86 protein-coding genes, 2 tRNA genes and 2 pseudogenes are annotated in these 84,378 nt (G+C 34.1%); 45 read left to right on the top strand and 45 right to left on the bottom strand.

Annotation, left to right across the window (positions count from 1 at the left end; genetic code table 11):
• From AC000W_RS12140 to AC000W_RS12150, 3 genes and pseudogenes are all read right to left on the bottom strand, one after another.
• Positions 1–520, bottom strand: a pseudogene (locus tag AC000W_RS12140) (hypothetical protein); the annotation flags it as partial.
• A gap of 147 nt (positions 521–667) precedes the next feature.
• Complete coding sequence (locus tag AC000W_RS12145; protein WP_474748635.1) at positions 668–1,825, bottom strand: gliding motility-associated C-terminal domain-containing protein; 1,158 nt, start codon at positions 1,823–1,825, stop codon at positions 668–670.
• A gap of 2 nt (positions 1,826–1,827) precedes the next feature.
• Positions 1,828–4,146: a hypothetical protein gene (locus AC000W_RS12150; RefSeq protein WP_474748636.1), complete on the bottom strand. Its 2,319-nt coding sequence runs from the start codon at positions 4,144–4,146 to the stop codon at positions 1,828–1,830.
• A gap of 216 nt (positions 4,147–4,362) precedes the next feature.
• Here AC000W_RS12150 and AC000W_RS12155 point away from each other — a divergent pair, with 216 nt between their 5' ends.
• From AC000W_RS12155 to AC000W_RS12185, 7 genes are all read left to right on the top strand, one after another.
• A complete protein-coding gene (locus AC000W_RS12155) occupies positions 4,363–5,109 on the top strand; it encodes a hypothetical protein (RefSeq protein WP_474748638.1) in 747 nt (248 codons plus the stop codon).
• Complete coding sequence (locus tag AC000W_RS12160; RefSeq protein ID WP_474748639.1) at positions 5,096–5,896, top strand: carboxypeptidase-like regulatory domain-containing protein; 801 nt, start codon at positions 5,096–5,098, stop codon at positions 5,894–5,896. The genes AC000W_RS12155 and AC000W_RS12160 overlap by 14 nt, the downstream gene beginning before the upstream one ends.
• 74 nt (positions 5,897–5,970) lie before the next feature.
• Complete coding sequence (locus AC000W_RS12165; RefSeq protein ID WP_474748640.1) at positions 5,971–6,774, top strand: hypothetical protein; 804 nt, start codon at positions 5,971–5,973, stop codon at positions 6,772–6,774.
• Positions 6,775–6,851: 77 nt separating this feature from the next.
• Entirely contained in the window at positions 6,852–7,361 is a 510-nt protein-coding gene (locus AC000W_RS12170) for a DUF6702 family protein (protein ID WP_474748642.1), read from the top strand.
• 62 nt (positions 7,362–7,423) lie between these two features.
• Positions 7,424–9,733 (top strand): M1 family metallopeptidase, encoded by a 2,310-nt coding sequence (locus AC000W_RS12175; RefSeq protein ID WP_474748644.1) that lies wholly within the window; start codon positions 7,424–7,426, stop codon positions 9,731–9,733.
• Positions 9,734–9,830: 97 nt separating this feature from the next.
• Positions 9,831–10,157: a Sec-independent protein translocase subunit TatA/TatB gene (locus AC000W_RS12180; protein ID WP_474748646.1), complete on the top strand. Its 327-nt coding sequence runs from the start codon at positions 9,831–9,833 to the stop codon at positions 10,155–10,157.
• A gap of 9 nt (positions 10,158–10,166) precedes the next feature.
• A complete protein-coding gene (locus AC000W_RS12185; RefSeq protein WP_474748647.1) occupies positions 10,167–10,727 on the top strand; it encodes a phosphatase PAP2 family protein in 561 nt (186 codons plus the stop codon).
• On the opposite strand, the gene AC000W_RS12190 is transcribed toward AC000W_RS12185, so the two are convergent.
• Positions 10,705–11,346, bottom strand: coding sequence for an O-methyltransferase (locus AC000W_RS12190; RefSeq protein ID WP_474748649.1), 642 nt, complete (start codon positions 11,344–11,346; stop codon positions 10,705–10,707). The two genes, AC000W_RS12185 and AC000W_RS12190, sit on opposite strands and share 23 nt — an antisense overlap.
• A 58-nt stretch (positions 11,347–11,404) precedes the next feature.
• Between AC000W_RS12190 and AC000W_RS12195 the strand changes: the two genes are divergently transcribed.
• The 3 genes from AC000W_RS12195 to AC000W_RS12205 are packed head-to-tail and all read left to right on the top strand — an operon-like array spanning position 11,405 to position 14,345.
• Entirely contained in the window at positions 11,405–11,863 is a 459-nt protein-coding gene (locus AC000W_RS12195; RefSeq protein ID WP_474748650.1) for a GNAT family N-acetyltransferase, read from the top strand.
• 37 nt (positions 11,864–11,900) lie between these two features.
• A complete protein-coding gene (kynU, locus tag AC000W_RS12200; protein WP_474748652.1) occupies positions 11,901–13,169 on the top strand; it encodes a kynureninase in 1,269 nt (422 codons plus the stop codon).
• Positions 13,170–13,202: 33 nt separating this feature from the next.
• A complete protein-coding gene (locus tag AC000W_RS12205; RefSeq protein WP_474748654.1) occupies positions 13,203–14,345 on the top strand; it encodes an MFS transporter in 1,143 nt (380 codons plus the stop codon).
• Positions 14,346–14,349: 4 nt separating this feature from the next.
• On the opposite strand, the gene AC000W_RS12210 is transcribed toward AC000W_RS12205, so the two are convergent.
• Positions 14,350–15,030: a hypothetical protein gene (locus AC000W_RS12210; protein ID WP_474748655.1), complete on the bottom strand. Its 681-nt coding sequence runs from the start codon at positions 15,028–15,030 to the stop codon at positions 14,350–14,352.
• Positions 15,031–15,139: 109 nt separating this feature from the next.
• On the opposite strand from AC000W_RS12210, the gene AC000W_RS12215 reads away from it, so the two are divergent.
• The 6 genes from AC000W_RS12215 to AC000W_RS12240 all read left to right on the top strand — a co-directional run bounded on the left by AC000W_RS12215 (position 15,140) and on the right by AC000W_RS12240 (position 19,473).
• Complete coding sequence (locus tag AC000W_RS12215; protein ID WP_474748657.1) at positions 15,140–15,769, top strand: RNA polymerase sigma factor; 630 nt, start codon at positions 15,140–15,142, stop codon at positions 15,767–15,769.
• 1 nt (position 15,770) lies between these two features.
• Entirely contained in the window at positions 15,771–15,959 is a 189-nt protein-coding gene (locus tag AC000W_RS12220) for a hypothetical protein (RefSeq protein WP_474748658.1), read from the top strand.
• A 14-nt stretch (positions 15,960–15,973) separates the two neighbouring features.
• Positions 15,974–16,798, top strand: coding sequence for a mechanosensitive ion channel family protein (locus tag AC000W_RS12225; RefSeq protein WP_474748660.1), 825 nt, complete (start codon positions 15,974–15,976; stop codon positions 16,796–16,798).
• Positions 16,799–16,875: 77 nt separating this feature from the next.
• Positions 16,876–17,307 carry a hypothetical protein gene (locus tag AC000W_RS12230; protein ID WP_474748661.1) on the top strand — a complete coding sequence of 144 codons (432 nt, stop codon included), beginning with the start codon at positions 16,876–16,878 and terminating at the stop codon, positions 17,305–17,307.
• 71 nt (positions 17,308–17,378) lie between these two features.
• Positions 17,379–17,927, top strand: coding sequence for a ClpP family protease (locus AC000W_RS12235; RefSeq protein ID WP_474748663.1), 549 nt, complete (start codon positions 17,379–17,381; stop codon positions 17,925–17,927).
• 196 nt (positions 17,928–18,123) lie between these two features.
• Entirely contained in the window at positions 18,124–19,473 is a 1,350-nt protein-coding gene (locus AC000W_RS12240; protein ID WP_474748773.1) for an FAD-dependent oxidoreductase, read from the top strand.
• Positions 19,474–19,520: 47 nt separating this feature from the next.
• Here AC000W_RS12240 and AC000W_RS12245 read toward each other — a convergent pair whose 3' ends face one another.
• Positions 19,521–20,303 carry a zinc ribbon domain-containing protein gene (locus AC000W_RS12245; RefSeq protein ID WP_474748665.1) on the bottom strand — a complete coding sequence of 261 codons (783 nt, stop codon included), beginning with the start codon at positions 20,301–20,303 and terminating at the stop codon, positions 19,521–19,523.
• A gap of 3 nt (positions 20,304–20,306) precedes the next feature.
• On the bottom strand, positions 20,307–21,401 hold the full coding sequence (locus tag AC000W_RS12250) for a Nif3-like dinuclear metal center hexameric protein (RefSeq protein WP_474748667.1): 1,095 nt from the start codon (positions 21,399–21,401) through the stop codon (positions 20,307–20,309).
• A 50-nt stretch (positions 21,402–21,451) separates the two neighbouring features.
• Between AC000W_RS12250 and lpxK the strand changes: the two genes are divergently transcribed.
• Complete coding sequence (gene lpxK, locus AC000W_RS12255; RefSeq protein ID WP_474748668.1) at positions 21,452–22,459, top strand: tetraacyldisaccharide 4'-kinase; 1,008 nt, start codon at positions 21,452–21,454, stop codon at positions 22,457–22,459.
• On the opposite strand, the gene AC000W_RS12260 is transcribed toward lpxK, so the two are convergent.
• From AC000W_RS12260 to AC000W_RS12300, 9 genes are all read right to left on the bottom strand, one after another.
• On the bottom strand, positions 22,440–24,668 hold the full coding sequence (locus AC000W_RS12260; RefSeq protein WP_474748670.1) for a tetratricopeptide repeat-containing hybrid sensor histidine kinase/response regulator: 2,229 nt from the start codon (positions 24,666–24,668) through the stop codon (positions 22,440–22,442). The two genes, lpxK and AC000W_RS12260, sit on opposite strands and share 20 nt — an antisense overlap.
• On the bottom strand, positions 24,665–25,675 hold the full coding sequence (gene gap / locus AC000W_RS12265; RefSeq protein ID WP_474748672.1) for a type I glyceraldehyde-3-phosphate dehydrogenase: 1,011 nt from the start codon (positions 25,673–25,675) through the stop codon (positions 24,665–24,667). Before gap ends, AC000W_RS12260 begins: the two co-directional genes overlap by 4 nt.
• A gap of 47 nt (positions 25,676–25,722) precedes the next feature.
• Positions 25,723–26,589 carry a lipoyl synthase gene (gene lipA, locus AC000W_RS12270; RefSeq protein ID WP_474748674.1) on the bottom strand — a complete coding sequence of 289 codons (867 nt, stop codon included), beginning with the start codon at positions 26,587–26,589 and terminating at the stop codon, positions 25,723–25,725.
• A 55-nt stretch (positions 26,590–26,644) separates the two neighbouring features.
• Complete coding sequence (locus tag AC000W_RS12275) at positions 26,645–27,214, bottom strand: RNA polymerase sigma factor (RefSeq protein WP_474748675.1); 570 nt, start codon at positions 27,212–27,214, stop codon at positions 26,645–26,647.
• A gap of 47 nt (positions 27,215–27,261) precedes the next feature.
• On the bottom strand, positions 27,262–27,468 hold the full coding sequence (locus AC000W_RS12280) for a membrane or secreted protein (RefSeq protein ID WP_474748677.1): 207 nt from the start codon (positions 27,466–27,468) through the stop codon (positions 27,262–27,264).
• Positions 27,469–27,552: 84 nt separating this feature from the next.
• Positions 27,553–28,311 (bottom strand): anti-sigma factor domain-containing protein, encoded by a 759-nt coding sequence (locus AC000W_RS12285; RefSeq protein WP_474748678.1) that lies wholly within the window; start codon positions 28,309–28,311, stop codon positions 27,553–27,555.
• A complete protein-coding gene (locus tag AC000W_RS12290) occupies positions 28,308–28,874 on the bottom strand; it encodes an RNA polymerase sigma factor (protein ID WP_474748680.1) in 567 nt (188 codons plus the stop codon). Before AC000W_RS12290 ends, AC000W_RS12285 begins: the two co-directional genes overlap by 4 nt.
• A gap of 206 nt (positions 28,875–29,080) precedes the next feature.
• Positions 29,081–30,097 carry a UDP-N-acetylmuramate dehydrogenase gene (gene murB / locus AC000W_RS12295; protein ID WP_474748682.1) on the bottom strand — a complete coding sequence of 339 codons (1,017 nt, stop codon included), beginning with the start codon at positions 30,095–30,097 and terminating at the stop codon, positions 29,081–29,083.
• Positions 30,097–31,287 (bottom strand): pyridoxal phosphate-dependent aminotransferase, encoded by a 1,191-nt coding sequence (locus AC000W_RS12300; RefSeq protein WP_474748683.1) that lies wholly within the window; start codon positions 31,285–31,287, stop codon positions 30,097–30,099. The genes murB and AC000W_RS12300 overlap by 1 nt, the downstream gene beginning before the upstream one ends.
• 150 nt (positions 31,288–31,437) lie before the next feature.
• On the opposite strand from AC000W_RS12300, the gene AC000W_RS12305 reads away from it, so the two are divergent.
• Complete coding sequence (locus AC000W_RS12305) at positions 31,438–32,769, top strand: aspartyl protease family protein (RefSeq protein WP_474748685.1); 1,332 nt, start codon at positions 31,438–31,440, stop codon at positions 32,767–32,769.
• Positions 32,770–32,818: 49 nt separating this feature from the next.
• On the opposite strand, the gene AC000W_RS12310 is transcribed toward AC000W_RS12305, so the two are convergent.
• Complete coding sequence (locus AC000W_RS12310) at positions 32,819–33,208, bottom strand: DUF1573 domain-containing protein (RefSeq protein WP_474748687.1); 390 nt, start codon at positions 33,206–33,208, stop codon at positions 32,819–32,821.
• A gap of 202 nt (positions 33,209–33,410) precedes the next feature.
• Here AC000W_RS12310 and AC000W_RS12315 point away from each other — a divergent pair, with 202 nt between their 5' ends.
• On the top strand, positions 33,411–36,053 hold the full coding sequence (locus tag AC000W_RS12315; protein ID WP_474748689.1) for a valine--tRNA ligase: 2,643 nt from the start codon (positions 33,411–33,413) through the stop codon (positions 36,051–36,053).
• Here AC000W_RS12315 and AC000W_RS12320 read toward each other — a convergent pair.
• Positions 36,045–36,479, bottom strand: coding sequence for a doxx family protein (locus AC000W_RS12320; protein WP_474748690.1), 435 nt, complete (start codon positions 36,477–36,479; stop codon positions 36,045–36,047). The genes AC000W_RS12315 and AC000W_RS12320 overlap by 9 nt on opposite strands.
• 244 nt (positions 36,480–36,723) lie before the next feature.
• On the opposite strand from AC000W_RS12320, the gene AC000W_RS12325 reads away from it, so the two are divergent.
• From AC000W_RS12325 to AC000W_RS12340, 4 genes are all read left to right on the top strand, one after another.
• Entirely contained in the window at positions 36,724–37,995 is a 1,272-nt protein-coding gene (locus tag AC000W_RS12325; RefSeq protein WP_474748692.1) for a sensor histidine kinase, read from the top strand.
• Entirely contained in the window at positions 37,988–38,692 is a 705-nt protein-coding gene (locus AC000W_RS12330; protein ID WP_474748694.1) for a response regulator transcription factor, read from the top strand. The genes AC000W_RS12325 and AC000W_RS12330 overlap by 8 nt, the downstream gene beginning before the upstream one ends.
• Before the next feature lie 66 nt (positions 38,693–38,758).
• Positions 38,759–40,018 carry a sterol desaturase family protein gene (locus AC000W_RS12335; protein ID WP_474748696.1) on the top strand — a complete coding sequence of 420 codons (1,260 nt, stop codon included), beginning with the start codon at positions 38,759–38,761 and terminating at the stop codon, positions 40,016–40,018.
• A 6-nt stretch (positions 40,019–40,024) separates the two neighbouring features.
• Positions 40,025–40,792: a creatininase family protein gene (locus AC000W_RS12340; protein ID WP_474748698.1), complete on the top strand. Its 768-nt coding sequence runs from the start codon at positions 40,025–40,027 to the stop codon at positions 40,790–40,792.
• Between the two features lie 9 nt (positions 40,793–40,801).
• Here the strand turns inward: AC000W_RS12340 and AC000W_RS12345 are convergent, their stop codons facing one another.
• Genes AC000W_RS12345 through rsfS form a run of 6 tightly spaced genes read right to left on the bottom strand, consistent with a single transcriptional unit; the run spans position 40,802 to position 45,538 of the window.
• The gene (locus AC000W_RS12345) at positions 40,802–41,068 is read right to left on the bottom strand and encodes an acyl-CoA-binding protein (protein ID WP_474748700.1); all 267 of its coding nucleotides are present in this window, start codon (positions 41,066–41,068) and stop codon (positions 40,802–40,804) included.
• Entirely contained in the window at positions 41,058–41,726 is a 669-nt protein-coding gene (locus AC000W_RS12350; protein ID WP_474748702.1) for a phosphatidylserine decarboxylase family protein, read from the bottom strand. Before AC000W_RS12350 ends, AC000W_RS12345 begins: the two co-directional genes overlap by 11 nt.
• Complete coding sequence (locus AC000W_RS12355; RefSeq protein ID WP_474748703.1) at positions 41,716–42,519, bottom strand: phosphatidate cytidylyltransferase; 804 nt, start codon at positions 42,517–42,519, stop codon at positions 41,716–41,718. Before AC000W_RS12355 ends, AC000W_RS12350 begins: the two co-directional genes overlap by 11 nt.
• Position 42,520: 1 nt before the next feature.
• Positions 42,521–43,129 carry an LUD domain-containing protein gene (locus AC000W_RS12360; protein ID WP_474748705.1) on the bottom strand — a complete coding sequence of 203 codons (609 nt, stop codon included), beginning with the start codon at positions 43,127–43,129 and terminating at the stop codon, positions 42,521–42,523.
• A gap of 48 nt (positions 43,130–43,177) precedes the next feature.
• Positions 43,178–45,151, bottom strand: a complete 1,974-nt coding sequence (gene ftsH / locus AC000W_RS12365) for an ATP-dependent zinc metalloprotease FtsH (protein ID WP_474748707.1) — start codon at positions 45,149–45,151, stop codon at positions 43,178–43,180.
• A 9-nt stretch (positions 45,152–45,160) separates the two neighbouring features.
• On the bottom strand, positions 45,161–45,538 hold the full coding sequence (gene rsfS / locus AC000W_RS12370) for a ribosome silencing factor (protein WP_474748709.1): 378 nt from the start codon (positions 45,536–45,538) through the stop codon (positions 45,161–45,163).
• A 93-nt stretch (positions 45,539–45,631) separates the two neighbouring features.
• On the opposite strand from rsfS, the gene AC000W_RS12375 reads away from it, so the two are divergent.
• Positions 45,632–46,363 carry a biotin--[acetyl-CoA-carboxylase] ligase gene (locus AC000W_RS12375; RefSeq protein ID WP_474748711.1) on the top strand — a complete coding sequence of 244 codons (732 nt, stop codon included), beginning with the start codon at positions 45,632–45,634 and terminating at the stop codon, positions 46,361–46,363.
• Between the two features lies 1 nt (position 46,364).
• On the opposite strand, the gene AC000W_RS12380 is transcribed toward AC000W_RS12375, so the two are convergent.
• Positions 46,365–46,757, bottom strand: coding sequence for an SRPBCC family protein (locus tag AC000W_RS12380; RefSeq protein WP_474748712.1), 393 nt, complete (start codon positions 46,755–46,757; stop codon positions 46,365–46,367).
• Between the two features lie 4 nt (positions 46,758–46,761).
• Positions 46,762–47,403 carry an orotate phosphoribosyltransferase gene (gene pyrE, locus AC000W_RS12385; RefSeq protein ID WP_474748714.1) on the bottom strand — a complete coding sequence of 214 codons (642 nt, stop codon included), beginning with the start codon at positions 47,401–47,403 and terminating at the stop codon, positions 46,762–46,764.
• A 7-nt stretch (positions 47,404–47,410) separates the two neighbouring features.
• Between pyrE and AC000W_RS12390 the strand changes: the two genes are divergently transcribed.
• A complete protein-coding gene (locus tag AC000W_RS12390) occupies positions 47,411–47,998 on the top strand; it encodes an NUDIX hydrolase (protein WP_474748716.1) in 588 nt (195 codons plus the stop codon).
• On the opposite strand, the gene AC000W_RS12395 is transcribed toward AC000W_RS12390, so the two are convergent.
• The 5 genes from AC000W_RS12395 to AC000W_RS12415 all read right to left on the bottom strand — a co-directional run bounded on the left by AC000W_RS12395 (position 47,999) and on the right by AC000W_RS12415 (position 53,750).
• A complete protein-coding gene (locus tag AC000W_RS12395) occupies positions 47,999–49,741 on the bottom strand; it encodes a M14 family metallopeptidase (protein WP_474748718.1) in 1,743 nt (580 codons plus the stop codon).
• Between the two features lie 69 nt (positions 49,742–49,810).
• Positions 49,811–50,215 (bottom strand): response regulator, encoded by a 405-nt coding sequence (locus AC000W_RS12400; RefSeq protein ID WP_474748720.1) that lies wholly within the window; start codon positions 50,213–50,215, stop codon positions 49,811–49,813.
• On the bottom strand, positions 50,202–52,049 hold the full coding sequence (locus AC000W_RS12405) for a PAS domain-containing sensor histidine kinase (RefSeq protein ID WP_474748722.1): 1,848 nt from the start codon (positions 52,047–52,049) through the stop codon (positions 50,202–50,204). The genes AC000W_RS12400 and AC000W_RS12405 overlap by 14 nt, the downstream gene beginning before the upstream one ends.
• Positions 52,050–52,284: 235 nt before the next feature.
• On the bottom strand, positions 52,285–52,740 hold the full coding sequence (gene coaD, locus AC000W_RS12410; RefSeq protein WP_474748723.1) for a pantetheine-phosphate adenylyltransferase: 456 nt from the start codon (positions 52,738–52,740) through the stop codon (positions 52,285–52,287).
• A 29-nt stretch (positions 52,741–52,769) separates the two neighbouring features.
• A complete protein-coding gene (locus tag AC000W_RS12415; RefSeq protein WP_474748725.1) occupies positions 52,770–53,750 on the bottom strand; it encodes a D-alanine--D-alanine ligase in 981 nt (326 codons plus the stop codon).
• Between the two features lie 99 nt (positions 53,751–53,849).
• Between AC000W_RS12415 and AC000W_RS12420 the strand changes: the two genes are divergently transcribed.
• The 6 genes from AC000W_RS12420 (at position 53,850) to AC000W_RS12445 (ending at position 61,185) form a co-directional block, all read left to right on the top strand.
• Positions 53,850–54,437 (top strand): PASTA domain-containing protein, encoded by a 588-nt coding sequence (locus tag AC000W_RS12420; protein ID WP_474748726.1) that lies wholly within the window; start codon positions 53,850–53,852, stop codon positions 54,435–54,437.
• A gap of 2 nt (positions 54,438–54,439) precedes the next feature.
• The gene (locus AC000W_RS12425) at positions 54,440–55,468 is read left to right on the top strand and encodes an RluA family pseudouridine synthase (protein WP_474748728.1); all 1,029 of its coding nucleotides are present in this window, start codon (positions 54,440–54,442) and stop codon (positions 55,466–55,468) included.
• Between the two features lie 95 nt (positions 55,469–55,563).
• Positions 55,564–56,325: a peroxide stress protein YaaA gene (yaaA, locus tag AC000W_RS12430; RefSeq protein WP_474748729.1), complete on the top strand. Its 762-nt coding sequence runs from the start codon at positions 55,564–55,566 to the stop codon at positions 56,323–56,325.
• 58 nt (positions 56,326–56,383) lie between these two features.
• Positions 56,384–56,755 (top strand): hypothetical protein, encoded by a 372-nt coding sequence (locus AC000W_RS12435; RefSeq protein ID WP_474748731.1) that lies wholly within the window; start codon positions 56,384–56,386, stop codon positions 56,753–56,755.
• A gap of 179 nt (positions 56,756–56,934) precedes the next feature.
• Complete coding sequence (locus AC000W_RS12440) at positions 56,935–60,387, top strand: pyruvate carboxylase (protein WP_474748733.1); 3,453 nt, start codon at positions 56,935–56,937, stop codon at positions 60,385–60,387.
• 45 nt (positions 60,388–60,432) lie between these two features.
• Positions 60,433–61,185 (top strand): uracil-DNA glycosylase family protein, encoded by a 753-nt coding sequence (locus AC000W_RS12445; protein WP_474748775.1) that lies wholly within the window; start codon positions 60,433–60,435, stop codon positions 61,183–61,185.
• Positions 61,186–61,197: 12 nt separating this feature from the next.
• Here the strand turns inward: AC000W_RS12445 and AC000W_RS12450 are convergent, their stop codons facing one another.
• The 14 genes and pseudogenes from AC000W_RS12450 to AC000W_RS12515 form a co-directional block, all read right to left on the bottom strand.
• On the bottom strand, positions 61,198–62,445 hold the full coding sequence (locus tag AC000W_RS12450; protein WP_474748735.1) for an RNA polymerase sigma factor: 1,248 nt from the start codon (positions 62,443–62,445) through the stop codon (positions 61,198–61,200).
• Entirely contained in the window at positions 62,442–62,789 is a 348-nt protein-coding gene (locus AC000W_RS12455; protein WP_474748737.1) for a YciI family protein, read from the bottom strand. Before AC000W_RS12455 ends, AC000W_RS12450 begins: the two co-directional genes overlap by 4 nt.
• Positions 62,790–62,950: 161 nt before the next feature.
• Positions 62,951–64,414 carry a Gfo/Idh/MocA family protein gene (locus AC000W_RS12460; RefSeq protein ID WP_474748738.1) on the bottom strand — a complete coding sequence of 488 codons (1,464 nt, stop codon included), beginning with the start codon at positions 64,412–64,414 and terminating at the stop codon, positions 62,951–62,953.
• Positions 64,415–64,624: 210 nt separating this feature from the next.
• Positions 64,625–66,118, bottom strand: a complete 1,494-nt coding sequence (locus tag AC000W_RS12465; RefSeq protein ID WP_474748740.1) for a M20/M25/M40 family metallo-hydrolase — start codon at positions 66,116–66,118, stop codon at positions 64,625–64,627.
• A gap of 38 nt (positions 66,119–66,156) precedes the next feature.
• Positions 66,157–66,381, bottom strand: a complete 225-nt coding sequence (locus AC000W_RS12470) for a hypothetical protein (protein ID WP_474748742.1) — start codon at positions 66,379–66,381, stop codon at positions 66,157–66,159.
• On the bottom strand, positions 66,381–67,145 hold the full coding sequence (trpA, locus tag AC000W_RS12475; protein ID WP_474748744.1) for a tryptophan synthase subunit alpha: 765 nt from the start codon (positions 67,143–67,145) through the stop codon (positions 66,381–66,383). The genes AC000W_RS12470 and trpA overlap by 1 nt, the downstream gene beginning before the upstream one ends.
• Positions 67,146–67,190: 45 nt before the next feature.
• Entirely contained in the window at positions 67,191–68,369 is a 1,179-nt protein-coding gene (gene trpB / locus AC000W_RS12480) for a tryptophan synthase subunit beta (RefSeq protein WP_474748776.1), read from the bottom strand.
• 72 nt (positions 68,370–68,441) lie between these two features.
• Positions 68,442–69,116 (bottom strand): annotated as a pseudogene (locus AC000W_RS12485) (phosphoribosylanthranilate isomerase); the annotation flags it as partial.
• A complete protein-coding gene (trpC, locus tag AC000W_RS12490) occupies positions 69,116–69,898 on the bottom strand; it encodes an indole-3-glycerol phosphate synthase TrpC (RefSeq protein ID WP_474748745.1) in 783 nt (260 codons plus the stop codon). The pseudogene AC000W_RS12485 and the gene trpC, both read right to left, overlap by 1 nt.
• A 74-nt stretch (positions 69,899–69,972) precedes the next feature.
• Positions 69,973–70,965: an anthranilate phosphoribosyltransferase gene (gene trpD, locus AC000W_RS12495; RefSeq protein ID WP_474748747.1), complete on the bottom strand. Its 993-nt coding sequence runs from the start codon at positions 70,963–70,965 to the stop codon at positions 69,973–69,975.
• 82 nt (positions 70,966–71,047) lie between these two features.
• Complete coding sequence (locus AC000W_RS12500; RefSeq protein WP_474748748.1) at positions 71,048–71,617, bottom strand: anthranilate synthase component II; 570 nt, start codon at positions 71,615–71,617, stop codon at positions 71,048–71,050.
• Between the two features lies 1 nt (position 71,618).
• Positions 71,619–73,016, bottom strand: a complete 1,398-nt coding sequence (locus AC000W_RS12505) for an anthranilate synthase component I family protein (protein ID WP_474748750.1) — start codon at positions 73,014–73,016, stop codon at positions 71,619–71,621.
• A gap of 242 nt (positions 73,017–73,258) precedes the next feature.
• Entirely contained in the window at positions 73,259–73,837 is a 579-nt protein-coding gene (locus AC000W_RS12510; protein WP_474748752.1) for a YceI family protein, read from the bottom strand.
• A gap of 45 nt (positions 73,838–73,882) precedes the next feature.
• Positions 73,883–74,329, bottom strand: coding sequence for a MarR family winged helix-turn-helix transcriptional regulator (locus AC000W_RS12515; protein WP_474748754.1), 447 nt, complete (start codon positions 74,327–74,329; stop codon positions 73,883–73,885).
• 130 nt (positions 74,330–74,459) lie between these two features.
• On the opposite strand from AC000W_RS12515, the gene AC000W_RS12520 reads away from it, so the two are divergent.
• The 14 genes from AC000W_RS12520 to AC000W_RS12585 all read left to right on the top strand — a co-directional run bounded on the left by AC000W_RS12520 (position 74,460) and on the right by AC000W_RS12585 (position 84,243).
• Complete coding sequence (locus AC000W_RS12520; protein WP_474748756.1) at positions 74,460–75,005, top strand: TlpA disulfide reductase family protein; 546 nt, start codon at positions 74,460–74,462, stop codon at positions 75,003–75,005.
• A 2-nt stretch (positions 75,006–75,007) separates the two neighbouring features.
• Complete coding sequence (locus AC000W_RS12525) at positions 75,008–75,625, top strand: thioredoxin family protein (RefSeq protein ID WP_474748758.1); 618 nt, start codon at positions 75,008–75,010, stop codon at positions 75,623–75,625.
• A 77-nt stretch (positions 75,626–75,702) separates the two neighbouring features.
• A complete protein-coding gene (locus AC000W_RS12530; RefSeq protein WP_474748759.1) occupies positions 75,703–76,014 on the top strand; it encodes a rhodanese-like domain-containing protein in 312 nt (103 codons plus the stop codon).
• 58 nt (positions 76,015–76,072) lie between these two features.
• On the top strand, positions 76,073–77,356 hold the full coding sequence (locus tag AC000W_RS12535) for a DUF2851 family protein (protein ID WP_474748760.1): 1,284 nt from the start codon (positions 76,073–76,075) through the stop codon (positions 77,354–77,356).
• Between the two features lie 8 nt (positions 77,357–77,364).
• Positions 77,365–77,592 (top strand): PspC domain-containing protein, encoded by a 228-nt coding sequence (locus tag AC000W_RS12540; protein ID WP_474748762.1) that lies wholly within the window; start codon positions 77,365–77,367, stop codon positions 77,590–77,592.
• A 2-nt stretch (positions 77,593–77,594) separates the two neighbouring features.
• Positions 77,595–78,626 carry a potassium channel family protein gene (locus AC000W_RS12545; protein ID WP_474748764.1) on the top strand — a complete coding sequence of 344 codons (1,032 nt, stop codon included), beginning with the start codon at positions 77,595–77,597 and terminating at the stop codon, positions 78,624–78,626.
• A gap of 65 nt (positions 78,627–78,691) precedes the next feature.
• Positions 78,692–80,278 (top strand): alanine/glycine:cation symporter family protein, encoded by a 1,587-nt coding sequence (locus AC000W_RS12550; RefSeq protein WP_474748765.1) that lies wholly within the window; start codon positions 78,692–78,694, stop codon positions 80,276–80,278.
• Between the two features lie 11 nt (positions 80,279–80,289).
• The gene (locus AC000W_RS12555) at positions 80,290–81,159 is read left to right on the top strand and encodes a ComEA family DNA-binding protein (protein WP_474748767.1); all 870 of its coding nucleotides are present in this window, start codon (positions 80,290–80,292) and stop codon (positions 81,157–81,159) included.
• A gap of 28 nt (positions 81,160–81,187) precedes the next feature.
• Entirely contained in the window at positions 81,188–82,360 is a 1,173-nt protein-coding gene (locus AC000W_RS12560; protein ID WP_474748768.1) for an acyl-CoA dehydrogenase family protein, read from the top strand.
• A gap of 89 nt (positions 82,361–82,449) precedes the next feature.
• A complete protein-coding gene (gene rpsU, locus AC000W_RS12565; protein ID WP_167961659.1) occupies positions 82,450–82,644 on the top strand; it encodes a 30S ribosomal protein S21 in 195 nt (64 codons plus the stop codon).
• An 85-nt stretch (positions 82,645–82,729) separates the two neighbouring features.
• Positions 82,730–83,620 (top strand): tyrosine-type recombinase/integrase, encoded by an 891-nt coding sequence (locus AC000W_RS12570; RefSeq protein WP_474748770.1) that lies wholly within the window; start codon positions 82,730–82,732, stop codon positions 83,618–83,620.
• A 40-nt stretch (positions 83,621–83,660) separates the two neighbouring features.
• The gene (hpf, locus tag AC000W_RS12575; protein WP_474748772.1) at positions 83,661–83,963 is read left to right on the top strand and encodes a ribosome hibernation-promoting factor, HPF/YfiA family; all 303 of its coding nucleotides are present in this window, start codon (positions 83,661–83,663) and stop codon (positions 83,961–83,963) included.
• A 100-nt stretch (positions 83,964–84,063) separates the two neighbouring features.
• Positions 84,064–84,137: transfer RNA gene (locus tag AC000W_RS12580), tRNA-Thr, on the top strand.
• A gap of 24 nt (positions 84,138–84,161) precedes the next feature.
• Positions 84,162–84,243, top strand: a tRNA-Tyr gene (locus tag AC000W_RS12585).
• Positions 84,244–84,378 lie beyond the last annotated feature (135 nt).

Here is an 84,378-nt window from a genome sequence, read left to right on the forward strand (position 1 = left end):
CCCCTGCCGGTCCTATTGGTCCTGCTGGTCCCGTTGCACCGTCAGCTCCGTCAGCCCCTGCCGGTCCTATTGGCCCTGCTGGCCCCGTTGCACCGTCTGCACCGTCAGCTCCGTCAGCTCCGTCAGCTCCGTCAGCACCTGCTGGTCCTGTTAAGTCTATTGAAGTAAATGAATCTCCGTCTGAATAATTTACTGTAAAAGTTCCATCGCCATTATCAACAAATGTAATGTCATTAGAACCAGTTCCTCCAGAGCATAAATTGTTCCATTGAGTACCATTGAAAAAGTGTACACACTGTGTTTCTATATTATAGACCATTGCACCATAGAGAGGAACAATGTTTTGCATTTGTGAGGTTGTAACTCTGGTTAGTACTAACGCTTTAGAAGTACTTTCCAATTCCACAATGGATGCGGAATTAATTGTATTGGGGTTTTCACCGATTTTAACTTGGGCATTTGCATTTGTGAATGCTATAAAAGCCAGTAGGAAAATGATTCTTTTAAAAATAGGGGCCATTTTTTAGTGGGGATGTGTTACACATCATAAAAATATGGCACTCAACTGGGGTTATATATTTAATGTTGTGAAATCAGGGAGATATGTTGTAAACTCAGTAAGGACGTACTATTTGTCGATTTTTAATGGCCTTTATCGAACAATAAATTATCGGTCCAAAAACAAAAATCCTTGGTAATTAAGACCTAAATCGTCTAATGATAAAATATAGAAATATAGGCCCTCTGGTAATCCTTGTTCTCTGTTTACAACAAAATTATTAATATTGGAAACACCATTAAACTCATTGGTGTAATTTTTCATTTCAAATACCTTGAGTCCGGCACGGGTGTAAATTGAAATAGAATTGTTTGGAGAAAGCTCCAATTCTTCTATAATAAGCGTGTCATTTATACCATCTCCATTGGGAGACATAAAATAGTTATCTAGTGTAGATGAACTTAGGTTCTCATACAGACTGTTGGTTCCACCGATTGTAATGATCTCGTAATTATTTGGTGTAAACGAATCTGAAGTAATGGAGCCCGAATCTAATGTACCCTCTACATTGGTGTTGCCCAAATTGACCCAGCTACTGCTGGATTTTCTCCACCCTACTACTTTAAGGTCTTCTAAAGTTTCCCCTAACACAATGACACTGCTTAGAGCATCCCAAGTGAGGGTCACTTTTGAAGATTGAGAACCTTCCAGTTTCCAAAATTCCTGTGTGCTAATACTCAAAAAATTGGTTTCTGATATATCCGTATTAAAACCATTGTCAAAAAACAGTGGTATGTTGGGATCCTCAAAAAAATAGGCACATTTTGCAAGGGGGTTTATAGTGCCAGATTCTATGGTCAAAGGGCGTAGCCTACCATCATCACCGACAGGGAATGTGAAAAAATCATTATTGGTTATGTTTGTATACCCGTCTATATATGAGAAGTTGCTTCCCCCATTGTAAAACGAGTTTTCAAGAAAATTTATGAAAATTGATTTATTTATCCTTGGGGTATAGATATTACCAGTAATAAAATTAAAATTATTGGAGACACTAACCATTGTATTTAGGGTAACACCAGCAACGCTTGCCAGTTCCACATCATAGAAAATAGGCATAAAGGCACCAGAGACTTCTATTGGGATGTTGCCATAGAACCCTGCCAAACCTACATTTTCATCAAAAGGAGCATTGTTTATGAGGTTGGTATGGAAACCCAATTGCCCTTCCTCATGTATTCTAATGTTGCCACTGTTGTATAGGGCAGTTTGGGCTTGGGAGGTACAAACCAAAAATAGAAAGAGTATGTAAAGGTACTTTTTCATTATTAGTTGTTGGCTTTTATTAAGGCCTTTATTTCTGCCAAATCCTTTTTAAGGGACGCCAATTCTTGGGAAAGGGTCTCATTTTTGGATTGTAATGCTTTTATTTTTTTCTCCTGCTCTATGGTATGTAGAAAAAGCTCTTCTATTTTTTCTAGGTTTAGGATATTGGATTCACTTAAATTCCACACCCCATCATTTTTTACTTCTTCCGCAGATTTGATTCCCGGTAAGTGATGGTATTTTTTTATAAAAATTTCAATTTCTTCTAAATCAAGGAAATTGTAGCTTTCTTTTAAACTTGAGTTTCCTTTAAAATATTTTTGGAATACATAATCGGGAACTACAGTATTTCCATTCATTAAGATATTACCCCCAGAAGTTATACCTGCAGCCGCATCAATTTGAACTACAAAATTTGGTATTATTTTACTACCATCAATTGCTGCTCCTGAGGCAATATCGGCATTTGTAATACTATCATCTTCAATTTCATCTGAAGAAACTGCATCGGATTGTATTTCACCTGGCCCAACTGCATTGTTTCCAATTTCTCCTTGTGTAATGCTATTGGCAGGTATTTCAATTGTAACATTGTTAAAAGCTGCATTTGTACCACCGCTGACTGTTAGCGAGGATGATGTGATACTTCCGCTTGCTGCATTAGCGAGTTCGGTATCGGTCGCAAAGTTCGCATCTAGGTCCACGCTACCGTTGAAGCCGCCGTTGGTGCCAAAAAAGTCAATTCCTGTTACAGAAGGAGTAACATTGGATATTACACCGTCAACTCCTCCAGTTGCTAAAATAGTAGCAATTCTAGTTTCAACATAATTCCATGTTGCGGCATCTTGTGGATCGTCTGGATCCGACAAATTTTCAATTTGTAAGCCTCCAGCATCATTACCAAGGGTTAGAACATTTAATAAATCTTGACTGTCACTTAAAATAGGAGTTAAATCCACTCCCGCTCCATTAGTAATGTTTATTATATTACCAGTTAAGCTAAGGTCTTGTTCATCTGTATTGACACCTCCTAAAATGGGAGTCAAATCTACTCCCGCTCCATCTGTAATGTTCAATGTATTTCCAGCCAGACTTAAATCTTGTTCGTCAGTATCAACATCACCTAGAATTGGAGTTAGGTCTACACCTGTACCATTCGTAATGTTCAGGGTGTTGCCAGCCAGACTCAAATCTTGCTCATCAGTGTTGGCACCTCCTAAGATTGGAGTTAGATCTACACCTGCGCCGTTAGTTATGTTTAAGGTGTTTCCTGCTAGGCTCAAATCTTGTTCATCTGTATCAATAGCCCCAGGAGGTAGGTCAACAAAACCACCATCTGTTAAGGATATTCTTGTGCCTGCTGGATTGATGCTCAATTGTTGTTCATCCGTATTGTCCAAAAAACTGTTTAGAGAAACAGTATTTCCATTTGTAATGCTCAATTGGTCACCTACAAGATTAAGAGTTTGGTTATCACTCCCTGTATTGTTAAAACTTGCCAAACTCACAATTTGTTGATTAGCACCTTCGGTTAAAACTAGGTTATTACCCTGTAATTCTACATTGGTCAATAGTTCATTGGTCGTATCTGTATCTTCATCGGCTAAAATATGATCTGCAAGACCATCTATGTTGGTCTGTATATTTCCAGCATTAGTGGCAATATTATTTTGTAGCGCGCTATCATCGTAAAATGCTCCATTATTGTCACTAAGTACATTTCCAGACTCTGTACTTATAATTTCACTTGCCGTAACATAGCCTGCATCATTTGTAAAATCCGCTAAGGTCACTTGGTCATAATCTATCTCTAAATCTGCTACCGTATTATCCTGCAATTCTTCTTGCCCTACGGAGTTGGCCTGTAACTGTAGGTCGGATATAGAACCTGGTTGAATGTCTAAAAATCCGTTAATGGTACCATCTGCAATGTTGCTCCCCGTTATTTGGCCTACCTCAAAATTATAATTGTCACCTGTTTGCGTAATTACAACAGTTTGTATGTCATTTTCAACCGCTTCAGTGGTAAATGTTAATACACTTTCTTCTTCGTTACTACCACAAAGATTAATCCATTCCGTACCATCGTAATAATGAAAACATAACGTATCAGTATTGTATACCAAGGCACCTTGCAAAGGGCTTATGGCATTCATTTGGGCGGTTGTGACCCGTGTTACCACAAACGCTCTGGTAGTACTTTCTAATTCTAATACAGAAGAAGTATCTATATTTTGCGGATTGTCTCCAATTTTTATCTGAGAGTGAACAGAAATAAAACAAAAAAACAGAAAGAAAAAGGATAGTATTTTCAGTTTCATAGTAGTGTTTTCAAAGAAATTAGTGTAAAAACAAAAATAACGATATAGGACTATATACCTAATTTTAAGGTACAAAATGCACCACAAGTCGGTGAACTGAACAGATCTATTTTTTTAGACACTTACTTTAACAAAAAGACACATTAACAAAAGTTTAATTGTACCAATTTTATATTAACGCTAACTTGTATTTTCTTTATCCCAAAGTTGTTCTATATGAAAACCAAATTATTGATTTTTTTCTGTCTTTTTTCTTTTTTACTGATTCATTCTCAGGATGATGAGCGAACCCTTCTTAGAGGGAAAGTGCTTTATAGGAACAGCAATGTCGTAAACGAAAATGTGATTAATACGACTACGGATAGCGCCACCATCACCAATGAAAATGGGGAGTTTATCATTAGGGTAAAAGAGGGGGACGAATTAATTTTTATGGCCGTGAACTATCAATTAATGATTGTTAAAATCACTCCAGAAATTTTAAAAAACAACCGCTTGGTAGTAGAAGTAAATGAAAAGGTGACGGAGCTTGATGAAGTAGTGGTAACACCTGAGAACCAAAAGAAATTTTTGGAAATGCAGAATGAGGATTTTAAGGAGTTTGACTATGAAATAGACCGTACCACGGAAGTAGTGAACATTGCCCAATCCCAGACAGAAAGGGGTATGCAGGACGGGATAAATTTTGTGAACATTTTTAAGGCGTTGGTGAAATCCAAGAACAAGAATTCTGAAGAAAAGGTAACACTTAAAATGAGTGAAGTATTGCGACAAGTTTATGATGATGCTTTTTTTGTGACAGACCTACAATTGCCACAAGAAAAAATAGACGACTTTCTTTATTACTGTGATACCCAAATACCAGAGCAATCCTTGCTAAAAAAGCAGAATGAATTTGAATTGATTGATTTTTTGGTAGATAAAAGTAAGTTGTACTTAACCCAACTGAATGAGGAAAGGTAAGCAGCTTTTTACAGTTCTTTTTTTGATAAGCGCTTCATTGAGCGCACAAAATTTCTTTTCACATGAACTGGAAGGTAGAGTACAGAGCGATGACAAGGATGTTGCAGATGTACATGTTATGAATACTACCAGTGGTAGAGCCACCATTACTGACCAAGAGGGGTATTTTAAAATTGTGGTAAAACAGAACGATACTCTGCTTTTTTCGGCTGTACAATACAAAAGAAAACGATTGGTTATATCACAGGAAATGATGCAGAGCAATCTTATTTATGTTCCTTTGGAAGAATTTAGGAACGAGTTGGACGAGGTAGTGGTGCGGCCTTTTAATTTATCTGGTGACCTCTCCAAGGATATGGCGTCTTTAGAAATAGGTCCAGTAGTTTCTGCAAGTACTTTAGGTCTGCCCAATGCAAATGCCAAAACTTTTACGCAAAGCGAACGCCTATTAAAAGAGGCAGCCATGCCAAAATTTAATGTAGGGATGTTGTTAAACTTACCTTTTAACCCTCTCATAAATGAACTCACCGGTCGTAACAAAATGCTTAGAAATCGTGTTGCTATAGATAAGCAATATGCACGTACACAGAGGGTCACTAATTTTTATGTGGATTCCCTTTATGTTTCAGAATTAAAAATACCTCTAGAAAAGATTAATGATTTTATGTACTTCTGTGAGGTAGATTCTAGTTTTAACGCTATTGTGGACACTCACGACCAACTAAAAATATGGGAATTCTTAAAAAACAAGAGTTTGGTTTATAGAAAGAACAATGAACTGGAATAATGTTTACCTCTATCACTTTAAATAAAATACTATACGTTGCATTGTCAAAATTTGAAACACTACAGGTTAAAAAAATGATAAGACAGAGCAACATTATCCTTATTTTTCTTTTAGTTGGTTTTTGTGCCAATGGGCAAGAAAATGGAAAATTGTTGCAGGGTGAGGTTCAGGTCAATAATAATAAGATAGTAGATGTACACATACAAAACCTAAGTAATAATAAAGCTACCATTACAGATGGCCTGGGAAGTTTTAAAATAAGTGTTGCTCTCAATGATACTTTACTTTTTACAGCGGTTCAATTAAAAAGAAAAATGCTAATTATTACGGCTTTAGTTCTAGAGAGCAGTTATATTACCGTATTAATGGAAGAATTCACCAATGAGTTGGATGAGGTGGTCTTACGTCCGTACAATTTGTCTGGTGATTTGAAGAACGATCTTAGGGATTTAAAAATTGGTCCCGTAATTTCTGCATCAACCTTAAAATTGCCAAATGCCAATGTTAAGAAGTTTACACAAAGTGAAAATAAGTTGAATGATGCCGACAATGGTAAGTTTGTATATTACTATGTAACCGCTATTGTCATTAATTTGAACAAAACATTGAACAGATTAAGTGGCAGGACAAAAATGCTAAAAGAACGAGTAAAGCTAGATGAGAAAAATGGATTAACTGCAAACGCCCAAAAATCCATTGTAGATTCTCTTTTTGTTAATGAGCTGAGAATACCTACTGAAAAAATCTCTGACTTTATGTACTATTGTGAAGCAGACTCTGTTTTTATAACCCTTGCTAGTGGTAATGATGATTTAAAGCTTTGGGATTTTCTAACTAAGAAAAGTTTGGATTACAGAAAGAATAATTACTTGGATTGATTTTTACGAAATTACAATTCGTTTAAATAAAAAATTGGCATACAGATTGCATATTTTTGTTTTGATATAGATTTAATATGAAAAAGAAACTTAAAAAGGGAATTCTATTATTACTACTTCCTCTTTTTGCTTTTACTACGGCACACAAATTTTATTTAAGTGTTACCAATATTGAATATTCTGAAAAGGAAGATGCACTGCAGATAACTACACGAATATTTGTTGATGATTTAGAACAGGTATTGGATGAACGTTATGGTGTAAAAGGAAACCTGGCAACGGAAGATGAGTCTGCCATTGCAATGGATTATATAGAAAAGTACTTAAAATCCAAATTTGTGGTAACAATTAATGGCGAAGTTGTACCCTATACTTTTTTAGGGAAAAAGTATGATAATGACATTATGATATGCTATCTGGAAATACCGAAAGTAAATTTTCCAACTATTAAATCCATAGAAATACAGAATGAGGTTTTGTTCGATTTATTTGAAGAACAACAGAATGTGGTCCATTTTAAAGTAAATGGCACTAAAAAAAGCTTTGTTTTAATACGGGAAAGTAATAAAGGAATGTTAAAATTATAACAATAATTAACATTTAGTTAAAAAAACTTTAATTTTCGAGCACTAATTAATCAATGAAAAATATGAATAGAATGAAGTACTGTTTTGCCGCTATTTTGTTTCTGTTTGCAGCTACAATAAATGCACAGGAAGAGGAGAAAAAAGAAAGAGAACCTGGACACTTAAATCAGAGTAAATTTAAGCAAATGTATGAGGAGTTTGCTACTCCAAATACATATCGTTCCGCATCGGGAGCACCAGGACCAGATTATTACCAACAGCAGGCCAATTATAAGATGGATATTGAGTTGGATGATAAGAACACTAAAATATACGGGGAAGAAACTATAACCTATATAAATAACTCACCAGACGATTTAGAATTTCTTTGGGTACAATTAGATCAGAATGTTAGAGCTAAAGATTCTAAATCACCTTTGAGAAATGGGGGAGGAGTTCCACTAGCATACCAAACAGGAACTTTTAGTGGTCAATATTTGGGAAGCCCTTTTGATGGCGGTTTTAATATTGAGTTTGTTAAAGACGCAGCAGGTAAACCCTTACCTTATACTATTAACCAGACTATGATGCGTATTGATCTTCCACAAGCATTAAAAAGTAAGGAGCAGGTATCCTTTTCTATTAAATGGTGGTACAATATTCCTAACCATACCGTGGATAGGGCAAGGTCTGGATATGAGCACTTTCCAAAAGATGGTAACAATGCATATGTAATTGCCCAGTTTTTTCCAAGAATGGCCGTTTATAGTGATGTGGAAGGATGGCAGAACCATCAATTCTGGGGAAGTGGTGAATTTGCCCTTACTTTTGGGGATTATGAAGTAAATATTACCGTGCCTGCGGATCATATTTTGGACGGTACAGGTGTACTCCAAAACAGAAAAGAGGTGTTCTCCAAAGAAATGATGAGACGCTATGAACAGGCAAAAAAATCATATGATAAGCCAGTTTTGATTGTTACTCAAGAAGAAGCGGAGGCAGCTGAAAAAGGTTTTTCTGAAAAGAAGAAAACGTGGAAACTAAAGGCTACCAATGTACGTGATTTTGGTTTCGCAACATCCCGTAAGTTTATTTGGGACATGCAAGCCGTAAAGATTGGCAATAAAGATGTAATGGCAGTTTCTATGTATCCAAAAGAAGGAAACCCATTATGGGAAGAACTTTCTACAAAAGCGGTTGCAGCTACTTTAAAGTCTTATTCTGCACACACATTTGACTACCCATACCACAAAGCAATTTCGGTACATGCCAAGAATCAGGGGATGGAATATCCTATGATTTGCTGGAACTATGGAAGACCAAATGAGGATGGTACTTACTCTGACCGAGTTAAATACGGAATGATGAGTGTAATTATTCATGAAGTAGGCCATAACTTTTTCCCAATGATCGTAAATTCTGATGAACGCCAATGGGGTTGGATGGATGAAGGTTTGGACACCTTTATGCAATACATTGCAGAACAAGAATTTGGTGAAGCAAATCCTGATATAATTGCTCCCAATGACAAGTATCCGTCAAGAAGAGGAAATCCTGCTAAAATAGTTCCTTATATGGCTGGTGATCAAAGTGCAATTTCACCCATTATGTCCAATCCTGAAAATGTATATAAGTTGGGGCCAAATGCATATGGAAAGCCAGCTACTGCTTTAAATATTTTAAGAGAAACCGTTATGGGCAGAGAATTGTTTGACCATGCTTTTAAAACCTATGCACAACGTTGGATGTTTAAGCACCCGACTCCAGAAGATTTCTTTAGAACAATGGAAGATGCTTCAGCTGTTGATTTGGATTGGTATTGGAGAAGCTGGTTCTATACTACGGATTACGTGGATATAGGAGTTAAAGGTGTAAAAAAATACTATGTTTCTAATAAGCCTACCAAGCAAATGGAGGAGTATATGGCTTCTAGGAATATGACCGAGGCGGATTTACCTCCGTTAATTTATCTAGCTGAGGAGGATAGCGAAGATTTTGACCCCGAGTTAAAAGGAAAATTACCTTCTGAAACATCTACTACTTTAAAAGAATTTATGATGGACAATATGACGGCTGAAGAAAGAGCAGCGGTTAAAGAACCAAAATATTTCTATGAAGTTACTTTTAATAAGCCAGGAGGAATACCAATGCCATTAATTGTAGAATACACCTATGCAGATGGTACTACGGAAAGTATTACTTATCCACCTGAAATATGGAGAAAGAATGATAAAGAGGTGAAAAGGGTAATTTCCTCAGAAAAAGAGTTGGTAGGTATAGTTGTAGACCCAAAATTGGAAACAGCTGATATTGATACAACCAACAATTCATGGCCAATAAAAGAACAAAAATCTGATTTTGAGAACTTTAAAGAAAATATCAAAGGAAAATAAGCTTCTTTAGTTAAGAATTAAGGCCCTACTTCTAGTATTTTTTTGGATTGTAGGGCTTTTTTTTATGATGATACTAACTTCTCATTATATTTGTAATATGTATTCTATGGTTTTCTTATTTATTAGTGGGGGAGAGATTTTCTTTATCATGTTCATTGTGGTCATGGTATTTGGTGCAGACAAAATTCCAGGGATTGCCAAAGGACTGGGCAAGGGAATGCGCCAGCTAAAAGATGCCACAGAAGATATTAAACAAGAAATTCAAAAAAGTGCCGACAAACAGGGGCTAGATACCGACTTCATTACAGATATAAAGAAGGATATTGATAAGGCAAAAGAAAATATGACTTCTGGGCTCAACAAAGAAATCGGTGAGGTAAAGAAGCATGTGGATGATGTTACTGGAGCAATCAAACGAAAGTAAAGCTCCATCATGCTAGAAGATATCTTAAAATGGGATCAAGAGACTTTTACTTACTTTAATGGTCTTGGTACAGAACCTTACGATTCTTTTTGGATAACAGTTACAGAAATCTACACATGGATTCCTCTTTTTATCCTCTTTTTTGTTCTTATATCTTTAAAATTTACAAAAAAACAAGCATTCTCTAGTGTAGTTGCCCTTGGCTTACTTATTGGCTTTGTACTATTGGCCAGTTACATAACAAAGGAGTTGGTGGCCAGATTAAGACCTAATAACAATGAAGAAATAAATACATTTATAAGAATTCTTAAACACCCTACTGATTATAGTTTTTTCTCTGGGCATTCATCAAGTTCGTTTGCAATTACAACTTTGGTCGTGTTGTTTCTTAGAAAGAAAGTGAAATGGGTATGGGTATTTTATCTATGGCCGCTTTTATTTGCTTACAGTAGAATATATGTAGGAGTGCACTACCCATTAGATTTGTTGGTTGGAGCTTTAATTGGAACAGCAACTGCCTTTTTATTTTATAAACTGCACAACCAGCTTATTTTACCCTACTTAACGTAAGACCATCTCTAATAGGTAAAAGAACCGTTTCCAAGCGTCGGTCTTCTTTTAATTTTTTATTATAATCCAGTAAAATTTTTGTGGCTTTATCTTTTGTATCTAAGGGTTCAACCACTTTTCCAGACCATAGGACGTTATCTGATAAAATAACAGTTCCAGATTTTGTTTTGGGCAATATAACTTCCAGATAGTCTAAATAACTTGTCTTTTCAGCATCAATAAAAATAAGATCAAAAACGAGGTTGAGCTTAGGTATAATGTTTAAAGCATCACCTGTATGTTGTACAATTTGTTTGCCATGCCCGCTTTTATCAAAATAACGACGTTGCATGGTATGGAGTTCTTCATTTACATCTATGGTGTGCAAAGTACCATTGGTCTTTAATCCTTCTGCCATACAAATGGCGGAATATCCTGTGTAAGTCCCTATTTCCAAAATGGTCTTGGGGTTTATTAATTTAGATAGTAAACTAAGAACCCTTCCTTGAAAATGTCCCGTAATCATTCTTGGCTGTATCACCTTTAAATGAGTTTCCCTAGTAAGCTCTTGTAATAATTTGGGTTCATCTTCCGAGTGATCCGAAATATAATTTTCAAGTATGGATGATAGAAAATGCATTTGTTTTTTTGTAAAAATATAGATTTATAAACTACCTTAGAAAAGCAAAATGTAATATATGAATGGAACAATAATCAGAAAAGCCACTTTGGACGATTTGGAAGTGTTGCTGACGTTTGAGCAAGGGGTAATAAAAGCAGAAAGACCATATGATATTACCTTGGATGATGACCCTATTAATTATTATGATATTAAGGCCATGATTTTAAGTAATGATGCGGAAGTTATGGTTGTAGAAAAAGATGATAAAGTTGTGAGTTCTGGCTACGCTTTAATAAAGACTGCAAAACCTTATTTAAGTCATGAGAAGTATGCCTATCTTGGATTTATGTATACAGACCCAGAGTATAGAGGACAGGGTTTAAATGCAAAAATTGTTAATGCTTTAAAAGAATGGTCCTACTCTAAGGGATTAAAAGAAATTAGGTTAACGGTATATGATGGCAACCTCCCAGCAATTAAGGCTTATGAAAAAGTAGGTTTTGAAAAGCATATCATTGAAATGAGGCTTAATTAGTCTTTCCTAAATTGTATTTTTGAATTAAAATCACACAATGCAGTTTCAAAACACCTTAGAATTTGCGCAAAAGCTAGATAGGGAAGATGCTCTTAGTAAATATAGGAAGGAATTCCATTTTCCAAAGGTAAACGGAGAAGAAGTAATTTATTTTACGGGAAATTCTTTGGGACTTCAACCAAAATCTGCTAAAAACTATGTTGATGAAATAATGGAAGATTGGAAGAAGTTGGCTGTTGAAGGTCATTTTCATTCCAAAAGACCTTGGTGGGACTATCATGAGAGACTTGCAAAACCTTTATCCAAAATTGTAGGTGCAAAAGAGAAAGAGGTGTCTGTAATGAATACCCTTACTGCCAACCTTCATTTTTTAATGGTTTCTTTCTATAGACCTACCAAAAAGAGATTCAAGATACTATGTGAAGAAAAGGCATTCCCATCTGATCAATATTTGTTGCAGAGCCAGGTTAAATTTCATGGTTTTGACCCAAATGTGGCAATTGTTGAGGTAAAAAAAAGAGAAGGAGAACATTTTTGGAGAACAGAAGATGTTTTGGACATAATAAATGAGGTAGGAGATGAGCTTGCACTAATTTTAATTGGAGGTGTAAATTACTATAACGGACAGGTTTTTGATATGAAAACCATTACAAAGGCCGGGAAATTGGCTGGCACCCTTGTAGGCTGGGATTTGGCACACGCTGTGGGAAATATTGAATTGCAATTGCACGACTGGGATGTTGATTTTGCCGCTTGGTGCAGTTATAAATATATGAACAGCGGTCCTGGAAATGCTTCAGGTTTGTTTGTACATGAAAAACATTTGGATGATGATTCCATTCCGAGGTTTCAAGGCTGGTGGGGAACAAAAAAAGAAACCCGTTTTTTAATGAAACCTGAATTTGAATCAACCCATACAGCTGATTCTTGGCAAGTGAGCAATCCTTCTGTACTCTCTTTGGCACCTTATTTGGCATCACTTAATTTATTTGATGAGGTAGGCATGGACGTTCTAATTAAAAAAAGAAACAGTATCGTAAATTATTTAGAGTTTATTTTACATGAGATTGATAAGGAGGTCAAAAGCACTTTTGAAATTATTACACCTACAGATCGTGGTTGTCAATTATCTGTGTTGTTGCATGGGGAAGGTAGGCCTTTGTTTGATTATCTTATGAGACATGGAGTGATTGTTGATTGGAGAGAGCCCAATGTCATCCGCTTAGCACCTGCACCTTTTTATTGTTCTTTTGAAGATATGTATAGGTTTGGTCAGATTTTGAAGGATGGTGTTTTAGGGAAATAAAGTACATTAGCTTTTTTTAACCAACCACCATAAATGAAATCACTTCTACTTATTCTTTCTAACCCTAAATATTTTGGACCTGCATGGGTTTTTGCTAGCTTAAATATTTTGTTCGGAACATGGGCTATCTATATTCCAACTGTAAAAGAAAAATTGGGAATAGATAATTCTGAATTAGGTATTGCTATTTTCTGCTTGGCATTAGGAACATTTACGGTCTTTCCAATTGCATCTAAAATCATTAACAAATTTGGAGTAGGTAGAACCACAAAATTTGGAATTTTATTGACTTGTATTGCAGCTTTTTTTCCACTTATGGCGCCTAGCTATTTATTTCTTATGATTTCTCTTTTCTTTTTTGGAGGATGTAGTGCATTTACAGATATTTCTATGAATACCTTGGTTACAGAAATTGAAAAAAAAGAAAAAGAGAATTTTATGTCTGCCGCCCATGGTTTTTTTAGTTTGGGAGGTGTATTGGCAGGTTTAGGTAGTTTTTTAATTCCAGTAATGAAAAATCCTTCACTACACATGTTTATTGCAATTGCCTTAGTGGTGATAGTTAACATACTATTTTTTAAAAACTACGCTCATATTACAGCCAAAATTGAAAAGAAAGAATCTTTTAGCTTTAAGAATTTTAAACCATTACTACTAATAGGTATTGTTTCATTTTTTGCAATGGGCAGTGAAGGTGCGGTAATAGATTGGAGTGGACTTTTCTTAAAAGAAGTATCTCTAGCTCCAGAACATTTAATAGGAGCTGGTTTTTTGGTATTTTCCATTACAATGACTTTAGGACGTTTTTTGGGAGACTTGGTGAGTTCAAAAGTTGGTTCCATACAGTTGGTTGGGTATGGTTCAATTTTGGCCATATTGGGATTTGGACTTGTACTTACAACTCAAACATATATTGCCATTGGAGGTTTTGCCCTTATTGGATTAGGTTTTGCTGCTATTGTACCAGAGTTGTTCCGAATAGGAGGAAACGTTAAAGGAGTTGATTCTGCCCAAGGCATATCCTTTATAGCAGGCTCTGGATATTCTGGGTTTTTACTTGCTCCAGTAGCTCTTGGATTTTTGGCAGAAACATACTCGTTAAATATGACATTTGTAACCCTTCTTGCCTGTTCAGTACTAATTTTTGCGGCAACATTTTTGCTAAAAAGGAAGTAGCTTTTTACTTGGTGTGGGTTTCTATTCCCGTAAAATGTAATTTAAAACTACCATCCTCATTTTGGTGCATGGTGGCAATTTTCAATCCATCTTTATCTATATAATCTTCCCAAGTATTGGTCATGGAAGGTTCTTCTTGGTTGCCCCTTCTAAAAATCCATTCTTTTAGAATAAAATCATCTTCAAAAAAAAGGTCATAGGCATCACCGGGAGTATAGCCACCCTCATTTTTATACAGAATGGTCAATTTTTGCATTGGTTTTTTACTAATGGGAGCTTCAATTCCAGTTGTATGCTCATGAGTAAAACTGTCTTTGTCCCAAACTAGATTATAAGGCACCATCATCCAAAATTTATCATTTACAAAACTGCCATTTGTTTTGTGGGTTATAGAATCTAGATGATTTCTGTTATATGAAATGGTATCTTTTCCAGTGATTGATGTAACTAGGTTTTTTTTGGTATCCCAAATCCAACTGCGCTCAAAATGAGAAGTATCCCTATCTACATTAAAAGTGAAGGCCAACTTCTCTATGTTTTTCCAATTTTCAAAACCATGCGCATTGGCAACTTTTTCCATAATGGAGAGGTTTTTTTCGGGCACTATGGGCTCTGTTTTTTTTTCGGTCTTACAACTAAGAAAAAGGAATAAAAAGAATGATAGAAAAGATAGAGAATATTTCATGAAATGAATTTTAACTAAAGATACTATGTTTTTTGGTTACTCAAAATACATTTTTAGTGTAAAGTTTTTAGTAAATTCAAGAATACATAAGTAATTCTAAAGGGGTAAAGTGACTTTTCTCAAAAAACTGTTTCTAATTATCATAAAGAACCAATCCAAAACAAAATTGGAGAGAGATGACCTATACCATCATTTAACAGATGAAGAGTTGGTAGCAAAAATAGTAGTGGATAATAATCCAATGCTATTTGGAAAGCTATATGATAGATACGCCAAAATGGTGTACAATAAATGTTATGGTTTTGCAAAGAGCCCTAGTGAAGCTGAAGACTTGACTCAGGATGTTTTTTTATTGCTATTTGTTAAACTTAAAACATTTAAAGGGAACTCAAAGTTTTCCACATGGCTTTATTCCCTTACATATAATTTTTGTGCTAACTATGTTAATAGAAATAAGCAGAAAAAAATAAGTGATCAATCAGTATCAGTAGAAGAACATAATTATGAACTCGCTGATGAAATCCCTGATGAAAGTTTGTATGGTTTAAAGGATGATATGTTGGATAAAGCTTTAAAGTTAGTTGAGGCCGATGACCGGTCCATATTATTGCTAAAATATCAAGACGGAGTATCAATAAAGGAGTTGACAGAACTCTTGGAAGTTAGTGAGAGCGCAATTAAAATGCGATTGAAAAGAGCAAAGGCTAGAATTATGGAAATCTATAATACCTTAAAATAAAATGGAAAACACAGTTAAAAATCCATTTAAGGAACTAGAGAAATCTTTGTTGGAAGCCCCACCAGAGATGAAAAAGAAAGTAATGCAAGATGTTGCCATTGCAAAACTTATTATGGACATGGCTTTCTTGGTCACATCCAACTATTCATCTCTTTTGAAAAACATGTTTAAAACAAACCGAAGAAACTAATTAATAATCTGATTATGGAAACAATTACCAAACTAAAAGATGTAACATTTGGATCCCTTGAAGGGATTGGTTCAGGAATTTCTGCCGCAATGCCTAAAATCTTAGGTGCCTTGGCAATTTTAATAATTGGGTGGCTAGTGAGTAAAATTATAATTTACATTTTAGGCAAAGTCTTAAAAGTAGCTAAGGTAGATGTGCTTTCTGATAAGATAAATGAGATGAATCTCTTTGGAGAAAGGGATATTCCTTTCAAAGTGTCAAAAATAATTTTAGGTTTTGTTAAGTGGGTATTGTTTTTATTGTTTTTGGTTATTGCTGCTGATGTATTGGAATGGGATATGGTATCCAAAGAAATTGGAAACCTCTTGGGTTATTTGCCTAAATTGTTTAGTGCCGTTGCCATACTTGGAATTGGCTTATATATTGCCAGTAGTATCAAAAAAGCAATACAGAGCCTATTTGATACATTTGAGTTTAGTGGAGGAAAAATAATAAGTGGCCTTGTGTTTTATGTAATTCTAATTTTTGTGGCTATTACAGGAATTAATCAGGCAGGAATAGATACTACCATAATTACTAATAATATTACCCTTATTCTTGGAGCTTTTCTTTTTGCAGTGGCTCTGGGTTTTGGACTTGGTTCAAAAGAAATAATCTCGGATTTGTTACGGACTTTTTATGTGAGAAAGAATTATACAGTTGGTGATAAAATAAAAATGGGTGATGTAAAAGGTGTTATAGAGGCAATAGACAATGCATGTCTTACACTAAAAACCAAAAATGGTAAGATTATAATACCCATTAAGGAAGTGGTTGCAACTAGAATTGAAATAGATTAATCAACTATTAGGTGTATGGTTGGGTTGTTTTTTGTTTTAAAGAATAGGTCACAATTTTATGAACTTAAAGAACTATTATGGCTCAAATTAAATCAATAAAATTATTGGAGATAATTGAAAAAAACGAAAACCATGAAAATTTTGTTATACTACCAACAGAGATTAAGTTAAAATTCCACCCTATTGATTTAAATTTAAAAATGGAATATAGGTTGCACCTTTTCCTTTTTAATTTAAGCAAAAAAATAGAGTCATACACAATGTATCCAAATTGGGATCAAGGTAACATGGTAGTTCACCCCAAGCAAAATGAATCTGATATGTTGGGCCACTTTGTTTTTCCGATAAAAGCCACAACTCCATCTTTTTCCATGGAAGAATGGCTAATGATAGAGTGGGACAATAATAAACTTTTTAAGGGAGCAAAAATATTTGGTTCCATAGTGCCAGCGGTAGCTTATGCATCTATGTGGTCCAACGAATACCATCTAAATCTTGTACTTAAATAATATTTTGAAGAGAAGGTGTGTAACTTGTTTTATAATTTGATTAATTTTGATGTCTATCAATAAATTGGAAGATGAGTTCAAAAAAAGGAAAAGTACAAGAAGCAATACAGGAAAAATTACTGGATGAGAGAAAAGTGTTTTTGTGGGGAATGGTAGATGACGATTCCGCAAAGCATGTTATAGATCGTTTGCTTTACCTTGATCTTCAGAATAATGACGAAATACAATTGATTATCAATAGTCCAGGAGGTTATGTAACCTCTGGCTTTGCAATATATGATACTATAAAACAAATAAAGAGCCCAGTGTCTACAGTATGTTCTGGCCTTGCGGCTTCAATGGGTTCTATTTTGTTATCTGTTGGAGAAAAAGGGAGAAGGTTTATACAACCACATGCCAGGGTTATGATTCATCAGCCAAGTGGAGGTGCTAGAGGACAGGCATCTAACATTGAGATTCAGGCAAAAGAAATCATTAAAACCAAAGAATTGGGAGCAAAAATTTTGGCAGATAACTGTGGTCAAGATTATGACAAAGTAATGAAAGATTTTGACCGTGATTATTGGATGGGCGCAGAGGAATCAATTGCTTATGGTATTGTAGACGGTATCTTGGAATAATAAATTGTTTAAAAAAGAAAAAACCTTCACATTTATAAGTGTGAAGGTTTTTTTGGATATATATAGACGCTCTCGCGGAATGTTCATTTTATATACGTAAAAAAGATAGTGGGCGGATTTCAAAAAACTGGCTTTATTAGCAAAAATTTTATTTTACTATTTTTACATCTTAACTACAATGCTACCAGTAATAAATATGACTGAAAACCCTAAAGAAATTGCTATTGTAGGTTCTGGACTGGTAGGCTCTTTGTTGGCAATATATCTTCAAAAAGGTGGACATACAGTTACTGTTTTTGACCGTAGGCCAGATATTAGAACTATAGAATTTTCAGGTCGGTCCATTAATTTGGCAATGAGCAATAGAGGTTGGAAATCTCTTCAAGAGGTTGGTATAGAAGATGAGGTTAAAAAGTTGGCCATTCCTTTGGACAAAAGAGCTATGCATGTAAATGGGAAACCCATATATTTTCAAAAATATGGAAAAGAAGGCGAGGCAATTTGGTCTATTTCTAGGGGAGTTCTAAATCGTAGAATGATTGATTTAGCCGAGGAGAATGGAGTTGTTTTTAGATTTAATGAAAAAGTATGGGATGTTAATCTTCCTGAAGCCAAGATCTATACGGGGGAATCTGAAAAAAGTGAGTGGAAAGAGTATAAGTATGATATTATATTTGGATGTGATGGGGCTTTCTCCAGAGTAAGGCACAAAATGCAAAGACGCAGTAGGTTTAATTATTCCCAAGATTTTATACATGTAGGATACAAAGAGCTAACAATATTGGCCAATAAGGATGGTACCCATAAGTTAGATAAGAATTCTTTTCATATATGGCCTAGGGGCAACTTTATGCTTATTGCAATGCCAAATTTAGATGGTAGTTTTACTTGTACTTTGTTTTTGCCTTTTGAGGGGGATATCTCTTTTGAAAGTATTACTACCAAGAAACAGGCACAGGCATTTTTTACTACCTATTTTCCAAATGTAATGCAGGACATAGAGAACCTCACCAAGGATTTTTTTAAAAACCCAACTAGTGCTATGGTGACCATGAAATGCTATCCTTGGACCTATTGGAACAAAGTAGCCCTTGTAGGTGATTCAGCTCATGCTATTGTACCATTTTATGGACAGGGCATGAATGCTGGTTTCGAAGATATTTATGTCTTAAACAAGCTTATGAAAAGGCATGGGGATAATTGGGATTTAGTATTTAAGGAATATCAGGAAGAAAGAAAACCGAATGCCGATGCTATTGCTGAGTTAAGTTATAGAAATTTTGTTGAAATGAGCAGTAAAACTGCTAATCCAAAATTTCTATTGCAGAAGAAAATTGAAAAGCATTTTGCAAAAAAGCATCCAGACAAATGGATTCCTGTTTATTCCAGAGTTACATTTTCAAATAGCCCTTATGCTGAAGCATTGGCATATGGAGATGTGCAAGAGGAAATAATGCAACGAATTATGAATATGCCAAATATTGAAGAAAAATGGGATAGCTTGGAAGTGGAGAACAAAATTCTAGGCTTAATAGATTATAAATAAAAAAGCTATCCATTTGGATAGCTTTTTTATTTTATTCAAACTTTTTACTATTTTAAGGTAGCAAAAAGTTTTTCCATTTTTTCCTGTTGTTCGTCAGCTAAAGTAGAATCTACCAATATTCTACCACTGTGCTCATCCGTAATTATTTTCTTTCTAGAAGCAATCTCTACTTGCACCTGTGGTGGAATAGTAAAGAAAGAGCCTCCAGAAGCACCTCTTTCAATGGCTACAACTGCCAAACCATTCTTTACATTTTGTCTAATGCGTTTGTATGCCTTAACCAATCTTTCCTCTATTTGGTTTTGATAATCAGCAGATTTTCCCATTAAAGCTTTTTCTTCTTTCTCTGTTTCTGCTAAAATAGCATTCAACTCACTCTTTTTGTGCTTTAAGTGTGTTTCACGTTCAGTTAAACGTTCTTTGGTTTCAGAAACCACTTCTTTCTTTTGGTCTATTTGTGCCTTAAATTCTTTAATGTTTTTTTCAGCTAATTGAACCTCCAATTCTTGGAACTCAACTTCTTTGGTCAAAGAGTTAAATTCTCTACTGTTTCTAACATTTTTTTGTTGTTCGGCGTATTTTTTCATCAAGGTCTTTGCCTCTTCAATCAAATTCTTTTTTGCACCTATTTCAAAGTTAATAGTTTCAATATCAGTCTTTAACTTGTCTAACCTAGTTTTAAGGCCCAATACATCATCTTCTAAGTCTTGTACTTCCAAAGGAAGTTCTCCGCGAACATTGCGTATTTCATCAACCCTTGAATCTATTAATTGCAAATCATATAGTGCCCTTAATTTTTCCTCAACGGTTATTTCTGTTTTTGTTGCCATATTTTAATAATACTTGATGGGATTTGTAATGCTCTCCGATAAAGAGATTGCAAAATTAGGGATTTTTTTTGTAAGATAATCAACTAAAAGATTTTTTGTAAACTGCTCAGTTTCATAATGTCCAATATCTGCAATAATCATTTTCCCTTCAGCTTCATAAAATTGATGGTATTTTATATCTGCGGAAACAAAAATATCTACATTGGCTTTTTTTGCAGCTTCAATTGCAAATGCTCCGCTTCCTCCAAGAACAGCTACTTTTTTGATTTTTCTTCCTAATAATTCTGAATGGCGTATTCCTGAAGCTTTCATTTTAATTTTTAAATACTCAAGAAAAGTTTTCTCTTCTATAGGTTCATCTAATTCACCGATCATTCCCATTCCTATATTTTGATTGGTATTTTCCAAGGCAACAACCTCATATGCAATTTCCTCATAGGGATGAGTTTTAAATAAAGCTTTTAAAACCTTGGATTCTAATTTCTTATCATATGTAACAGTAATTTGGGTTTCAGGTTCATAATGAATTTTACCAATTTTCCCTTTGACTGGATTGCTATTTTCTTCGGGTTTGTAACTTCCTGTACCATCCATTGCAAAACTACAATTGGAATAATTACCTATATTACCGGCACCAGCCTTAAAGAGAGATTCTTTTAACTTTTCTGCATTTTCCAATGGAACATATGTGGTTAGTTTTTTTATGGTATTTTTCTTTGGAATAAGAATATGGGTATTTTTTAACCCTAAAACCTCACATATTTTTGCATTGACACCTTTAGGAGAATTGTCCAATGCTGTATGCATGCTATATATGGAAATATTGTTCTTTATAGCCTTAATTATAACACGTTCCACATATGTAGTACCTGTAATCTTTTTTAACCCATTAAAGATAATAGGATGAAAACTGACTATTAAGTTGCATTTTTTTGCAATAGCCTCATCAACAACATTTTCTAAAGTATCAAGAGTTACCAAGACTCCAGATACTTCGGTATTATCATTTCCCGTTAGCAATCCCACATTGTCAAAATCTTCTGCATAAGTTAAAGGGGCTAATTCTTCTAGAATGTTGGTAATATGCTTTACGGTCATTTTTAAATTTTATTAGGCTATCAAAGATAAAATATTATATTTTCGTTCTGATGTGGCTTCTTAGAAAATTAAGTTTTCCAGTTTCTTTAGTATATGGTCTTGTAGTTCATCTCAGGAATTATCTATATGAAAAGGGTGTGTTTAAGTCCAAGTCTTTTGGGATACCAACGGTTTGTATTGGGAACTTAAGTGTTGGCGGTACTGGAAAAACACCAATGATAGAATTTTTAATTTCTCAGTTTAAAGAGAATAGCACATTGGTGGTTTTAAGCAGGGGTTATGGTAGAAAGACAAAAGGATTTTTTGAAGCAAATTCAAAAAGTACAGTTGAGGAAATAGGAGATGAACCTTTCCAAATCCAAACAAAATTCCCTAAAATTCAAGTAGTGGTTGATGCAGATAGAAGCAATGCTATTTCACTTATTGAGAACAAATTTAAACCTGGTTTAATTCTTTTGGATGATGCTTTTCAACATAGAAAAGTAAAGCCTAGTATTTCAATTTTATTGACCACATATCAAAATCTCTATACTAATGATTGGTATTTGCCAACGGGAAATCTAAGAGATTCCAAAAAGGAAGCCAAGAGGGCAAAACTAATTGTTATAACAAAATGCCCAAATGATTTGAACGATATTGAACGGGAAAGGGTGGTGCAAGAGTTAAAACCAAAACCTTATCAAGAAGTTCTTTTTAGTTATCTAGAATATGGCAGTAATATAATAGGAAGTGGTGCCACCAATAAGCTAGATCATTTAGTGGGTAAAAAAATAACTTTAGTAACAGGCATAGCAAACCCTAAACCATTATTAGAATATTTAATGGCAAAGTCTATTGTGTTTGAACATTTAAAATACAGGGACCATCATTTTTTTACTGATAAAGAAATTGCTTTATTGAACAAAAAAGAAGTTATACTGACTACTGAAAAGGATTTTGTAAGACTAAAGGATAATGTGGAAAATGTATTTTACATTCCCATAGAACACAAATTTATTGGAAATGGTAAGGAGATAATCGTTGAAGCAATTAGAGGTATTATGAAACAGTATCCTTAGTTTTTCTTTCAAAAATATTTTCTCCAATTTTTTGGTAAAAGACTTCTGGTTTAAATGGCTTTGTTACCACGTCATTACAACCTGCAGCGTAAAAGCTTTCCAAACTATCGTCTAAGGAAATGGCCGTTAAAGCTATAATTGGGGTGATTTTATCGAACATTCTAATTTGAATAGTGGCTTCTTCACCACTTATTCCTGGCATATGAATGTCCATTAGTATGGCATCATACTTGTTTTTTTCTGCTAGTTGAACAGCTTCATTTCCATTACTAGCAATATCACTTGTAACATCTTTCTTTGTCAACATCTTCTTGGTAATAACTTGGTTTATCTTATTATCCTCAACAATAAGAATATGCAACCCTTTTAATTCATATACCTTTTCTGAATCTGTTGAGACTAAGGCGTCATCAATTTCACCTGTATTTGACTTACTTTTTAAATCAAGCTCAAAAAAGAATGAACTCCCTTTACCAAGTACACTCTTTAATTGAATTTTACTTTCAAAAAGACCAAGAAGACTTTTTACAATTGTAAGTCCCAAACCTGTTCCGCCATATTCTCGATTTATTTGGATGGAACCCTGTTCAAAACTATCAAAAATATTTTTTTGCTTTTCTTCTGAAATACCGATACCATTATCCTTTACTTCAAAATACAGTTTAACATCCTTCTCTTCATGTTGTAATAGTTTGGCAATAACCGTCACTTCTCCACTTTTTGTAAACTTGATGGAATTGCCAACAAGATTCATAAATATTTGGGAAAGTTTTATAGGGTCACTTAATAGGTTAGGAGGAATATTTTCATCGTATTCTAATACTATTTTTGTCTTATTCTCTTTTGCACTTTGTTTAAGGCCGTCAATGACATCTGTTAGCACTTTTCTTAAATTAAATTCTACACTTAAGGTCTCTAATTTATCAGCATCAATTTTATTTATTTGGAGAATATCATTTATAAAGTTTAATAAATAGTCACCTGAAAATTTTAAGGCCTTTAGATGCTCTTTTTGACCCTCACTTGGGTTTTCTTCTAAAAGAAGATGTGTTAATCCAGTAACTGCATATAAAGGAGTTCTTAATTCATGACTTACTGTTGATAAAAAGTTGGTTTTTGCCTCCATGGCAGATACGGCTTTATCCCTAGCTGTTTGCAGTTCTTTGTTTTTTGTCTGCAATAAGTCATTAGTTTTTAATTTTATTTGATTGTTTCTATACAGAGAAACTGCCAAAAGCGATATTATTGTTAAAAAAGCTGATGTTAATATTGCTGTAATCTCTGAACGACTTTGAGATTCGCTTAATTCTTTTATTTTTAAATCTTGCCTTGCGATTTCTTCAGTTTGGAAATCATCTTTGATTTGAGCAGCTGTTTTAGATTCGCTCCTAAATTTTTCTGTTGAAAATATGGAATCTAATGCATGTAGTTTTTTGTTGTATGACAAGGCTAAATCATACTTTTTCATTTTTTCATACAAATTGCTTAGAAATTCATTACTCTCTCTAGCTTCTTCATGAAAGTTATTTTTCTCGGCTAACTCTAGAGCATTTAATCCATTTTTAGCACCTAATTCTAGAGAATCGGTTTTTAAATTCATTTTAGCAAGTCCTAGATAAGCTTGAGTGGCTAAAAAATCTTTTTCATAAGTATCATTGTTTACTAATAGCGAGTGATAATTTTTTGATGCGCTGTCATATTTTTCAAGATCTGAATAAATACGTGCTTCTACTAGGACAATATTATTAAGGAGATTTCTATCATTATTAATCTTTCTAGCCTCATCTAACATATAAATTGCCTGGAAATTATTTCCACTTTCATACAACAAAATAGCTTCTATGTACCTGTGGACTGCATTACCGTACCTATATTCCATATCCTTAAGGAGAACATCAGCTCTATCCCAATAGAATGTACATGTTTTGGTGTCCTTTAAATCAAGATATATCAGTGCAGTTTTATGATAACAATCAACCAGACCTTTGATGTCTTCAGTTGTTTCAGCAAATTTGGCTGCTAGGTTTAATGTTTCAAGAGCTGCATCTAATTTATTTAGATTTTTATGTTGAATGGCCTCTAAAAAATAAGATTCTAGGTTTTTAGTTTGGGGTGTTTTTTCTTGGGAATGTAGATTTTTAAAGGGTAAAATCAACATCCAAATCAAAATAATATTTCTAAGCGTTATATGTAGAAATCTATCGTTCAAATATATTTTTTGTTTACCAATAAATTCATAAGGTCTATTATCCTGCTACAATAACCCGTTTCATTGTCATACCAGCCAATTATCTTGACCATTTTTCCAATAACCGAAGTCATCTGAGAATCAAACGTACAAGAATAATAACTATTGTTTATATCAATGGAAACAATAGGGTCTTTGGTATAAAAAAGTACATTTTTTAACTCATTTTTGGAAATTCTCTCAAATGTATCATTAATTTCCTTGATAGATGTGTTCTTTTTTACGTTTAGAGTTATATCTGTTAGTGAACCATTTGGTACGGGTACACGTATACCACAGCCACCAATTACATTGGATAACTCAGGAAAAATTCTTGTCAATGCCTTTGCTGCACCGGTTGTTGTTGGGATAATAGATTGTGATGCAGCCCTAGCTCGTCGTAAGTCTCTATGAGGTTGATCATGTAGGCTTTGATCTGATGTGTAGGAATGAACAGTTGTAATATAAGCTTGTTCTATTCCGCAAAGGTCGTTTATAACCTTTATCATAGGTGCCGCATTGTTTGTAGTGCATGATGCATTGGAGATTATACTATCATCTTCTGTAATACTATCTTCATTTACTCCATAAACAATCATTTTAATATCGTCCTCTATAGGCGGAACAGAGAGAATTACTTTTTTCGCCCCATTATGAATGTGATGTATTAACTGAGCTTTTCTTTTAAATTTTCCTGTAGATTCAATTACTAAATCAACATTTAACTTGCCCCAATTAATATCTTTTGGAGAAGAATGATTCGTTAGTTTTATTTTCTTTCTGTTTACTATTATATGGTTTTTATCATGCTCAATCTCTGTCTGAAAAATTCCATGAATACTATCATACTTTAATAGGTGAGATAATGTTTTGGCATCTGCCAAATCATTAATAGCAACTACACTTATATTAGGATGCTTATCCAACAACCTAAAAAGGGTTCGGCCAATGCGACCAAAACCATTAATACCAATATTAATTTGTTTCATAGAGAGAAAAAATCCCGCATAAGCGGGATTATATTTTAAATCACCTATTAATGAATATGTTTATGAGCTTTGTATGAAGATCTAACTAAGGCACCACTCTCCACATGTCTAAACCCCATTTTAAGCCCTATTTCCTCATATTTCTTAAACTGTTCTGGTAGTATGAATTCTTTAACTGGCAAATGCTTTTTTGATGGTTGTAAATATTGACCAATAGTTACTACATCTACGTTGGCATTTCTCAAATCTTCCATGGTTTGGATAACCTCTTCTTCCATTTCTCCCAACCCTAACATTATACCAGATTTTGTTCTATTTACACCATTTTCCCTTAAATACCTCAAAACTTCAAGACTTCTATCGTATTTAGCTTGTATCCTAACTTCCCTAGTAAGTCTTTTTACAGTTTCTACATTATGAGATACCACCTCTGGCGCCACTTTGATTATTCTGTCTAAATGGGCTGTTATTCCTTGAAAATCTGGTATAAGAGTTTCTAAAGTTGTATTTGGGTTCATGCGTCTAATTGCCTGCACAGTTTCAGCCCAAATTATTGAGCCCATATCTTTAAGGTCATCCCTATCTACAGAAGTAATTACTGCATGCTTAATTTGCATAATTTTTATGGAACGAGCTACTTTTTCAGGTTCCTCCCAATCAACACTTTCTGGTCTTCCTGTTTTTACACCACAAAACCCACATGAACGAGTGCAGATATTTCCCAATATCATAAAGGTTGCAGTGCCTTCTCCCCAACATTCTCCCATGTTTGGACAACTACCAGAAGTACAAATGGTGTGTAGGTCATATTTGTCTACTAACCCCCTTAATTGGGTGTATTTTTTACCTGTTGGCAGCTTTACCCTTAACCATTTTGGTTTTCCTTTTGGTGGTGCAACACTTTCTATGCTCATCTAGAAAAATTTGTACAAATATACGAAACAAAACACTGCAGGCTTTTGGGGATAGCTACACTTGTTTTTTGTTATTAATAATTTCTGCCAGTAGTTTTTTGGCTCGTAAAAGTTTCACTTTTACATTGTTTATTGGTTCATTTAATTCAGTCGCTATATCAGCATAACTATATTCATTAAAATATCTAAGATTTATTACCTTTTGGTAGTGGGGTTTAAGCTTTTTTATGTCCTGTAATAAATTGGCCAAATTTTGCTCAATTATAAGCTGGTCCTCAGCACTGGGAGCAACATCTAAAACACTTATGGCATCTTTGTTTCTAAAATCTGTACTTTCTAAAATGTTTCTTTTTCTTTTCCTGATTAAATCAATATGAATGTTTTTGGATATAGTAATCAACCATGTTTTAAACTCATAATTTTCATCAAAAGTGTTGATTTTATCAAAAGCTTTGGAAAAGGTCTGAATGGTAATGTCTTCTGCATCATTTTCATTTTTGGTGCGAATCAATTGAAAACCATAAACATCGTTCCAAAAAGTATCCAATAGAGCACTGAATGCTATTTGATTGCCAGATTTAGCTTTCTGGATATTTTCTTTTATAATGTCATCGGTTTTTTTCAAACCAAAAAGTATTTCAAAAATGAATAGAGATAATGTGTTCTATTTATCTATAAGTTTGGAGAGGTTTCTTTTTTACAATCCTGTTCATTGGGAAGTTTTCCACAAAACCCACAAGCTTCTCCTTCTTTGTTCAAAAATGGGTTTTGACTTGCACATGTGCCTGCAAACTTGCCATCTTTTTTTGACCATATTTTTATTGCAATACCAGCAAATGCCAATGCTAGAAGTCCAATGGTCAATACTGCTAACTTCATACTATATATTTAGTGCAAAGATAACAAATTATACCCATCAAATAATTAAGGTAGTACTATTACCAGATTTTTTAGCTGAGAATTTTAATAAGATATGTTGGCAACAATATTTTCTACTGTAGGGGTAACATTTCCACCATTAGGTTCAATAGTAATATAACCAATTGCGTTTTCAGCATAAGGAAGTGCAAATAATTTATCCTTATCGGATATATCTTTGATAACGCCTAGATTTACCATTTCTCCATTAACCTCTGCCCACATTTGGAAACATTGATCCTCAGGTAGGTTAGGTAAATTTCTAACGTTTATATAGGATAATTTTTTAACAGGATTTATGTAGGCAACTGCTTTTAGCTCCTTTGCTTTTTGGTTACCATTAACATTGTATTTTTTTGTCTGGGGATTGTTAAGGACAATAAACTGATTCCTAAAATCTTCCAAACGATTGGTCATATCTTCCTCCAAGTCTTTTATCTTATTATTTACATAGGTATTTTCTTCTTGTAGACCTTGGTTTTGATCCCAGAAGAAATAGGAAGAGCCAGCAAAAATCAATGCGGCAATACTTGCAGCTACTGCATATCTAAAGAATTTTCTACGCCCTTTATTTTCTGCCTTAATTCTATTTAAAATAGTGTCTTTTAGGCCTTCTGGAGTTTTTATGGCATGCATTTTAGCAAATACCTCTAAATTTTCTTGAAGCTCATTATAAGTATCTCTAACTTTAGGATACATAGCTATATAACGCTCTACTTGTAAAGATTCTTCAGTGGAAGTACTACCAATTAGGTATTTCTCCAGTAAATCCGTGTCTAAAAATATTCTTATTTTATCTTTCATGATATTATGCTTAAAATAAGTGTAACCAGTATAGAAGCCCCATAAATTTTCTTCAATTCTCTAAGGCCAATTTTTAATCTGGACTTTATAGTTCCCAATGGAATATCCAGTTCTTCACTGGCTTCTTGTTGTGTCATCCCTTGAAAAAAGAGAGCATCCAAAACAATTTGATACTTGGGTTCTATTTTTTCCAAATTTTCCCGAACGTCTATTAATTCGGGTTTTGTGCTATTTACACCTAAACTATATACGTCTGAAACGTTTATTTGGATTTCTTTATCGGTTTTTGTTTTAACACTTCTTAACTTATCTATGGCCGTATTTCTGGTTATTCTAAAAAGCCAGGTAAATAGTTTTGCCTTTGTAGGATCATAGGAATCTGATTTTTTCCAGATTTTAACAAAACACTCCTGTAAGACATCTTGAGCTAATTCTTCATTACGCAAAACTTTAAAGGCTACCCCATATAATGTGTCACCATAGTGCTCGTAGAGCAATGAAATAGCTTTTTCATTTCTCTCTTGGAGTAGTTCTACAATATGTTTTTCTAGTAGTGTGCTCATTAATAATCTACGTATCCAAAAAATTATCCGCTTAAGGCATCCAGTTTTAGGTTTAGCAACGTATATAAACCAAACGCTAAAATATAAAATTGATTGCTACCCTTTAGCGTAAATAAAATATTTATAAAATAAGTGTGTAACTGGTTATTACCACTTAGTTTTTGGTTAGTTTGGTTTGGTATAACCCCTGTAATCTTTTACGGGGGTTATTTTATTATATTGACTTCTGGAATAATGTCAATATTAAATTTATGAAAGACATCTTTACGAATTGCTTTTGACAAATCTAAAATTTCTTTACCTGTGGCATTTCCGTAGTTTACCAAAACCAACGCTTGTTTTTTGTGTACCCCAGCATCTCCGAATCGTTTACCTTTAAAACCACACTGCTCAATAAGCCAACCTGCAGGCACTTTTATTTCATCTTCTGAAACTTTATAGAAAGGAGCTTCAGGGTTTTTTTTATGAAAAGCTTCAAATTTAAACTTAGTTAGTACAGGGTTCTTAAAAAAGCTTCCACTATTTCCAATTTCAGAGGGGTCTGGTAATTTACTTTTTCTTATGGCTATTACGGCATCAGAAACATCTTTTATTGTAGGATTAACAATATTATTCCTTTTTAGCTCATCTTCAATAGCGCCGTAAGAAGTATTTAATTTGTGACTTTTTTTGGTCAGTTTTAAATTAACTGATGTAATAATGTATTTTCCTTTTCCTTCATTCTTGAAAAAAGAATTTCGATATCCAAACTGACAATCCTCTTTTGAGAAGGACTCAATTTCTAAAGTTTCAATATTTAAAGCATTGCAGCTATAAAACACATCTTTTAGTTCTACTCCATATGCACCAATGTTCTGAATGGGTGCTGTACCTGTATTCCCTGGTATCAAGGACAAATTTTCCAATCCACCATAATCATTTTTTATCGTCCAAAGTACCATATTGTGCCAATTTTCACCGGCCATTATGTTTATAATAACAGAATTATTGGTTTCCTCAACTATTTGAATTCCTTTAATGTTAATATGTAATACCAAGATATTTATATCACTGGTTAAAAGCATATTACTTCCACCGCTTAATATAAATTTTTCTGGATATTCTTTTAGTTGAAAAGCTTGAATTAATTCTTCCACAGAGTTTACCTCGAGAAAATGAGAAGCTTTGGCATCAATACCAAAAGTGTTGTACTTTTTTAAAGATATATTGTGAAGTACCTTCATTAAGAATTATAAATTTTTAATGCTTCTTTTAAAATATTTACGGCTCTTTTTAAACTCTCCTTTTCTAGAACATATGCAATCCTCACCTGGTTTTGGCCTAGTCCATCAGTTGCATAAAAACCTGCAGCGGGTGCAATCATTACCGTTTCGCCATCTAAGCTATAATGTTCTAGCAACCATTGAGCAAAATCATCAGAATTTTTAATGGGAAGTTCTGTAATACAATAAAAAGCTCCATTAGGTTTTGCAACTTTTACACCTTCTATTTTTTTAAGCTCCGCGATAAGTATATCTCTTCTATTTACATATTCTTTTTTTACCTTATCAAAATAGCTTTGAGGAGTATCTAGGGCAGCCTCACTGGCAATTAATGCATAGGTCGGGGGAGAAAGCCTTGCTTGCGCAAATTTTAATGCGGTTTTTATAACATGTTTATTTTTAGAAGCCAAACACCCAATCCTGGCACCACACATACTATATCTCTTGGAAACAGAGTCAATAATAATGGCATGGTCATCCAACCCAGATTCATTGAGAATAGAGTAGTGCTCCTCTTCACCATAAATAAATTCTCTATAAACCTCATCAGCAATCAAAAAAAGATTGTGCTTTTTTACAATTTTTGCCAATTTTTTAATTTCTTCTTTACTATATAAATACCCTGTTGGATTGTTAGGGTTGTTAATTAGGATAGCTTTAGTTTTTTTAGATATCAATTTTTCAAATTCCTCAATGGGAGGAAGCGCAAAATTATTTTCAATATGAGATACAATTGGAACAATTTTTACTCCATGTGCATGTGCAAAACCATAATAATTGGCATAAAACGGTTCTGGTATAATAATTTCATCATCACTGTCGGCAATAGTGCCTATTACAATAGTGAGTGCTTCGGAGCCGCCAGTGGTCACAATTATATCTTTAGCCTCAACATTAATATGATGTTTTGCGTAATACTCAGCTAATTTTGTTCTATAAGTTTCAGAACCTTCGGTTTGTGCATATGCCAATGTAGAAATGGTGTTGTTTTTTACGGCATCCAATGCAATTTTTGGAGTTTCAATATCCGGTTGACCTATATTCAAATGCAAAACATTAATGCCTCTTTTCTTGGCTTCTTCAGCATAAGGAACCAGTTTTCTTATAGGTGATTGGGGCATAAGCTGCCCTTTTTTGGATATAGATGGCATACACTATTATTTTATACAAAAGTGAGAAATCATAATGGACCAGACAATAGTATATGATTTTATTTGACCCATTAGTGGAATGTTAATTTTTCTTGATTTGACTGTAAAATTCCTATATTTATTAACAATGCATTGTTAAATATTAAAAATTTGACCAAAAAAGCAATATATATTACATTTTTATTGATGTGCCTTTCGTTTTTTGGCTGGTCACAGACTTTTAGCCTGCCTAAGGGTGAGAAAGTTCAAAAAGTACCTTTTGAGTTAATTAACAACCTCATAATTATGCCCATTGATGTAAATGGTGCAAAGCTTTCTTTTATACTGGATTCAGGAGTTAACAAACCTATACTTTTTAATATTTCTGATCAAGATTCAGTTCAAATCAACAATGTTTCAGAAGTGACAATTAAAGGCCTAGGTGACGGTGAACCAATAAAAGCATTGAAATCTAGAGAAAATCAGTTTACCTTGGGTAAAGTTAGTAATAGAGACCAACAACTTTATGTAGTTTTGGATAAGGCTCTTAATTTATCTCCTTCGTTGGGTGTCCCAATCCATGGTATTATTGGGTATGATCTTTTTAGGGATTTTGTGGTTGAAATAAATTATATAAAAAAAATTATAAAGTTGCATGACCCCAATTTATATAGGCATAAGGAGAGTGGTAAAATTAAAAATTTGCCATTGTTGATTGAAAAAAATAAGGCCTATGTTGAAGGTGGAATTCTCTTGAAAGAAGGAAAAAAAGTTCCTGTGCGGCTTTTGGTAGATACGGGAAGTAGTGATGCTGTATGGCTCTTTGAAAATCAAAAAAAAGGATTGAACATTCCACATAAAAACTATGATGACTTTTTAGGAAGGGGATTAAATGGCAATATTTATGGAAAGCGCACAAAGGTTAATAGCTTTTGTATTGGAGATTTTACTTTGAACAATGCTAAAGCTTCTTTTCCTGATATGGAAACCTTCGGCACTATAGAGAATTTAGGTGATAGAAATGGAAGTGTTGGCGGAGAAGTGCTCAAAAGGTTTAATGTTGTTTTTGATTATTCTAGAAACAAAGTTACTTTTAGGAAGAATGGCAATTTTAAAGAGCCGTTTCAATATAATTTAGCTGGAATAGAACTTCAGCATGACGGTGTTAGATATATAGCCGAAAGTATTGCAGATGCTAGAGGAATTGTACAGAATGATGAGGAATCTTTTGGTAATGTCCAAATTTTAATGGAAAACCAAACAAGGTTAAGCTTAGTTCCAGAAATTGTAGTTTCATCCATTAGGGCTGGTAGTCCAGCTGAAGAGGCCGGTTTAAGGGAAGGAGATCTAATTTTGGCAGTAAATGGTAAGAGGATTCATAAATACAAGCTTCAAGAAGTTATGAAAATGCTGAATGAGAAAGAAGGAAAAAAAGTAAGGGTTCTTATTGAACGGTACAATAGTGACTTACTTTTTACTTTTGTGCTTAAAAAACTTTTTTAAATAAAAAAGACCCGTTATTAACGGGTCTTTTTATAAGTTTTAGAGTCTCTTATTGTGCTGCCACAGGTGCTTTAACTTCACCTTTTATTTTTAAGACCTTTGTAGGTGTATCGGCATTAGAAATTACAGTAACTGCTTTTCTAATGGGACCAACCCTATTTGTGTCATATTTTACTTTAATAACACCATTTGCTCCTGGAGCAATAGGCTCTTCTGGTTTTTCTGGGATAGTACATCCACAACTAGAGCTTACTTTACTAATTACCAAAGGCGCATTGCCCGTATTGGTAAACTCAAAAGTTCTTACACCATCACTACCTTTATCAATTTCACCATAATCAACGGTTTCTGATACAAATTCTATTTTTGCTGAGCTTTCTTGAGCGTTTATGCTTAATCCAAGTAGACCAACAAATAATACAAGTACTAGTTTTTTCATCATTTTTTGTTTTGGGTGAACTTCAAATGTAAATGTTTTCACATCATCGTCCAAAATTCTTTTGTTATGTTATAACGTTACTTATTTTTGTTTCGTATTTTAAAATTGGGCAAAAAACATACAGATTACAAAAATTTAACACAGTACTTTCGCAATTTATACGATTGCCCAAGCACATAAAACAAAAACCGTACCGAAAATAATGGAAATTCCATCAAAATATGAACCCCAAAGGGTAGAAGAGCATTGGTATTCTTACTGGATGAAGCATGAGTATTTTAGTTCAGTTCCAGATGAAAGAGAGTCTTACTCAATAGTAATTCCACCACCCAATGTTACAGGAGTACTACATATGGGGCATATGCTCAATAATACCATACAGGATGTCTTAATACGTAGAGCTCGCCTTATGGGTAAAAATGCGTGTTGGGTACCTGGTACGGATCATGCCTCTATTGCTACGGAGGCTAAGGTTGTGGCTAAGTTAAAAGAACAAGGAAAGGATAAGTCTAATATTACCCGAGAAGAATTTTTAAATTACGCTTGGGACTGGACTCATGAGTACGGTGGTGTTATTTTGGAGCAGTTGAAGAAATTGGGTTGTTCTTGTGATTGGGATAGGACTAAGTTCACTATGGATGATGATATGTCAGCTTCTGTAATCAAAGTTTTTGTTGATTTATATGATAAAGGTTTGATATACAGAGGGCACAGAATGGTAAATTGGGACCCAGAAGCCAAAACTACACTCTCTGATGAAGAAGTTATTCATATTGAAAAGCAGGGTCTTTTGTATTATTTGGAGTATCAAATTGAAGATTCAAACGAAAAAGTAACCATTGCAACTACACGGCCAGAAACCATTTTGGGAGATACCGCAATTTGTATTAATCCAAATGATGAAAGATATAGGCATTTAAAGGGAAAAAATGCTATTGTACCCATATGCAATAGAGTAATACCCATTATTGAGGATGAATATGTGGATATTGAATTTGGTACAGGTTGTCTAAAGGTAACACCAGCACATGATATAAATGATAAGGCTTTAGGAGAAAAACACAACCTGGAAGTCATTGATATTTTTAATGAGGACGCAACACTTAATAGTTTTGGTCTTCATTATCAGGGTAAAGACAGATTTGTTGTTCGTAAAGAAATTTCCAAGGAGTTAGAAGAAAAAAGGTTTTTAGTTAAAACAGAACAACACCTTAATAAGGTAGGTACTTCTGAGCGTACAAAAGCGATTATTGAGCCACGATTATCAGACCAGTGGTTTCTTGCTATGGAGCAATTAGCAAAACCTGCTATAGATGCGGTTTTAAAAAATAATGAGGTCAAACTATTTCCAAAAAAGTTTGAGAATACCTACCGTCATTGGATGGAAAACATTCGAGATTGGAATATTTCTCGTCAATTATGGTGGGGACAGCAAATTCCGGCATATTATTATGGTGATGGGCAAAATGATTTTGTAGTTGCGGAAAGTAAAGAGGAAGCATTAATAAAAGCGCAAAAGGCTGTCATTTCGAACGGAAGTGAGAAATCTCTTGAAATAGAAGACTTAAGACAGGACGAGGATGTTCTTGATACATGGTTCTCATCTTGGCTTTGGCCAATCAGTGTTTTTGGGGGAATTTTAGAGCCAGATAATGAAGAAGTAAACTATTATTATCCTACCAACGATTTGGTGACTGGACCAGATATTTTATTCTTTTGGGTGGCACGTATGATAATTTCGGGATATGAATATAGAAATAAGCGCCCCTTTGAAAATGTATACTTAACGGGATTAGTACGTGATAAACAGCGTAGAAAAATGTCCAAATCCCTTGGTAACTCACCAGATGCCTTAAAGTTGATTGAAGAATATGGGGCCGATGGAGTTCGTGTAGGTCTTTTATTGAGTTCGGCCGCAGGGAATGATTTAATGTTCGATGAAGCCTTATGCCAGCAAGGAAAGAATTTTGCCAATAAAATATGGAACGCCTTTAGATTGATAAAAGGGTGGGAGGTAAGCGATTTACCACAACCAGAAGCCTCAAGATTAGGAATAGATTGGTTTACGGCTAAATTCAATCAGACTTTGGTGGAGATTGAAGACCATTTTAGCAAATACCGAATTTCAGATGCCTTGATGGCTATTTATAAATTGGTTTGGGACGATTTCTGCTCTTGGTTGTTAGAAATTGTAAAACCTGCGTACCAACAACCTATTGATAAAACTACGTATGATGCTGTAATTCATTTATTTGAAGAAAACTTAAAGCTATTGCATCCTTTTATGCCCTTTTTGTCCGAGGAAGTTTGGCAACATATTGCTGTAAGAACTCCTGAGCAAGCTTTGGTGGTGGCGCAATGGCCAAAAAATATTGAAGCTAAACAATATTTAATACCACAATTTGATTTTGTTTCCGAGGTAATTTCTGGAATACGTACCATTCGTAAAGAAAAGAATATTGCCATGAAAGATGCTTTGGAACTTTCTTTATTAGATGAAGAAAGGGTTTCTAAAGATTGGGATGTGGTCATACAAAAACTGACCAATGTTTCCAGTATTTCATATGTCAATGAAGCTGTTGAAGGTGCTTTGTCCTTTAGAGTAAAAAGTAACGAGTATTTTATTCCCATGTCTGGTGCAATAGATGTTGAAGCGGAAATAAAGAAAATTTCTGAGGAACTTAATTACACTAAAGGCTTTTTGCAATCTGTACAAAAGAAACTTAGCAACGAACGTTTTGTAAATAATGCTCCAGAGCAAGTGGTGGCCATGGAAAAGAAAAAAGCAGCTGATGCTGAAGCAAAAATCGAAACTTTGGAAAAAAGCTTGGCAAGTTTAGGGTAAGATTAGATTCTTACCAATGTCTTTTGTTTTTTTGTCGTTCAACATGGCTAAAAGAACACAGATGATAATTAGATTTTTGGCAATGTATTGCCCCAATAAAGTTAGCTCAAAAGGACTGTTGTTAAATATTTGCTCAGGAAAAAAGAACAATGGTGTAAAGGTTAAAAGTATATGTGCTAATCCTAATTTTATGGTTATTCTTTTATAGAGGTTTAAAATCAAGAACAAACCAATCCCTGTTTCTAAAATAGCCAAAAGGAGTATGGAAATATTGGATGGAATTAATCCAAATGTAAGCTCATGAATTGTATTTTTGGCCAAATCTTCAGCTGGGCTTAGGGTGGGAAAAAATTTTAGTAATCCAAACCATAAATAAACAGTACCAATAGAAATTGAGAGAAGATTGTTTTTAAAAGACGTCATCATGCGGTTCCTGTGTTAAAAAAAATAAGCTGACCAATTCGCAAATGTCCAGCTTATTAAAATTTGATTACTTTTCGCAATTACTTTTACTAAGATGGCGCTATACTTACTGTTAGCTAAAATAGCGATTGGTATACTCAATATGGGTTAACCGTTGAGTAAAAAAGATTAACAAAGAGTTAATTAGTTAAACAAAAGCTTAATAAGGAATAATAGAAGGCTATTTTTAGTTTATTTAGTATCGGTTTTGAAAAAGAAGAATATATATATTATTGTTTTTGTTATATCCATCATGGGTTTGGCCATTGTCCAATACCAATACTTGAGGGTAGGTCTTAATTTGGCAAAAGTACAGTTCAATAAAAAAATAGGAGCTGCAAGCGAAACCATAAAAGAAGAATTAAAAGTAAATAATAAACTAACCTTTTTAATAGGTGAGTCTATCGGCGAAGATCAATCCTATTTTAAAATGGAGTTAGATAGCCTTAAAGATGCATCTAGCCATTTTTTAAATGACTATTTAACCGAAAGGTTGGTGAGTAATGGTATTGATGCTGATTTTTCCTATGGATTGTTTGCACGTGATTCTATATATTATCTTAAATCTCCCATAATTTTTGATAAAGATAATGATGTGGCAGCTTACCCTATTCAGCTCGAAGGTTATTTGCCAGATCTTATTGACCAGAGATTGATATTGGAACTAAGGTTTAAAAACCTAAACTCCTATTTTTTGTCAAAATTAAATGGCTTAACACTTCCCAGTCTGTTATTTATTTTGGGGATTATTGGTACTGTAATATGGGTTTTAAGGACTTTTTATTGGCAACGAAATGTTATTACAACCACCAATGAATTTATAAACAATCTAACACATGAGCTTAAAACCCCCGTTTTTTCAATTGGTTTGGCAAGTAAAATGTTAGAAGAGGAAATTGGGGATGGAAACAACCCAAAAATTGCTATTATTAGACAGGAAGTAGAACGGTTAAAAAACCATATAGATAAGGTTTTGGAACTAGGTAGCCTTGAGGCTAAAAAAAGAATTTTTAATTTAAAAAGCATGGATTTTCTGCCAAATATGGAAAAAATTTGTTCACAATTCAATACATTGTCATCTTTGGAGAATGTAACTTTCTCTTATGATTTGGAGCCTGGACCATATCAAATAAAAACTGAAGCATCACACTTGGAGAATGCAATCAATAATATTTTGGATAATGCTAAAAAGTATGCTAGAAATCCCAAAATTTGTCTTTACGCCAAAAAAGAAAATAAGAAACTAATTATTGAAATAACGGATAATGGCAAGGGGATTGATGAAAAAGATAAAAGCCGTATTTTTCAAAAGTATTACAGGGTTTCCAATGGAAATAGGTATGATGTAAAAGGATATGGATTGGGTCTTAGTTACGTAAAAAAAGTAGTAGATAATCATAAAGGAAAAATTAAGGTAGAAAGCGAATTAGGAAAAGGAACCACAGTTTTAATAGAAATCCCTTTGAACAAAAATGGATAGAAAATATAAAATAGTATTGATAGAGGATGATGACTCCTTGGGTTACTTACTTTCAGAATACTTAAAAATGAAGAATTTTGAGGTTGTTTGGGAAAAAAGCTCAGTTCGTGGATTACATACTATTGAATCGGATTTGTTTGACTTGGCCATCTTGGATGTTATGATGCCAGAAATGGACGGTTTTACCTTAGCAACTGAAATAAGGAAAGTGAACCCAGAACTGCCTTTTATATTTTTAACTGCAAGATCATTAAAGATTGATGTGCTAAAAGGATTTTCATTGGGAGCAGTAGACTACCTTAAAAAGCCAATAGATGAAGAAGAATTGGTCGTAAGGATTTCTACATTGCTGTCAAGATTAAGTAAGTCCACAGAAATAGAATCCCAGGAGACTAATTTTGTGATTGGAGCCTATTATTTAAAAAGTTCCACCCAAGAGCTTTATTATAAGGATGAGGTAATACACTTAACATCCAGAGAGAATGAGTTGCTTAAGTTTTTGGCATCTCATGAAAACGAATTATGCAGACATAAAGATATTTTAAATAGAATTTGGGGTAAAAACGATTATTTCAACAAGAAAAGTTTAAATGTATTTATTACGCATTTGCGCAAGTATTTGGAAAAAGACCCATCAATTAAAATTGAAAACATTCACGGTAAAGGATTCATTTTTAGAACAAAACGTTCTTTTTGAATTTATTGGAGTTTTACTAAAGTTAAAATCTAGGTATATTTATGTGCTAAATAAGTAATTAACACTATGGAAGCATATGCAAGTGCGCTGTTATACGCCATTCCTTTTTTTCTACTTCTTTTAATTGTAGAAATTCTATATGGTTATTTTGTAAAAAACCAAAAGCATACCGTAATGGACTCGGTATCTAGTATTAGTTCTGGATTTACCAATATTGTAAAAGATTCCCTGGGCCTAGGTTTTATTGTTGTAACATATCCATTTTTATTGGAAAATTTAGCTCTTATGAGGATGGAAACCGCTTGGTGGGTTTGGGTCATTGGATTTATAGTGATAGATTTTGCAAGTTATTGGAATCATAGATTAAGTCACCATATCAATTTTTTTTGGAATCAACATGTAATTCATCACAGTAGCGAACAGTTTAATTTGGCTTGTGCTCTTAGACAACCTCTTTCTAATCTTATTGGGTATTATGCATTATTACTTATTCCTGCGGCTTTATTGGGTGTTCCCAGTATAATTATAGCAGTTTTAGCTCCGATACATTTGTTTGCTCAATTTTGGTACCATACACAACATATAGGAAAGTTAGGTTGGTTAGAGTACATTATTGTAACTCCTTCGCAACATAGGGTACACCATGCTATAAATCCAGAATATATTGATAAAAATCTTGCTGCTATATTTTGTATTTGGGATCGGTGGTTTGGCACTTTTCAAGAAGAATTGGAAGAGGCTCCACCACAGTATGGAGTTTTAAAACCAGCCAATACATGGAACCCCATTATAATTAATTTTCAGCATATATGGAGATTGACAAAAGATGCATGGCGTACCAATAATTATTGGGACAAAGTAAGAATTTGGTTTATGCCTACAGGTTGGAGACCAGAGGACGTTAAAGAGAAATACCCAATATCTATCATTGAGGATGTATATCATTTTGATAGATATAAAACTCCGTCTTCAAATGCCTTAAAAGGATATGCAATTTTTCAGATGCTATCTAGTCTATTTCTTATTATGTTTATGTTTTATAATTATAGTGAAATTGGTTTTAGCGGACTTTTACTTTTTGGAGCTTATCTGTTTATTGGGATTTATGGTTATACCACGCTAATGGATAGAATTGGTTATGCGGTTTGGATAGAAGTTTTAAGAGGACTGTCTGGAATTGCCTTAATACTATATACGGGAGATTGGTTTGGGATAGACGCATATATTTCTTGGGGTAGTTTACTCGTTGGAATTTATTTTCTTATTACAATTTTAGGCGGATTATATTTTACATATGGGGAGAAAAAAATAACAGTAGCAATCTAATTTTGAATGAGTATTAGACCATATATTTTAGCAGAAACCAATTGGAAGCATTTAAAGAATGAAAAGTTTGATTTGGCAGTACTTCCTTGGGGAGCAACAGAGGCGCACAATTATCACTTACCATATGCTACTGATGTTATAGAAGCTGACGCCCTTGCAGCCGAATCGGCAAGAATTGCATGGGAAAAAGGCGCAAAAGTAATAGTACTCCCCACAATTCCGTTTGGTGTAAATACGGGTCAGTCAGATATCTATTTGGATATTAATCTAAACCCTACCACACAATTTGCCATTTTGTCTGATGTAGTTACGACTCTTAATAGGCAAGGGATTAAAAAACTAATGATTTTTAATAGCCACGGCGGCAATAATTTTAAACCATTGGTTAGGGAATTGGGATTAAAGTTTCCAGAAATGTTTATATGCTTTTCAAACTGGTTTCAGTCTTTACCAAAATCAGAATTCTTTGAGGAGGAAGGAGACCATGCAGATGAAATGGAAACAAGCCTTATTTTATACCTAAAACCAGATTTGGTGCTACCAAGAAATTTATGGGGAAAAGGAGCGAGTAAAAAATATAAAATAAAGGATCTTTCCGAAGGTTGGGTTTGGGCAGAACGAAAATGGTCCCAAATTAGTGAAGATACTGGTGTGGGCAACCCGGAGTTTTCAACGGCTGAAAAAGGGAAGAAATATTTTAAGGCAGTTACTGAGAAAATTGGAAATTTTATGTTGGAACTTAGTAAGGCTGATGTAAAGAACCTTTACAAGTAACATGGATTCTTACTCTTTATTTCTAATTTCTTTGTCCACCAACTTCACATAATTTTTCATTGCATCTTCTCGGCTAAGATTTCTTGCTTGTATCAGTGCATTGGCCTTAAAAGCATTTATCAAGGGAGTTTTGCTGCCAGGAGTTCCAAAGTTTTTGTTGGCAATTTTATAATAGGCATAAAGTTTTAAAAGAAGGTCGGCAGGGAAGGGTTCTTCATAGGAGTTTACAAATTCAACAGCCTTTTCAAATTTCTTATGTAATTTCTCATTTTTCATTCTTACTTGCCAATGTTGCGATACAAGTTTTGGCACCTTTCACTTTCTGGTTCAATTTTACGGCTACCTTGCAATCTAAAGGTAATAACAAATCTACACGAGAACCAAATTTAATGAACCCAGCATCGGTTCCTTGTTGCACACTATTTCCTACTTCAGCATAATTAACAATTCGTTTTGCCAAAGCCCCAGCAATCTGTCTATAAAGAATATCTCCAAATTTTGGGGTATTAATAACTACAGTAGTACGCTCATTTTCTGTACTTGATTTTGGATGCCATGCAACTAAATATTTCCCTGGATGATATTTGGAATATTTTATACTTCCTGATGCTGCATAACGAGTAACATGCACATTTAATGGAGACATAAATACGGAAACCTGAAGGCGTTTATCTTTAAAATATTCAGTTTCCTCAACTTCTTCAATAACTACTACTTTTCCGTCTACGGGAGCTAAAATTTCATCAAAGCTTGGGTTCACAACTCTTTTAGGATTTCTAAAAAATTGTAAAATCAACACCAATAATATTAATGCACCTATTTGTAGTCCCCATTTTAACCAAGGTTGGTCTATAAAATATTGAGATAGTATTACAATGGCACTAGTAATAAAAAAAGTAGTAAGAATAATTTTTTGCCCCTCTCTATGAAACATTTGTAAAAATATTTATTGTTAAATATGCAAAGGGAGCTGCAAAGACCAAGCTATCCAAACGATCTAGCATTCCTCCATGACCTGGTAAAATAGCACCACTATCTTTAACTCCCGCAATGCGTTTAAATTTTGATTCCACCAAATCTCCCAAACTGCCCATGACCACTATTACAATAGCTAAAACAATCCATTGTAGCAATGTGAGGTTGGTATCATATATAGAAATTAAATACGCGGCAAAAATCGCAAAAATTAATCCTCCAAAGGTACCTTCGATGGTTTTTTTTGGTGAAACTGCTGTATACAATTTTCTTCGCCCTATACTTTTTCCAACCAAATATGCAAAGGAATCATTTACCCAAATCAAAATAAAAATACCCATTATTAAAAGATGAGCAAAGCCATCATTCTTGTACGGAATCATGGTAAGAAAAATACACCCGCCCCCAATATAGAAAAGGCCAACAACAAATTTCTGCAATGTGCTAAAATGTTTTTCTTTTTTAGAGAATAAATAAACTAAAAGAAAAAAGTTTACAGTAATGGTTATTAAAAGTAGAATGTAAATAGGGATATGGTCATTAATAAGATAGATATAGGCCCACCAGAGGGCTAAATATGCAATAAAAATATGATACCCTTTAAGATGTACCAATCTTTTATATTCATATAGACAAGCAAGTCCAAAGGTCATGAACAAAAAATCAAAAGCGTCTGAGTTTAAAAATACAGCAGACAATAGTAAAAAAACGTATACTGCTCCTGTAATTAATCGCCTAAGAATTTCTTTCATATTAAAGGTCTTCCATCAATAAAAGATATAAATTTTTGGAAGTACTACCATAGGAAAGAAAGTCATCTTTATTTTCCTGTGTTAACTGAAAATGCTTTATGGTTGTGATATTGGCTGGAATCTGGTTTTTGTACTTCTTTTTTATAATTTTTAAACCTTCACCAATTGAATCTACTAATTGACTGGTGGTGGCAAAAACAATAAGGTTAGATGGAAGTTCGTGTAATTTTTTATCCTTTAACTGATTGGAACATACCAATATGGAGCCATTTTGTGCAACCAAATGCTCACAAGTGGTAAAGAATATTTCACTTTTATGTGCTTTGTTGGTAAAAGAGATATTCTCTTTTGAAAATTTTTCCTCCAATCTGGGATTCATACAAAAGAAAGGATGATTTTCCCATTGGTTCTCTATCAAGATGTTTTTAAGTGCTTCTGAAATTTCGGAAAAAGACTCACAATAAAGGAACTTCCCTCCATTCTTTTTAAAATAGATAGTAAATTTTTCATCTACTGGGATGTTAAGGTTAGGCATGTGGGCGCCTCTTGTTTCCACTGTCTCTTTTGGAACTTTTTTCCCTCCTCCAAATAACTTATCAAATAACCCCATTAATAGTACAAAACTTCAAAATAACCCTGTTGTGTTAACAACAAGCTCTTATTCACTTTTTTCCTCTTCTTTTGCTGATTTTTTTTCAGCAATCTCTTCTTCAGAATTAGTATCAAATGGTCTTTTTCCAAAGATTTTTTCCAAATCGTCCTTAAAGATAACTTCTTTTTCCAATAAACGATCTGCAAGTTCTGTAAGTTTATCCTTGTTCTTTTGTAAAAGAGCAATAGCCCTTGTATACTGCTCCTCTATCATTTTGGAAATTTCCTCATCAATTTTTTGTGCAGTTTCTTCACTATAAGGCTTGGAAAAACCATAATCATTTTGACCAGATGAATCATAATAGGTAACGTTTCCTATTTGGTCGTTAAGGCCATAAACAGTGACCATAGCTCTAGCTTGTTTAGTCACTTTTTCCAAATCGCTCAAAGCGCCAGTGGATATTTGATTAAACATAACTTTTTCTGCAGCCCTACCGCCCATAGTGGCACACATTTCATCTAACATTTGTTCTGGACGTACAATTTGGCGCTCTTCTGGCAAATACCATGCTGCACCTAACGACTGCCCTCTTGGCACTATTGTTACCTTTACCAGCGGTGCTGCATGTTCCAGCATCCAACTAACGGTGGCATGGCCAGCTTCATGATAAGCAATGGTTTTTTTCTCCCTTGGAGTGATAATTTTATTTTTCTTTTCTAGACCACCAACAATTCTATCAACAGCATCCAAGAAGTCTTGTTTTGTTACCGCTTTCTTTTCTTTACGAGCGGCAATTAATGCGGCCTCATTACAAACGTTGGCGATGTCTGCTCCGGAGAAGCCAGGAGTTTGTCTAGCAAGGAAATCCAAGTCTAGTGTTTCGGCAGTTTTTATTGGTCTTAGGTGAACCTCAAATATTTCCTTACGTTCATTTAAATCTGGTAAATCCACGTAAATCTGACGGTCAAACCTACCAGCTCTCATTAAGGCCTTGTCCAAAACATCCGCTCTGTTAGTTGCCGCCAAAACAATAACATTGGTATTGGTACCAAAACCATCCATTTCCGTTAGTAACTGGTTTAGGGTATTTTCCCTTTCATCATTAGAACCTGTAAAATTATTTTTCCCTCTTGCACGACCAATGGCATCAATTTCATCAATAAATATAATTGCCGGTGATTTGTCTTTGGCCTGCTTAAATAAGTCACGTACTCTAGATGCACCAACACCCACAAACATTTCAACAAAATCTGAACCGGATAAAGAGAAGAAAGGTACTTTAGCTTCACCAGCAACTGCTTTTGCCAATAATGTTTTACCTGTACCAGGAGGTCCTACTAGTAACGCTCCTTTTGGAATTTTACCTCCCAAAGAGGTGTATTTGTCAGGGTTTCTAAGAAATTCTACAATTTCTTCTACCTCTTCTTTTGCACCTTCCAGACCTGCAACATCTTTAAAAGAAGTTCTGGTGTCTGTTTTTTCATCAAAAAGTTTGGCTTTGGATTTTCCAATATTAAAAATTTGACCACCAGCGCCACCGCCGCCACCGCCAGACATTCTACGCATTAGATAAATCCAAATTCCTATAATTAGAATAAAGGGAAGGATGCCCAGTAGCATTTCCATTAACAAATTAGATTCCGTGTCATAATCAACAATGGTTTCTAGATTGTTTTCCTGCTTTAATTTTTTAATATCGTTCTCAAAATTCTGTAAATCCCCATAATCTAAAACATATTGCGGTACCAAACCAGTTGATGGAATCAAAGGTTTTTCTGCAACATCTTTATGCACATCTTTTTGTAAAGCTTCATCTGTTAGGAAAACTTTAGCTTGTCTTGTGTTTGTTATTATCAAGATTTTAGAAATATCTCCATTTCTAAGATATTCCTGCAACTCGGAAGTTGTTGTTTTTTTGGTATTGGCAAAACTATTGCTGCCAAAAAATTGGAAGCCCAATAATAATATTGCAATTAAACCATAAATCCACCATGAGCTGAATTTTGGTTTCTTAGGACTTGTATTTTTATCTTTAGCCATTCTTATTTTTTACTGATTAACGCTGCTTTCTATTAAGGTTACTTTGGCATCTCCCCAAAGTGCCTCTATGTCGTAGAATTCGCGAATATGCTTTTGAAACACATGTACTACTATATTAACATAATCCATTAAAACCCACTCGGCATTTTCTGAACCTTCTACATGCCATGGTTTGTCTTGTATGGATTTACTAACTGTTTTTTGTATGGAGTTTACGATTGCATTTACATGCGTATTGGATGTTCCATTGCAAATTATAAAGTAGTCACAAACGGTATTCTCAATTTCCCTAAGGTCCAATAAATTTATATCATTTCCTTTAACTTCTTCTATTCCGTGTAAGATTAAAGCAATTAATTCATCTGCGCTAGCTTTTGTTTTCTGCATTCAAAAGATTTAGATTTCTACAAAGTTATTATTTTTTTGTTTTCTTAGCTATTGAATTTAACATAAGATTGTACGTATCTTCAACAAAACTATATGCAAATAATCAAACTTGGTGCCACTGATTCCACAAGTTCTTATTTAAAGAACTTAATATATGATGATATATTGGATGATTTTACCGTGGTGGTTGCAAAAAAGCAACTGAGCGGAAGAGGGCAAATGGGTACCACTTGGTTATCTGAGGATGGTAAAAATCTAACATTCAGTGTATTAATCAAAGGAATTGAACTTCCAGCGGCAGAACAATTTGCATTGAATATTGTGATTCCTCTAGCGATTTACGATGCTTTAAAAGGGCTTAATGTGCCAGATTTAAAAGTAAAATGGCCTAACGACATTCTGTCAGGTAACGACAAAATATGCGGAATTTTAATTGAAAATATGCTTTCTGGCAAAAACATTCAATCTTCAATCATTGGAATTGGCTTAAATGTGAATCAAATTAAGTTTTCCAAGCTTCCAAATGTATCTTCTTTAAAACTAATTTTGGGTCAGACTTTTAATTTGGATGAAGTATTAACACTTATCTTGGAAAGGTTAAAAAGCAGATTTTTAATTTCTAAAGGAAAATCCATTGAACAGTTGAGAAATGAATATGAGACGGTTCTCTTTAGAAAAGATAAACCATCCACGTTTAAAAATCAAAAAAACGAACTTTTTATGGGGTTTATTAGAGGGATATCTTCTGATGGAAAGTTGGAAGTAACCTTAGAGGATAATATTTTGCAAGAATTTGATTTAAAAGAAATTAAGCTTTTGTACTAGTTTAAATGTTCGTTAAATTGTCTGATAAGGTTCCTATAAAGTTGGTAATAGGAGTTTTTATCATCATGGCCATCATGGCATTGAACTCACCTTCAAAATTTAAAATTACTTCACTACTATTCTCTTCCAGTGAAATAATATCTGCCGTTAATGTAAAAGGTAATTTGTCACTTGCTGCACCTAAAACTATTCTTTCATTGGGCAAGGTCTCTTTGCGTTTAAGAACTATTTCTGGCATTCCCTTTAGAGCAAATAGAAATTTGTCTTCACCAAGTACTTCAAATTTGGCAATATTGTCTGGCATAAGTTGCTCAAAGTTTTTTACCTCAATAAGAAACTCAAAAATTTCTTTGCTACTCTTGTTGACTATTTTCTTGGGAGATTCTATATGCATAATTCTATTGTTGCCATTGGGATGGATTTTTTCTCCATTCCATTAGGGTATTTAATTGTTCTTCTTTTATATAACTGGTTTCAGATGCCAATTGTACTAGATGTTCATAATCGCTCAACGTGTGCAAATTCACCTTTTTACCTTCAAAATTTTTATCGGCAATATCAAAACCATAGGTAAAGATTGCTACCATTCCTTTTATATTAGCTCCAGCTTCTTTGAGGGCATCCACAGCATTTAGACTACTTTTACCAGTACTTATTAAATCTTCTATAACCACTACTGTTTGGTTGGTTTCCAAATAGCCTTCTATCTGGTTTTGTCTTCCATGGGATTTTGGTTCTGGTCTAACATAAATAAAGGGTAACCCCAAATATTCTGCAACTAACATGCCAATACCTATTGCACCTGTCGCCACGCCGGCTATAACATCTGGTTTTCCATATAGGGATTCTACTTGTTTCCCCATTTCTTCTCTTATAAAGTTTCTTATAGAGGGGTAGGAGAGTAAAATTCTGTTATCACAATAGATTGGAGATTTCCATCCAGAAGCCCATGAAAAAGGATTTTCAGGATTCAACTTTATTGCATTAATTTGTAAAAGAAGCTCTGCTGTCTTTTTAGCGGTGTCTTTGTCCAAAACCATACCGCAAATGTATAAAGTTTTTGTTAATGAATCCCCCCTGATTTTAACAAATAAGTTGTCTGATACCGCAGACGGAAAATATTTTTTATTGAACGGAGAAGCTATCAACAATGCAATTGATATGCTGGTGAAGAAGAAACTTCCTGAGGCTTATATATATCATCCCAACCATGAGGAAATCTTAAAAAAATTCACTAAAAAAATACCTTTGGTAGTTGCAGCAGGTGGTGTGGTCACCAATAAAGAGGGAAAAGTTCTTTTTATTTATAGAAACAACAAATGGGATTTACCAAAAGGTAAATTGGATAAGGGAGAAACTATTGAGGAATGTGCTATCAGAGAAGTAGAGGAAGAAACAGGTGTAAAAGGTTTAAAGATTGAAAATTATCTAAAAACTACCTACCATGTTTTTAAAAGAAATGGAATTTATAAATTGAAAGAAGTTCATTGGTATGCCATGAAAACATCTTATAAAGGTGAATTGGTAGGGCAAAAAAGCGAAGGTATAGAAAAGGTAAAATGGAAAGGACCCAATAAAATAAAAAAGGCTTTAGAGAATTCTTACACCAATATTAAAATCCTATTTAGAGAGTAATTATTTTGGAATTCTGTATATAGGGTATTGTAAATGAGCTGGTTCGTAATATTCTGAGTGTTGAAAAATCCAATCTAGTTGAGCATACCAATTTTCTGAAAACTCTGTTTCATTCTCTTTTTTCAATTCAAATTCCGCTTTTAAACTTTCGTTCTTATTAAGAACGTCCAGTGCCAGTTCTTCAAAAACATAAGGAGAAAACCCTTCTTTTTGCTGAAGTATGGTATCAAAGAAATTCCAATTAAAGAAAGAATCCATGGCTTCTGGTTCTAATGTTTCCATAATATACCTTAACCCTAACTGATTTGTGGGGATGTAATAATCTCCTTCTGAAAATTGTATTTTTTTTGTCGTTCTTGAGACTTTGGTGGCATAATGGGGATAATGACCCTCATACGCATTATTTCTGGTTTTATAATCTTTGATTTTATAGGATTCAACCGTAAGCAAGCTATCCTTGCCCAATGTTTCATAGGCAATGTGGTTTAGTTCCAAAAGATTAATCACTCTAGACCATCCCTTTTTAATTATATATGCTTCAGGAATTCTTATGGTATCCTGTGGTACAAAGTAATTACTATATGCCACAGGCTTGGTAAAAGGCCTATTCTTGTCATATTTAAGTCTCGTATACCCGGTTATTTCACTAGGAATTAAATCGGCTTCATAACCTTTAAATTGTATTGTTGAAGTTTTTGTAGTATCTACCTGCCAATTATGATAATAGAACTTTTGTTCCGCTTGCGCAGTGATGGTTTCTTCTCTGAGTTTTTTTATTTTCTTAGTATCTTTTTCAGCGATGGCAATCATTTTGCTCATCAATTCATACGTGCCTTCTACTCTTTGTTTGTATGACTTTAGCATATGAGTTTCCACCATCATTCCCAACGTGTTCCACAAGGTTGTATAACCAGTAGAATATCTTGGGTAATCCATAAATTGGGAAAATCCATTTTCTGGAACTTTATTAAATACATTTACATAAGGTGTAATGTCCCAATTGTCTTTTGCCAAAGAATTCTCTAAAGCAGGCATCATTTCATTATGTAAATAATCTCCAAGTTTTCCACCTAATTTATTATGTTGGGTAAAAAGATGTGTTAATACATATTGGTAATCCGCACCATTGCTTACATGATTATCAATAAAAATATCAGGTTTAATCAGGTGAAAAATAGTGGCAAACGTTCTAGCATTTTTAGTATCGGTTTTAATAAAATCCCTATTTAGGTCATAATTTTGGGCATTGCCACGAAAGCCGTAATCCTTGGGACCATTTTGATTGACCCTTGTGGTGGAATTTCTATTTAGTGCCCCACCAATATTATATATGGGAATGGTAGCTAAAACCGTGTTTTTTGGAGCTTTTACCTTTTCAATGGCCAAATCTCTATACAACAGCATAGTAGCGTCTACACCATCGCTTTCACCAGGATGAATACCGTTGTTGATTAAAATTAGAGTTTTATTTTCCCCAATTTTTTGAAAGTTAAAGTCTCCATCAGGATTAAATGTGACAATATGTAAAGGAAAACCGCTATCCGTTTCACCAATGGTCTGTATATTTATTTCTGGAAACTCTTTTGCAAGCTTTATATAGAAATCTATTACTTCTGGATATGTTGCTGTTTCTTCTCCTTTAGAAATTTCAAAATGGGTCTGAAAATCCAATACCTTATCTGCCTGTTTTTCTTCGCAAGACAAAAAGACAATTACAAGAAAGAAAAATGTTACCCGCTTCATTTGCTCAATTTAATATACCTAAATTGTATTAGGTAATATGAACAAACTTAAACAAAATTCTGTTTAAAATTAAGCGGCTTTGGTAACCTCCTTAATTTCTTGAAGTCTAAGAGGTTTATTTCTAAAAGTGATGATATGATGAGTCTTGGCAGTATATTCTACTGCCTTATTCTTATCTGCAGGATCTATGGAAGAAGTTACAACATTTATTTGTACTCTTTTTGTCATAGGTAGAGCAATAAATTCTGCTAAAAATTGCCATCCATCCATAATTGGCATATTAATGTCTAAAAAGATTACATCTGGACATTTTTGACTCTCTTCTAACATAGCCTTTATACCCTCTATCGCTGATTTTCCATTTGCGTAGGAGCTTAGCTCTTTCCAGCTAACTATCTTACTTAGGATTTTTTTAATCCCAAATACAGTTATTGGATCATCATCTATAATACATATAGAGTTAATTGTTTTCATTAAAATATATATTAAATGTGGTTCCTTTGCCCACTTCGCTTTGGGCAGTTACATATCCATTCATGGCTTCTATTTGATTTTTTGTAATATACAGTCCAATTCCTTTTGCATCTGAATTGTCATGAAAAGTCTTGTACATTCCAAAAAGCTTATCCCCGTATTTTTTTAAGTCTATTCCAAGACCATTGTCTGTAATACTCAGTTGTGTATATTCTTTAAGCTTTTTAGCCTTAAGAGTTACTATTGGTTGTCTATTGGGGTTTTTATATTTTACTGCATTGGTAATAAAATTCATTAAAATACTTTCAATATAAGCTGGGATTACTTTTACGTTGATATTTTTAGAAACTTTATTAATGATTTGTGCATCATTGCTTTGCAAAAAAGCTGTAAGGTTTTTTTGTACCGAGTTTATTTTTTTACTTAAGTTAATTGGCTTTTTTTCTATATTAATGTTAGTGCTTATGGCAACAACCTCATTTAAATTATCCAGAGTTTCGAGTAGATTGTTTGAAGCATCCACAAGCATCCCAAGTATATTTTCTTTTTCATTTTCATTTTCCTCATTTATAAAGAAATCTAACAACATTGAAAAATTAGCCGAGTGCGATCTTAGATTATGAGATACGATATGGGCAAAATTAATGAGCTTTTTATTCTGTAAAGAGGTAACATTAATAAGGTTTCTTAGTTCTGCCTCCTTTTGTTTCATAACAGTAATATCCATACTGATTCCAACCATACCATATGCCTTGCCATCTTCACCCTTGAGAGGAATTTTAGATGTTAAAAATGTAGTGCTTTCACCATTTTTTTTAACATTGGTTGTTTCTCTACCTAAAATGGGTTCTAGATTGTTCATAACAAACAAGTCCTCATCTCTAGAAAGTTGAGCAATTTCTTTATCATAAAAATGAAAATCATCCTTGCCTATAAGTTCTTCTTCACTAACTCCTAAATATTCGCATTCTGATCTGTTTACCAGTACCTTTCTGGATTCAAGATCCTTAAAATATATGTTGATAGGGATGTTATCTACTAATGTCTTTAGCAGATGTTCATTTTCCTTGGATTTAATTTCGGACTGTACCTGTTCATCAATGTTTTGGAAAGTTCCAATTAGACCTGTAAATTCGCCCTCTTTATATGTTGGTTTTCCAGCTGCAATTACCCATATTTCATTTCCCTTCGCGGTTACTATTTTAAGTTTTTCACTCCATGGAATACCATTGTTGGTGGCCTTATATACTGCCATGGAAATAGCATTTCTACTATATCCATGTTTGTAAAATTCTATACTAGAATCCATATCTGGAATATAATCCGTTGGGACTTCATGAAGTGCTTTGGTCATATCGCACCATGAAAGTTTGTTATTTATAGCATCATATTCCCAACTGCCAATTTTTGCAATTTCTGATTTTTCGTTAAGTAAAATCTCTAATTTTTGAAGCCTATAATCATTCTGTATTTTTTTGGTTACATCTTCAATTTGGATAATGACCCCAACGATGTTCTCTTGATTGTCATACCAAGGAATATTTATCCACTCAAACCATTTTTCATTATTGTCTTTATCATAAAATTGTTTCGCTTTTGTATTCCCAGGAATTCCATTTAAACAGTTGTCTAGGACTTGTTGCCATTCCTCATTAACAGAATCAAATAATTGATGCAGGCTTTTACCAATTACCTTAGCACCAGAGAAATTAAAGAAGTTTACCCATTTATCGGATGCATGTACAACCTTAAAATTTGTATTTACAAAAGCAGTTGCCATGGGCAGTTGCTTAATTAAATAATTGTTAGTAACTACATGTGTTTTCTCCAGCATATTACCTATGTTTCCTTCAAATTAAAGCATCTTACAAGTTTTAATTTACAGCATAAATGTTCAGTGAAATTGATTTTATTAACACTGAATATTTTTACCTATATACTTCATAATAAAATGAAATTGAAGAATTTTCTTACTAATTTATAAGAATATATGGCAAGTGATTTATATTTGTTGTGAAAATCAATAAAATGTAGGTGAAAACTTACTTGCGGATTGTATGTTGCCTAACTTATTTAACTATAACGGTTTCTGGAACTAACCCTGTATAATCTCCTCCATTCCTTATAACATCCCTAACTATGGAGGAGCTTATATATGATTTTCCTGAAGAAGTAAGTAAAAAAACTGTTTCAATTTCAGAGAGTTTTCTATTGGTATGAGCTATTGCTTTTTCAAACTCAAAATCTGCTGGGTTTCGTAACCCACGTAGTATAAAATTGGCATTAACTTTTTTGCAAAAATCAACGGTAAGACCCTCGTAGGCTTCTACCTTTATTTTTGGTTCGTTTTTAAAAGCATCAGAAATAAATTTTTGACGCTCTTCTAGAGTAAACATATATTTCTTGTCCGCATTTCTACCTACTGCAATGATGAGTTCATCAAAAAGAGTTATGCCTCTCTTGATAATATCATAGTGTCCTAAAGTAAGTGGGTCAAAAGAACCTGGGAATATGGCGCGTTTCATTACTTGATTGTTAGCTTTTATAAAGGTACTTAATTTGAGGCTAATGCCTCTTCTATGGCAGAGCCAAATAATTCTGATAGGCTAATTCCTGCTTCTTTTGCTTGTTGAGGTAAAATACTTTCGGTGGTTAAACCTGGGGTTGTGTTCATTTCTAGCATAAAAGGTTCATTACCAATAAAGATAAATTCACTTCTGGAGTATCCTTTCATTTTTAGGACATCGTAAGCTTTTTTTGCAATCTCTGTTACATTTTTTTCTTGTTCTTTGGAAATTCTTGCAGGAGTAATTTCATGTGACTTTCCTTCATATTTGGCTTCATAATCAAAAAAATCATTCTCCGATACAATTTCCGTTATTGGCAATACTTTGGTTTTTCCTTTATAGGTAATAACTCCAACTGACACCTCTTTACCATCCAAAAAAGATTCAATAATAATCTCATCATCTTCTTTAAAAGCCATCTCAATTGCATCATTTAATTCTGTTTTCTTATAGACTTTAGAAATACCAAAACTACTGCCTGCTTTATTGGCCTTTACAAAACATGGCAATCCAACTTTTTCAATAATAGTATCTGGATCTATTATATCTCCAAGGTTTAGATAATAAGATTTTGCGGATTTAATCCCGTATGGTTTTAAGGTACTCAAAAGGTCTCTCTTGTTAAAAGTCAAAGCTGATTGATAATAATCGCAGGAAGTTTGGGGAATATCCAATAACTCAAAATAAGCCTGCATAAGTCCGTCTTCGCCAGGTGTGCCATGTATGGCATTAAATACACAATCAAATCTTAGTTTTTTTTCATTTAAATAAATAGAAAAATCATTGCGATTTACTGGGTGTTCGGCATTGCTTTCGTCTACATAGACCCATTTTTCTTTAAAAATATGAATTCGATAAGTGCTGAACTTCTCTTTGTCCAAATATTGATGCACCACATTGCCACTTTTTAACGATATTTTAAATTCGCTGGAGTACCCTCCCATAATAATGGCTATATTTTTTTTCATATATACAAGAAATGATAAATCTGAATGAACAAATATCACGTATTTATAATAAAGAAAAAAGCATTGGGTTTGCTATATTTGCCCATAAATACATAGAGAATGAAGAATTTTTTCAACTTTTTAAAAAGTAGAACATTTTTGATACAACTGGGTTTAGCTCTTTTGGCATTAATAATTTTGGTGTTCTTGGCATTAAATTGGTTAAAGAATTCTACTAATCACGGGGAGTTTGTTGAAGTACCAGACCTTTCTAAACTTTCTGTAATGGATATGCGAAAGGTAATAGAGGATGCTAGCCTTAGGTATGAGGTTGTAGACTCTGCCAATTATGACCCAAATTATCCCAGATTTTCCATTATAGAACAAACCCCACCTGCTGGCAACAAGGTTAAGGAAAACAGAAAAATCTATGTTACGGTAAACCCTTCTGGTTATAAAAAGGTGACGGTTCCTAAGATTATACAAGTTACACAACGGAATGCATCTTCTATGCTCAAAGCAGTGGGATTAGATGTTGAGAGGATTACTTATATAGATGAATTGGGCAAGGACATGGTTTATAATATTAAATTTAAGGGCAAATACATATCGCCAGGCGAGAAACTCCCAAAAACCTCCAAAGTTGAACTTATATGTGGCAATGGAAAAATACCAGAAAAAGCTAGAGTTCAAGCCGATTCTCAATAAATATGAATTCGCAAGAGAATTTAGAACCCAATGATGATGAGCTTTTTGAGCATTATAAGTTTACTGCTTCAAAGGGACAAGAGCCACTCCGTGTAGATAAATTTTTAATGAATTTTATTGAAAATGCTACTCGCAACAAGATTCAACAAGCAGCAAAAAATGGCCATATATGGGTGAACGATGTCATTGTAAAGCAAAACTATAAGGTTAAGGCTTATGATGAGGTAAAGGTGATGTTTGAGCATCCTCCCTATGAGTTCCTTTTGGTTCCCGAGAATATTCCCTTGGACATAGTATATGAGGACGATGCACTTTTGGTTGTGAACAAACCTGCCGGCATGGTGGTACATCCAGGACATGGAAATTATTCTGGTACTTTAATAAATGCTTTGGTTTATCATATAGAGAATTTACCCGCTAATAGCAATGAACGCCCAGGGTTGGTACATAGAATAGATAAGGATACATCTGGTCTTTTGGTAGTTGCAAAAACAGAGCAGGCCATGACACATCTTTCTAAGCAGTTTTTTGATAAAACCACTGAAAGAGAATATGTGGCACTGGCTTGGGGGAATATAGAAAATGATAGCGGTACCATTGAGGGAAATTTAGCCAGACACCCCAAAAATAGATTGCAAATGACTGTATTTCCTGAAGGTGACCAAGGAAAAGAGGCGATAACTCATTATAAAGTTTTAGAAAGATTAGGGTATGTAACACTAGTTTCATGTAAATTGGAAACAGGAAGAACACACCAAATAAGAGTACACATGAAGTATATTGGACATACTTTGTTCAATGATGAGCGTTATGGGGGAGATAAAATTTTAAAAGGCACCACTTTTACCAAGTATAAACAGTTTGTAGACAATGCTTTTAAGGTGCTCCCAAGACAGGCTTTGCATGCCAAGACTTTAGGTTTTGTTCACCCTGTTTCTAATGAAATGATGCGTTTTAGTACTAATATCCCAGATGACATGTTACAGTGTATAGAAAAATGGAAGGGGTACACCAAGCATCAATCTTCATGATAAAGTTTGTCAATAGTCTTATTGAAAACACTTCTGATTGATGGGGAACTATTTAAAAAAAAGCAACTATTTTTATATCAGAAAAAAAAGCTAAAATGAAAATTGTTATTTCCCCAGCAAAATCATTGGATTTTGAAAGCACTTTACCAACTTCCAGATATAGTCAACCTCAGTTTATGGAGCAGGCTGAAAAATTGAACAAAGTTTTGGCAAAAAAGAAGCCCAAAGCATTGTCTCAATTAATGAATATTTCGGATAATTTGGCTCAGCTCAATTGGGAAAGAAATCAAAATTTCTCTCTCCCTTTTACCACCAAAAATGCACGCCCGGCAGTATATTCTTTTAATGGAGATGTTTACCAAGGACTGGACGCTTATACTATTCCTGAAACTAAATTAGATGCTTTACAGAATCAACTTAGAATTTTATCTGGTCTTTATGGAATTCTAAAACCGTTGGATTTAATACAACCTTACCGATTGGAAATGGGAACTCAATTAAAAATCGGGAGAAAAAAGAACCTACATGAATTTTGGAAAAAAGAACTTACAGAGCAGCTTAATTCTGAGCTGAATGATAATGAGCTTTTCATTAATTTGGCGAGCAATGAATATTTTGGAGCTATTGACCCCAAAGCTCTTAAAGTACCAGTAATCACCCCTATATTTAAAGATTGGAAAAACGATAAATTAAAAGTAATCAGTTTTTTTGCTAAAAAGGCCAGAGGTTCCATGGTGCGTTATATTTTGGATACCAATGCCCAAACCTTGGAAGATATAAAAGGTTTTAATAGGGACGAATATATGTATAGCAAGGAACATACTCTTAGGGAGGATCAACCAGTTTTTGTGAGATAGAATAATTACCAAAAGCAACCGTTATTGGTTTATAACATCTTCTTAAAAAATGTATCAAATGAAAAAGATTGTCTTGTTCTTGTCATTAGTTGTTGTAATTACTAATATTTCTTGTTCGGATAATAATGATGATGTGCAAACTGTGAGCATCAGGATACAAAATGTTAGTTCCATTATTTTTGATGAAGTACAGGTAGGAGGAGAAGAGATGATTCATGAAAATATTGCCCCGGATAAATTCTCAGAGTATTTGGAATATGAAACAGCTTATAGATATGCTTATATTCAAATAAAGTCGGGTGCAGAAACATATACGCTGCAACCAATTGATTTTGTTGGAGAAACCCCTTTGGCTATTGGTTTGTACACCTATGAATTGGATGTAGATGTAGAAGGTAATGTTATTTTAAACTTTGTTATCGATTTCTAAATTTGCCCCGTATAAGTTTCAATTATTCTTAATAGTGTTGATTACCCTTTAACACTATAAAATTGTAACAAAATTCTTCTTATATATTTATTTCCTATATTGCTAAAAATGCCTAAAAGCAGTAAGTTTGTGGGCTTGTTATGCCTAAATTTTAAGGTAAATTATAATTTGGAAAAGAGATGAGAATTAAAAAGGTTTTAGTAGCAAATAGGGGAGAAATAGCCATACGTATTTTTAGGGCGTGTGTTGAGGTAAATATAAAAACTGTTGGTATTTATACTTATGAAGACCGCTATTCGCTTCACCGTTATAAAGCCGATGAGTGCTACCAAATAGGGGAAGATAATGAGCCTTTAAAACCATATCTTAATATAAACGCTATTATAAAGGTAGCATTGGACAATGATGTTGATGCTATACATCCAGGATATGGCTTCTTGTCTGAAAATGCTGATTTTGCCCAGAAATGTGAGGATAACGGGATTATTTTCGTTGGTCCTAAAGTATCTATTTTAAAGGCGTTAGGGGATAAAATCATGGCAAAAGAAGTTGCCGTGGCCAATAATATTCCAATAATTCAGAGTAGTGATAAAGACCTAGTTGATGTAAAAACGGCACTTTCTGAAGCTAAAAAAATAGGATATCCTATTATGCTAAAAGCTGCTTCTGGTGGTGGTGGTCGTGGTATGCGTGTTATTACTTCAGATGTTGAACTTAAAAAAGCATTTCCAGAAGCAAAAAGAGAATCTTTAAATGCTTTTGGAGATGATACAGTGTTTTTGGAGAAATATGTTCAAAACCCAAAACATATAGAGATTCAAATAGTAGCAGATACGCATGGCAATATTGTTCACTTGTATGAGCGTGACTGTTCCGTACAAAGACGTTACCAAAAAGTAATTGAATTTGCTCCTTCTATTGGTCTTCCTCAAGAAACAAGAGACAGTTTATATAAGTATGCCGTAGATATTTGTAGGGCAGTAAATTATAACAACATAGGTACCGTAGAATTTTTGGTAGATGATGACGGTAGCATTTATTTTATTGAAGTAAACCCAAGAATTCAGGTAGAACACACTGTTACAGAAATGATTACCAATATAGATTTGGTTAAAGCTCAGTTGTTCATTGCAGGAGGCTATAAATTATCTGATCAACAAATTAAGATTGCTAATCAGGATGCAGTAACAATTAATGGTTACGCCTTACAGTGTAGAGTAACCACTGAAAATCCTGCAAACGATTTTAAACCAGATTATGGTGTGGTAACAACCTATAGAAGTGCCTCAGGTTTGGGTATTCGTTTGGATGCAGGTAGTATTTACCAAGGAGTAAATATTTCACCTTTCTTTGATTCTATGCTGGTAAAGGTTTCTGCCTTGAGCAGAACTTTAGATGGGTCATGTAGAAAAATGAGAAGAGCTTTGGCTGAGTTCCGTATTCGAGGTGTGGATACGAATATGGCCTTTTTAGATAATATTTTAAAGAATCAAACTTTTAGAGATGGTAATGTTACCGTTAATTGGTTAAAGAATGAACCTTCATTGTTTGAGTTTGTTGAGCCAAGAAACAGAGCCAATAAACTGGTAGATTTCTTAGGGGAAACTATTGTAAACGGAAACCCAGATGTAAAAAAGAAAGACCCTACTAAGGTGTTTTCTAAGCCTGTAATCCCTTCATATCCGAAAAATGAGGCTTATCCAAAAGGGACTAAAGACTTATTAACGGAATTAGGGCCAGAGAAGTTTGCGGAGTGGTTAAAGAAGGAAAAGAAAATACATTTTACGGATACCACCATGCGAGATGGGCATCAAAGCTTGTTGGCAACCCGTATGCGTACCCAAGACATGATGAAGGTTGCAGAAGGCTACGCTAAAAACCATCCAGAAATATTTAGTATGGAAGTTTGGGGTGGTGCTACCTTTGATGTTTGTTTAAGGTTTTTAAGAGAAAATCCATGGGAACGCTTGGCATTATTAAGAAAAGCAATGCCAAATGTGTTATTGCAAATGCTAATAAGGGGTTCTAATGGTGTAGGGTATACGGCCTATCCAGATAATTTAATAGAAAAATTTGTTGAGCAATCTTGGGAAACGGGAGTTGATATTTTTAGAATATTTGATTCTTTAAATTGGATGAAATCCATTGCTCCTTGTATAGAACATGTTAGGAATAGAACTCAAGGCTTGGCAGAGGGCTCCATTTGCTATACTGGCGATATTCTAAACCCTGCTAAGACTAAATATGACTTAAAATATTATGTGCAATTAGCAAAAGATATAGAAAATGCTGGAGCACATATTTTGGGTGTAAAAGATATGGCAGGTCTATTAAAACCAGATGCCGCTTTTGAATTGATTTCAGCTTTAAAATCAGAGATAAATATTCCTGTTCATTTGCATACACATGATACATCATCCATACAAGCTGCTATGTATTTAAAAGCCATTGAGGCTGGTGTGGATGTGGTTGATGTGGCATTGGGAGGATTGTCTGGACTTACATCTCAGCCGAACTTTAATTCGGTTGTAGAGATGCTGAGGTACAATGAGCGTGAGAATAATTTGAATACCGATAAGTTGGCCGAATATTCTAATTATTGGGAAACCGTACGGAATTATTATTATCCATTTGAATCAGGACTAAAATCGGGTAGTGGTGAGGTTTATAAGCATGAAATTCCTGGAGGACAGTATTCAAACCTAAAAGGCCAGGCCATAGCATTGGGATTAGAAGATAAGTTTCCTGCAATTACTAAAATGTACGGGGAAGTAAACCAACTTTTTGGTGATATTGTTAAAGTAACTCCAAGCTCTAAAGTAGTTGGGGATATGGCTCAGTATATGATCAGTAATGATCTTACGGTAGAGGATGTTATGGACAAAGGGGATACTATTTCTTTTCCAGAATCCGTAAAAAGCTTCTTTAGGGGAGATTTGGGCCAGCCAGTAGGTGGGTTTCCAAAAAAGCTTCAGAAAATAATCTTGAAAGATGAAAAGCCCTATAAGGAAAGACCTAATGCACATTTAGAACCTATAGATTTTGATAAGGAGTTTAAATCTTTTAAAAGAAAGTTTAAAAAAGGAATGGGTAGGGACTTACTCATAACAGATTTTCTTTCCTATAAACTCTATCCAAAAGTATTTACTGATGCTTACAATCACCATGTAAAATATGGCAATGTAATGAACATTCCTACCAAAAATTTCTTGTACGGAATGGAGATTGGTGAGGAAATTATGGTTGAGCTAGATCGTGGTAAAAATGTTCTTATTTCCTTAATGTTAATTGGGGAACCAGATGAGGCTGGTAATGTGAGCATTTTCTTTAAGGTGAATGGGCAATGGCGTAACGTAGTTGTGAAAGACACTTCTGTTAAGGTAGAAAAGATTGAGAATAAAAAGGTGGATACTACCAATCCAAAGCATATTGGTGCGCCATTACAAGGATTGCTATCTAGCGTTTTGGTAAAGAAAGGACAAGAAGTAATAAAAAACCAACCTTTGTTTGTTATAGAGGCTATGAAAATGGAAACCACAGTTACAGCTACAGAAGAAGGAGTTGTTAGTGCTATTCAGCTTGCAGGCGGTACACTTGTAAATTCTGATGATTTGGTTTTAGTTTTAGAATGATGAAAGGAATTGGTTGTAGGTATTTGTAACTTTCAACCTTAAAGTATTGACTTGAAACCTTTTTTACACACCCATCCATACGAGCCCTTTGTTTTTGAAGAAGCCACAAAACTAATTGTGGGTACTTTGCCGCCACCAAGATTTACTATAGGTGAGTTGAAAGAAGATGATGTGGATTTTTGCTATGGTAGCAGAAATGGGCAGTTATGGCCCATTTTGGACAAAATATTTAACCTGAATCTAAAATTTGAAACCACGGAAGAAGCTGCACAACAGCGAAAAGCCTTCTTGTTGGAAAGAAAAATAGGGGTTTGCGATATTGTTGCCAGTGCTGAGCGTTCCAAAATTGATGCGTCCGATTTAGGAATGCAGAATACAAAGCTCAGAAATTTAATTGGGTATTTACAGCAATATGAAAATGTAGATACCTTACTATTTACAGGCGGTAATAGTAAAAATGGTCCAGAATATTTTTTTAGAAAACACATTAAAGAATATGGCCTAAAATTGGAGGTAGTTTCCAATGAAGTTCCAAGAATTCATCAATTTGAATTACCTACTTCTTTTTCGAACTTTCCTGTTACTTCGAACGAAAGTGGGAGGTCTCTAGAGATTTCTCAAGCATTTGATGATGTTCGAAATGACAGTAGAATTATTAAAACAGTTTCATTAACAGCTCCATCTGGTGCTGCTAACAGAGCTGTGGGCAGTTTGCAGGCATATAAGGATATAAAAGACAAAAACCCTAATTTTACTACGTTGGATTATAGAGTATTGCAGTATAAGGAGTTTTTTTAATTAAAATTTACATCAATTTTTAGGCTTCAAACCTTTTTTCTTTTCCTCAAAGTATTTTTTTTCACTGGAATTGTATACCAAGTTAAGGGCTTTGTCAATACATGTTAAAGCATCTTGAATTTCATTTCTGTTTTTATGGTACTCCGCCTTGGTGCCGTAATATAAATAGGCGCGTTGTTCCAAATCATCAGAGTTGAATGAATTTAATATTTTTAAAGCTTCTTCATTTTTTTGTAACTGTAATAGTACAATGGCTAGATTCAATTTAGTAAAAGAGGTTTCTTGAAGCTCATTAATGTTTTTATATAGTTTCAATATTTTTTCCCAATTTGTGGCTTCAAAGGTTTTGGCATTTATATGTTCTTGGGCAATAGAGGCCTCCAAGTAGAAAGATGATATTTCCCTATACTCATTAGCTTTTGCCAATGCATCTTTTCCCAACTGAATCAATGGAGGAAACCATAAGGTTCTGTCTTGGTTTTTTAAATCAATGATTTTCCCTTCTTTAGAGATTTTACTTTCTAAGCGTGATGCATGAAAACATAAAAGGGCAAACAAAGCATAGCCATTACCTGTACGGTAATTTTCTTTTTTTAAAATGAGCTTGCATAATCTAATGGCTTCTCCGCATAAATCTTTTCTGATGAGGAATTCTGTTTGGTTGGAGTGAAACCCCTCATTAAAAATTAAATAAATAACCTCATGAACTCGGTGCAATCGGTCTTTAATGGTTTTGTCCTCTGGTAATTCGAAAACCAGTTTTTTTTCCTGAATTGTCTTTCTGGCTCTTGCCAATCTTTTTTTAACTGTAGCTTCTTTTAACAATAATGCTGATGCAATTTCTTTTCCACTAAATCCTGCAATTGTTTTTAAGGAAAATGCTAGTTGATCTTGTGGTTTTAGTGAAGGGTGGCAGGCCGTAAATATCATGCGTAACTGACTGTCCTCAATTTCATGTTCCAGAAATAACTGATTTATGGCAATGGAAGAAGGCCCGGTGTTTAAGTGGGTATTTCGGTTTTGATCGGTTTTGATTTTTCGCAATAAATCTATTGCTCTATTTTTTGCTGCTTTGGTAAGCCAAGCCTCAGGATTTTCAGGAATTTCCTTACGCCATTTTAGAGAGGCATTTAAAAAAGTATCTTGAACAGCATCTTCTATAGTTTCAATATGAGATAATCCAAAAATACGAGTTAAAATAGAGACCATCTTTCCGTACTGATGACGAAAAAGATGGTCTATACCTTGGTCTTTAATCATCTGTCAAAAACCATTATTTCACGTATTTCAACGGTACCGCCCAAATCATAATCTGGATAATCTTCCGCAATTTCTACTACGGCATTGGCATCTTTGGCACTAACAATATAATAGCCACCAATGATTTCCTTGCTTTCCACAAAAGGACCATCAGTTACCGTTCTGTTGGGGCCAGAAACGCATTTTGCTACTGGTACTAGGGCATTTCCGCCTTTTAAATAACCAGCATTAGCCATTTTGTCGTTCCAACCAAACCACTTTCCCATTCGGTTTTGTAACTCTTCTGGAGATAACCCTAATTCTTGATAATCAGCTCCGATAAAAATCATCATAAAGTCTTTCATTTCTTTTTTTGTTTAAATTAATAAAATGATTCATACTTATGACGAAACAGATAAAGTAAAAGGAGACATTTATTTTTAAATAAAAAACCCGAGATTTAAGGGGGAACTTAATCTCGGATTTTAATATGTAAAAGATTTATTGGATTTTAAAAGAAACGTTTCTACATTTCCCAACCTTCTCTATAGGTTCTTCCCACAAATTGGTTGGCTTCTTCCAAATTGGTAATTCTCATGTTCTCACCATCCCACAATAGTTTTTTACGGGCGTAGAAATCCATATTTCCTTCACTGTTCTCTTTTCTTAGCATATAACTACGAATAGCTAGATTACCCATTAGAACAGTTTCAGTCATGGGGCCAGCATAGTCAAAAGAAGATGTAAGTCCAAGATGTTCTGGACTATTAAATCCTGCTTTACAGGCATCTACCCATTTGCGTTGGTGACCATATTCTGGCTCATCGTTTTTTTCTACTTCTGGACCAAACTCTGTGGTACCGTCATTTAAGTATAGTTTGGGCATAATGGGCGAGCTGTCATTGATGTTAGTAGAAATGATTCCTTTTTCTCCATGTATCAATACACCATTGGCACTATTTTTGCCTCCTATATCATGGTCAGCAGGGATAATATCTGGATGTGAAGGACGTATACCACCATCGCTCCATGTCATTTCAATTGGAGATTTACTCTTTTCGGTAGCGCCAAAATTCAATGTAATGAAGGAAGATGCTGGGCAACCTTCTGGGTGATAGTCTGGTCTCCACATTTGAGAAAAAACAGAGCCAACACTACATTCTGCATCAGTTGGGTATTTTAAACCCAATGTCCTAAAAGGAATATCTATTAAGTGGCAACCAACATCACCAAGTGCTCCTGTACCATAATCCCACCAACCTCTCCAACTAAATGGATGTAAATTGGGTGTATAAGGTTTGTATTCTGCAGGACCCAACCACAAATCCCAATTTAATGCTGAAGGTTTTGAGCTTTCATCCGGTTGAGGAAAAGCACCTCCTTGTGGCCATACAGGTCTATTTGTCCATACTTCTACTTTAGATATTTTCCCTAATACTCCAGAATCCACCCATTTTTGAACCATATCTAAAAGAGGGTTGGACCCTCCTTGATTTCCCATTTGGGTTACTATTTTCTTTTCTCTGGCCATTTCGGTAAGCATGCGTGCTTCCCTAATGTTATGGGTCATTGGTTTTTGGACATACACATGAATTCCACGTTCCATGGCATACTTGGCTGCTGGGCCATGCACATGATCGGGAGTAGAAATAGTTACTGCATCCAACTTTACATCATCCAACATTTTTCTATAATCATCAAACAATTTTGCCTTTGGAAAATTTTCTATAGAACCTTTTGCAGAACCAGAAAAATCAACATCACAAAGAGCAACCACTCTTTCTCTTCCATTTACTGATGCATTTAGAATATCACTTCTACCTTTGCCCCCAGCACCAATTGCTGCTAAATGTAATCGGTCGCTTGGAGCAGTATAGCCCACACCACCAAGTACATGTCTAGGGACAAGAAGAATACTTGAAGCCATAGCTCCTTTTTTTATAAATGACCTTCTGGATTTATTTGGTTGTTTTGATTTTGGTTTACTCATAATTACGGCCCTTTTGGTTTTTATATTTGAAATTGGTTACAACATAGCACTTTACAATTTCTTCTTCCTTCTAAATGTAAGAAATATCAAGAAAATAGATTATGGTTTTTTATTTGATGTGCTAAAATTTATGAATTTTATTCTCTAGGTGTGATTTATACCTCTTGCGTTTGTGTTAAAGTATAAAATAAAATTATGTTTTGGATATATTTATTTTTCTGAGCTTAGAATACCATAAAAAGCTTGAATCCCATAGGCAATCTGACCAATTTTAAGATTTTCATTGGGACTGTGCTGATTATTATCTGGGTTAACCATAGGAACAATAAACGCTGGAATTTTTAATTCATTGATAAAAGGCGAAATAGGTACAGTACCTCCCATGATTCTAATTTGTACAACCTCTTCATTAAAAGTATTTTTTAATACATCAACTAAAAAGTTGCCATGTGGATTATTCAAGTCAGTTCTAAAAGCATCCGTTACACTTCCTTCTGCAATTGTCATGATTTTGTCATGTGCCAAACGTTCAGATTTGGTAGGGATACTATCGGTTATATAAAAGCCTTGGTTTTCTATGTGGCTTTTTACCAAACCTTTTAACCTATTACCATCAGTTTCTGGTACCAAACGAATATCTAGTTCTGCTGTCGCACTTTCAGGGACAATGGTTCGGGCCTTTTTGCCTACCCAGCCAGAACCCAACCCTCTAATATTTAAGGAAGGATATTGTAATGATTCTTGATAAAAACTGCCTACTTTTTCTGAAGCCTTTATTTGTAAATTATTTTTTATGGTGTTCTCATCATCAGGTACACTTTTTAGAACAGCTAAAGTATTTTCATTTAAAGTGATTCCGTCATAATATCCTGGAATAACTACTTTTCCATAAGCATCTTTCATACTTGCCAATACTTCTGCCAATTGAAACCCTGGATTTGGAGCATAATTGCCATAGTGGCCACTGTGCTGTGGTTTTATTGGACCATAAGTGGTAAGAGATAGGGTTGTGATTCCCCTACAACCATATACAATAGTGGGTTTACCAGAAATATGAACGGGCCCGTCATTAATGACCAAAAAATCTGCCTCCAGTAACTCTCTATACTCTTTTACAGCTTTTGGCAATGGTTTGCTACTTTTTTCTTCTTCACTATCTAAAATTACTTTTACATTGAAAGGAATTATTTTATTGTTCTTTTTTAATAAATCTATTGCGTTTAAGAACATAACAATAGGTCCTTTATCATCAGATGTAGAACGACCAAAAAGCCGCCACTCATAATTTATATCAGTGTCTAAATCCGAAAAAGGAATAATTTTCCAATCATCCCCATCCGCAGCTTTTAATTCAACCGCGTATGGATTGGATTGATTCCACTTACTTGGGTCTACAGATTGCCCATCAAAATGCATATAAAAAAGAACAGTTGGTTTACCGTCCACCATGGGTAATGCGGCAAAAAATAAAGATTCACCTTCTGTGGGCAATACCGAAGTGTTAAAACCACGAGCATTGAATTTTTGTGAAAGCCACGTGATATTTCTATTAATGTCTGCATGTTCTAAAGCATCGTTGGGAATAGAGATAAAATCCCTTAATTCGTCAATAGTATGTCGTATTTGAGACTTAAATTGAATTGAATCTTGAGCGAAAGAAAAAGTAGTATAAGAAACAATTAATAGGAAAAATAATTTTCTCATTTTCATATTCGGTTTGCAAGATTTAAAAATAGACAATTCTATTTTTTAGACAAGGAAATAAGCTTTAAAATTACCAACCTAAATAGAAGAATATATGAAAAGCCATGTAGTACAACATCAAACCAATCCATAGGTTTCATTTCAGTTGCACCTCCAGAAATCCATTTTATTTTTCCCCAGATGTGTGGTTCTGGAAAAAATGGGGCTAGTCCAAAGGTTAGACAGAGTAAAATTATAACTTTCCAATTATTGATAATATTCATTAGACTCTTATTCCTTTTACAAATTCATCAATCTTTGTAGCTCTATTTTTTGTCAAATGCTTTATAAAAGCAGAGCCAATAATAGCACCTTTTGCTTTTTCCGTTGCCTGATTAAAAGTATCAGCGTTACTAATACCAAACCCAACTATTTGTGGGTTTTTTAGGTTTAGGTTAGCTATTCTATTAAAATAGTTGCTTTGCTCTTCTCCTAAGCCTTGTTTGGCTCCTGTGGTACTGGCAGAACTTACCATGTAAATGAATCCGTTTGAAGCTTCATCAATTTGACGAATGCGCTCATCACTAGTTTGCGGTGTAATTAAGAATACATTTACAAGACCATATTTCTCAAAAATAGCTTGATATTTTTCTTGGTATACATCCAAAGGAAGGTCAGGAAGAATAAGTCCGTCAATACCTATTTCAGCACATTTTTTACAGAATGCTTCTACACCATATTGAAAAACAGGATTAAAATATCCCATAATAATCAAAGGAATGTAGACTGTTTTTCTAATGTCTTTAATTTGATTAAAAAGAATTTCAGTAGTCATTCCATTTTTTAGCGCAGCGGTGGAACTTTCTTGTATAGTTGGTCCATCGGCCAATGGGTCACTAAAGGGAAGTCCTATTTCAATTAAATCCACCCCGTTTTTTTCCAATTCTTGAATTACCGTTACCGTATCATTTAAGTTTGGATAACCAGCGGTAAAATATATAGATAGGATTTTTCCGTCTTCTTGTAATTTTTGATGTATTCTGTTCATTTTTTTGTCCGTTTGTCATTCCTGCCTAAGCAGAAATGACAAAAATTATAGTTTAAAATAATCAATATAATTCTGTAAATCTTTATCTCCACGACCCGATAGATTTATCACCACAATATCATCCGAGTTAAATCTACGTTTTTCAAAAACTGCAAACGCATGGGACGATTCTATTGCGGGAATAATACCTTCTAATTTTGTTAGTTCCATTCCTGCCATCATTGCTTCATCATCAGTAATTGAAATAAATTCTCCTCGTCCGCTTTTATATAAATGAGCATGCATAGGGCCAACCCCAGGGTAATCCAATCCTGCTGAAATGGAATAGGGTTCAGTTATTTGTCCATCGGGAGTTTGCATTAATAACGTTTTACAACCATGAATGATTCCTTCTTTTCCTAAAGCTGAAGTTGCGGCACTCTCACCGGAATCAATTCCTAAGCCAGCTGCTTCTACAGCAATAAGCCCAACTTCTTCTTCATGTAAATAGTGATAAAATGCACCGGCAGCATTACTGCCACCACCTACACAGGCAATAACATAATCAGGATTTTCCTTTCCTTCTTTTTCTTTCAACTGCCATTTAATCTCTTCGGATATGATAGACTGAAAACGTGTAACCATATCTGGATAGGGGTGAGGCCCAATAGCAGAACCAATTATGTAATGGGTGTCTACAGGATTGTTTATCCAGTCACGAATAGCTTCATTGGTTGCATCTTTTAGGGTTCTACTTCCTGATAATGCTGGTCTAACCTCTGCACCAAGCATTTTCATACGTGCAACGTTTGGTGCTTGGCGAGCAATATCAATTTCACCCATATACACAATACAATCAATTCCCATTAAGGCACAAACGGTGGCAGTGGCAACACCGTGCTGACCAGCGCCAGTTTCGGCAATAATGCGTTTTTTACCCAAACGTTTTGCCATTAAAATCTGCCCTATAGTATTGTTTACTTTGTGCGCTCCAGTATGATTAAGGTCTTCACGTTTAATGTAAATTTTTGTGTTGTATTTTTTAGACAATCGGTTTGCGTAATATAGCGGCGAAGGTCTGCCTACATAATCTTTTAATAGCTGGTTAAACTCTTCTTTAAAAGAAGGTTCTTCCATTACCTTAAGATATTGCTGCCTTAAATTTTCTACATTAGGATATAACATTTCCGGAATGTATGCACCCCCAAATTCACCGTAATATCCTTTTTCGTCTACGTTATACATATTAGTTGATGGTTGATAGTTATTGACTGTTGGTTTTATACCTATCTTCAATAACTTCTTAAATTCTTTTAATTTTTCTATATTTTTTAGTCCTGGGGAATCTTCAAATTTACTGTTGATGTCTATGGCGTGACAGTATTTGGATTCAGGTTTTGTTATGAATGATAGTATGTCTTCAGTGTTATCTATACCAATTCCTCCACTTAAAAAATAGGGTTTGGTAGAAGGGTAGTTCGCTAGAACTGACCAGTTAAAGGTGTATCCATTTCCGCCAGGTAATTTCCCTTTGGTATCAAATAAATAATAATCACAGACATCTTCATAGGGTTCTAAAACTGAAAAATCGAATTCATATTTTATAGAAAATACTTTAATGATGTCAATTTTTGTCCCCTCGAGCGGAGTAGAGAGGTTTGAGGTCTCGACTTCGCTTGACCCGACAGTTATTTTAGCATGAGATTCCGAAACAAGTTTGGAATGACGCTGTTTTAAATTAGCACAATACTCCGGAGATTCATGCCCATGAAGCTGAACCCCATTTAATCCAAAATCTTTTATTTTTTCAATAACCTCTTCAAGAGGAGCATCAACAAAAACACCTATTTTTTTAATGTTAGAATTAATTTTGGGCATTTTGCCTTCAAAACTTCTTTTGGATGGTTCCCAGAAAATAAAACCCAAATAATCTGGCTGTAGTTCTGCTACAGCTTCTGGGTTATGATTCATTCCGCAAACCTTGAGTTTCATTATTTTAATGCTTTTATAAATTCAATTGCACTTTCCGCCGGATTTTCCGTTTTCATAAAGTTCTCACCAATTAAAAAACCTTGATAACCATAAGGCTTTAATTCCTTAATGGCTTCAATACTACTAATGCCGCTTTCAGATACTTTTACAAATTCATCTGGAATTATAGATGATAGATTTTTACTGGTGTCTAAACTAACTTCAAAAGTTTTTAAATTTCTATTGTTTACACCCAACATGTCTAGACTTGGCATTACGGATTTATGTAATTCTTCCTCATTATGAACTTCTAACAGCACATTGAGCCCTAAACTTTGAGCAAGTTCTGATAAGGTTTTAATTTCCGCTCTTGTCAATATTGCAGCAATTAATAGAATAGCGTCAGCACCATGTGCTTTGGCTTCTAGTATTTGATATTCATCAATGATAAATTCTTTTCTAAGCAAAGGCAGGTTTACAGATGCTCTTGCTAGTAATAAATCTTCCAAAGAGCCACCAAAATATTTAATATCTGTAAGGACACTCATACCACAAACTCCAGCTTTTTGGTACCCTTTGGCCACTTGTCCTACATTGGCACTTTGATTAATGCTTTTTTTGGATGGTGAACGTCTCTTAAACTCTGCAATAATACCAGTGGAACTACCTCGTAATGCATTGGCTAAAGAAACGGTTTCGCGTTCAAAAAAAACCGATGCTTCCAATTGGGAAACCGGAATTATTGATTTTTTTAAATCAACTTCCTTGCGTTTGTCTCTAGTTATTTTAGTTAGAATATCCATAGTTATTTGTCATTTGGAACAAAGAGAGAAATTTTTCAATAACTTCTCGACTCCGCTCGAAGAGACATTTTGTTTTACTTACTCAGTTCCTGTAATTTTTTTAAGGCTATTAAGCCTTTTCCTCCTAAGAGTGATTCTTTAGCTTTATCAAAACCTTCTTTTGGAGTAAGCCCTTCTACAGTTGCAATTGCAATTCCTGCATTGGCACATACCACATTGTTTTGTGGTTCCGTACCCCTTCCTTGCAGTACATTTAAAAATATTTGAGCCGATTCTTCTATACTATCCCCTCCAACAATTTCACTCTGTAATATAGTGTCAACTCCAAAATCTGATGGTTTTAACATGCTTTCAGAATTTCTTGAAATGGTTTTAGTATTCCCTGTCAATGATATTTCATCGTATCCATCTAGTGCATGAAGCACGGTAAAATTCTTATCCGTATTCTGATATAGATAGCCATATATCCTGGCCAATTCTAAATTGAAAACGCCAACCATTTGGTTTTTGGGAAATGCAGGATTTACCATGGGGCCTAACATATTAAAAAATGTTTTTACCCCAAGTTCTCTGCGGATTGGAGCAACATTTTTCATTGCTGGGTGAAATAACGGCGCGTGTAATACACAGATACCAGCTTCTTCAATTGATTTTTTTAGAAAACCTGCTTCATTACTGAATTTTATGCCCAAAAATTCCATGACATTACTACTTCCACATTTTGAGGATACACCATAATTACCATGCTTGGTTACTTTAACACCAGCACCTGCCGTTACAAAAGAAGACAATGTTGAAATGTTAAACGTGTCTTTGCCATCACCACCTGTACCACATAAATCAATAGGGTTGTAGTCTGATAAATTTACTGCCTTGCAAAGTTCTAAAAGAGCATCTCTAAATCCTTCTAACTCCTCAATAGTGATGCTGCGCATCATATAAACCGTTAAGAATGCTGCTATCTGACTGGTATTGTAATCGCCTTTGGCAATATTTACCAAAATCTGTTTAGCATCTTCTTTTGCAAGAATTTCGTGATTGATTAATCTATTTAATGTCTGTTTCATTTTTTAAAAGTTTTCAGTCGTTAGTATTAAGTATAAAGCGCAACAGTCTTAGTACTTTATACTGATTACTCTGTACTTAGCTTTAGCTTTCTAACCAATTCTTCAACATCTGTTTCCCTTGTGGTGTCAATACCGATTCTGGGTGAAACTGCACACCCGTTATATCATATTCTTTATGTCTAAGAGACATTACTTGTCCATTTTCATCAAAAGAAGTTGCTTCGAGAACTTCTGGCAAATTTGGATTAACAACCCATGAATGGTAACGACCTACTTCTATTTCTCTGGGCATTCCTTCAAAAATAGGGTCATCAACAGTAATATTAATTTTTGTTGCAATACCATGGTATACTTGGTCTAAGTTTTCTAAACTTCCGCCAAAGACTTCACCGATAGCCTGTTGCCCTAAACATACGCCCAATATGCGTTTTGTACTAGCATATTTTTTTATAATGTCTTTCAATAGTCCAGCCTCATCTGGGATTCCTGGGCCAGGAGATAGAACAATATCACTATAGTTATCAACTTCTTCCAGAGAAAGTTGGTCATTGCGTTTTACAATTACTTCGCAATCTAAATCTTCTAGATAATGCACCAAATTATAAGTGAAACTATCGTAGTTATCAATCATTAATATTTTTCTCTTGCTCATTTTAGATTGTTTCAGCAATTTTTAGAGCTTTGTTTAAAGCACCTAATTTGTTATAAGTTTCTTGTAATTCGGCATCAGCATTTGAAGCAGCCACTAAACCAGCACCTGCCTGAAAATGTAATTGATGATTCTTACTCAAAAAAGTACGAATCATAATGGCATGGTTAAAATTGCCATTAAAGTCCATAAACCCTATGGCTCCACCATAATACCCACGACTGGTTTTTTCATATTTTTCTATGAGCTGCATTGCCATATGTTTTGGCGCGCCACTTAATGTTCCCGCAGGGAAAGTATCTGCAACCACTTTCATAGTAGGAATATCCTTTTTCTTTTGCCCAGTTACTTTGGAAACTAAGTGAATTACATGTGAGAAGTACTGAACCTCTCTATAAGTTTCCACCTTTACCGTGTTTCCGTTTCTACTTAAATCGTTACGAGCCAAATCTACAAGCATTACATGTTCGCTGTTTTCTTTTTTGTCTTGCGCCAATTCTATGGCCAATTTGGCATCTTGCTCATCGTTCCCTGTTCTTTTGTAAGTTCCAGCAATTGGGTGAATTTCAGCTTTACCATCCTTTACAATCAATTGTGCTTCAGGAGAACTTCCAAAGATTTTGAAATCTCCATAATCAAAGAAGAATAAGTAAGGTGAAGGGTTTATGGAGCGTAATGCGCGGTACACATTAAACTCATCTCCTTTAAACTCCTGAGAAAAACGTCTAGATAACACTAATTGAAAAACATCACCACGTTGACAATGTTTTTTAGCCAATTCTACATGTTCTTTATACTCTTCATCTTTTAAGTTTGATGTTGGTTCACCTTCAATAGAGAAGTTATAAGAAGCAAAATCGCGCACCTTTAAAAGCCGTTCAATTTCATCTATATTACTGTCACCATCATAGCAATGAGCAAAAAGATAGGCTTCGTTTTTAAAATGATTTATTGCAATAATATTTTGATAAACAGCATAGTACATATCTGGAATTGCAACACTGTTATCTTTTTTAGTAAGGTCTATATCTTCATAATACTTAACCATATCATAGGCCATATACCCAAAAAGACCATTGTTGATGAACTTAAAATCTTGGTCCGAAGCTGAAAATTTCTTGGAGAAAGATTCAATAATTTCTGGAACGTCTGTATTTTTTGTAATTACTATTTCTTCAGTAGTTCCATCAGGAAACTGTTGTGTAATAAGTTCGTTTTCAACTTTTATTGATGCAATGGGATTACAACAAACGTATGAGAAACTATTGTCATTAGCATGATAATCGCTACTTTCTAATAGAATACTGTTGGGGAATGTGTCCCTAATTTTTAAATAGACACTTACTGGAGTAATTGTGTCTGCTAGTATTTTCTTGTAAAATGTGTTCAGTTTATAAGTCATATTAAAAACTATAAATTAAAAAAGGCTTGTCGTGAACGACAAGCCTCTATATATTATAATAGCATGGACTATCTCACGACGTTTGACGTAAGTTGTTCCACCACCAAGTATTTACTGCGTTTAATTTCATTAGGTCAAATATAGAAAGGAATTTTAAATTATCAAACTCCATGATATGTAAAAATAATAATCCCCATCATGAATACACATAATGGGGATTATAACAGTAGGGTTTCGGGGCGTTAAAGTGCCATGTCTACTACAAGATCAAACTCATCATAGATTAATTTGTCTCCAAGGTTGTCAAAAAAGCTACCAGAATTATATTTCACATTATATTTAGATCGATCCACTTTTAATGTAGCAGTAGCCTTATTTTCGAAAATTGAAATTACAAAGGTTATTGGATTTGTAATTCCTTTAATAGTTAAATCTCCAGTTACTGTATAAGAATTTTTATTGAAAGATGTTGCTTTTGTTATAACCAATTTAGCTGTTGGGTGAGCTTCTACTCCAAAAAAGTCATCAGATTTAAGATGTCCATCCAATTTTGCGCTCATATCTCCCATATCATCGGTAGTTGCCAGTGTAGTCATATCAACTACAAATTCTCCACCGGTAAGCTTATTACCATCAAATTCTAAAAAGCCTTCCTTTAAGGCAATGGTACCACCATGTTGACCTGTTACCTTGTATCCTTTCCAAGTGACGGTGCTCTCACTGGTTTTTACTTCTTTTTTCTCTCCATCTATTGGAGTGTTAGCTGTTGCTGTAAACCCAACTACAACTGCTAGTACTAAACTAAATACATTTTTTTTCATTTTTTGTTTAAATTAATATGTTAATGATTTAAGTGATTGTTATTATTAAAATTTATTTAATAAGCTGTTTAATTCTATAAGCTCTTCATTTTTAAAATTTTCGAGCAATGTTTTCTGCGCACGGGTTATTTCATTATCCATCTTTTCAAGAACTGTACCACCTTTCTTTGTTAGGGTGATTTCTACTTTTCTTCTGTTACTTTCACATGTTGTACGCTCTACAAACTCCTTCAATAATAATTTATCCACCAATCTAGTTGTATTACTCATTTTTGTGACCATGCGTTCATTAAGAGTACTAAGGTTGGCTGGTTTTCCATTTTGTCCTCGCAATATCCTAAGCACATTAAATTGTTGTAGGGAAACATCAAAAGGTTTTAAGGCATTGGACAAAGACTCATTTATTTTGTTGTTTACCAAAACCAAATGAATAATAGACTTGCTTTCCAGTGATATTTCCTTATCCGTTTTTATAATTTTTTCTACATTCATGTAAATACAACAATTGTATATACAAATGTATATCTATAATTTCTGTTTAAATGTTAAAAAGAGATAAAATTTTGTTAAAAAAGCTATGTCCAATTTTATGATGATTAATTTTATTTATCAATGATTTGATATGCAGAAGATTACACTTTTACTGGTTGTGCTTTTGATAACAGCTTGCGGTTCAAAGGAAAAAAAAGAAAAGCAAATGTTATTGGCAAATCTTACATTAAAGGAAACCGTAGAAGTAGATGGCCTTAATCTTCCTGTGTATGACTTTGATGGAATAGAGCCTATGTTCCATATGGATGATGACAAAACATATATAATTAATTTCTGGGCTACATGGTGCCAGCCTTGTGTAGAGGAACTGCCTTATTTTGAAAAAATACATTCAGAACAAAGGAAAAATAATGTCGAAGTAATCTTAGTCAGCTTGGATATGCCCAAAATGTGGGAGACAAGACTTGTTCCTTTTGTAAAGAAAAATAACCTTAAATCTAAGGTAGTTATTCTGGATGACCCCAAGCAAAATACTTGGATTCCAAAGGTGGACAAAGATTGGTCTGGAGGAATTCCAGCCACAATGATTTATAATAAAGAGAAAAAGACCTTTTATGAGCAGTCCTTTACCTATGACGTGCTCAAGACCAATTTAAATGAATTTATAAAAAAATAACTATGAAGAAAATCAAGAATTTAGGACTTATAGTACTCTTGTTAGTTGCTAGTGCTTTTACGGTTAATTTTAATACCATGGTCGATGGCTATTCGGTTGGGGATTACGCCTCCGATTTTAGTTTAATAAACATTGATGGAAACAAAGTTTCTATGGCTAATTTCCCAGATGCTAAAGGGTTTTTGGTCATTTTTACTTGCAACAGTTGCCCTTACGCAGTGGCATATGAGGATAGAATTATAGCCTTGGACAAAAAGTATAAGAAGTTAGGCGTACCTGTAATTGCAATAAACCCTAATAATCCTGATGTACAACCTAGAGATAGTTATGATAAAATGAAGGAGAGAGCCAAGGAAAAAGGATTTACTTTCCCTTATTTATTAGATGAAGGACAAAAAGTATTTCCGCAATATGGAGCAACAAGGACACCACATGTATATTTATTGAATAAGAAGGGTGAAAAATACAAAGTAGAATATATTGGTGCTATTGATGACAATTATTCTGATGAAACATCAGTTGAAACAAAATATATAGAAGATGCCGTTGATGCCATGCTGGCGGGTAAGAATATTGAAGTTAAATCTACAAAAGCAATAGGATGCACTATTAAGGTATAACAATAAATAAAATCTATAGTAAAAATCCGAAATGTAGTTTCGGATTTTTACTTTTGCAGTCAACAATACAATTACGCATGGCAGATTTATCACAAATAGAATGGGAAGAACAATTGGAAAAGGACGAAAATGCATTTATCCTTGATGTTAGAACACCAGAAGAACTAGAGGAAGGATATATTCCTGGGGCTACGAATATTGATATTTATTTAGGTCAGGAATTCTTGGCTGAACTGGAAAAACTAGACAAAGCCAAAAACTATTATGTTTATTGCCGTTCTGGAAACAGAAGCGGGCAAGCATGTGCTTTAATGAACCAGTTGGGTTTTGAAAATGCGTATAATTTGGAAGGTGGATTTATGAACTGGGAAGGTGATGTGACTGAATAGTAAAAGAAATAACGAGTAAAATGAATCCTGCTTCGGCGGGATTTTTTATTTTCGGTACATGCGAGAGGATTTACTGCATTTTATTTGGAAACATAAAAAGGTACAAGCATCTGGTTTGTATTCTACCAATAATGAACCTATTTCTATTGTAGATTTTGGCATGCATAACTTATTTACTGGGCCAGATTTCTTAAACGCCAAAATTGAAATTGATGACCAGTTGTGGGCTGGGAATGTAGAAATGCATGTAAATTCATCAGATTGGTATGCGCACCACCATGAGGAAGATAAAAATTACGAGAGCGTTATTCTTCATGTAGTTTGGGAAAACGATTCTACTATTTTTAGAAAGGATAATACAGAGATTCCTACTTTGGAATTGAAAAATTTTATTTCACAGAGTCTGCTCGAAGCACATCAAAAACTATTGGATAAAAAAACTATCACTTTTATAAATTGTGAAAAGGACATTGAAAAGATTGATGATTTCCTTTTTAAAAATTGGCAGGAGCGCCTCTATTTTGAACGTTTGGAAAGAAAATCCGAATTGATATTGGAACTTTTGGAGCAATCTAAAAATGATTGGGAAAAAGTACTTTTCTGTATGTTGTTAAAGAATTTTGGCCTCAATATAAATGGCGAATCATTTTTAAGCATTGCAAAATCTTTGGACTTTTCAATAATTCGCAAGCTGCAAAATGATGTTTTTCAGTTAGAAAGTATTTTATATGGTCTTTCGGAACTTATAGATGATAATGAAATAGTTGATGATTATTACATCACTTTAAAGAGAGAATATCAATTTATAAAGAATAAATATTCAATTGAGAGTGATGGTGTTATAAAGCCAAGTTTTTTTAAATTAAGACCACCTAATTTTCCTACAATCAGACTATCTCAAATTGCAAACTTATACGCAGCTCATCAGAACATTTTCAGTAAAATAATCAATGCAAATTCTATTGATGAAATATATGCTGTTTTTGAGGTTTCGGTAAGTGATTATTGGGACAATCATTATGTTTTTGGAAAAGAATCTAAGAAGAGCACCAAAAAACTCACTAAAAAATTTATTGACTTGGTTATTGTAAATACAGTACTTCCATTAAAATTCTGTTACGCAAAACATATGGGAAAAGATGTTAGCGAGGAGCTTACCAATATTGCGTCAAACATAAAAAAGGAAAAAAATACTATAATTGATAATTTTCATAAAATAGGAATATACTCTATAAATGCATTAGATAGCCAAGCAATCTTACAATTGTACAATGAATATTGCACAAAGAACAAATGTCTGCAATGCGCAGTGGGAGCTAGTTTATTAAATAGAATTGACTAATTTTAGGCATGAAATTTTTCTATCAAATATTATATTATTTCCAAAAAAGAGGTTTTGAGGTTTGTAGAAGGATTGCGGAACGGATTGGAATTAGAGCTAGAGTAGTAAGAACATCCTTTATTTATTTAACCTTTGTTACTTTAGGATTTGGTTTTGCATTGTATCTGTTTTTGGCATTTTGGTTAAAAATTAAAGATTTGGTATACACCAAAAGAACATCAGTTTTTGATCTGTAATTATGATAAAATTTTTTAGATCCAAATTATATTTAGCACTCTTTCTAATGGCTTTGGTGCTGCTTATTGGAGTGGTAGGGTATAAATTTATCTCGGACTATTCTTGGATTGAGGCTTTTTACATGACCATTATAACAGTGACTACTGTTGGTTTTTCTGAAGTAAAGCCATTAGGGACAGAGGCGAAAATGTTTACGGTTTTTTTGATTGTGACCAGTGTTTTTGTATTCGGTTTTGCAATATCCGTCATTACAGAATATATACTAAGTAGAAATTCTCTAGAACTCCTAAAAAAGAAAAAAGTGAAAAATATGATTAGTAACCTATCCAACCACATTATTATTTGCGGCTATGGACGAAATGGAACTCAGGCCGCTGAAAGATTAAAAACTTATAACAGACCTTTTGTTATAATAGAACGAGATAAGGATGTAATAGAAAAATATGAAGACGCCATTCTATTTGTGGAGGGAGATGCCAATGAGGATGAGGTTCTTATGGCGGCTGGTATAGAACGTGCACAATATCTCATAGCGGCCATGCCAGATGATGCCGCCAATTTGTTTGTGGTACTTTCGGCAAAACAACTTAATAAAGAACTTATTATTATTAGCAGAGCATCCCAAGTTGCTTCTCAAAGAAAATTAAAATTAGCTGGGGCAGATAAGGTTATTATGCCAGATAAAATAGGGGGCGACCATATGGCATCTTTGGTAGTAATACCAGATTTAATAACCTTTATGGACAAACTTTCTTTGGAGGGAGAGCATAATACCAATTTGGAAGAAGTGGCCATTGAAGACTTTGGAGGACAAGTGGAAGGAAATTCTTTAAGGGATTTGGATTTAAGAAGAAAGACAGGGTGTACTATTATTGGTTATATAGAGCCAAATGGAAACTATATTATTAATCCTGAGGCTGACCTAAAATTAGAGTCAAGAAGTAAGGTAATTGTTTTAGGAAGGTCAGAGCAGATTAAGAAATTAAATGAAATGTTCCATATAGTTGAACCACATTTCAACACCAATACTTGATTGTATTGGTAATTTTTATGATATTGCCAAATTAACTGACTAATTTAAAATTTAAAACTGAAAATATGAAGTACAGAATTCTTGCGTTGCTGACGATGTTTGTTCCATTTTTTTCATTTTCTCAGGAAATGGGGCTTGATGAAAAAATTGATCAAGGATTTAAACCCATATCAGATTTCTTTTCCAATGTAATTTTCTTTGAAATAGGCGGAATCCCTTTCGTTTTAATATTATTGGTTGTAAGTGCTTTGTTTTTTACCATTTATTTTGGGTTTCCAAACATTAGGTATTTTGGAAAAGCTATAAATGTAGTAAGAGGTAAATATGATGACATTGACCATGCCGTATCGGAAGAAATGTACGGTGATTCCACTCCAGGGGGTGATGCAATTGAGACAATAAAAGATGAAAGTAAAGAAGGTGAGGTTACACATTTTCAAGCATTGGCAACAGCGGTTTCTGGTACCGTGGGGAATGGAAACATAGCGGGGGTGGCTCTAGCTATTGCATTGGGCGGACCTGGAGCAACTTTTTGGATGGTAATATGTGGTTTATTAGGTATGTCCACAAAGTTTGTGGAATGTACACTTGGGGTTCAATATAGGGATGTAGATGAAGATGGAATTGTATATGGTGGTCCAATGTATTATATAAGCAAGGGCTTAAAGGATAAAGGATTTACGATGCTTGGTAAAGTTGCAGCAGTGCTATTTGCTATATTCTGTATTGGTGGTTCTTTTGGTGGTGGAAATGCTGCCCAATCTAACCAGGCAACCATTGTTCTTAAAGAATTAATGGGGCTGGAAAGTACCAGTGCTGGAGCAGTCATTGGATTAATACTCGCAGTTGTAGTAGGTATCATTATTATTGGAGGTATCAAAAGAATTGCATCTGTAACCGAAAAAGTAGTGCCTTTTATGGCAGTAATGTACTTGGTGGCATGTTTGTATATTATTCTTAGCAACTTCTCTTTGATTGATGATGCAATTGGACTAATTTTAAGAGAGGCTTTTAATCCAACAGCAATTGGTGTAGGAAGTGTTATTGGAGTATTGTTGGTAGGATTTAAACGAGCTGCATTTTCCAATGAAGCAGGAGCTGGTTCAGCGTCTATTGCTCATTCAGCTGTTAAAACAAAGTATTCGGCTTCTGAAGGATTAGTTGCTTTATTGGAGCCATTTATAGATACTGTTGTAATATGTACCATGACAGCCTTGGTAATTATCATTTTTAATTTTGGTGGTTATTTTGAGTATGGTGGAGATGGTGGTGCTGTTATAATTGATGGTGCTTCCTATGAAGGTGCAGGTATTACTTCAATGGCTTTTGCCAAGTACATCCCATATTCAAATATATTCTTAACAATTGCCGTAGTATTGTTTGCTGTTTCTACCATGATTTCATGGTCTTATTATGGATTGCAATCATGGAAATTTCTTTTTGGAAGAGGTAAAGTGGCTGATTTAGTGTACAAGTTATTGTTCTTATTGTTTATTATAATTGGTGCTGCAGCAAGTATGAAATCTATATGGGATTTCTCCGATGCAATGATTTTTGCAATGGTGTTCCCAAATATGGTAGGATTGTACTTTTTGTTCCCAGTAGTTAAAAAACAATTGAACAGATACCTTGAAGCAATAAAGACTAGATAATAATAGTATAATTGAAAAATTTAAAATCCCACTTTAAGTTCAATAAACAAGAACGGAGTGGGATTTTCTTTTTGTTACTAATTATAGTTCTACTTCAGGCCGCTTATTTCTTCTATACTTCCATTGATTTAAACAATGAAAATGTATTGTCAGTTGATTTAGAATTTCAGGAAGAAATCAATGAATTAAAAAAGCATCAGATAGAGAAGAATGCATTTAAAACCTATCCTTTTAATCCAAATTTTATAACAGATTATAAAGGTTACACCTTGGGGATGTCTGTTAATGAAATAAATAGGTTACTTATTTTTAGGGCCACGGATAAATATATAAACTCTGTTGAAGAGTTTCAAGCAGTTACTCAGGTTTCCGATTCTTTATTGGAAAGTATCTCACCTTATTTTAAGTTTCCTGAATGGACAAAAAATATAAAAAAACAATCTATTCTAAAAACTGATAGGTCTAGTTATGTTAATAAAGAAGTAAGGGGCATTAATAAAGTAACTGCTTTAGATTTAATGGAGATAAATGGAATAGGAGAAAAACTATCAGCTAGAATTATAAAATTTAGGAATCGTTTGGGTGGTTTTATTGTTGATGAACAGTTGTATGATGTGTATGGTTTGGAGCCAGATGTAGTTCAAAGGACATTAGAGAAATATAAAGTATTGAATCCACCAGAAATCAAGAAGGTAAATATTAACACTGCATCAAAAGAAGAAATAGCTCAATTAGTTTATATCCAATATAATGTGGCACAAAAAATAGTGGAACATAGAGAGAATATTGGGGTAATAAATTCGTTTAAAGAATTAGAATATATAGAAGATTTTCCATCTAATAAGATTGATAGAATTCAACTATATTTGTCCCTTCGTTAACCTAAATAACTAGGTGTAGATTAAGTGTATGGATACAAGATATTTCAGTGAAGAGCATAATTTGTTTAGAGAAAGCCTAAGGGATTTCTTAAAGAAAGAAGTTGTGCCACATATTGATAAATGGGAAGAAACTGGAACTATAGAGCGGTTTATTTGGAAAAAGTTTGGTGACATGGGCTATTTGGGGCTTACCTATCCCATACATTATGGCGGCTTGGAGTTAGATTTGTTCTATACTGTAATCTTGTTAGAAGAATTGCAAAAAGTGAATTCTGGAGGTTTTGCTGCTGCAATATGGGCACATATGTATTTAGCAATGACCCATTTAAACAAAGAAGGAGACCACAGAATAAAGAGCGAATATTTGGCACCTAGTATTGCTGGGGATAAAATAGGATGCTTGTGTATTACGGAACCTTTTGGAGGGTCTGATGTGGCAGGAATGAGAACTACGGCAACAAAAAAAGGGGATAGCTATATTTTAAATGGCTCCAAGACCTTTATAACTAATGGTGTATATAGTGATTATTTAGTTGTTACGGCAAAGACATCACCAGAATTAGGGAACAAAGGAATAAGCATTTTTGTAGTGGATAGGGAAACACCTGGAATTTCAGCTACAAAACTTAATAAACTGGGTTGGAGAGCTTCTGATACTGGAGAGATTGCTTTTGATAATGTAGTTATCCCAGAGGAAAACTTAATGGGTGAAGAAGGAAAAGGGTTTCCTTATATAATGCAGCATTTTTCTTTGGAAAGATTAATTATGGGGGTTAATGGCCATGCACGTGCTGAGTTTGCTTTGGAGTATACAATGAATTATATGTCGGAGAGGGAGGCTTTCGGAAAAAAAATTAATGAGTTTCAGGCGTTAAGACATACTATAGTTGAAAGAACAGCTGAGGTAGAAATGTGTAAAGAATTTAATTACTCTGTTGCTCATAGATTAAATAAAGGTGAGTATGTAGTTAAAGAAGCTACGATGTCTAAATTGTTGTCCACTAAAATAGCGGACGGTACTATTTATGATTGTTTGCAAATGTTGGGTGGCTACGGCTATATGGAAGACTATCCATTGGCTAGGTTGTTAAGAGATAGTAGATGTGGACCTATTGGTGGCGGTACTTCAGAAATATTAAAAGAAATTCTATCAAAAATAATTATAGATAAGAAAACATATAAACCTGCAACAAAGGTTTAAATGAAATAAAAAATGGTTTGTGTATGATATATTGATAATAATAGTATATTTGCACACCAAAAATCACAAAAGAGAGGAGGTTAGAGCCAATGTTAATAATACCAGTAAAAGAAGGAGAAAATATAGATAGAGCTTTAAAGCGTTTTAAGCGTAAGTTCGATAGAACGGGTACAATGAGACAGTTGAGAAGTCGTCAACAGTTTACTAAACCTTCTGTTGAAAGAAGAGCTCAGATACAGAAAGCACAATATATCCAAGGTTTAAGAGACCAAGAAGAGATATAAGTTCTTTTTTATAAAATATGAATCCCACATTTCATTAATGAGATGTGGGATTTTTTTTTGGACAAAGTTCATGTAACTTTGTTTTATGGCTTTAGACCCATTTATTTCTTACCTCTCTTTAGAAAAGAACTACTCGCAACATACAGTAAATGCCTATAAAAAAGACATTAAAGGATTTGCAGTTTTTGTTTCGAACGAATATGGTGTAAACAGTATAGATAATATAGAATATACTGTTATTAGAAGTTGGATAGTTAGTTTGGTAAATACCTCAATGTCCAATCGTTCCATAAATAGAAAGATAGCTTCCTTAAAGGCATACTATAAATTTTTATTGAGAATAGGTGAAATTGAGGTAAACCCTTTGGCAAAGCACAAGGCATTAAAGACATCTAAAAAAGTAGAAGTACCTTTTTCTGAAAAGGAAATGGAAAATGCATTGCAACAAATTGAGTTTAAAGATGATTTTGAAGGCCTTAGAGATAAATTGATTATTGAATTGTTGTACACCACAGGAATCAGAAGGGCAGAGCTAATCAATTTAAAAATGATACATGTGAATTTGTCTTCTAATGTTTTAAAAGTTTTAGGAAAACGAAATAAAGAACGCATGCTGCCACTATTGAATTCAACATGTTCCCTATTTGAGGAGTATTTTGAATACAGGAAAAATTCTCAAAAAATATCAGATAAAGACTACGTTTTTTTATTGAAGTCAGGCAATAAACTATATGAAACTTTTGTTTATAGAATAATAAATCATTATTTTAGTATGGTGTCCTCTAAAGTAAAAAAGAGTCCACATATATTAAGGCATACCTTTGCTACCCATTTGTTGAACAAAGGGGCAGATTTAAATTCTGTAAAGGAGTTATTGGGACATTCTAGTTTGGCATCCACACAAGTTTATACTCATAATAGTATTGCCGAACTAAAAAAAGTGCACTTGTCTTCCCATCCAAGAAGTAGGGAATAGTGATATAATCTTTTTGTCTAACCTTTTAAAAACGTATTCTATGAAAGTAAATGTGCAATCCGTAAATTTTACTGCTGACGGAAAACTAATTGATTTTATTCAAAATCGAATGGACAAGCTAGATGTTTTTTATGATAAGGTCATAGATTCTAACATTTACCTTAAGGTAGAAAATACAAGTTCTAAAGAAAATAAAATAGTTGAAATCAAAGTTCATGTTCCTAAAGATAAATATGTTGTAAAAAAACAATGTAAATCTTTTGAAGAAGCGGTGGATATTGCATGTAATTCATTAGAAAGAAAACTTGTAAAACGAAAAGAAAAATTAAGACTTTTTGCTTAACGAAAATTTTACTAAAATAGTTTTGTTTAAAAAAAATTATATTTACATTTGCAGTCCGTTAGAAATAGCGGACTTTTTTATGCGTAAAAAGGTCGAAAATGCCGATGTAGCTCAGCTGGCTAGAGCAGCTGATTTGTAATCAGCAGGTCGTGGGTTCGAGTCCCTCTATCGGCTCGTTTTGTTGAAAATTTAGTTTGAGGGGAGATACTCAAGCGGCCAACGAGGGCAGACTGTAAATCTGCTGACTACGTCTTCGCAGGTTCGAATCCTGCTCTCCCCACAAAAACTAAAAGCTATATTGCGAAAAAGGTATAGGTTATTTTGAAATATTGAAGTGTTTTTGGAATTGTCCAAAAAAATGCGGGAGTAGCTCAGTTGGTAGAGCGTCAGCCTTCCAAGCTGAATGTCGCCGGTT

The sequence above is a fragment of the Saonia sp. genome (genome assembly GCF_056326165.1).

Excerpts from the sequence above, each read along its gene's own strand:
- AC000W_RS12145 (WP_474748635.1), bottom strand. The coding sequence starts at position 1,825 with ATGAAAAAGTACCTTTACATACTCTTTCTATTTTTGGTTTGTACCTCC.
- AC000W_RS12150 (WP_474748636.1), bottom strand. The coding sequence starts at position 4,146 with ATGAAACTGAAAATACTATCCTTTTTCTTTCTGTTTTTTTGTTTTATT.
- AC000W_RS12155 (WP_474748638.1), top strand. The coding sequence starts at position 4,363 with ATGAAAACCAAATTATTGATTTTTTTCTGTCTTTTTTCTTTTTTACTG.
- AC000W_RS12160 (WP_474748639.1), top strand. The coding sequence starts at position 5,096 with ATGAGGAAAGGTAAGCAGCTTTTTACAGTTCTTTTTTTGATAAGCGCT.
- AC000W_RS12165 (WP_474748640.1), top strand. The coding sequence starts at position 5,971 with ATGATAAGACAGAGCAACATTATCCTTATTTTTCTTTTAGTTGGTTTT.
- AC000W_RS12170 (WP_474748642.1), top strand. The coding sequence starts at position 6,852 with ATGAAAAAGAAACTTAAAAAGGGAATTCTATTATTACTACTTCCTCTT.
- AC000W_RS12175 (WP_474748644.1), top strand. The coding sequence starts at position 7,424 with ATGAATAGAATGAAGTACTGTTTTGCCGCTATTTTGTTTCTGTTTGCA.
- AC000W_RS12180 (WP_474748646.1), top strand. The coding sequence starts at position 9,831 with ATGTATTCTATGGTTTTCTTATTTATTAGTGGGGGAGAGATTTTCTTT.
- AC000W_RS12185 (WP_474748647.1), top strand. The coding sequence starts at position 10,167 with ATGCTAGAAGATATCTTAAAATGGGATCAAGAGACTTTTACTTACTTT.
- AC000W_RS12190 (WP_474748649.1), bottom strand. The coding sequence starts at position 11,346 with ATGCATTTTCTATCATCCATACTTGAAAATTATATTTCGGATCACTCG.
- AC000W_RS12195 (WP_474748650.1), top strand. The coding sequence starts at position 11,405 with ATGAATGGAACAATAATCAGAAAAGCCACTTTGGACGATTTGGAAGTG.
- kynU (WP_474748652.1), top strand. The coding sequence starts at position 11,901 with ATGCAGTTTCAAAACACCTTAGAATTTGCGCAAAAGCTAGATAGGGAA.
- AC000W_RS12205 (WP_474748654.1), top strand. The coding sequence starts at position 13,203 with ATGAAATCACTTCTACTTATTCTTTCTAACCCTAAATATTTTGGACCT.
- AC000W_RS12210 (WP_474748655.1), bottom strand. The coding sequence starts at position 15,030 with ATGAAATATTCTCTATCTTTTCTATCATTCTTTTTATTCCTTTTTCTT.
- AC000W_RS12220 (WP_474748658.1), top strand. The coding sequence starts at position 15,771 with ATGGAAAACACAGTTAAAAATCCATTTAAGGAACTAGAGAAATCTTTG.
- AC000W_RS12225 (WP_474748660.1), top strand. The coding sequence starts at position 15,974 with ATGGAAACAATTACCAAACTAAAAGATGTAACATTTGGATCCCTTGAA.
- AC000W_RS12230 (WP_474748661.1), top strand. The coding sequence starts at position 16,876 with ATGGCTCAAATTAAATCAATAAAATTATTGGAGATAATTGAAAAAAAC.
- AC000W_RS12235 (WP_474748663.1), top strand. The coding sequence starts at position 17,379 with ATGAGTTCAAAAAAAGGAAAAGTACAAGAAGCAATACAGGAAAAATTA.
- AC000W_RS12240 (WP_474748773.1), top strand. The coding sequence starts at position 18,124 with ATGACTGAAAACCCTAAAGAAATTGCTATTGTAGGTTCTGGACTGGTA.
- AC000W_RS12245 (WP_474748665.1), bottom strand. The coding sequence starts at position 20,303 with ATGGCAACAAAAACAGAAATAACCGTTGAGGAAAAATTAAGGGCACTA.
- AC000W_RS12250 (WP_474748667.1), bottom strand. The coding sequence starts at position 21,401 with ATGACCGTAAAGCATATTACCAACATTCTAGAAGAATTAGCCCCTTTA.
- lpxK (WP_474748668.1), top strand. The coding sequence starts at position 21,452 with ATGTGGCTTCTTAGAAAATTAAGTTTTCCAGTTTCTTTAGTATATGGT.
- gap (WP_474748672.1), bottom strand. The coding sequence starts at position 25,675 with ATGAAACAAATTAATATTGGTATTAATGGTTTTGGTCGCATTGGCCGA.
- lipA (WP_474748674.1), bottom strand. The coding sequence starts at position 26,589 with ATGAGCATAGAAAGTGTTGCACCACCAAAAGGAAAACCAAAATGGTTA.
- AC000W_RS12280 (WP_474748677.1), bottom strand. The coding sequence starts at position 27,468 with ATGAAGTTAGCAGTATTGACCATTGGACTTCTAGCATTGGCATTTGCT.
- AC000W_RS12285 (WP_474748678.1), bottom strand. The coding sequence starts at position 28,311 with ATGAAAGATAAAATAAGAATATTTTTAGACACGGATTTACTGGAGAAA.
- AC000W_RS12290 (WP_474748680.1), bottom strand. The coding sequence starts at position 28,874 with ATGAGCACACTACTAGAAAAACATATTGTAGAACTACTCCAAGAGAGA.
- murB (WP_474748682.1), bottom strand. The coding sequence starts at position 30,097 with ATGAAGGTACTTCACAATATATCTTTAAAAAAGTACAACACTTTTGGT.
- AC000W_RS12300 (WP_474748683.1), bottom strand. The coding sequence starts at position 31,287 with ATGCCATCTATATCCAAAAAAGGGCAGCTTATGCCCCAATCACCTATA.
- AC000W_RS12310 (WP_474748687.1), bottom strand. The coding sequence starts at position 33,208 with ATGAAAAAACTAGTACTTGTATTATTTGTTGGTCTACTTGGATTAAGC.
- AC000W_RS12315 (WP_474748689.1), top strand. The coding sequence starts at position 33,411 with ATGGAAATTCCATCAAAATATGAACCCCAAAGGGTAGAAGAGCATTGG.
- AC000W_RS12320 (WP_474748690.1), bottom strand. The coding sequence starts at position 36,479 with ATGATGACGTCTTTTAAAAACAATCTTCTCTCAATTTCTATTGGTACT.
- AC000W_RS12330 (WP_474748694.1), top strand. The coding sequence starts at position 37,988 with ATGGATAGAAAATATAAAATAGTATTGATAGAGGATGATGACTCCTTG.
- AC000W_RS12335 (WP_474748696.1), top strand. The coding sequence starts at position 38,759 with ATGGAAGCATATGCAAGTGCGCTGTTATACGCCATTCCTTTTTTTCTA.
- AC000W_RS12340 (WP_474748698.1), top strand. The coding sequence starts at position 40,025 with ATGAGTATTAGACCATATATTTTAGCAGAAACCAATTGGAAGCATTTA.
- AC000W_RS12345 (WP_474748700.1), bottom strand. The coding sequence starts at position 41,068 with ATGAAAAATGAGAAATTACATAAGAAATTTGAAAAGGCTGTTGAATTT.
- AC000W_RS12350 (WP_474748702.1), bottom strand. The coding sequence starts at position 41,726 with ATGTTTCATAGAGAGGGGCAAAAAATTATTCTTACTACTTTTTTTATT.
- AC000W_RS12355 (WP_474748703.1), bottom strand. The coding sequence starts at position 42,519 with ATGAAAGAAATTCTTAGGCGATTAATTACAGGAGCAGTATACGTTTTT.
- AC000W_RS12360 (WP_474748705.1), bottom strand. The coding sequence starts at position 43,129 with ATGGGGTTATTTGATAAGTTATTTGGAGGAGGGAAAAAAGTTCCAAAA.
- ftsH (WP_474748707.1), bottom strand. The coding sequence starts at position 45,151 with ATGGCTAAAGATAAAAATACAAGTCCTAAGAAACCAAAATTCAGCTCA.
- rsfS (WP_474748709.1), bottom strand. The coding sequence starts at position 45,538 with ATGCAGAAAACAAAAGCTAGCGCAGATGAATTAATTGCTTTAATCTTA.
- AC000W_RS12375 (WP_474748711.1), top strand. The coding sequence starts at position 45,632 with ATGCAAATAATCAAACTTGGTGCCACTGATTCCACAAGTTCTTATTTA.
- AC000W_RS12380 (WP_474748712.1), bottom strand. The coding sequence starts at position 46,757 with ATGCATATAGAATCTCCCAAGAAAATAGTCAACAAGAGTAGCAAAGAA.
- pyrE (WP_474748714.1), bottom strand. The coding sequence starts at position 47,403 with ATGGTTTTGGACAAAGACACCGCTAAAAAGACAGCAGAGCTTCTTTTA.
- AC000W_RS12390 (WP_474748716.1), top strand. The coding sequence starts at position 47,411 with ATGTATAAAGTTTTTGTTAATGAATCCCCCCTGATTTTAACAAATAAG.
- AC000W_RS12395 (WP_474748718.1), bottom strand. The coding sequence starts at position 49,741 with ATGAAGCGGGTAACATTTTTCTTTCTTGTAATTGTCTTTTTGTCTTGC.
- AC000W_RS12400 (WP_474748720.1), bottom strand. The coding sequence starts at position 50,215 with ATGAAAACAATTAACTCTATATGTATTATAGATGATGATCCAATAACT.
- AC000W_RS12405 (WP_474748722.1), bottom strand. The coding sequence starts at position 52,049 with ATGCTGGAGAAAACACATGTAGTTACTAACAATTATTTAATTAAGCAA.
- coaD (WP_474748723.1), bottom strand. The coding sequence starts at position 52,740 with ATGAAACGCGCCATATTCCCAGGTTCTTTTGACCCACTTACTTTAGGA.
- AC000W_RS12415 (WP_474748725.1), bottom strand. The coding sequence starts at position 53,750 with ATGAAAAAAAATATAGCCATTATTATGGGAGGGTACTCCAGCGAATTT.
- AC000W_RS12420 (WP_474748726.1), top strand. The coding sequence starts at position 53,850 with ATGAAGAATTTTTTCAACTTTTTAAAAAGTAGAACATTTTTGATACAA.
- AC000W_RS12425 (WP_474748728.1), top strand. The coding sequence starts at position 54,440 with ATGAATTCGCAAGAGAATTTAGAACCCAATGATGATGAGCTTTTTGAG.
- yaaA (WP_474748729.1), top strand. The coding sequence starts at position 55,564 with ATGAAAATTGTTATTTCCCCAGCAAAATCATTGGATTTTGAAAGCACT.
- AC000W_RS12435 (WP_474748731.1), top strand. The coding sequence starts at position 56,384 with ATGAAAAAGATTGTCTTGTTCTTGTCATTAGTTGTTGTAATTACTAAT.
- AC000W_RS12440 (WP_474748733.1), top strand. The coding sequence starts at position 56,935 with ATGAGAATTAAAAAGGTTTTAGTAGCAAATAGGGGAGAAATAGCCATA.
- AC000W_RS12450 (WP_474748735.1), bottom strand. The coding sequence starts at position 62,445 with ATGATTAAAGACCAAGGTATAGACCATCTTTTTCGTCATCAGTACGGA.
- AC000W_RS12455 (WP_474748737.1), bottom strand. The coding sequence starts at position 62,789 with ATGAAAGACTTTATGATGATTTTTATCGGAGCTGATTATCAAGAATTA.
- AC000W_RS12460 (WP_474748738.1), bottom strand. The coding sequence starts at position 64,414 with ATGAGTAAACCAAAATCAAAACAACCAAATAAATCCAGAAGGTCATTT.
- AC000W_RS12465 (WP_474748740.1), bottom strand. The coding sequence starts at position 66,118 with ATGAGAAAATTATTTTTCCTATTAATTGTTTCTTATACTACTTTTTCT.
- AC000W_RS12470 (WP_474748742.1), bottom strand. The coding sequence starts at position 66,381 with ATGAATATTATCAATAATTGGAAAGTTATAATTTTACTCTGTCTAACC.
- trpA (WP_474748744.1), bottom strand. The coding sequence starts at position 67,145 with ATGAACAGAATACATCAAAAATTACAAGAAGACGGAAAAATCCTATCT.
- trpB (WP_474748776.1), bottom strand. The coding sequence starts at position 68,369 with ATGTATAACGTAGACGAAAAAGGATATTACGGTGAATTTGGGGGTGCA.
- trpC (WP_474748745.1), bottom strand. The coding sequence starts at position 69,898 with ATGGATATTCTAACTAAAATAACTAGAGACAAACGCAAGGAAGTTGAT.
- trpD (WP_474748747.1), bottom strand. The coding sequence starts at position 70,965 with ATGAAACAGACATTAAATAGATTAATCAATCACGAAATTCTTGCAAAA.
- AC000W_RS12500 (WP_474748748.1), bottom strand. The coding sequence starts at position 71,617 with ATGAGCAAGAGAAAAATATTAATGATTGATAACTACGATAGTTTCACT.
- AC000W_RS12505 (WP_474748750.1), bottom strand. The coding sequence starts at position 73,016 with ATGACTTATAAACTGAACACATTTTACAAGAAAATACTAGCAGACACA.
- AC000W_RS12510 (WP_474748752.1), bottom strand. The coding sequence starts at position 73,837 with ATGAAAAAAAATGTATTTAGTTTAGTACTAGCAGTTGTAGTTGGGTTT.
- AC000W_RS12515 (WP_474748754.1), bottom strand. The coding sequence starts at position 74,329 with ATGAATGTAGAAAAAATTATAAAAACGGATAAGGAAATATCACTGGAA.
- AC000W_RS12520 (WP_474748756.1), top strand. The coding sequence starts at position 74,460 with ATGCAGAAGATTACACTTTTACTGGTTGTGCTTTTGATAACAGCTTGC.
- AC000W_RS12525 (WP_474748758.1), top strand. The coding sequence starts at position 75,008 with ATGAAGAAAATCAAGAATTTAGGACTTATAGTACTCTTGTTAGTTGCT.
- AC000W_RS12530 (WP_474748759.1), top strand. The coding sequence starts at position 75,703 with ATGGCAGATTTATCACAAATAGAATGGGAAGAACAATTGGAAAAGGAC.
- AC000W_RS12535 (WP_474748760.1), top strand. The coding sequence starts at position 76,073 with ATGCGAGAGGATTTACTGCATTTTATTTGGAAACATAAAAAGGTACAA.
- AC000W_RS12540 (WP_474748762.1), top strand. The coding sequence starts at position 77,365 with ATGAAATTTTTCTATCAAATATTATATTATTTCCAAAAAAGAGGTTTT.
- AC000W_RS12545 (WP_474748764.1), top strand. The coding sequence starts at position 77,595 with ATGATAAAATTTTTTAGATCCAAATTATATTTAGCACTCTTTCTAATG.
- AC000W_RS12550 (WP_474748765.1), top strand. The coding sequence starts at position 78,692 with ATGAAGTACAGAATTCTTGCGTTGCTGACGATGTTTGTTCCATTTTTT.
- AC000W_RS12560 (WP_474748768.1), top strand. The coding sequence starts at position 81,188 with ATGGATACAAGATATTTCAGTGAAGAGCATAATTTGTTTAGAGAAAGC.
- rpsU (WP_167961659.1), top strand. The coding sequence starts at position 82,450 with ATGTTAATAATACCAGTAAAAGAAGGAGAAAATATAGATAGAGCTTTA.
- AC000W_RS12570 (WP_474748770.1), top strand. The coding sequence starts at position 82,730 with ATGGCTTTAGACCCATTTATTTCTTACCTCTCTTTAGAAAAGAACTAC.
- hpf (WP_474748772.1), top strand. The coding sequence starts at position 83,661 with ATGAAAGTAAATGTGCAATCCGTAAATTTTACTGCTGACGGAAAACTA.